The 115,024-nt window shown below is 45.5% G+C and carries 114 protein-coding genes, 16 tRNA genes, 1 rRNA gene, 1 riboswitch and 1 other annotated feature; of the genes, 36 read left to right on the top strand and 95 right to left on the bottom strand.

The features are described 5' to 3' along the window. The first annotated feature begins 89 nt into the window (after positions 1-89). Positions 90-566, top strand: coding sequence for a hypothetical protein (locus tag WFI24_RS24095; RefSeq protein ID WP_336764621.1), 477 nt, complete (start codon positions 90-92; stop codon positions 564-566). A 112-nt stretch (positions 567-678) separates the two neighbouring features. On the opposite strand, the gene WFI24_RS24090 is transcribed toward WFI24_RS24095, so the two are convergent. Both WFI24_RS24090 and WFI24_RS24085 read right to left on the bottom strand, forming a co-directional pair. Next, a complete protein-coding gene (locus WFI24_RS24090) occupies positions 679-2,214 on the bottom strand; it encodes a helicase DnaB (RefSeq protein ID WP_336764620.1) in 1,536 nt (511 codons plus the stop codon). 386 nt (positions 2,215-2,600) lie between these two features. Next, entirely contained in the window at positions 2,601-2,894 is a 294-nt protein-coding gene (locus WFI24_RS24085; protein WP_076211070.1) for a YuiB family protein, read from the bottom strand. 412 nt (positions 2,895-3,306) lie between these two features. Here WFI24_RS24085 and hemQ point away from each other — a divergent pair, with 412 nt between their 5' ends. Beyond that, positions 3,307-4,053, top strand: coding sequence for a hydrogen peroxide-dependent heme synthase (gene hemQ / locus WFI24_RS24080; protein WP_036605768.1), 747 nt, complete (start codon positions 3,307-3,309; stop codon positions 4,051-4,053). A 302-nt stretch (positions 4,054-4,355) separates the two neighbouring features. On the opposite strand, the gene WFI24_RS24075 is transcribed toward hemQ, so the two are convergent. After that, positions 4,356-4,607 carry a hypothetical protein gene (locus WFI24_RS24075; protein ID WP_145325111.1) on the bottom strand — a complete coding sequence of 84 codons (252 nt, stop codon included), beginning with the start codon at positions 4,605-4,607 and terminating at the stop codon, positions 4,356-4,358. Then, positions 4,604-5,797, bottom strand: a complete 1,194-nt coding sequence (locus WFI24_RS24070) for an NAD(P)/FAD-dependent oxidoreductase (RefSeq protein WP_145325110.1) — start codon at positions 5,795-5,797, stop codon at positions 4,604-4,606. The genes WFI24_RS24075 and WFI24_RS24070 overlap by 4 nt, the downstream gene beginning before the upstream one ends. A 550-nt stretch (positions 5,798-6,347) precedes the next feature. Between WFI24_RS24070 and WFI24_RS24065 the strand changes: the two genes are divergently transcribed. Together WFI24_RS24065 and WFI24_RS24060 are read left to right on the top strand one after the other, a co-directional pair. Next, positions 6,348-7,322 carry an NAD(P)/FAD-dependent oxidoreductase gene (locus WFI24_RS24065; RefSeq protein WP_240768303.1) on the top strand — a complete coding sequence of 325 codons (975 nt, stop codon included), beginning with the start codon at positions 6,348-6,350 and terminating at the stop codon, positions 7,320-7,322. Between the two features lie 79 nt (positions 7,323-7,401). After that, entirely contained in the window at positions 7,402-7,653 is a 252-nt protein-coding gene (locus tag WFI24_RS24060; protein WP_145325108.1) for a hypothetical protein, read from the top strand. A gap of 21 nt (positions 7,654-7,674) precedes the next feature. On the opposite strand, the gene WFI24_RS24055 is transcribed toward WFI24_RS24060, so the two are convergent. Both WFI24_RS24055 and WFI24_RS24050 read right to left on the bottom strand, forming a co-directional pair. After that, positions 7,675-7,818 carry a sporulation histidine kinase inhibitor Sda gene (locus WFI24_RS24055; RefSeq protein ID WP_017692430.1) on the bottom strand — a complete coding sequence of 48 codons (144 nt, stop codon included), beginning with the start codon at positions 7,816-7,818 and terminating at the stop codon, positions 7,675-7,677. Positions 7,819-8,173: 355 nt separating this feature from the next. Then, positions 8,174-8,833 (bottom strand): YheC/YheD family protein, encoded by a 660-nt coding sequence (locus WFI24_RS24050; protein ID WP_336764619.1) that lies wholly within the window; start codon positions 8,831-8,833, stop codon positions 8,174-8,176. A gap of 237 nt (positions 8,834-9,070) precedes the next feature. Here WFI24_RS24050 and WFI24_RS24045 point away from each other — a divergent pair, with 237 nt between their 5' ends. Together WFI24_RS24045 and WFI24_RS24040 are read left to right on the top strand one after the other, a co-directional pair. Further along, positions 9,071-9,325, top strand: coding sequence for a hypothetical protein (locus tag WFI24_RS24045; protein WP_062837940.1), 255 nt, complete (start codon positions 9,071-9,073; stop codon positions 9,323-9,325). 26 nt (positions 9,326-9,351) lie between these two features. Continuing rightward, entirely contained in the window at positions 9,352-10,878 is a 1,527-nt protein-coding gene (locus WFI24_RS24040; protein WP_336764618.1) for a Ppx/GppA phosphatase family protein, read from the top strand. Here the strand turns inward: WFI24_RS24040 and ppk1 are convergent. Beyond that, positions 10,838-12,919: a polyphosphate kinase 1 gene (gene ppk1 / locus WFI24_RS24035; protein WP_336764617.1), complete on the bottom strand. Its 2,082-nt coding sequence runs from the start codon at positions 12,917-12,919 to the stop codon at positions 10,838-10,840. The two genes, WFI24_RS24040 and ppk1, sit on opposite strands and share 41 nt — an antisense overlap. 249 nt (positions 12,920-13,168) lie before the next feature. Here ppk1 and WFI24_RS24030 point away from each other — a divergent pair, with 249 nt between their 5' ends. The 3 genes from WFI24_RS24030 (at position 13,169) to WFI24_RS24020 (ending at position 15,977) form a co-directional block, all read left to right on the top strand. After that, the gene (locus WFI24_RS24030; protein ID WP_336764616.1) at positions 13,169-13,396 is read left to right on the top strand and encodes a hypothetical protein; all 228 of its coding nucleotides are present in this window, start codon (positions 13,169-13,171) and stop codon (positions 13,394-13,396) included. Positions 13,397-13,745: 349 nt separating this feature from the next. After that, entirely contained in the window at positions 13,746-14,795 is a 1,050-nt protein-coding gene (locus tag WFI24_RS24025) for a glycoside hydrolase family 53 protein (protein ID WP_221821025.1), read from the top strand. 714 nt (positions 14,796-15,509) lie between these two features. Beyond that, complete coding sequence (locus WFI24_RS24020) at positions 15,510-15,977, top strand: hypothetical protein (RefSeq protein WP_336764615.1); 468 nt, start codon at positions 15,510-15,512, stop codon at positions 15,975-15,977. 523 nt (positions 15,978-16,500) lie between these two features. Here WFI24_RS24020 and rarD read toward each other — a convergent pair. The 12 genes from rarD to WFI24_RS23960 all read right to left on the bottom strand — a co-directional run bounded on the left by rarD (position 16,501) and on the right by WFI24_RS23960 (position 27,683). Then, positions 16,501-17,379, bottom strand: coding sequence for an EamA family transporter RarD (gene rarD / locus WFI24_RS24015; RefSeq protein ID WP_336764614.1), 879 nt, complete (start codon positions 17,377-17,379; stop codon positions 16,501-16,503). 151 nt (positions 17,380-17,530) lie between these two features. Continuing rightward, positions 17,531-18,112 carry a hypothetical protein gene (locus WFI24_RS24010; protein ID WP_336764613.1) on the bottom strand — a complete coding sequence of 194 codons (582 nt, stop codon included), beginning with the start codon at positions 18,110-18,112 and terminating at the stop codon, positions 17,531-17,533. Positions 18,113-18,296: 184 nt separating this feature from the next. Further along, positions 18,297-19,181, bottom strand: coding sequence for an AraC family transcriptional regulator (locus tag WFI24_RS24005; RefSeq protein WP_336764612.1), 885 nt, complete (start codon positions 19,179-19,181; stop codon positions 18,297-18,299). A 263-nt stretch (positions 19,182-19,444) separates the two neighbouring features. After that, a complete protein-coding gene (locus WFI24_RS24000) occupies positions 19,445-19,918 on the bottom strand; it encodes an HIT family protein (protein ID WP_336764611.1) in 474 nt (157 codons plus the stop codon). A gap of 35 nt (positions 19,919-19,953) precedes the next feature. After that, complete coding sequence (locus WFI24_RS23995) at positions 19,954-20,493, bottom strand: 2'-5' RNA ligase family protein (protein ID WP_336764610.1); 540 nt, start codon at positions 20,491-20,493, stop codon at positions 19,954-19,956. A gap of 86 nt (positions 20,494-20,579) precedes the next feature. Beyond that, the gene (locus tag WFI24_RS23990) at positions 20,580-20,945 is read right to left on the bottom strand and encodes a hypothetical protein (protein WP_336764609.1); all 366 of its coding nucleotides are present in this window, start codon (positions 20,943-20,945) and stop codon (positions 20,580-20,582) included. Between the two features lie 288 nt (positions 20,946-21,233). Then, positions 21,234-21,875 (bottom strand): NAD(P)-dependent oxidoreductase, encoded by a 642-nt coding sequence (locus WFI24_RS23985; protein WP_336764707.1) that lies wholly within the window; start codon positions 21,873-21,875, stop codon positions 21,234-21,236. A 196-nt stretch (positions 21,876-22,071) separates the two neighbouring features. Continuing rightward, positions 22,072-23,094 (bottom strand): Gfo/Idh/MocA family protein, encoded by a 1,023-nt coding sequence (locus tag WFI24_RS23980; protein ID WP_336764608.1) that lies wholly within the window; start codon positions 23,092-23,094, stop codon positions 22,072-22,074. Continuing rightward, a complete protein-coding gene (locus WFI24_RS23975; protein WP_336764607.1) occupies positions 23,091-24,128 on the bottom strand; it encodes a Gfo/Idh/MocA family protein in 1,038 nt (345 codons plus the stop codon). Before WFI24_RS23975 ends, WFI24_RS23980 begins: the two co-directional genes overlap by 4 nt. Positions 24,129-24,178: 50 nt before the next feature. Further along, positions 24,179-25,792 (bottom strand): extracellular solute-binding protein, encoded by a 1,614-nt coding sequence (locus tag WFI24_RS23970; protein WP_336764606.1) that lies wholly within the window; start codon positions 25,790-25,792, stop codon positions 24,179-24,181. Between the two features lie 36 nt (positions 25,793-25,828). Next, positions 25,829-26,710, bottom strand: coding sequence for a carbohydrate ABC transporter permease (locus WFI24_RS23965; RefSeq protein ID WP_336764605.1), 882 nt, complete (start codon positions 26,708-26,710; stop codon positions 25,829-25,831). A 13-nt stretch (positions 26,711-26,723) separates the two neighbouring features. Continuing rightward, positions 26,724-27,683, bottom strand: coding sequence for an ABC transporter permease (locus WFI24_RS23960; RefSeq protein ID WP_336764706.1), 960 nt, complete (start codon positions 27,681-27,683; stop codon positions 26,724-26,726). A 297-nt stretch (positions 27,684-27,980) separates the two neighbouring features. Between WFI24_RS23960 and WFI24_RS23955 the strand changes: the two genes are divergently transcribed. Continuing rightward, positions 27,981-30,278 (top strand): helix-turn-helix domain-containing protein, encoded by a 2,298-nt coding sequence (locus WFI24_RS23955; protein WP_336764604.1) that lies wholly within the window; start codon positions 27,981-27,983, stop codon positions 30,276-30,278. 134 nt (positions 30,279-30,412) lie between these two features. Here WFI24_RS23955 and WFI24_RS23950 read toward each other — a convergent pair whose 3' ends face one another. Beyond that, a complete protein-coding gene (locus WFI24_RS23950; protein WP_076333177.1) occupies positions 30,413-30,769 on the bottom strand; it encodes a HesB/IscA family protein in 357 nt (118 codons plus the stop codon). Positions 30,770-31,214: 445 nt separating this feature from the next. Between WFI24_RS23950 and mqnE the strand changes: the two genes are divergently transcribed. Together mqnE and WFI24_RS23940 are read left to right on the top strand one after the other, a co-directional pair. After that, entirely contained in the window at positions 31,215-32,321 is a 1,107-nt protein-coding gene (gene mqnE / locus WFI24_RS23945) for an aminofutalosine synthase MqnE (protein WP_145325090.1), read from the top strand. A gap of 235 nt (positions 32,322-32,556) precedes the next feature. Further along, positions 32,557-33,618 carry an NAD(P)/FAD-dependent oxidoreductase gene (locus WFI24_RS23940; RefSeq protein ID WP_336764603.1) on the top strand — a complete coding sequence of 354 codons (1,062 nt, stop codon included), beginning with the start codon at positions 32,557-32,559 and terminating at the stop codon, positions 33,616-33,618. Here the strand turns inward: WFI24_RS23940 and WFI24_RS23935 are convergent. Beyond that, a complete protein-coding gene (locus WFI24_RS23935; protein ID WP_336764602.1) occupies positions 33,615-33,869 on the bottom strand; it encodes a YuzB family protein in 255 nt (84 codons plus the stop codon). The two genes, WFI24_RS23940 and WFI24_RS23935, sit on opposite strands and share 4 nt — an antisense overlap. A gap of 80 nt (positions 33,870-33,949) precedes the next feature. Between WFI24_RS23935 and WFI24_RS23930 the strand changes: the two genes are divergently transcribed. Further along, the gene (locus WFI24_RS23930; RefSeq protein WP_053783253.1) at positions 33,950-34,195 is read left to right on the top strand and encodes a NifU family protein; all 246 of its coding nucleotides are present in this window, start codon (positions 33,950-33,952) and stop codon (positions 34,193-34,195) included. A 136-nt stretch (positions 34,196-34,331) separates the two neighbouring features. On the opposite strand, the gene WFI24_RS23925 is transcribed toward WFI24_RS23930, so the two are convergent. Further along, complete coding sequence (locus tag WFI24_RS23925; RefSeq protein ID WP_336764601.1) at positions 34,332-35,111, bottom strand: SDR family oxidoreductase; 780 nt, start codon at positions 35,109-35,111, stop codon at positions 34,332-34,334. 174 nt (positions 35,112-35,285) lie between these two features. On the opposite strand from WFI24_RS23925, the gene WFI24_RS23920 reads away from it, so the two are divergent. Next, positions 35,286-36,284: a DUF2167 domain-containing protein gene (locus tag WFI24_RS23920; RefSeq protein ID WP_336764600.1), complete on the top strand. Its 999-nt coding sequence runs from the start codon at positions 35,286-35,288 to the stop codon at positions 36,282-36,284. Positions 36,285-36,401: 117 nt separating this feature from the next. Here the strand turns inward: WFI24_RS23920 and WFI24_RS23915 are convergent, their stop codons facing one another. The 6 genes from WFI24_RS23915 to WFI24_RS23890 form a co-directional block, all read right to left on the bottom strand. Then, positions 36,402-37,241 carry a MetQ/NlpA family ABC transporter substrate-binding protein gene (locus WFI24_RS23915; RefSeq protein WP_145325085.1) on the bottom strand — a complete coding sequence of 280 codons (840 nt, stop codon included), beginning with the start codon at positions 37,239-37,241 and terminating at the stop codon, positions 36,402-36,404. Between the two features lie 75 nt (positions 37,242-37,316). Beyond that, on the bottom strand, positions 37,317-37,976 hold the full coding sequence (locus tag WFI24_RS23910; RefSeq protein ID WP_336764599.1) for a methionine ABC transporter permease: 660 nt from the start codon (positions 37,974-37,976) through the stop codon (positions 37,317-37,319). A 1-nt stretch (position 37,977) separates the two neighbouring features. Beyond that, positions 37,978-39,012, bottom strand: a complete 1,035-nt coding sequence (locus WFI24_RS23905; RefSeq protein ID WP_336764598.1) for a methionine ABC transporter ATP-binding protein — start codon at positions 39,010-39,012, stop codon at positions 37,978-37,980. Positions 39,013-39,138: 126 nt separating this feature from the next. After that, positions 39,139-39,273: riboswitch (SAM riboswitch) on the bottom strand. Positions 39,274-39,405: 132 nt separating this feature from the next. Next, positions 39,406-40,122: a Cthe_2314 family HEPN domain-containing protein gene (locus tag WFI24_RS23900; protein ID WP_336764597.1), complete on the bottom strand. Its 717-nt coding sequence runs from the start codon at positions 40,120-40,122 to the stop codon at positions 39,406-39,408. 205 nt (positions 40,123-40,327) lie between these two features. After that, positions 40,328-41,266 (bottom strand): COX15/CtaA family protein, encoded by a 939-nt coding sequence (locus WFI24_RS23895; protein WP_336764596.1) that lies wholly within the window; start codon positions 41,264-41,266, stop codon positions 40,328-40,330. Between the two features lie 299 nt (positions 41,267-41,565). Beyond that, positions 41,566-41,910, bottom strand: a complete 345-nt coding sequence (locus WFI24_RS23890) for a thioredoxin family protein (RefSeq protein WP_145325080.1) — start codon at positions 41,908-41,910, stop codon at positions 41,566-41,568. Between the two features lie 142 nt (positions 41,911-42,052). Here WFI24_RS23890 and WFI24_RS23885 point away from each other — a divergent pair, with 142 nt between their 5' ends. After that, entirely contained in the window at positions 42,053-43,339 is a 1,287-nt protein-coding gene (locus WFI24_RS23885; protein WP_336764595.1) for a DUF2515 family protein, read from the top strand. Between the two features lie 103 nt (positions 43,340-43,442). Here the strand turns inward: WFI24_RS23885 and WFI24_RS23880 are convergent, their stop codons facing one another. From WFI24_RS23880 to WFI24_RS23870, 3 genes are all read right to left on the bottom strand, one after another. Beyond that, complete coding sequence (locus tag WFI24_RS23880) at positions 43,443-45,071, bottom strand: putative polysaccharide biosynthesis protein (protein WP_336764594.1); 1,629 nt, start codon at positions 45,069-45,071, stop codon at positions 43,443-43,445. A 61-nt stretch (positions 45,072-45,132) separates the two neighbouring features. Further along, positions 45,133-45,573: a DUF456 domain-containing protein gene (locus WFI24_RS23875; protein WP_336764705.1), complete on the bottom strand. Its 441-nt coding sequence runs from the start codon at positions 45,571-45,573 to the stop codon at positions 45,133-45,135. A gap of 54 nt (positions 45,574-45,627) precedes the next feature. Continuing rightward, positions 45,628-46,377, bottom strand: coding sequence for a Cof-type HAD-IIB family hydrolase (locus WFI24_RS23870; protein WP_076211034.1), 750 nt, complete (start codon positions 46,375-46,377; stop codon positions 45,628-45,630). A 997-nt stretch (positions 46,378-47,374) separates the two neighbouring features. On the opposite strand from WFI24_RS23870, the gene WFI24_RS23865 reads away from it, so the two are divergent. Next, positions 47,375-48,508 (top strand): SMP-30/gluconolactonase/LRE family protein, encoded by a 1,134-nt coding sequence (locus tag WFI24_RS23865; RefSeq protein WP_336764593.1) that lies wholly within the window; start codon positions 47,375-47,377, stop codon positions 48,506-48,508. A gap of 287 nt (positions 48,509-48,795) precedes the next feature. Here the strand turns inward: WFI24_RS23865 and WFI24_RS23860 are convergent, their stop codons facing one another. From WFI24_RS23860 to WFI24_RS23825, 8 genes are all read right to left on the bottom strand, one after another. Next, positions 48,796-49,668, bottom strand: coding sequence for a metal ABC transporter permease (locus tag WFI24_RS23860; RefSeq protein ID WP_047841304.1), 873 nt, complete (start codon positions 49,666-49,668; stop codon positions 48,796-48,798). Further along, positions 49,668-50,627, bottom strand: coding sequence for a metal ABC transporter permease (locus WFI24_RS23855; protein ID WP_336764592.1), 960 nt, complete (start codon positions 50,625-50,627; stop codon positions 49,668-49,670). Before WFI24_RS23855 ends, WFI24_RS23860 begins: the two co-directional genes overlap by 1 nt. Positions 50,628-50,630: 3 nt before the next feature. Continuing rightward, positions 50,631-51,452 carry a metal ABC transporter ATP-binding protein gene (locus tag WFI24_RS23850; protein WP_336764591.1) on the bottom strand — a complete coding sequence of 274 codons (822 nt, stop codon included), beginning with the start codon at positions 51,450-51,452 and terminating at the stop codon, positions 50,631-50,633. 31 nt (positions 51,453-51,483) lie between these two features. Next, positions 51,484-52,428, bottom strand: a complete 945-nt coding sequence (locus WFI24_RS23845; protein WP_336764704.1) for a metal ABC transporter solute-binding protein, Zn/Mn family — start codon at positions 52,426-52,428, stop codon at positions 51,484-51,486. A gap of 237 nt (positions 52,429-52,665) precedes the next feature. Continuing rightward, a complete protein-coding gene (locus WFI24_RS23840) occupies positions 52,666-54,642 on the bottom strand; it encodes a peptidoglycan D,D-transpeptidase FtsI family protein (RefSeq protein WP_442956257.1) in 1,977 nt (658 codons plus the stop codon). A 364-nt stretch (positions 54,643-55,006) separates the two neighbouring features. Next, complete coding sequence (locus tag WFI24_RS23835; protein ID WP_336764590.1) at positions 55,007-57,046, bottom strand: peptidoglycan D,D-transpeptidase FtsI family protein; 2,040 nt, start codon at positions 57,044-57,046, stop codon at positions 55,007-55,009. Positions 57,047-57,151: 105 nt separating this feature from the next. After that, a complete protein-coding gene (locus WFI24_RS23830) occupies positions 57,152-58,246 on the bottom strand; it encodes a transglutaminase domain-containing protein (RefSeq protein ID WP_442956260.1) in 1,095 nt (364 codons plus the stop codon). Between the two features lie 69 nt (positions 58,247-58,315). Beyond that, positions 58,316-58,798, bottom strand: a complete 483-nt coding sequence (locus tag WFI24_RS23825) for an ATPase (RefSeq protein ID WP_174806458.1) — start codon at positions 58,796-58,798, stop codon at positions 58,316-58,318. A gap of 190 nt (positions 58,799-58,988) precedes the next feature. Here WFI24_RS23825 and WFI24_RS23820 point away from each other — a divergent pair, with 190 nt between their 5' ends. Both WFI24_RS23820 and WFI24_RS23815 read left to right on the top strand, forming a co-directional pair. After that, entirely contained in the window at positions 58,989-60,164 is a 1,176-nt protein-coding gene (locus tag WFI24_RS23820; RefSeq protein WP_336764588.1) for an MFS transporter, read from the top strand. Positions 60,165-60,660: 496 nt separating this feature from the next. Beyond that, complete coding sequence (locus tag WFI24_RS23815) at positions 60,661-61,008, top strand: toprim domain-containing protein (protein ID WP_036605733.1); 348 nt, start codon at positions 60,661-60,663, stop codon at positions 61,006-61,008. 75 nt (positions 61,009-61,083) lie between these two features. Here WFI24_RS23815 and WFI24_RS23810 read toward each other — a convergent pair whose 3' ends face one another. Beyond that, positions 61,084-61,695 carry an SCO family protein gene (locus WFI24_RS23810; protein ID WP_145325068.1) on the bottom strand — a complete coding sequence of 204 codons (612 nt, stop codon included), beginning with the start codon at positions 61,693-61,695 and terminating at the stop codon, positions 61,084-61,086. A 440-nt stretch (positions 61,696-62,135) separates the two neighbouring features. On the opposite strand from WFI24_RS23810, the gene WFI24_RS23805 reads away from it, so the two are divergent. Then, positions 62,136-63,116: a metal-dependent hydrolase gene (locus tag WFI24_RS23805; protein ID WP_336764587.1), complete on the top strand. Its 981-nt coding sequence runs from the start codon at positions 62,136-62,138 to the stop codon at positions 63,114-63,116. A gap of 117 nt (positions 63,117-63,233) precedes the next feature. Here WFI24_RS23805 and WFI24_RS23800 read toward each other — a convergent pair whose 3' ends face one another. Next, positions 63,234-63,455 (bottom strand): alpha/beta-type small acid-soluble spore protein, encoded by a 222-nt coding sequence (locus WFI24_RS23800; RefSeq protein ID WP_056702318.1) that lies wholly within the window; start codon positions 63,453-63,455, stop codon positions 63,234-63,236. Between the two features lie 120 nt (positions 63,456-63,575). On the opposite strand from WFI24_RS23800, the gene WFI24_RS23795 reads away from it, so the two are divergent. Continuing rightward, positions 63,576-63,776, top strand: a complete 201-nt coding sequence (locus WFI24_RS23795) for a hypothetical protein (protein WP_145325066.1) — start codon at positions 63,576-63,578, stop codon at positions 63,774-63,776. Positions 63,777-63,892: 116 nt separating this feature from the next. Here WFI24_RS23795 and trpS read toward each other — a convergent pair whose 3' ends face one another. Beyond that, on the bottom strand, positions 63,893-64,885 hold the full coding sequence (gene trpS / locus WFI24_RS23790) for a tryptophan--tRNA ligase (RefSeq protein WP_145325065.1): 993 nt from the start codon (positions 64,883-64,885) through the stop codon (positions 63,893-63,895). 74 nt (positions 64,886-64,959) lie between these two features. Then, positions 64,960-65,228: a binding site (T-box leader), on the bottom strand. A gap of 245 nt (positions 65,229-65,473) precedes the next feature. Between trpS and WFI24_RS23785 the strand changes: the two genes are divergently transcribed. Together WFI24_RS23785 and WFI24_RS23780 are read left to right on the top strand one after the other, a co-directional pair. Continuing rightward, positions 65,474-66,448, top strand: coding sequence for an aldose 1-epimerase (locus tag WFI24_RS23785; RefSeq protein WP_336764702.1), 975 nt, complete (start codon positions 65,474-65,476; stop codon positions 66,446-66,448). Positions 66,449-66,653: 205 nt separating this feature from the next. Then, positions 66,654-66,887, top strand: a complete 234-nt coding sequence (locus WFI24_RS23780) for an alpha/beta-type small acid-soluble spore protein (RefSeq protein ID WP_076211017.1) — start codon at positions 66,654-66,656, stop codon at positions 66,885-66,887. A gap of 79 nt (positions 66,888-66,966) precedes the next feature. Here the strand turns inward: WFI24_RS23780 and WFI24_RS23775 are convergent, their stop codons facing one another. Both WFI24_RS23775 and WFI24_RS23770 read right to left on the bottom strand, forming a co-directional pair. Further along, a complete protein-coding gene (locus WFI24_RS23775; RefSeq protein ID WP_442956256.1) occupies positions 66,967-67,380 on the bottom strand; it encodes an O-methyltransferase in 414 nt (137 codons plus the stop codon). Positions 67,381-67,654: 274 nt separating this feature from the next. Further along, complete coding sequence (locus WFI24_RS23770) at positions 67,655-69,454, bottom strand: M3 family oligoendopeptidase (RefSeq protein WP_336764586.1); 1,800 nt, start codon at positions 69,452-69,454, stop codon at positions 67,655-67,657. Between the two features lie 339 nt (positions 69,455-69,793). Between WFI24_RS23770 and WFI24_RS23765 the strand changes: the two genes are divergently transcribed. Next, entirely contained in the window at positions 69,794-69,964 is a 171-nt protein-coding gene (locus WFI24_RS23765) for a YycC family protein (protein ID WP_105409906.1), read from the top strand. Next, entirely contained in the window at positions 69,961-70,194 is a 234-nt protein-coding gene (locus tag WFI24_RS23760; protein ID WP_017692378.1) for a hypothetical protein, read from the top strand. Before WFI24_RS23765 ends, WFI24_RS23760 begins: the two co-directional genes overlap by 4 nt. A 12-nt stretch (positions 70,195-70,206) precedes the next feature. On the opposite strand, the gene WFI24_RS23755 is transcribed toward WFI24_RS23760, so the two are convergent. From WFI24_RS23755 to WFI24_RS23745, 3 genes are all read right to left on the bottom strand, one after another. Beyond that, the gene (locus tag WFI24_RS23755; protein WP_145325061.1) at positions 70,207-70,938 is read right to left on the bottom strand and encodes a DUF2225 domain-containing protein; all 732 of its coding nucleotides are present in this window, start codon (positions 70,936-70,938) and stop codon (positions 70,207-70,209) included. A 43-nt stretch (positions 70,939-70,981) separates the two neighbouring features. After that, on the bottom strand, positions 70,982-71,359 hold the full coding sequence (locus tag WFI24_RS23750; protein ID WP_336764585.1) for a globin domain-containing protein: 378 nt from the start codon (positions 71,357-71,359) through the stop codon (positions 70,982-70,984). A gap of 236 nt (positions 71,360-71,595) precedes the next feature. Next, positions 71,596-71,760, bottom strand: a complete 165-nt coding sequence (locus WFI24_RS23745) for a hypothetical protein (protein WP_222125274.1) — start codon at positions 71,758-71,760, stop codon at positions 71,596-71,598. Between the two features lie 152 nt (positions 71,761-71,912). Here WFI24_RS23745 and ylbJ point away from each other — a divergent pair, with 152 nt between their 5' ends. Together ylbJ and WFI24_RS23735 are read left to right on the top strand one after the other, a co-directional pair. Then, positions 71,913-73,166, top strand: a complete 1,254-nt coding sequence (gene ylbJ / locus WFI24_RS23740) for a sporulation integral membrane protein YlbJ (protein WP_336764584.1) — start codon at positions 71,913-71,915, stop codon at positions 73,164-73,166. A 104-nt stretch (positions 73,167-73,270) separates the two neighbouring features. After that, on the top strand, positions 73,271-74,074 hold the full coding sequence (locus tag WFI24_RS23735) for an NAD kinase (protein WP_145325059.1): 804 nt from the start codon (positions 73,271-73,273) through the stop codon (positions 74,072-74,074). A gap of 26 nt (positions 74,075-74,100) precedes the next feature. Here the strand turns inward: WFI24_RS23735 and WFI24_RS23730 are convergent, their stop codons facing one another. Both WFI24_RS23730 and lipA read right to left on the bottom strand, forming a co-directional pair. After that, on the bottom strand, positions 74,101-74,520 hold the full coding sequence (locus WFI24_RS23730; protein WP_336764583.1) for a YutD family protein: 420 nt from the start codon (positions 74,518-74,520) through the stop codon (positions 74,101-74,103). 14 nt (positions 74,521-74,534) lie between these two features. Continuing rightward, a complete protein-coding gene (lipA, locus tag WFI24_RS23725; RefSeq protein WP_145325058.1) occupies positions 74,535-75,434 on the bottom strand; it encodes a lipoyl synthase in 900 nt (299 codons plus the stop codon). Between the two features lie 240 nt (positions 75,435-75,674). Here lipA and WFI24_RS23720 point away from each other — a divergent pair, with 240 nt between their 5' ends. Then, positions 75,675-76,745, top strand: a complete 1,071-nt coding sequence (locus WFI24_RS23720; RefSeq protein WP_336764582.1) for a M23 family metallopeptidase — start codon at positions 75,675-75,677, stop codon at positions 76,743-76,745. Positions 76,746-76,921: 176 nt separating this feature from the next. Here the strand turns inward: WFI24_RS23720 and yunB are convergent, their stop codons facing one another. From yunB to zwf (WFI24_RS23700), 4 genes are all read right to left on the bottom strand, one after another. Next, complete coding sequence (gene yunB / locus WFI24_RS23715; protein ID WP_336764581.1) at positions 76,922-77,797, bottom strand: sporulation protein YunB; 876 nt, start codon at positions 77,795-77,797, stop codon at positions 76,922-76,924. Between the two features lie 246 nt (positions 77,798-78,043). Continuing rightward, entirely contained in the window at positions 78,044-78,688 is a 645-nt protein-coding gene (gene fsa / locus WFI24_RS23710) for a fructose-6-phosphate aldolase (RefSeq protein WP_145325055.1), read from the bottom strand. An 86-nt stretch (positions 78,689-78,774) separates the two neighbouring features. Next, on the bottom strand, positions 78,775-79,668 hold the full coding sequence (gene gnd, locus WFI24_RS23705) for a phosphogluconate dehydrogenase (NAD(+)-dependent, decarboxylating) (protein WP_145325054.1): 894 nt from the start codon (positions 79,666-79,668) through the stop codon (positions 78,775-78,777). Between the two features lie 551 nt (positions 79,669-80,219). Then, positions 80,220-81,674, bottom strand: a complete 1,455-nt coding sequence (gene zwf, locus WFI24_RS23700; RefSeq protein WP_336764580.1) for a glucose-6-phosphate dehydrogenase — start codon at positions 81,672-81,674, stop codon at positions 80,220-80,222. A 415-nt stretch (positions 81,675-82,089) separates the two neighbouring features. Between zwf (WFI24_RS23700) and WFI24_RS23695 the strand changes: the two genes are divergently transcribed. After that, positions 82,090-82,410 (top strand): winged helix-turn-helix transcriptional regulator, encoded by a 321-nt coding sequence (locus WFI24_RS23695; RefSeq protein ID WP_036605715.1) that lies wholly within the window; start codon positions 82,090-82,092, stop codon positions 82,408-82,410. A gap of 225 nt (positions 82,411-82,635) precedes the next feature. Here WFI24_RS23695 and WFI24_RS23690 read toward each other — a convergent pair whose 3' ends face one another. Continuing rightward, positions 82,636-83,793, bottom strand: a complete 1,158-nt coding sequence (locus tag WFI24_RS23690; protein WP_336764700.1) for a Gfo/Idh/MocA family protein — start codon at positions 83,791-83,793, stop codon at positions 82,636-82,638. A gap of 108 nt (positions 83,794-83,901) precedes the next feature. Between WFI24_RS23690 and WFI24_RS23685 the strand changes: the two genes are divergently transcribed. Beyond that, on the top strand, positions 83,902-84,777 hold the full coding sequence (locus WFI24_RS23685) for an AraC family transcriptional regulator (protein ID WP_336764579.1): 876 nt from the start codon (positions 83,902-83,904) through the stop codon (positions 84,775-84,777). 74 nt (positions 84,778-84,851) lie between these two features. Here the strand turns inward: WFI24_RS23685 and WFI24_RS23680 are convergent, their stop codons facing one another. Further along, complete coding sequence (locus WFI24_RS23680; protein ID WP_336764578.1) at positions 84,852-85,601, bottom strand: DUF3600 domain-containing protein; 750 nt, start codon at positions 85,599-85,601, stop codon at positions 84,852-84,854. Continuing rightward, positions 85,588-86,175 carry a sigma-70 family RNA polymerase sigma factor gene (locus WFI24_RS23675; protein ID WP_336764577.1) on the bottom strand — a complete coding sequence of 196 codons (588 nt, stop codon included), beginning with the start codon at positions 86,173-86,175 and terminating at the stop codon, positions 85,588-85,590. Before WFI24_RS23675 ends, WFI24_RS23680 begins: the two co-directional genes overlap by 14 nt. A gap of 638 nt (positions 86,176-86,813) precedes the next feature. Here WFI24_RS23675 and WFI24_RS23670 point away from each other — a divergent pair. The 5 genes from WFI24_RS23670 (at position 86,814) to WFI24_RS23650 (ending at position 90,050) form a co-directional block, all read left to right on the top strand. Beyond that, the gene (locus WFI24_RS23670; RefSeq protein WP_336764576.1) at positions 86,814-87,317 is read left to right on the top strand and encodes a DedA family protein; all 504 of its coding nucleotides are present in this window, start codon (positions 86,814-86,816) and stop codon (positions 87,315-87,317) included. Positions 87,318-87,354: 37 nt separating this feature from the next. Further along, positions 87,355-87,921: a class I SAM-dependent methyltransferase gene (locus tag WFI24_RS23665; protein WP_336764575.1), complete on the top strand. Its 567-nt coding sequence runs from the start codon at positions 87,355-87,357 to the stop codon at positions 87,919-87,921. Between the two features lie 57 nt (positions 87,922-87,978). After that, on the top strand, positions 87,979-88,659 hold the full coding sequence (locus WFI24_RS23660) for a response regulator transcription factor (RefSeq protein WP_336764574.1): 681 nt from the start codon (positions 87,979-87,981) through the stop codon (positions 88,657-88,659). A 100-nt stretch (positions 88,660-88,759) separates the two neighbouring features. Beyond that, positions 88,760-89,755: a sensor histidine kinase gene (locus WFI24_RS23655; RefSeq protein ID WP_442956255.1), complete on the top strand. Its 996-nt coding sequence runs from the start codon at positions 88,760-88,762 to the stop codon at positions 89,753-89,755. A 34-nt stretch (positions 89,756-89,789) separates the two neighbouring features. Then, on the top strand, positions 89,790-90,050 hold the full coding sequence (locus tag WFI24_RS23650; RefSeq protein ID WP_336764573.1) for a hypothetical protein: 261 nt from the start codon (positions 89,790-89,792) through the stop codon (positions 90,048-90,050). Positions 90,051-90,225: 175 nt separating this feature from the next. On the opposite strand, the gene WFI24_RS23645 is transcribed toward WFI24_RS23650, so the two are convergent. The 9 genes from WFI24_RS23645 to WFI24_RS23605 form a co-directional block, all read right to left on the bottom strand. Continuing rightward, positions 90,226-90,618: a hypothetical protein gene (locus WFI24_RS23645; protein ID WP_336764572.1), complete on the bottom strand. Its 393-nt coding sequence runs from the start codon at positions 90,616-90,618 to the stop codon at positions 90,226-90,228. A 24-nt stretch (positions 90,619-90,642) separates the two neighbouring features. Further along, the gene (locus tag WFI24_RS23640) at positions 90,643-91,425 is read right to left on the bottom strand and encodes an SDR family NAD(P)-dependent oxidoreductase (RefSeq protein ID WP_336764571.1); all 783 of its coding nucleotides are present in this window, start codon (positions 91,423-91,425) and stop codon (positions 90,643-90,645) included. An 89-nt stretch (positions 91,426-91,514) separates the two neighbouring features. Continuing rightward, on the bottom strand, positions 91,515-92,093 hold the full coding sequence (locus tag WFI24_RS23635; RefSeq protein ID WP_336764570.1) for a TetR/AcrR family transcriptional regulator: 579 nt from the start codon (positions 92,091-92,093) through the stop codon (positions 91,515-91,517). 61 nt (positions 92,094-92,154) lie between these two features. After that, the gene (locus WFI24_RS23630; RefSeq protein ID WP_336764698.1) at positions 92,155-93,153 is read right to left on the bottom strand and encodes an NADP-dependent oxidoreductase; all 999 of its coding nucleotides are present in this window, start codon (positions 93,151-93,153) and stop codon (positions 92,155-92,157) included. A 266-nt stretch (positions 93,154-93,419) separates the two neighbouring features. Next, complete coding sequence (locus WFI24_RS23625) at positions 93,420-93,791, bottom strand: hypothetical protein (protein ID WP_336764569.1); 372 nt, start codon at positions 93,789-93,791, stop codon at positions 93,420-93,422. Between the two features lie 19 nt (positions 93,792-93,810). Continuing rightward, positions 93,811-94,569 (bottom strand): SDR family NAD(P)-dependent oxidoreductase, encoded by a 759-nt coding sequence (locus WFI24_RS23620; RefSeq protein WP_336764568.1) that lies wholly within the window; start codon positions 94,567-94,569, stop codon positions 93,811-93,813. A gap of 397 nt (positions 94,570-94,966) precedes the next feature. Further along, positions 94,967-95,470, bottom strand: a complete 504-nt coding sequence (locus WFI24_RS23615) for an SMI1/KNR4 family protein (protein ID WP_336764567.1) — start codon at positions 95,468-95,470, stop codon at positions 94,967-94,969. Positions 95,471-96,096: 626 nt separating this feature from the next. Next, positions 96,097-96,888 (bottom strand): TrmH family RNA methyltransferase, encoded by a 792-nt coding sequence (locus WFI24_RS23610; RefSeq protein WP_336764566.1) that lies wholly within the window; start codon positions 96,886-96,888, stop codon positions 96,097-96,099. 26 nt (positions 96,889-96,914) lie between these two features. Then, on the bottom strand, positions 96,915-97,616 hold the full coding sequence (locus WFI24_RS23605; protein ID WP_145325284.1) for a potassium channel family protein: 702 nt from the start codon (positions 97,614-97,616) through the stop codon (positions 96,915-96,917). Between the two features lie 128 nt (positions 97,617-97,744). Between WFI24_RS23605 and sspI the strand changes: the two genes are divergently transcribed. Further along, entirely contained in the window at positions 97,745-97,978 is a 234-nt protein-coding gene (sspI, locus tag WFI24_RS23600; RefSeq protein WP_036673259.1) for a small acid-soluble spore protein SspI, read from the top strand. 230 nt (positions 97,979-98,208) lie between these two features. Here the strand turns inward: sspI and WFI24_RS23595 are convergent, their stop codons facing one another. The 12 genes from WFI24_RS23595 to WFI24_RS23540 form a co-directional block, all read right to left on the bottom strand. Then, positions 98,209-99,792 (bottom strand): peptide chain release factor 3, encoded by a 1,584-nt coding sequence (locus tag WFI24_RS23595; RefSeq protein ID WP_336764565.1) that lies wholly within the window; start codon positions 99,790-99,792, stop codon positions 98,209-98,211. Positions 99,793-100,145: 353 nt separating this feature from the next. Continuing rightward, positions 100,146-100,544 (bottom strand): DoxX family protein, encoded by a 399-nt coding sequence (locus WFI24_RS23590; protein WP_145325283.1) that lies wholly within the window; start codon positions 100,542-100,544, stop codon positions 100,146-100,148. Between the two features lie 355 nt (positions 100,545-100,899). After that, a complete protein-coding gene (gene zwf / locus WFI24_RS23585) occupies positions 100,900-102,450 on the bottom strand; it encodes a glucose-6-phosphate dehydrogenase (RefSeq protein ID WP_336764564.1) in 1,551 nt (516 codons plus the stop codon). Positions 102,451-102,664: 214 nt separating this feature from the next. After that, positions 102,665-103,414, bottom strand: a complete 750-nt coding sequence (locus WFI24_RS23580) for a YwmB family TATA-box binding protein (RefSeq protein WP_336764563.1) — start codon at positions 103,412-103,414, stop codon at positions 102,665-102,667. A gap of 415 nt (positions 103,415-103,829) precedes the next feature. Next, positions 103,830-104,498: a response regulator transcription factor gene (locus WFI24_RS23575; RefSeq protein WP_091020933.1), complete on the bottom strand. Its 669-nt coding sequence runs from the start codon at positions 104,496-104,498 to the stop codon at positions 103,830-103,832. Then, the gene (locus WFI24_RS23570) at positions 104,440-105,555 is read right to left on the bottom strand and encodes a sensor histidine kinase (RefSeq protein ID WP_336764562.1); all 1,116 of its coding nucleotides are present in this window, start codon (positions 105,553-105,555) and stop codon (positions 104,440-104,442) included. The genes WFI24_RS23575 and WFI24_RS23570 overlap by 59 nt, the downstream gene beginning before the upstream one ends. 31 nt (positions 105,556-105,586) lie before the next feature. After that, on the bottom strand, positions 105,587-106,234 hold the full coding sequence (gene liaF / locus WFI24_RS23565; protein WP_091020935.1) for a cell wall-active antibiotics response protein LiaF: 648 nt from the start codon (positions 106,232-106,234) through the stop codon (positions 105,587-105,589). A gap of 150 nt (positions 106,235-106,384) precedes the next feature. Next, on the bottom strand, positions 106,385-107,092 hold the full coding sequence (locus tag WFI24_RS23560) for a PspA/IM30 family protein (RefSeq protein ID WP_017692315.1): 708 nt from the start codon (positions 107,090-107,092) through the stop codon (positions 106,385-106,387). A gap of 1 nt (position 107,093) precedes the next feature. Continuing rightward, positions 107,094-107,603 (bottom strand): PspC domain-containing protein, encoded by a 510-nt coding sequence (locus WFI24_RS23555; RefSeq protein ID WP_336764561.1) that lies wholly within the window; start codon positions 107,601-107,603, stop codon positions 107,094-107,096. A 17-nt stretch (positions 107,604-107,620) separates the two neighbouring features. Continuing rightward, positions 107,621-107,854, bottom strand: coding sequence for a PspC domain-containing protein (locus tag WFI24_RS23550; RefSeq protein WP_145325032.1), 234 nt, complete (start codon positions 107,852-107,854; stop codon positions 107,621-107,623). 4 nt (positions 107,855-107,858) lie between these two features. Beyond that, positions 107,859-108,530 (bottom strand): PspA/IM30 family protein, encoded by a 672-nt coding sequence (locus WFI24_RS23545; protein ID WP_336764560.1) that lies wholly within the window; start codon positions 108,528-108,530, stop codon positions 107,859-107,861. Between the two features lie 35 nt (positions 108,531-108,565). Next, positions 108,566-108,874: a LiaF transmembrane domain-containing protein gene (locus tag WFI24_RS23540; protein ID WP_017692311.1), complete on the bottom strand. Its 309-nt coding sequence runs from the start codon at positions 108,872-108,874 to the stop codon at positions 108,566-108,568. Between the two features lie 559 nt (positions 108,875-109,433). Here WFI24_RS23540 and WFI24_RS23535 point away from each other — a divergent pair. After that, positions 109,434-111,824 carry a helix-turn-helix domain-containing protein gene (locus WFI24_RS23535; protein ID WP_336764559.1) on the top strand — a complete coding sequence of 797 codons (2,391 nt, stop codon included), beginning with the start codon at positions 109,434-109,436 and terminating at the stop codon, positions 111,822-111,824. 56 nt (positions 111,825-111,880) lie between these two features. Here the strand turns inward: WFI24_RS23535 and WFI24_RS23530 are convergent. The 18 genes from WFI24_RS23530 to rrf all read right to left on the bottom strand — a co-directional run. Continuing rightward, positions 111,881-111,956: transfer RNA gene (locus tag WFI24_RS23530), tRNA-Asn, on the bottom strand. Positions 111,957-112,259: 303 nt separating this feature from the next. Further along, positions 112,260-113,186 carry a class I SAM-dependent methyltransferase gene (locus WFI24_RS23525; RefSeq protein ID WP_336764558.1) on the bottom strand — a complete coding sequence of 309 codons (927 nt, stop codon included), beginning with the start codon at positions 113,184-113,186 and terminating at the stop codon, positions 112,260-112,262. A gap of 168 nt (positions 113,187-113,354) precedes the next feature. Next, positions 113,355-113,433: transfer RNA gene (locus tag WFI24_RS23520), tRNA-Leu, on the bottom strand. A gap of 6 nt (positions 113,434-113,439) precedes the next feature. Further along, a tRNA-Cys gene (locus WFI24_RS23515) sits at positions 113,440-113,513 on the bottom strand. A 6-nt stretch (positions 113,514-113,519) separates the two neighbouring features. Then, positions 113,520-113,594: transfer RNA gene (locus tag WFI24_RS23510), tRNA-Gly, on the bottom strand. A 4-nt stretch (positions 113,595-113,598) separates the two neighbouring features. Then, positions 113,599-113,673, bottom strand: a tRNA-Gln gene (locus WFI24_RS23505). Positions 113,674-113,695: 22 nt separating this feature from the next. Next, positions 113,696-113,768, bottom strand: a tRNA-His gene (locus tag WFI24_RS23500). A gap of 30 nt (positions 113,769-113,798) precedes the next feature. After that, positions 113,799-113,872, bottom strand: a tRNA-Trp gene (locus WFI24_RS23495). A gap of 5 nt (positions 113,873-113,877) precedes the next feature. Next, a tRNA-Tyr gene (locus WFI24_RS23490) sits at positions 113,878-113,963 on the bottom strand. Between the two features lie 9 nt (positions 113,964-113,972). Next, a tRNA-Thr gene (locus WFI24_RS23485) sits at positions 113,973-114,048 on the bottom strand. 20 nt (positions 114,049-114,068) lie between these two features. Continuing rightward, a tRNA-Phe gene (locus tag WFI24_RS23480) sits at positions 114,069-114,144 on the bottom strand. A 95-nt stretch (positions 114,145-114,239) separates the two neighbouring features. Beyond that, positions 114,240-114,317, bottom strand: a tRNA-Asp gene (locus WFI24_RS23475). A 26-nt stretch (positions 114,318-114,343) separates the two neighbouring features. Further along, positions 114,344-114,417, bottom strand: a tRNA-Met gene (locus WFI24_RS23470). A 17-nt stretch (positions 114,418-114,434) separates the two neighbouring features. After that, a tRNA-Val gene (locus WFI24_RS23465) sits at positions 114,435-114,510 on the bottom strand. 67 nt (positions 114,511-114,577) lie between these two features. Beyond that, positions 114,578-114,649, bottom strand: a tRNA-Glu gene (locus tag WFI24_RS23460). A 9-nt stretch (positions 114,650-114,658) separates the two neighbouring features. Continuing rightward, positions 114,659-114,750: transfer RNA gene (locus tag WFI24_RS23455), tRNA-Ser, on the bottom strand. Between the two features lie 3 nt (positions 114,751-114,753). After that, a tRNA-Asn gene (locus WFI24_RS23450) sits at positions 114,754-114,829 on the bottom strand. An 84-nt stretch (positions 114,830-114,913) separates the two neighbouring features. Continuing rightward, positions 114,914-115,024 (bottom strand): 5S ribosomal RNA (gene rrf, locus WFI24_RS23445); the annotation flags it as partial.

The following is a 115,024-nucleotide window of genomic DNA, read 5'->3' as shown; positions in this document are numbered from 1 at the left end:
ACTTTGAGCAAAACATAATTGACACAATTGTAGTTACTCATAGTAAGGAAAAGCACACCCTACAAACGAGAGATTTTGAAGTTAAATTATTGGATATCACTAGTGTTGCTCAATCTCCATCGAATGAATGGATTGCTATCCAAGTAGAAAAAAGTGCCGGCAGCAACCTCATTCTCGTGAACCTTACAACAGGAAAGTACACGATTTTAAATGAACGTCTTGAAAAAGCAGGTAAACGTATAGAAACAATAGCCTCATATAATTGGTCACCAAAAGAAGATAACATTGCATTTTCTTACGGAAATACGGAGAAAAGCACTTTGGCAATATACGATACTAAGAAAGATAGTTTTGTTTATCCCCCTCGGGCAACCAACTACATTAGCACAGGTCTAATATTATGGCATAAGAACGGAAAAAGTATTGATTACATTAGTGAGTATCCTTCAGATCAATGGATTCTTTTCAGATACGATACAGAAAGCAAAAAAGTTAAGCCTATACAAAAAATCACACAAAAAGAATTTCAGCAGTGGTTTACATTAGACAAATATCCTACGAAATAATGAAAAGAGTTGATTGAACGAATAAAATACGCTTCTTTAGTTCAACTTATATAGCAAAAAGGCGAGTCTCCATTAATCGGGGGACTCGCCTTTTTGGCTTTATTATAAATATTTAAGAAGTGCCTTTTTGCTTACTCGCCTGCATCTGTTGGGCGAATCGCATCATCTCTTCGAACTCTTCCTCGGATACGGTGTCTCCATCGGTGCTTATGTCTTGTACAATCGGAATTTCGGGCTTGGCTTTGGTTCCTTTGCCGTATGTACGGGTACGGGTTCCAGCTGCACCAGCAGCCTGTTTGCCTTTGACCTTGGCCTGGTCGCGAATATATTGGACAGCTTTCTCGTAGGAGTTCACCTGTTTGAGCAACATGTTGGAGGCGATCGCCTCAACGAAGTTACGGTTAATCCGCTGCTCTCCGCCGGATACAAGCAATGCCATCAAATAATGAATCAATACATTGATGACTTCACCAGGCAACTTGTAACTCAGATCAATTTTCTCAAATATATCGATCAGATTGTCCGGTACTGCACCTGGGAAGAACGTCTGCAGCAGACGCGTATATGGCTCATTACGGAGCATCATGTTGTATTGATGAATATCACACTTGGTCATAAATTGCGGAGGTACTTCGACGTAGTATTCCATCTGTACCCCATGCTCAACAGGTGGTTCACCAGAATCCTCTTTTCGCTCAGGCTCCTCCATATGCTGTCTCAATGCCACGACCTTGGCTGCCTGTACAGTCTGTTGCTCATGACGCTTCTTCGTCTGCCTGAACTGCATGCTCGCCTTATGCTGGAGATCATCCAGAATCAGCTGGCCCTGCGGACTGAAGATATCATCTTCGTCCAACAGACGGCATACATCCTGCACACTGAGGTTAAACTTGTTCACTACATAATTTACAATGCCCAGTTGTTCGTGATCGAACCGCAGCTGCTCTACATGACGGCGATTAACCGACTCCCGCGGAAAACGCAAAATAATGTCGGCATAGTTCAAACTGTTTTCTTCCGCTGCATCATTCGTGCCTGTCCGCTGGGCCGTAGTCGATACTTCCGACAATGCTTGCTCCAATTCGTAATCAATCACATGGGTATTCAATTCAAATATATCGTAAAAGGGTACGGAAATATTCTCTTTATTGGCTGCCGGATAAGGCGCGTCCCCATTTTCCACTGCGGAGAAACCCGAACGCAGGGAAAGGACGGCGAATTTGCCTATTTTGTCACGAAGCAGCAGTGTCAAATGCTGTGTCCGGAAAAATTCTGCCGGAGAGAGCGGCGGTTGCAGCTCATACTCGTAGATATAATCATCATTTTCCGGAATATATAACCGTGAAGTCTGAAGCAGCCCCACCGCTTCAAGCTTGGAAGCTTGCTCCACCAGATATTTACGCCCTTTCTCACTTGGCTCCAAGCCAAGTGTCATGAACAGCCTCCGTTGCTGTTCAAGCGGCGAATAACCGACCTGTTCACCGGGAAGATGCTGAAACAACAGCCGATACAAGCCAACCGCAAAAGCACCTACCATGGGCTGATATGCTCCTGTAAGCATACGGTCATCCAGGGCGCTAAGTCCAAACTCCCTGTATACGCAGTAGCGATGATGTTCAGTATAATGGTGCAGATTCTTCATGCGCATAGCCTGATCTCCTTCTCCCCAAAAGTATGTTTATCTATTCTATCATAAATGTCTGATCCTCAAATGCTCAAAAACAGGTAAAAAGATGGCCTGTTCTCGCTCCGTTTCGTCCTAGGTCGACATCATTCACGTTTTCGCCGAATTGGGCAACTTTCGAAAAAAACATGTCGAGAGTCGCTAGAATACTATAAAAGCTCTGGCAGCAGAATACAAGTGAAGATCTGAAGAGAACGTTCTCCAGATATATATGAAGCACAACTGTACAATCATTCATCTTATATCAATGAACAGCAAAAAAGCCTTCCCTTTGTACTCGTAAGCGTTTACGACAAAGACAAGACTTTTACGCGATTACAGTCATGCACGTGTTACCTCTTTCCAGCAAACTAAAACATTCTGTACCCACCCAGACGCAACTTCTGGATCGTCCAGCCACTGATTACCGCGCCAGCCAGCCCGGCGATCCCCGTCATATAGTCTACAATCTGGAAAGAACCCAGATGTGACATCAGAGACGACGAATGATCCCATAGAGAGTAGACGACGATAGGCAAAATTACAATGATGAACAGATAGGAAGGAAACCAGGTTGTCTTCATCAACATGTTCAGAATGAAACCGATACCAAACATCATAACGAAAAATAATACCATTAATACCAACACAGGTATAAATTGCATCGGGCGACGTTCACCTCTTCTTTCACACATTCGGGTTTCACTTCTGGATAGTAGTTAGTGTACCGCAAAAAATGTGGCGAAGCAACGAACTTTCTGGACAAATTTCCCTATATTCATGCTCTGTTCATTTGCCCTTCTGCTTCATGTTGGGATACAATGTATACGATAAAGCACTCACCCGTCCCTTATAGTGCGTGTTCAAAAAGACTGGTTTTCAGTACCGAGAAGATGGAATGAAGTTAGAAATGGAGTAGCGGAGCGTAGATAGAGCTACGTGAGCAGCGGACATTTCGGCTGAATTCCATATTCGATGCTGATGATGTCACCAGGCATGATTCGTAATCAAAAGCAGACTTTTTGAACAACCTCTTATAGGGATTTGGAAATATACCTTGCAGGAGGAACATAACCAATGAACGAAGCCGCATCAACACTGGAGGGCTGGTACGCCCTGCATGATTTTCGCTCGATTAACTGGGCCGCCTGGAAAGCAGCAGATGATGAAGAACGTGCTGTAGCACTGGACGAGCTTCAGGAATTCTGGAAAGAATGGAAAGAAGTCGAGGATTCTTCCAAAGGAAGTACAGTCGTGTATACGGTTGTAGGTCAAAAGGCAGACCTCGTCATGATGCACCTGCGTGAAACGCTGGAAGATCTGAAGGCTGTTGAGAACGCGTTTAACAAAACGATGTTTGCTCAATACACAACCAAATCGTATTCCTACGTCAGCGTAGTTGAACTGAGCAACTACCTTGGCAAAGAAGGCGAAGACCCGATGCAGAATCCGGATATTATCGCCCGTCTGAAACCTGTTCTGCCTCAACGACAATACATCTGCTTCTATCCGATGAACAAAAAGCGTGAGCTGAATGACAACTGGTACATGCTGTCCATGGACGAGCGTCGCACCATGATGCGCAGTCACGGCATGATTGGCCGCAGCTATGCGGGTAAAGTGAAACAGATCATTACCGGCTCTGTCGGTTTCGACGACTGGGAATGGGGCGTTACACTGTTTGCGGATGATGCACTTCAGTTCAAGAAACTCGTCTATGAGATGCGTTTCGATGAAGTTAGCGCCCGTTATGGCGAATTCGGTTCGTTCTATGTGGGAAGTCTGTTGAACGAAGGAACACTGGAAGACATGCTTAAGCTGTAAAAATAATGCAAAGCACAATAAAGCACCGCGACATCTCCTCTAGAGGATATTGTCAGCGGTGCTTTATTATCTATCAATATTCTACTACCTCAAGCTTGATTTAGATCTATATTGTTTGAACTATTTATTTACACAAAAACGGAAAGGACAGAAAAAACCTGAAAAAGCGAAGCGTTCGCCTTTATCACCGGATTTTCCCTTTAAAAAAGGGAATCAAAAAAATCTGGGGATAACAGCGATTGGAAGGTTATTCTGTCATTGAAGTGTATGTGTAAACATCTTTAGTTCAACTTATATCGTCTCTAATCTTGCTCCTCATCTACCGCTTTCAGCGATTCCAGAAACTCTGCTGTGGCCCGGTCACGGTCACGACCCTTCTCTTTAAGTCGCTCAATCGCCGGCAAAATGAGAATATCCACTTCTTTCTGCACGATATAGGCCAGATCATACTGATCCTGTTCCTCCAGATAACCACCGACCTGCATCAGGGCGTTGTATCGATCCAGTTCTTCACGCGTTAATAGTCCCCGGACCTGAACACTGCAATGTCTCATCCAAAAAACCGCCCTTTCTTCAGGACTAACGGAATACCACCAATGATGAACAAATAACGCAGATCAACCAGCTTCTTCAACTGAGCCGCTTTCCAGCCCTTGTATTTCTTGCCGCCTACAACAGCAATGGCTTCACCTTTACCCAATGAAGCAACCGTACCCTTGCTCGTAAATACAAAAGGTTGTGGCTGTTTCTTGCGAATGGATGCCACGACGTTCTTGGCACAGTTCACGCCCTGCTGCATCGCAATCTGCGCTGTTGGCGGATATGGACGCCCTTCCTGGTTGAAGACCAGTGAATTGTCACCGATGACATAGACATGCTCATGTCCAGGAGCACGGAGATACTCATCTACCTTCACACGTCCCCGCATTACTTCAAGGCCTGCCTGTTCAAGCAGTGAGTTACCGCGAATACCGCCGGTCCATACGACTGTAGCAGCATCAAGTTTTTCACCCTCACCTACAATAACCCCGTCCGGGAGACATTGCTTGATTGGAACACCAATTTTGAAAGTAACGCCCTTCTTCTTCAGCACGTTCATCGCATGCTCTACCAGTTCCGGATCAAATCCAGGCAAAGCTGAAGGCGCTGCCTCTACATTGTAGATGTGCACATGTTTCGGATTCACGTCGAACTCCTTGCACAGCTGTGGAATGCGGTCTGCAAGCTCAGCTACGAATTCAACACCACTAAAACCAGCTCCACCGACGACAAACCGAATACGATTTCGTTTGTTGTCGTTTTTGTACATCGCAAATTGATATTCAATGTGTTCCCGAATCAGTCTGACCGAGTTAATGCTGCGGATTGTCATGGCGTGGTCGAGCATACCCGGAATACCGAAAGTCTCGGGTTCCCCGCCTAGTCCAATAATCAGATAATCATACGATAACGTGCCGTCCTCCAGAATAATCTTCCGATCCTGCAGACGAATCTCCTTCACGGAAGATTTAACCAGATCAATCTTGAACTCATCAATCAGCTTGGAAATGGGGACTCTTGCATGCTCAATGGTATCCGTGCCAGCTGCCGGCATATGTAGATGTGTAGTAATATAATGATAATCATGCCGGTTCACCAATGTGACGTCGGCTTCGTTATAGTTCAATTCCTTCTGCAGCCGCTGGGCTGTCAGAATCCCGCCATAGCCCGCGCCGAGGATGACGATTTTGGGAATACTGCTCATGTCTATACCCCTTCCGGTTTCACTTGCATCATCCCGATCTTGGGTGAGATGCAAAATGCACATACTTACAAATATTGATGAGGTCTTGCCCATTATGACGACAAATGTTAACTTCGCGAATTTATTTAAACGTTTGCATCAAAATTGATTCGTTTGCACGCAAGTTATCGTTTCAAGTTGTGAAATTAACCACAAGTTTTCACAAAACACGGGAGTTGTCTTCACATTACATATTGACTCTAAATTAGACAAAAAAACACATAGTACAGGTCAAGGATATCTGTATTTCTGGTAAAGATCAAGGTTTTTTTTGTTATTTTTCATAACCTTTCATTTCCAATTTCATCCTATTCTCATCTGATCTTCATCAATTATTCTCTGATTCGTGATGCAGCTAACTTTGCAACCCTGAGTACACCGTTTATAATAGGAAAGACAGTTCAGCACCAATGCCGGTTACGATACGTGCCTGCACATTCTTTCTGTTAACTACCTATTAAAATATGAAAGGTGTTGTTGATTCTTGACTGCACAAAATTCCAGTCATGATATGACTGATTTACTTATTATCGGTGGAGGCCCTGCGGGTCTGTTCGCCGCGTTTTACGGTGGGATGCGTCAGGCATCCGTTACACTTGTTGAAAGTATGCCACAGCTTGGCGGACAGCTTGCCGCGCTGTATCCGGAGAAATACATCTATGATGTAGCTGGATTCCCGAAAGTAACGGCTCAGGAACTGGTGAACAACCTGGTTGAGCAAATGAGTCATTTTAACCCGAACATCCGCCTTGAAGAAAAGGTTGTATCGGTGGAGAAAAAGGATGAACAACATTTCATCGTGAAGACGGATGAGAATGAATATCATGCCAAAGCTGTTATTATTACAGCTGGTGTAGGTGCATTTGAACCACGTCGCCTGGAGCTTGAAGGTGCTGCCAAGTTCGAGAAGAGCAACCTGCACTACTTCATCAGTGATCTGAATGCCTTTGCTGGCAAAAAGGTACTGATCAGTGGCGGTGGTGATTCCGCTGTAGACTGGGCACTCATGCTGGAGCCAATCGCTGAGCAAGTAACGCTGATCCATCGCCGGGACAAGTTCCGTGCACATGAGCATAGTGTCGAAAACCTGATGAATTCCAAGGTTAATGTCGTTACACCGACAGAAATCACGGAACTTCACGGAGATGACACGATTACCAAAGTAACCCTCTCCCATGTGAAAACCAAAGAAACACAGGAAATCGAAGTGGATGACGTGATTGTTAACTTTGGATTTGTCTCTTCTCTCGGACCTATTGCCGAATGGGGAATCGAAATTGACAGCAACTCCATCGTCGTTGATTCCCGCATGGAAACGTCTATTCCAGGAATATTCGCTGCCGGAGATATCACAACATACCCAGGTAAACTGAAGCTAATCGCTGTCGGATTCGGTGAAGCTCCAACAGCAGTCAACAATGCGAAAGTATACTTCGATCCGGATGCCAAGTTGTCCCCAGGACATAGCAGCAACATGAAACGCTAGTAGTTTCAATGAAATAACATATATTGATACAAAAAAGGGTATCTTACTCCTGAGTGAATCCATATCAGGAGGGATACCCTTGTCTTATATATGCCCGCTGTGTAACGGTCTGGTTGTACCGGAGCAGGCTTGCCCCCACTGCCTTCAGGGACTGTTAGAATGCGGCAAATTGGATGATTACACCGGACCATACAGCCCCTACGCACTCCAAACTTCCTCTGACACGGCAGACGAAGCCGAAAACGTTTGCAATCATGTGATGTACTGTCACCATTGTCAGAAGAGCACGCTATGGCCTGTCTCACTATGGGACTTGTCCGGAAACCTGTAACATTGCCTGCAATGAGGATCTCTAGTGAAGAATGGCAGATACGTCGGTACCCAGTTTGCGCTTATGGATTTCTGCCAAGAGCAGTGCGATGAAATCTCGTTCGAGATTCAACTCAATCGCTTTATGGTAGGAATCCAACAACATCTCATCGGATAACATAGCCATTTCCCGCCACAACCTTTCCTTTTTTTTCCTCAAAACTATCATATCAGAGATTCATATAGAGAACAAGCGTTCTTGTTATCCACAACGATGTGTGGAAATCCTGTGCATAGTTTGTTGATAATTGGTAAAAATGTTGAGTAATCAACGTGTATAGTGTGGACAATATTTATGCACAGGGGAGATGTACTACCATCAGAACGTTTATGAGCGTATTTTTTTTGGAATAAATTCATAGTTTCAAGACTTGTTGCGAGTAAATTACCCCGTAATGTAAAATTTCAAACGTTTTTCAAACTGTTTTCTTCTATATATTATCGGTTTTCCTTGAATTTTCTTGAGGTTTTCCATCGATTTTCTATTGAGGTCTGGTATTCACTTCCAGAATCCAGTTCTTGCCTGAATAATCCAGTCCATAATCAAATCCAAGCTGTCCTACACCCGGGAACTGGCTCTCCATAATGTATGTGCATGTCAGTGTAAGGGAGCGCATCTCCCGGCGTTTGTGCCGACCGGATATATGCGGCAGGGACAAACCAAGTGCTCTCCTTCCCGATAGCATGGTGCCACCCTTGCTCAGATTCGTCACACAAAGTCCTGGGCGAGCGAGTCGTCCTACCAAGGAACGGAATACCCAGCCTCTTTCGGTCTTGACGACTTTGACTCTGTAATCGACAGGTCTTCCTTGAATCGTTGCCAAATGAATGCCTTGCTGGATCAAGTACCTGCGTCTTGCCTTCACACGTACCAGAGAGCGGTACATCTGGCTGAAACTTGCGAAAGAACGGGTCGTTTTCATATGCGTGTATCGATAAGCCCCTCCGCTCGCCGATACCCTTATGACACCGTAACCTCCGCCACCTACAATCGGTTTGATATACACCATTCCATAACGACTAAGCATGTGCAGCAGATTCCCCGAGTTGAATGCCTTGGTCTGTGGAATATGGACAGCAGCTACCGGGTATTTCATCAGTGCAGCTGTCTTCCGCCATTTGCTTGCAAGCTGTCTCGACATGGGTTGATCTCCTTCCTTGAAACAATAGTCCTTCCTTATACATACTCAACAGAAGCCTTGCTTTCTTGGATGTCTGTCCACGGCAGGGGCCCCTTTTCCATGAAACTTGTCCCATGATCATGGCGGAAACGGGAACAAGCGCCCGGTTTGCTTTTCAAACCAATCAATCTGTCGTATGCTACTAAGGAATGGCTTGGAAGGGCTTAAATATGAGGATCTAAGGAGCGTTTAGAAGAAATGGAAGCATTTTTTAAATCACTGTATGGCGTAGCCTATTTTGCAATGTCGATCGTTCTGGTAGCCGTCACGGTACTTCTCTTTGTTACAGGTATCCGACTGTTTATTCAAAAGCGCAATCGCGGCTTTGCCGTGAGTTGTCTTATATTTGCCTGTTTCATCGTCTTTATCATCGTTGTTATGCTCACTACGCCCTTCTCTGCAACACCGCCGGGTTCACCGGAAGCCATGGCTGCCCTGCTTCACTTCGGGTAGTTGAACCTCTGTAGAAGGAGATGCTTATGACACATAATGAAACTTTAGGGATTATTGATATCGGTTCGAACTCCATTCGCCTAGTTATATATGAACTGGATCAGGATGAAGCCTATCGCATTATTCATGAAGACAAATTCGCCGCTCGTCTGAGCAGCGTTGTTGAGCCGAATGGAACCATTCTGCGCCATTCTCTGGATAAAGCCATCACCATCTTGCGTCAATTCAAAGCGACCTGTGAAGCGTATCAGACCAAATTGATCCGTGCAGCAGCTACGGCAGCTATTCGCAATGCAAGCAATGTCCTGCAGATTATCGAATGGCTGGAGACAGAGACAGGGCTTACCATTGAATGTGTATCTGGAGATCGTGAGGCCTACTATGGTTTCCTCGGAGTTACTCAATCCATTGATCTGGCCGACGGTTACGTCGTGGATATTGGAGGCGGTAGCACGGAGATTACGGTCTTTCGGGATCGGAAAAGGTTACATAGTATATCCCTCCCTATTGGTGCAGTGAATTCACATGCCCGTTATGGAGGCGAAGATCAGTGGACCGAGGAGAATGCGAATGCACTGTGTAACGAAGTCATTCAAGCTCTCCGTGGACAGGATTGGATTCGTGAGCATCCTGGCCTGCCACTCATTGGACTTGGCGGTACGATGCGTACACTCGCCAAAGTGGAGCAGAAGCGAATCCAATATTCTCTGCCTGTCACCCATCATTATGAGATTGGTGAAGAAGCGATGGAGAACATCGCTCGGTCATTGCCACATCTTACCTCCGCACAGCGCAAAAAGGTGCCTGGGCTCGCCAAAGATCGCGCAGATATCATTGTGCCCGGCGTATTGATCCTCCGAACAGTCTTCCGGTTAATACAGGGAGATCGTTATGTGGTTAGTGGTGCGGGTTTACGAGACGGGTTGTTGCGAGATTACATGGCTGGAGGTCAGCCGGTCGTTCCGGACGCGCTGAAGGACAGTATCCGCAACTTTATCCATTTTGGTCCGCCTATTCCAGAGAAACGTCTGCAACGGATTCATCAGGATGCGACTACCCTGTATACGGCACTACAAGGATCTGCTCCTGATCAAGCAGATGCCCGAATCCTGTATGCGTCCTCCATGCTGCATATGGCTGGTAAGCAGATTAACTATTTCCGTTATGCGCAACACTCGGCCTACTGGATCATGAATGCCAGCATCTATGGGCTCTCTCACCGGGAGACCATTCTCAGTGCCAGTGCAGCCGATTATCATCCCAAAAAAAGAACGCTCCAGCTGCTGAATAAGCACCGGGACATTCTGAAAAACTCGGATGAGCGGCATGCTCATCGTATAGGCTCTCTGCTGCGCGTAGCCGAAGCCATCAATCGATCCGAGAGCATCGCTTCAATCGAAGCAAAAAAAGAAAACGACTCGCTGCAGGTGCAATTCACCTGTACAACTGAGCCGTTACTGGAACTTGAAGGCCTGGAAGAGGCCATCAAGGATTTACAGGAAGCCTGGGGAGTTAAGTTAACGCACTCCATTCAGCAGGCTTCCAAGGGATAATACCCATCGCCTCCGTCTGACTTCTCAGCGGGGGCTTTTCATTTTCTACAAATACATAATTGCCACCAGGCATAAGTTCTCTGGCTTTGACATTATCCATAAGGGACAGATTAAGAATATCCACCAGCATCTTTTTCAACTCTGGATCGAATACGGGACACATCAGTTCAATTCTTCGATTCAGGTTACGTGTCATCCAGTCTGCACTGGAGATGAATACATCAGGGTTGCCGCTATTTTCAAAATAAAACAACCGCGAATGCTCCAGGAAGCGATCCACAATGCTAATGACCCGAATATTCTCACTGAGTCCCTCCACCCCAGGACGCAGACAGCATACGCCGCGCACGATCAGATCGATCTGCACTCCAGCCTGAGAAGCCTCGTACAATTCATCAATTATATCCTGATGGGATAAGGAATTAATCTTGGCAATGATTCTGGAAGGTTTGCCTTTCAGCGCATGCTCTGTCTCACGACGGATCAGTGCGAACAGCTCATCCTTCATACCATCCGGAGCTACGTGGAACGCCTGCAATGCCTTCGGACCGGAATATCCGGTAATCTCATTGAATAATTCGGATGCATCTTCTCCAATAATCGGATTGGAGGTGAACAGTCCCACGTCCGTATACACTTTGGCTGTACTCTCATTATAATTACCTGTTCCTACATGAACATAACGTCTCAATCCCTGCTGTTCCCTGCGGACGACAAGAATGATTTTGGCATGGGTCTTCAGTCCAACCAGTCCATATACCACGTGACAACCGGCCTTCTCCAATTTCCGGGCCCACGCAATATTGCGCTCTTCATCGAATCGGGCTTTTAGTTCCACCACAACCGTGACCTGCTTACCACTTTCAGCAGCAAGTGCAAGTGCCGGAATAAGGCGTGAATCGCCGTTGACGCGATATAATGTCATCTTGATGGCCAGCACTCTTGGATCTTCCGAAGCCTCCAATATGAAATCGGTGACCGGTTCAAACGATTCATACGGGTGATGCACCAATACATCCCGTCTGCGCAGCAGCTCGAAATGACTTTCTCTGGGCAGGAACTCCAATGGATAGACGGGTTTCACCGGACTGTATTTCAGATGTGAGAAGCCCTCCAGACTATCTACGAATCCAGCCAGAAAACTCAGATCAAGTGGTCCATCGATCTCGTACACCGGGTCTTGAATATCGAATTCATCCTGCAATTCGAGCAAGGCATCCGGACGAAAGTCCTTGCAGACTTCTAGTCGTACAGGAGCCCCACGGCGTCTGCGTCGCAATTCTTTCTCAATCGCTTCAAGCAGATCTTCCGCTTCTTCTTCATTAATGAACAGATCCGCATTGCGGGTCACCCGGAATTCCTGTGCAGCAAGCGAGATATATCCGCTGAAGAGCGTGTGAATATGATGTTTGATCAGGTCTTCAATCAGTATGAACGTTTTCTTTTTGCTATTCGCCCGAATGGGAGCCTGAACCACACGCGGCAGATTGGAAGGTACCTGAACAATAGCCATAAACGGATCGCCCTCTTGCTCTCCTTCCTTCTGCAGCATCACGGACAAATAGACGGACTTGTTGTGTACCAGTGGGAACGGACGACTCTGGTCTATCGCCATCGGTGTGAGTACCGGGAAAATAATCTCATGGAAGTACTGATCCATTGCGCGCTGCTGCGTCACGTTAAGATCGGTATATTCCTGAATGTTTATGCCTTTCTTGGCGAGTAGACGAATAAGTTCACGATACGTTTTATACTGTTCGGCGACCATGGTCCCGGTTCGTTTGATCAATCTGCGGTATAATCCCGAAGGCGTATACCCTGTAAAATCCTTTTGTGTAAATCCGGCCTTGATCTTCTCTTTGGTCTCCGCCACTCTTACACTGACGAACTCGTCCAGATTACTGGCGACAATACCGAGAAATCTCATGCGTTCCAGCAGGGGCGTCGTTGGATCCTGGGCCTCTTGAAGTACGCGCCGATTAAATTCAACCCAACTCAAATCGCGATTAACGTAGTTACCTGTTTTGACGTCTCTATGCATGTATGGCCTCCGAATGTGTTGCATATCTATTCTTGGTTAGAAGTTCTCATATAATTGTACTATTCGTAATCAACATCAAGCGTCAGCGCAGTGTAAACGCTACGTAAAATTTATGTAAATGATACCTTATGGGCGCAACTTTTTCCATCCCTTTACAAAGAGCAATAGACAGAGTAAAGTGATGTACAGTGTGAATTGATCCGGTTGCTTGTTATCATTTCCAAATATCAGTGTCTAAAGGAGTATATAATGAAATCGAACAAACCTAGAACATTACAAAAAAATATAGAGTTTTTCACGGCTGCACTCTCTCAATGTATCGTAAGCGCATGGCAGGAAGACCCGGCTGGCGTCTACTGTGAAGTAGGTAGCGGCATTGTCGAACGGATCAGTGAAGACAGCGTACGCATTCGAAACAATAACGGAACGAAGAGTCACTATGCACGAGATATAACGATGTTCCAGACCGAAAAATAATTTTGCGTAAATACGTAAAAAAGACTAGCTTTCTGAAACCAGGTGTTGTATACTCTTGCCACAAGGAAAGGAGGTGCGTCAACATTTCTAATCACATGTTGAACGTGTCCCTTACCCGATCCACTAGCTCAAAATAAAATGAGTCTGGTGGAGGCGCGGGATACGGATCAATGTTTTAAAAAGCGCCACGGGTAGAAAAGCCGTCTTCGGACGGCTTTTTGTTTTGTCTTTTTTTTGTAGAGAGGTTGAGAAAACACCCAAAATATTGGAAATAGACCCTTTAGCTGAGTAAACCAGGATGGCTATAATTAGGATGCAACTCAACCTAAATCCGAGGAGGCATCTTGTAATGTTCAAAAATGTAAGGGGTTTCAAGACATCCATCATGTTGGCTTTTGTTTTGTTATTCACCTCCATCATGCTGCCCGCAGGTCAGCATGCCAGCGCAGCACCGAGTTTCGCCAAAGGAGCCGACATCAGCTGGGTTCCCGGAATGGAAGCCCAAGGCTACAAATGGAAAGATAAAAACGGGGTACAGCGTGATATCATTGATATTTTGAAAAAGGACTATCAAATTAACTCCGTTCGCATTCGGGTCTTTGTTAATCCTTCGAATGATTATGGGAACGGTTACATGAACAAGGATCGTGCAGCTGCACTCGCACAACGTGCCAAGAATGCCGGTATGAGCGTAATGCTCACCCTGCACTACAGCGACTCCTGGGCAGACCCTGGTCAACAGACCAAACCAGCTGCCTGGAAAAACTACACCTTCCAACAGCTCATGGATGCGGTATGGAATCACACACGTGATGTCATGACTGCGATGCAAAGCAAAGGCGTTACCCCTGACTGGGTTCAGATCGGTAATGAAACAAGCAACGGCATGTTATGGGAAGATGGCAAAGCATCCACCAACATGAAAAACTATGCGTGGCTGGTGAACACAGGCCATAATGCAGTGAAATCCCTGAGCAGCGGCACCAAAACCATTGTGCATCTGGCAGGTGGGGATGATAACGCCCTCTATGTATGGAATATTGGAGGCCTGATCAATAACGGAGCTAACTTTGACATGATTGCCATGTCCCTCTACCCTTCGGCTTCCGGCTGGAACACAGCTGTGACGAATACAGTAAACAACGCCAAGGATATGATCAACCGTTATGGCAAGGAGATCATCATTTCCGAAATCGGCATGGACAATAACCAGGCTGCGGCTGGTAAAAGTTTTGTGGCGGCGATGAAAAACCAAATCCGCAATCTGCCGAATGGCAAAGGCAAAGGCGTATTCTACTGGGAGCCTCAGGCTACCCCAGGTTATAACGGTGGATATGGTAAAGGCGCTTGGCAGTCAAATATGATGCCAACGGTGGTCATGGAAGGATTTATTGACTAGGTACGGTGGGTAGAAGTGTATTGGTGGGCAGCGTGGTGGGCGTTCCGGGGGCGGATCGTTCTTATGATCGCTGTTATCCCCAGATTTTATGAATTCCCCTGTTAAGGGGAAAATCCGGGGATAAAGGCGACCGCTCCGCTTCTTCAGAATCGATTCCGCCCCCTCCACTACGTTGCTGCTCAATGAGAAACTTCTAAAACCGTGTGTAGGCAAGTTATTAGGGTAATAAAGGGCATAAGGCGCTATTCCTGATGGGAGTAGCGCCTTTTGTGTGTTTGCGGGCAGCATGGTGGGCGTTCCGGGGGCGGATCGTTCTTATGATCGCTGTTATCCCCAGATTTTATGAATTCCCCTGATAAGGGGAAAATCCGGGGATAAAGGCGACCGCTTCGCTTCTTCAGAATCGATTCCGCCCCCTCCACTATGTTGCTGCTCTATGAGGCACTTCTAAAACCGTGGGAAGGCAAGTTATTAGGGTAACGAAAGGCGGAAGGCGCTGTTCCCGGTGGGAGCAGCGCCTTTTTTACGTTGGAGCGAGTTGTAACAGTTGAGGGTGCCATTTGGGTAGCGTGGGGCGCTGCGATTGGCTGATCCGAGGCGTTCGTACTCATGAGCTAGGCTGAATGCAGAATGGTTTTTTTGCTTACATATGAATATAATAAAATAAATCATACAGAACATCGGTTAGCTTATTTCAAGAGCGGGGGAAAATGGATGAGTTTTTTAAAAGGGATGGGTCAATTGGCTGGAGAAGTTACCGGGAAAGTACTAGGCGGCAGTGTGAGGGTTATCGGTGAGATTGCGGGAAGTCCCTTTATCAAAGAAATCGGGAACGGCGTAGAAAAGGCTACGATTAATACAGGTAAAACCGTTGGACAACTGGCTAGCGGGACATATGATCTGGCAAGTGGTGCGATCCGTAAGGACGATACCGCCATAGACGCGGGGCTTGCCGATATTGGAGGTGCCGTGACTAATACTGCAAAAGGTGTAGCGATATCAGCCAAGTATGTGTATAACAGCGGAAAAGACGTTGTCACAGGTATGAAAGAAGATGATATGGAGCGAGCCAAGCTTGGCGCCAAACACCTTCTGGCTGCTGCTGCTGTAACAACACTCGCTGTCGGTGTGGTTGATGCAGTTGATGGGGTTGAAGGTGTAGAAACGGCAGAATCTGATTAGATTATCAATAACACGATAACTGAAGAAAAACAGCTTATTAGGGCAACAAAAATATGGAGACAACTATATGAAATTTTTTCAAGTAGAATCCGTTGTTTCTTCTGAATAAAGCACGAGTAGATGAACACCGTCACCACGATGGGCAGATATAAATGGAGATCCGGACCATCAGTGCTCGGTAATCGTTCATTAATATATCCACCTACCGTCTCGTTGACCATCATAAATCCATATATAATACCGATTATCGCTGAAACTGCAAACTGAAATAGTATCTGAACTACATCATTCTTTACAAAGAATGGATCACGTTTACGGTAACGGTTACTAACCATCATGTATCTGTCGCCTCCTCATTTTTTGATTACTACATTTGATTACTACTCCTGTATTTTACCACTCCATTGATCTTATGCCTTCTTCATTTTGCTGGGTTATCTTATCTTTTCTTCATAAACGTAAAAATGGCCCTGTCCACCTCATCGGCGGGCAGGGCATTTATAACGATACCAGATCCCTCTGTTCAGCTTGTTTTAGCCAGTCGCGTGGCACGCATCGATGCGGTCGCGTATACGATAAGCGCTGTCCAGATCAGCGCGAAACCAACGAGCAGAACTGGCGAGACTGTTTCCTTGAACACGAACACGCTCAGGATCAGCATGATCGTCGGCCCAATGTATTGCACGAAGCCAAGTGTGGACAACGACATCCGGGCAGCCGCCCGTGCAAAGAAAAGCAGTGGCAGTGCAGTCACCACGCCAGATAGAAGCAATTCGAAGAACATCGACGCAGGCAGCGTCCATGCTGTTGCTTTTCCCACGATGGCCAAGTAGATCCAGTAGCCGAGTGCGATGGGCAGAACTACAGCTGTCTCCGAAAACAAGCCCACAGAAGCGTCTTGCTTAATTTTCTTCTTCGCCAGACCGTACAAGCCAAATGACACGGCTAGCGAGATCGCAACCCATGGGAAACGTCCGTAGTCGATAGCGATGATGAGCACTGCTACACCAGCAATGGCAATCGCGAGCCATTGGCCACGGTTTGGCTTTTCATGAAGGAAGACAACTGCCAGTAGCACGTTCAGCAACGGGTTCAAATAATAACCAAGGCTTGTCTCAACGACATGACCATTGTTAACTGCCCAGATGAAGATCAGCCAATTAATAGCAATTAGCAGTCCGCTAGCTGTGAGCGATAATATGAGCGAACGGTCAGCCACAATCCGTTTCATGTCACCCCAACGGTGCTGGACGGCAACGAGAATACCCATGAAGACGAACGACCAGACAACCCGATGGGACAGAATCTCGCCTGCTGGTACATTTTCAAACAACTTCCAATACAGCGGGAGAACCCCCCACATGATATACGCAATGATCGCGTTGATTAATCCACTATTCATAACTGTATCCCCTCTTATTGCTCTGATATCTCAACGGATTATACGCCTCGATCCTCGTTTAAGTAAAGGGGGTAATAGGTCATACAGGAATCCAAGCTCTTGTGCAACCGACTTTGTCTCTAAGCAGAATTTTCCCGTTAGCGTATCGAGATTACACTTTGCCCTTTTTCTTTCTTAGTATCATGATCATGATGAAGACAAAAATCGCCAAAATTATAAATATGATTGCACCTACGATATACAAATCAATATCTTGCTCAAACATAAACCACATCTTGTGTTCTAAATTCACTTGTTGTTTTGGTGCAAATCCTTCTCCGAATAGTTCAGTTGCTTGATTAAGATTATTCATTTCGATGGTCACACTGCACGGACTACTGCTTAACTCGCCATTCGCTTCACTAAAGTATATTAAGTATTTGTTGCCTTCCTTGAAATCAAACCCCCAAGTATAGTTAGTTGCGACAAGGATTTGAGAGTCAACTTCAGTATTCCAACTCCTCTCAACTTCCACTAAAATATATCTGAATTTCTCTTTTGTGCCCGTAAACCCCTCTTGCTTTAAGTCGACCTTTATTTGCATTACTACACCATAAACAGCTCCAGTATTTCTTTCTAACTCTTCTTGGGGACTTCCCGATTCAGCACATGACAGAGCTTTAACATCTTGTACATTTGAGATAAAGAACACGGTAGAGAATAATAATATTAACGTGAGTATACGAAGTTTCAATTTTCCCACCTTCTTCTCATGACCTTATTTTCGTACATCTTTATTGACCTTTTCAACAGATAAAATGTTGCACTATCTGTCCTTTAGATGAATAAAGAAGCAACCGATCGGACACGGTTGCTTACTCCCTTTACATTTATTCAGTTATTAATTCGAAACAATCAATAATTTAAAATAAATAAAACTAAGATATTTTTCTTACAGCAAACCATAGCTCGACAAAATTCAATTCATCTTTACCTCCAGTAATTTCGAACTCCATTCCGTCTACCTGTTCATATCCAGTAGTAGGAAGCCATTCAGAAAAGAAGCGTCTATATAAGGTTTCAATGGTTTCATCGAATTTATCCCATGTAAAGGGATCAGATGAAAAGATCGCCCACGTGTGTGCTGGTATCGTTATACTTGTGTAACCATCGGCTTTACTTCTTTCACCTTTAAATGTACACAACATGTATGGGAAAGTATCCTCTCCAGTTTTTTTGTAGCTGCACACAGCATGTACTTTATGATAATTCGGATTCAACGAGTCTGGTAAATCACCAGCATTTGTAGCAAGTCTTTCAACTTCCCCGTTTTCGTGGCTTTGCTTCCATAGCTCTGCCGGAGTCTCTGTTCCGTTTAATTGAAACACTTTCTCGATTCCAAATATTTCGAAGCTTTCTTTTGTTTCGATTCGATAGTTCATAGGCTCTTCTCCTTTTATCGAAATAAGGAAGGAAATCCGAGGATAGGCTTTGAGGGAAGTCCCTTCTTCACGAGCCATCGCTGGATTAACACCATGCAACGATTGAAAAGCTCTTGCGAATGAAACCGGTGATTCATACCCATACTTTATAGCAATATCAACAACTCTCCTATCACTATTCTGCAATTCAATTGCAGCGAGAGTAAGCCGTCTTCTTCGTATATATTCCGCAAGTGAAACATTGGTAATGAACGAGAACATTCTCTGAAACTGATGCGAAGAACAATAAGCACATTGAGCAATTTCCTTCAATTCGATCTCGCCAACTAGATTCATCTCAATGTAATCCAATGCCCGATTCATTCTCATAAGCCAATCCATCTGATCCCTCCTCTTAACAAAAGTATAGTTTCGTTAGGTTTTCGTATCGCAACTATTTGTGCGCAATTAAGTTTCGTAACCGTCGAAAAGTTTATGTCGTAACTCCCCAGTCCGTTGGCTTATCCTTTTTAAGTACCGTATTTCTTTTTCCATTTTTGAAAAATCAGTCTGTTACTTATTCTTTTTTACATATTAAGCTTTCCCAAAGATGGTTTGTTACTGAATAGCTATATAATGGGATTATCAGTTGCGTCCTCTGAACCTTATATATTTTCCTTTATCCAAGAACGCAACTTATCAGCATACAAAGAGCGTTCATCTGGATCGGACGGAAAACCCTTGGACAGATAAAGTTGATCATTCACATATCTAGGGTAAACATGAAGATGATAATGCCACACGTCTTGATTGCCAGCAGGCTCATTGTGTTGCCGCGTAGAAATCCCGTCACATCCATATATACCTTTCATCGCAAATGCTGTAAGCTGAGCCGCGCGGTGAATTTCAACAGCGTAATCCGCTGGGAGTTCAAAGATATTCTCGAAATGCTGATTAGGAACAACCAGAACATGTCCTTTATTATTTGGCCACCATTTGCCCGCTATAAATGCCGTTACCTTTTCATTCTGATAGATGATATCTCTTTGTTTTGTTCCCTGATCAGGTCGCTCGATCCCCCAAATACAACAAAATGGACATTCATATCCTTCGGGCTTATGTGAAAATGATGCTGACATTTTTCTCATTCAACTCCTTATTGTAAGATTTCATATTACTTTTTAGTTCCCAATTGGATATCTTCAAATGGTACGTATTTATTTAGTTCAACTTCTTTATATACGCGTACATAATTGACATCAAAGGTTGGAAAAGGAGCCAATTTCTTCATTGTTAAGAGCTTCATTTCTTCAATCTCAGTCTCGTTCATACCCCAATAGGTTTGCCCCAAGGTTAAATGAGGATGATACTTATCCATTTCAAAGTAACGGTCTAAAAGTTCTTGTGATGGAGAAATCGCTTTTACCAACTTTCGATGTAACTCGATGACATTGCTCGTTTCAACATTAAGAAATGTAACAGCACTTCCAAACGATCCCGGTTCTGATAATGATAATTGAAAACTTGGCATTAAAGAGCATGTCTGTCTTACACTTTCTAACCAATGAAGATCAACGGTAAGACCACCCTGCGCTTTTACAGTGATATGAGGCTCGACTACATCATTAAGACGATTACTTGACCAACGATCACGAAATGCCACAATCATTTCTTTATAATCATCTGGAGGAGTAATTCCAATGAAGTAATTCATATTACCGTCACATCCTTTAGCAAACTAAATGAATCTTAAAATCAAAAAGCAGCCGATCCTTTTGATCAACTGCCGATTGGTTACTCTCACTTTCCTCCAACACGAAACACACCAATTACGGTTTCACCATCCTTGTCATACAGTGGGATATCACGACCATCTGGTGATCTGCTGTTCTGTATCGCAATAGCTTCTTCAGGTGTTTTTGGTTGCTCGCCATCCATGTCTTTTTTCAGCAGATATCCGTCTGTACCATCCACACCAGTAGCCAAGATTAAATCAGGTTCCGTTTCTGGAGAAGTCGCATATGCGGCAGAACCATATGTCTGTCCATTCTTATTTTTCGGATAAAGAGAAGTGATGTGAAATTGATTCATCGTATTTTTAATGTTTGTATATTGGGATAACCCTGAACCACTCGATACACTAATCATTAAAACCACAAAGATCAATAATATAACTCCTTTAGAATACATCTTCAGAACTGTTCACTCCCTTATACTTTTGAAATCGCAGAAAATACCAATGAAGAGAAGATGGTTTTCATCTAATCACATTTCCTTCCCATCTTTAGAATAATATAACATAGATTCAAAGGAGTAGTTGGAAGTTGAACAATAATCATCTGACCTGTCTAACGTTATTGCAGAACATCCCTCTTTGATAACCTAAAATAAACGGACGCCGATCTGTTGAGATCAGCGTCCGTTTGTTATGTTCTATACTATGATAAGAAAGTATTACTTCACTTCGCCAACAACGGTAAAGCGCTCGTTTTTGTGTTGTGGATTTTCGATCTCATCAACCAAAGCAATGGCATAGTCAGCATAACTGATGTAGCTGTTACCTTCACTGTTGACCAGGAGAACATCATTGCCTGCTTGATATTTACCTGTGCGTACGCCTTCCGGATTGAAGAATCCAGCTGGGCTCAGGAATGTCCATTGAATACCAGAGGATGCTTGCAGATCCTGCAAGTTTTGGCCTTGGTTCGTTGCTGTCGCTTTGTAAGCATCAGGGAATCCTGGGGTTTCAAAGACACGTAATGTCTTGGACTCGTCCGTAAACAGGCTTCCTGCTCCACCCACAACGATCAGACGAGTGTTTGGTGTATCCTTCAGGATGTTGATCAACGCTTGTCCTACTTCCACATGCAGGTTTTCTTTACCCGCTGGAGCACCAAATGCATTTACAACCACATCGAATGCTTTAAGATCTTCAGCTGTAAGATCGAATACATCTTTCTCCAGCGTATTCAGACTTTTATCTTCCAATTTGGATGCATTACGAACGATTGCCGTTACTTTATGCCCTCTGTCTGCCGCTTCTTTCAAAATTACACTTCCTGCTTTGCCTGTTGCACCAATGATTGCAATGTTCATCATGATCTCTCCTCTGATGTGTTTTGTAGTAAAAACTCATATTGTAACTTTAGTAGTTACAACTTGTTTTGTCAACTATTCCTCTCTGCAAAATTATAGAATTCCCCTTAGTACAACAAAAAAAAGACCCTGATAGATCATCTATTACAGACAAATCCCATCACTTCGGGTCTAAATTATGGGTTTACCACACAACTTATTGTTCGTAACGTGTTTCATGTTCCTCCACTTTCCTGAGTATCACCCTGCCTTTTTTCTGAATCGACTCATATGCTGCCAGAGCGACTGCTGTGGCCTGTAAACCATCTTCCCCGGAGACTAAAACACTTCTTCCAGCCAGGAGTGAGTCCACGAAATCTTGCAGCATATAATAATTCATACGTTCACCCCAATAGCTCCACCTTGCTCTTTCCTCGAGATCGCTGTATACCTCATTTGTCTGTGCGAAAGCATCCATATGTATGACGCCTTCCGTACCGATGATATCTAACTTTACGTCTCCCCAGAAGGGATATGTCCGATTTCTCGACCAGCTTGTATCAATGAACGCAATCACTCCCTGATCCAATTCAATATGCACCATGCCCGAATCTTCCACCGCCAGATCATGAAACAAATGTCCTTGCTCTGCATATACAGCGGTCGGATCAAGGTTAAACAACCATCGAAGCAGATCAGCTACATGGACTGTATGATCCAGAATCGCTCCTCCCCCGGATTGGGAAGGATCCAGAAACCAGCCCTCTGGTGCTGTACCACGATTGTACCCTTTAACCGCAACCACTTGACCAATGTCTCCTCGCTCAAGCGCCCTTTTCGTCTCCAATACAGCAGGCAAATATCGGCAGGGAAATGCGGTCATCAATTGTACCCTGTATTTGGAGCAGATTTCGATCATGATTTTCATTTCATCCATGCTAATTCCAAGCGGTTTTTCACATAAAATATGCTTACCCGCACGGGCACTTTCCATCACCATGCTCGCATGCTTCACATTCTCTGAACATATAATTACGGCATCAATCTCAGGAAGCTGCAGCATGATGCGGTAATCTTCGTAATACGAGATATGGCCTTGATCAAGAAGAGTCATAACCCGCTCCATGTTATCATCGGCGATGGCGACTACCTCTACATTCTTTATCGCGGCGAGCTCCCGAAAATAACTGAACGCATGGGGATGAGCGAAGCTGATCATGCCAATACGCAATCGTTTCATCTGAATGCTCCCTCCTTCTCCTCAAAACCTTTCATATTGACCGAGTCTCCGCTGTAGGCAGAATGGAGTGCAGCACGGGCAATTCGAGACGCATTACAGGCATCCTGAAACGTGATCTTAGGCTGATCCCCGAATTGGATACATTGAATGAAATGAGACAGTTCACGTTCATAGGCCGTTTCAAACTCAGGACTTTTCCTTAAAACGATAGGTGTGTGTGTCCTGTCGTCCGTTCCCGTCCTTGACATACGGCCTACTCCTCCATCCTGACGGATAACCACTGATTTGGCCTTCTCGGAATTTGCATGCAGGATTCCCCGATCTCCCGCGAATTCCATCGCTGTCTGGAACAGCCCCGGGTATCCCCACATCCCTTCCAGATTGGCGATAGTTCCTTGTTCGAATCTCAAGGTTACCCAAGCATAGTCCAAATGAGGAAGGGTTCGTCGCTGGGCATACACGGAACGTACCTCTCCAAGCACACTGCGCATATAATCGATGTCATGGATCATCAGATCCATAATGACACCACCGCTATGCCTCTCATCGTTGTACCAGTTCTTCATCAGCCCCGGATGGGGTCCGATACGACTGGCATGGGCAACCCCAGGCTTACCTATAACTCCGGCAGCGATCTGACGGGCGACATCGATATAGGCAGGGAAGAAGCGACCCACATGTGCAATAAACAAATGAACCTTGTTCGAACGACAGACGACATCCATCATTTCGGCTTCTTTGGCCGTCGAACTGACCGGTTTCTCACAGATTACATGCACGCCCGCTTCAGCGGCCATAACTGTATACGTGCAGTGCAAAGATGTAGGGAGGCAGATGCTCACCACATCCGGGCGCCCCCCGCTCAACAAATCCTCAAAACGGCTGTACGCTGTCGTTCCGTAACCATCAGCCAGCCTGTCAGCCTCATCCTTCTCCACATCACAAACCCCAACCAGTTCAACATTTTTCAACTTGGCATAACTTTTGGCATGTACGGCTCCCATCGTTCCGCATCCGAGTACAGCAGCTCTCACAGCTTATCCCTCCTTCATCAAGCCTTTGTTCCAGTCATCAATTCATATCGCTATTCTGTCTTATACCTGTCATAGGCTGCCTGATATACCTTCATATACTCGTCCAGCCCCATTTTATTCAGAGTGTTCACATACGTTTCCCACTGATCAAAACCTGCACTGCCATTCACAAACTTTGCTTCCATCTCGGTCACGTAATCCTGAATGTCTTTTCCAACTGAGGACATAAATTCGGATTCTTCCTGCGTGAAGTTAAAGTTGTACCAGATGTCCTCTACGGCTTGGTTCTTCGCTTTGTCGGCTGCCTGAAGGGAGCTTGGGAGTGTCTCTGAGCCTTTGAAATAATCTTCCTTCACTAAGCCCGGATAACTTCCACCGAGCCAGGTGAAATATTTCGCCAATGCCTGGTCTTGGGTGAGACCATCCTGATTCGCTGTAATCTCCTGCGTGTACTGCAGATTTCCGTCTGCATCCTTTTCATAGGTCTCCCCTTCTTTCCCCATAAAGTAGAGCAGGGCTCCTTCATCACTATAGAAATGATCCATCCAGCGGATCGTTGCTTCAGGGTTCTCATTCTTGTCCGTAATCGCGAACGCTCCTACATGGACCATTGGTACCTTTACATGAGAATACAGCTGTTCCCCATCAGGACCTTTCAGGGCACCAAGACCGATGAAATTTTTCTGTCCCATGACCGTTTCCGGATTGGGCACCGTTGTCGCACCAAGCGTTCCCGCCTGACCTTTCGCATTCAGTGCTCCGCCATCCAGTGTAAATATTTCGGGGTCCAGCAATCCTTCCTGATGTAGCTTGTTCACATACTGGAGCACTTCCTTGTACTGAGGCAATGTTTTGGTGAAGCGAAGCTCATCTGTGCCGGGGTCCACATCAACCAACTTGTGTCCGAGTCCACGGTTACCAAGCCCCCATGCCCCTTTTACATGATCAATAATGCCCGTAATGCCTGTAGCGCTAAAAGGAATTTCATCGTTTTTGCCGTTGCCGTTAAGATCTGTCGTTTTGACAGCTTTCAGATATTCATAGAAGCTCTCGGTTGAATCCGGTTCTTCCATGTTCAACTGTTTCAACCAATCTTCATTAATCCACAGCGGTGCACCAATCAACATGGATAACAGAGCGGGATCATAGAAGGACGGCATCGAATAGATGTTGCCATCCGGCATCGTCAACCCTTTACGAATATCCGGGTACTGCTCCATCAATCTTTTAAAATTTGGGGCATAGTCATCAATCAGATCATTGAGCGGAAGAAACACACCCTGGGCACCATAACGTGTCAATTCATCCGAAGTCACACGAGCAGAGTAAAACACATCCGGGTAGTCACCGCCTGCCAGAGCCAGGTTCCGCTTCTCGGTCAATGTCTCAAAAGGAACGAGATTGAAGTTCACCTTCACGTTCGACATCTCACTGTACGCTTTCCAGATTAGTGTTTCTTCGAATTTACTCCCGTTGGTGGTAGACTTCCCTGTGAAAAAATCCAGTTCAATCGGTTCCTTCACTACTGGCATGCCTGTAGCATTCAGATTAGATTGACTATCCTGACTCTGCCCTGCAGGCGCCTCCCCTGAACTGCATCCAGCCATTAAACCCGCTGTAATCACGATGGATAAGGTCAAGTTGCCCCACTTTTTAAACAACATCTCCATGCACTCCCTTATAATCAAATGGATTATGGTTTACCCTTTTACTGCGCCAATCATGACGCCTTTAATGAAGTATTTCTGCAAAAACGGATACAGGATCAACATAGGAAGGTTAGTAATAATTACAGCAGCATATTTGATGGCTTCAGCATCCATCATGCTTCGACCCAGGGAATCGTCACTGATATCGACCATTTCCTGCATCTGACCCTGAACTAATATTTCGCGTAAAAACAATTGCAGCGGATACTTGTCCCGGTCTGACAAATAGATTAGGGCGTTAAAATAACTGTTCCAGTGCCCCACTGCGTAAAATAGAACCATGACGGCCAATACCGGCCCGGAAAGAGGCAGAACAATCCGCATCAGTACCTTTATGTTTGAACAACCATCCATAAAAGCCGCTTCCTGAATTTCCTTCGGTATGGAGTTCTGAAAAAACGTCTTCATGATCAGCATATTCCATACGGATAACGCCGACGGAATAATCATGACCCAAAAGGTGTCCAGCATACCCAGGTCCTTGATGAGCAAGTAGGTCGGAATCATGCCTCCACCGAAAAACATGGTGAATACAATCAAAACCGTAAAAACAGTTCTTCCGCTAAAATCGGCTCTGGATAACGGATATGCTGCCGCAATGGTCATCACCAGGTTGAGCAATGTGCCGGCCACCGTGTATAACAAGGTGTTCCCATATCCTTTCATCAGCTCGCTATTCGCAAACAGACGTTCATAACCAACCAGCGAGAGTTCCTGGGGCCACAGCCAGACCTCACCGCGCATGACGTTTTCGGGATTACTAATCGATGCAATACCCACAAAGAATACGGGATACAACACCACTAGAGAGACTACCGCAAGAGCTGCATAGATTATCCATTCGACTGCCTGGTCACCACGACTTTGTGCCATCTCCTCACCTTCCTTACCATAAACTGCTGGAGCTGACTTTGCGGGCGAGCCGGTTGACGGTCAGCAGTAATATAAAATTGATAACCGAGTTGAACAGGCCGACAGCTGCGGAATAGCTGTACTGTGCCCCAAGAATTCCGCTACGATATACATTGGTTGCGATCACATCCGATGCTTCCATGTTCAACGCGTTTTGCATGAGGAATACTTTCTCAAATCCCACGCCCATAATGGACCCCACATTAAGAATTAAAAGCACAACCATGGTCGGGGCAATCCCCGGGATGTTCACATGCCAGATTCGTTGAAGTCTGGTCGCACCATCCACCTTGGCTGCATCATGTAGCTGTGGATCGACTCCGGCAAGAGCCGCCAAATAGATGATCGAGCTCCAGCCCATTGTCTGCCAGACACCTGACCATACAAAGATACTCTTGAACCAACTCGGTTCTGTCATGAACGAGATGGCTTCTCCACCCAAAGCCGTAATTGCCAAATTAATCAATCCACTGACAGAAGACAAAAACATCATGATCATACCCACCATAACGACGGTAGATAAAAAATGAGGCATGTAGGTCACCGTCTGCACAAATCTTCTGAATTTCCCAGACCTGACTTCGTGGATCATCAATGCCAGAAGAATAGGAATAGGGAAACCCACCATTAATTCATACAAACCAATACCCATCGTGTTTTTAATAACTCTCCAAAAGTAAAAGCTGTCAAAAAACCGTTCAAAATGCTTAAATCCCACCCACGGGCTTCCGGTTATGCCTTTATTGGCAATAAAGTCCTTGAAGGCAATCTGCATGCCATACATGGGTACATAATGAAACACAATGAAGTAGATGAGGACAGGCGAAAATAACAGATACAGATCCCAATTTCTACGAAATGAGCGTAATCGGGATTTCTTCGCTCTGCTTCCATTCCCCCGAATTCCGTATGCCTGCTCCTTGACGGATGTCATCTGTTCCAAAATCAGCAATTCCCCCTTCTGCCTGCCTATTTGCAATTGGCTCAGCTGCAAGTTGAATGTTACAGCTTACTACCTGCAATGGGTATACACCGTTTTTGAGATCTTGTCCGATCCTTATGAAATTTACATCATTCGTGATCTTTCCTGAAAAAACAGCCATTTTCGCAAAAAAGGTATAGCCCGTTTTTACACCACGTTCATACTCTGCTTTCTGCGGCTTAATAGTTCACGCGTAGAATGGGCCAAATAACTTGTTCTCTGTAGAAGAATAAAATGAGGGGTTGGCCTATGAATTGGATGTTGAACAAAAAACGAACCCTGTTTTTTAAATTATTTGTCAGCTTTTTGGCGATCATTTCATTGTTCTGCCTATTCTATATTCTGATTTATTATGTATTCAAAACGAGTCTGCAGGAGGAAATTGTCCAAAACAGTCACAATGAAACGAAGAATACGGCGGAACGATTCTCCAATCATATGGAACAAATTCAGATCATGCTGTTCCAAATGTATAACAATCAGAATCTGGTCGCATTCAACCGGCAATTGCAAAGAGTGGGATTGGAACAGGCAGACTATCTGAAGGCCAAAAATGTGATGATGGACATTCGGGGATATGTGTACAATTCTTTGTTTTTGCTGGAAGATGTGATCGTGCATTTTCCAAAAGAGCACTTTGCGTTTGGCAAATCAGGCAGCGGCAGTTCGGATTACATGTTCAACACATCGTATCAAAGCGATACCTATCCATTGGTACATTGGGAGACACTCGCGGATCAGCCTCACACTTTCCTGATCTCGCCTTCAACCTCCTTTCATATGAACGCAGGGTCTCCCGAGAGCAGGCGGCTTCTGCCATACACGTTCAAGAAACCTGGAACGGCTTACCAGATCATTGCAATGGTGGATATCGAGAAAGCAGTGGAGTCCTTTTTCGGCACCACAGCTGGACATACCTTGACTATTACGGATGATCATAGCAATATCCTTTACCACTCGGGCTCAACAGCAGAGGAAGAAGCAACACCTGTTTTTCAGAATGGAGCAACTGCACTCAAAGAGAATGGAAGATATTATTTCAAGACAGAGGCTGCGGATGGGCTCACCTATATTACCTCTTTGGCAGATACTCGCATTGCAGATCAATTACAGCGATTGACCGGTTATATGGTTCTTATCTTTGTATTCTCACTTCTGGCAGCAACGCTGGTATCCCTTTATTTAAGCCGCCGCCTGCATACACCGGTCAAGCATATGTTATCCTCCCTGCTGGACCGTACATCACGTTATGAAGCCGGTGATGTCAGAGCAAGAGATAGTCGTATCTGGGAATATGATCTGATTCAGAGCAGGATCGAGGATTTGAAGCAAGAAAAGGATACGATTGTGGACAAGCTTAACCGTCAGAACGCAATTCTAACCAATTACTCCTATATGAATCAACTGAAGAATATTAATACAGACCTGAGTGAGTGGAATGATTTCCTGGCGGATGGAGGAAGTTATCAGATTGTGTATTACGACATCCGTTTTCGGATATCGGAAGTTGGAAGTATGCCCCTTGACCGGGAGCGGGCAGTACGTCACTTGCTGGATTATATTCATTTGCAAACCAAAGAGATGTTTCATGCCAATCATACATTCCAAATGGAGAAAAACGAGATCGTCTCCATATTAAAAGGAGCTTCGACCGTCCAGCTTCAAGCTCTGCTGGAGCAACTTAAAGCAAGTCTGGATGAAGAAAGCCACTATTACGTCGTGACCATCTGTACCCTTCCGGCAATGAATCAACCGACCAAATTCAGTGAAACCTACCAGCAATTACGAGGTCTTGCCTCCGAAGCCCGCCTGCTAGAGGAAACGCAGTTGATCAGTGAGGTCCGTCCCCTGCCCGATCTGGATCAACCTCTGTTAAAACGGGGGCGTGAGTTCGATCAGGCACTCCATTCGCTGGAAGAAGACACCTGCATGGAATGGATACGTCTGGCGTTCGCCCAATTCGTCAAAAAAGAGGCAAGTGTGCTTCAGTTTAGGCAATTGGCTCTCGCCATAACCAATCATATCATTGAAGTTATGGATCAGCATTTGTCATACAAAAGAACGGATACATCTCTGCACGAATGGAAAAGTATGCTTCTGGACTGCCATTCGCAGGAAGACTATGAGATTGTTTTTAAGCATATCATTAACTCATCCATTGCCATCATGCAGGATAGCGGACACCCAGTAGTGGAAGAACCCACCATCGCCGTGTTCTACGAGATTATCAACTCTCATTACATGGAGGATATCTCACTCGAGTATCTGTCCGAGAAACTGAATCTGTCGACGACATATCTCTCCGTGTATATCAAAGATAAAACCGGCATCAATTTTAGCGAGCATCTGCAAAAAATCCGCATGCGCAAAGCATGTGAACTGCTGGCTACGACGAACTGGACGATTAACGAAATTAGTGTACGCGTGGGATACCAGAACATTACTTCCTTCAATCGAATATTCAAGAAGACAACCGGCATCTCGCCTGGAACTTTTCGAAAACAACATCTTATGGACATTCACCACCAACAGAAACATGTGGACTGAAATGATAACGCCAAGTAACAGAAATTAGTAACACCTTGAATGTCCGAGACCATCTGACTTTGAAGCACATAAAAAGCGCAGCTTCAACGGTTTTACCCGCCGAAACTGCGCCTTATTTACTTATTTCTATAATCTTAACAATCTTTATCCGGAACGCCCGCTTCTTCCTTCGTACGGAAGGATGATCCGCAACCGCAGGTCGCTACCGCGTTCGGGTTATGAATCGTGAACCCACCCGTCATGCCGGACTCTTCAAAATCAATTTCAAGACCATTCAGATATTTCAGGTTTTCTTTTTCGACTACAACCTTCATGTTCTGAATATCCATATACAGGTCCTCATCGGACTCTTTATCGTCAAAGCCCATGGCGTACGAAAATCCGGTACAACCGCCCGGTGCTACGCCAAGACGCAGGAACATACCAGGTGTCTCTTGCTGTGCAAGCATCTCTTTCAATCTGTCAGCAGCCGTTTCGCTGATGTTAATCATGCCAGGTCACTCTCCTTTTCATTAACTCTTCTTTAAATTATACTCCACCCCGTCAAGGGTCTCAAGTCATGTTTGCCTCTTTCCGCGTTCCCCCTCGACTCCTTTTTCTTCCCAGTGTATTGAACCCCCGGGATACGAGGTTTATAATGAATAGGTGGTCGCACTGAAATGTCGGTATTTTGTCATGACTTATTCAGACGATGGTCATAATTGGAGTTGTAATTTTTTTCACATTTCGAGACTGCAACGCAGTCCCCAATGCATATATGAGTCAATCGGCTCCATTTTTTGAAAAAATTTAGCTTTCATATGCAGCACACGCTGCACCGGGTAAATAAGAGTTAGTCCTTATAAGAAAGCGGCAGATGACCGCATCTTTGCTATGTAGTTCTGTATGCAGATCCTACATACAACTCCAATCCGGTTAAGAACAGGAGGAAACAATATGTCTACATTGGTAACACCGTTCACAGACAAAAGAATGGCTGAAATCGTTGAGAAAGTACAGAACGGCGTAAGGCTGAGTGTAGAAGACGGCGTATATCTGTATGAAACAGATGATCTGCTGACTTTGGGCCAGCTGGCCAATGAGGCCAACCTGCGGAAGAATGGAAAGAAAGTATATTTCATCGAGAACATGAGTCTTTATTTTACAAACGTATGTGAAGCTCACTGCGCTTTTTGTAATTTCCGCAAAGACCAGGGGGAAGATGGCTCTTACACGTTATCCGGTCAGGAGATGATCGATTATGTGGAACAGCATATTCATCCAGGTGTACGTGAGTTCCATATCGTAGGCGGACATAACAACCATGTTCCTTTTCAGTATTATGTCGATTCCCTGCGTGCTTTAAACGAGAAATATCCGAATGTTACGCTGAAAGCCTACACGGCAGCCGAGATTGACTTCTTTACTCGCATCAGTGGACTCAGTATTAAGGAAGTACTGCAGGAGCTGCAAAAAGCAGGTCTGCAATCCCTGACTGGCGGCGGTGCTGAGATTCTGTCGGATGAATATCGCAAAAAAATGCGTGTAGACAAAGCGAACGTGGATCGTTATCTTGAGGTGCACCGTACAGCTCATAACCTGGGCATGCGCACTCATACAACGATGCTGTATGGATCGATCGAATCCTATGAGGACCGCGTTAACCATATGGCGCAGATTCGTGAATTGCAAGATGAGACGAATGGATTCATGGTCTTCATCCCGCTTTCCATGCAGCCAAAAAGTAAAAACGCGAGCATTATGCGTCGTAACTCGGCGTATGAGGATCTCAAAACAATTGCAATCAGCCGTTTGATGCTGGATAACATTGATCATATCAAAGCCTACTTCATCAACATCGGTCCACAGCTGACTCAAGTTGCGCTTGGATTTGGTGCTTCGGATGCACACGGCACGATTGTTCGCGAACGGATTAGTCATGCAGCAGGTGCATTAACACCTGAAGGACTCACCCGCAAAGAGCTCATATGGCTCATTAAAGGTGCAGGACGCATTCCGGTAGAACGTGATACGTTCTACAATGAAATTCAAGTGTACGAATAGTATATAAACGACATCTAAAACCAATATTGCACTCGCATCACTCCAGAACGCTACTTTCATGATAGGGAGACGTTTGAATCCGAGTGGTGCAAACTGCTGAATGATATCTCCAATTTTCAATGTTTACTTTTCAATTATTCAAATCCCAACAAAAGGAGCAGCTATGTCATTGCATAGCTGCTCCACAGGTTACAGCCCCATTTCAGTGGGACTGATGCAGAAAGGAAGCCGAGTCATGAAAAATTTCGTCATTCTTGGAGGCGGCTATGGCGGCCTCACCATCATCAAGGAACTTCTGGAAGGTAAAATCCCAGCCGATACACAGATTGTGTTGGTGGACCGCAGCCCCTTTCAGGGATTAAAGACAGAATATTACGCACTCGCAGCAGGAACCGTATCCGATTATGACCTGCGTATCCAATTTCCCGTGAGCGATAAAGTTACTTACCGTTATGGAGAAGTTACTTCGATTGACCTGGAACAGCGTCAGATTGAATTTGAAGGCCAAGACCCGCTCGTTTACGATAAGCTTGTCATTGGACTTGGTTGTACGGACCGTTTCCACAACACCCCAGGTGCCGAAGATTATAGCTGTACCATTCAGAGCTTCAGTAAAACACGCGAGACCTACCTTCGTCTTAATGAGATCAAAGCCTATGGCAATGTGCACATCGTTGGCGGCGGATTAAGTGGTGTAGAGATGGCAGCCGAACTTCGTGAGAGCAGACCGGATCTGAACATTAGCATCCTGGATCGTGGTGAACGTGTATTATCCGCCTTTCCACAACGTCTGTCCGTGTATGTGCATGAATGGTTCAACGAACATCAGGTAGAGACACGCGGGCATATCGCCATTTCACGCGTTGAACCGAACGCCATCTATAACCGGGATGAAGAGATCCTAACCGATGCTGTCGTGTGGACTGCAGGCATTCAGCCCGTAAAAGTGGTACAGGATCTGGACGTAACCAAAGACCCTCAAGGTCGTGTCGTCCTGAATGAATACTACCAAATTCCGGAATATACCGATGTATATGTTGTTGGTGACTGTGCGAGTGTCCCTTATGCACCTAGCGGTCAAGCTGCGGAAGTGCAGGGTGAGCAGATCGCCCATATTCAGCATGCCCTCTGGAAAGGCGAAAAGCCCAATCCACATCCACTCAAGCTTCGTGGCACACTCGGTGCACTTGGCAAGAAGTCTGGGTTTGGGCTGATGGGTAAAACGTCTATGATGGGACGTGTACCTCGTATTTTGAAAAGTGGTGTGCTCTGGATGTCCAAGCGCCATCTCGGTTAGTCGAGATCGAGCTCGTCCCAGGCATCGGCTTCGGCAATTTTGGCCAAAATGGCGTTATATAGATCTTCCACTTTGTCTGTGATGACAACTTCGCCATTCACCAGTGCAAATGGAGTCATAGAACATTGGCCGCAGTTGGTGAGGCAGCCGTATTCAATCACGTCATAGTCTGGATTTTCTTCCAGTTGATCCATGACTTCATCTGTGCCAAAATGCATATTATTGGCACAAAATTCAATAATCGGTCTCATATAGGTTCACCTGCTTTGTTTGACCATTTTAATTTATGGCCATTTGTAATATAATATAGTAAGGAAAGGAGTTGAAAAAAATGAGCGAAAACGCACAAAGCACCATGTACGATGAGGTATCTGATGTGCTTGACAAACTTCGTCCGTTCCTGCAACGCGATGGCGGTGACGTGGAACTGGTCGACGTGGAGGACGGCATCATTAAGCTGAAACTGGTCGGTGCCTGCGGCAGTTGCCCAAGCTCCACTATTACCTTAAAAGCCGGGATTGAACGCGCCCTTCTCGAAGAAGTTGAGGGTGTACAAGAAGTCGTACAAGTATTCTAATCAATCCTTCACGAAATAAACCTCAAGAGCCTTTCGCTTCGCATGAAGCGGAGGGCTCTTTTTTGTGTACATATGCCTAGAGAGTTCATTTTACTGTCACCTTGACCAGTTTCGATGTACATTCTTCCTACTCACCTTAAGCATCCTCGCGCTGTATGGTCGGACGAATCGGATCAAGTCCTCCAGATACATCCATAATGTTGCCTGTTATAAAATCAGAATGATCCAGACACAGATACGTAATGACTCGTGCAATATCTTCACCACTGCCAGGACGCCCTCTTGGCGTCTCTACGTCGGTTATGCCTGCCATCTCATCAATCGTTTTCTCTTTGTTCGCCCCACGAATGTCACCTGGACATACCATGTTAACCGTAATTCCATACGGGGCTTCTTCAACCGCAAGTGTCTTCGTAAAAGATACCAGACCTACCTTGGCAGCCGCATAGACTGCACGATGAGGCCAGGATCTCGCTTCTCCAGCATGACTGAAGCCAAAATGGATGATGCGTCCCCACTGCTTGCGTCTCATCTCCGGCAACACACGTTGATCCAGTAACATGGGTCCCAACAGGTTACCCTGTACAAGCATCTGAACCTCATCTTCCGAATAGTCTGCAAATAATCGACGTTCACGAACAAATGGACCCGCGTTATTCACCAGAATATCAATGGTGCCCAGATTGCCTTCCACTTGTTCCACCAATGAAGCAATATCTTCCACCTTGGATATATCCGCCTGGATGGCAATGCACCGCACACCCTTGGCTGTAATCTGAGCCTTTAAAGCCTCAGCTTCTGTTCTGCTGTGTACATAGTTAAGGGCAATATGACACCCCTGATCTGCCAGACTGAGGGCCGTCATTTTACCAAGACCTTTGGCACTTCCCGTTATGAGGGCAATCTTACCCTTCACGTTCATCCCCCTCTTCAAAGAGCAGTCACTTATCCAGTATAAAAGATTTATCCTCCCCCTACAACTCGCATCTCCCTTAGGAAGTATCCACCTGAAATGACAAATATATCTTGATCGAAATCAAACACCTATGGTACTGTCGATGATATAACTTGAAAGGATCTCTACATGAACATGAAAAACAGAAGATCGATATTATTTCTCACACTAGTCGTGGTCATTTTATTAGCATTCTCTAATGCCTTACAGGTTTCCGCGGAAAGTGAGACTGACCAAGCGCCTGATGAGTATGATTGGATTACTGGACCAGCATCCGTCTCTCTGGACGGTAAGGCCACCCTGGAAGTCCCTGATAGCCATTCCTATCTGGATAAGGCCAATACCCAACGCTCGATACTTAACAGTGATGGAAAGCCTAATGGGAATGAGATTGGAAGCCTAACCAGCAATAGCGAATTCGGCTCGTGGTATGTTGTGTTCGAATACGTGAAGACAGGTCATATTCATGATGACGATCAAAATCTGAGTGCTGAAGAACTGTTAAGCAGTTATATCCGTGGCACAGAAGAAGACAACAGAGAGCTCGAACCTGAATATAGAACGTACATAACGGGGTGGGAAATCGAACCGGCATACGACAAGACCAAGCATCAGTTGGTCTACTCCCTTGGTTTTAAAAATGCTAATCAGCAAGCCATGGTCAATTACAATGTAAAACTCCTGACACGTGAAGGGTACATCACAGCCATTCTGGTTACAGATACGGCCAACTTTCAACAGAGCCGTCAGGCATTCGAGGAAACGGTCCTTAATCAACTTAGCATCAATGCCGGATATACGTACGAGGAGTACAATGCTTCGACTGACAAAACATCCACCATAGGGCTTAACAGCCTTCTGATGGGCGGGATTGGGTACACGGCTTCCCAAAAATTCAGTGCTCTTCTTTTGCTCCAAAAAGGGTGGGCCTTGATCCTCGTTGTCGTTCTTGGTCTGATTGGGTGGATCAGATACAAAATCAAAAGCTCAAATGGAGATGAAGAAAAACTCTCTCCCACCGAGAGGAGGTACCTGCAAGAAGCGGATGAACAGCAATATGCTGATCAAAATGAATTATCCTACTACCGCCAATCTGCACATCCACCTAATGTTGATAAATTTGATAAACGATAACTCTGTTGATTTCCACGTCAGCACAGACCAGGAAATACAAAAAAGCCGTATGTCTCTTCTAGAGAGACATACGGCTTTTGCTCACAAGCTTCATATCATTTCATACATTCCGTAATATTATTCAGTTGCAGGTTCAACTGCACCTTTGTAACGTTCTTTGATAAATGTTTTAACTTCTTCGGAGTGCAGTGCAGCAGCCAGTTTCTTAATTGCATCTGCATCTTTATTATCCTCACGGGAAACGAGGATGTTAGCATATGGGTTACCTTGCAGATCTTCAATCAGCAAAGCATCTTTTTCAGGGTTAAGATTGGCTTCCAATGCATAGTTTGCGTTGATGAAAACCAGATCCGCTTCATCCAATTGACGAGGCATCATGGCTGCATCCAGCTCGATGATATCCAAGTTTTTTGGATTTGCTGTGATATCCTGAATCGTCGATGTAATATTTGTGTTGTCTTTCAGGGTAATAACGCCTTCCTTCGCAAGCAACAACAGTGCACGTCCACCATTGGATGGGTCATTCGGAATTGCTACTTTTGCGCCATCTGCCAATTCATCCAAAGACTTAATCTTTTTGGAGTATCCACCAAAAGGTTCAACATGAACAGGAGTTACAGCAACGAGGTTGAAACCACGTTCTTTATTCTCTGTGTCCAGGTAAGGTTGGTGCTGGAAGAAGTTTGCATCCAATTTTTCGTCAGCCAATTGCTGGTTGGGTTGTACATAGTCATTGAATGTAACGACTTGCAAACGAATACCTTGTGCTTCCAGTTCAGGCTTGATGCTTTCCAAAATCTCTGCGTGCGGTGTAGGTGAAGCTCCCACTTTCAATTCTACTGTACGCGGAGCTCCTCCTTCATTGTCTGCGCCGCTGTCGGCGTCCTTGTTGTTTCCGCACGCGGCAAGAACCGCAATCAGCATAAGACTAAGTAGAGCAAAAGACCATTTTTTCATGTGTAAAACCCCTTCTCTAATCATTTTTTTCATGTGGCATCCGCAAAAATGCATATCCATCATGTTATCTATGTGTTATTTCCTGGTGAAAAATGTAACCAAGCGATCTCCAGCCATCTGAAGAATCTGAACTAAGATGACCATAAATACAACGGAAATGATCATAATTTCATTTTGATAACGGAAGTAACCATAGTTGATTGCCAGCGTTCCCAGACCTCCACCGCCAACCATACCCGCCATCGCCGTATACGATACAAGCGTAACGATAGTGATGGTTATCCCAGCAAGAAGACCAGGTAGTGCCTCAGGCAATAGCACCCGTCTTACAATCTGTCCGGTCGATGCACCCATCGCCTGTGCTGCTTCAATGACACCACGATCTACTTCACGCAGTGTTGTTTCCACCAAGCGGGCGAAATAAGGAGCGGCTGCAATGACAAGTGGCGGTATAACGCCGAGAACTCCTGTGGCTGTACCAACCAGCGAACGAGTGAATGGAATAAGAGCGACAATCAGTATGATAAACGGAACTGATCGCAAAATGTTCACAATCAACGACAGAATAGAATAGACCACGCGTGATTGTGTTGATGCGGATCTTGCTGTCATGAATAGCAATACCCCGAGTGGCAAACCAATAATTATAGTGAATAAGCCTGATGCACCCAGAATTTGCAGTGTCTCTATGGAAGCTTTACCGATCTCTTCCCAACGTACTGTTGAAAAATCCATGTTAACGTAGCACCTCCACATCAAGTCCCTCTGCGGATAATTCTGATATTGTCCGGTCAATCGCATTGGTATCGCCTTCGAACCGAACGGTCAGCTGCCCATAAGGAACCTGTTTGATCGTAGAGATCGTACCTTGCAGGATGGCAAAATCCACACCGGTTTTACGTACCGTTCTGGATAAAATCGCTTCATACGTTTTGTTACCCAGAAAGGATATCTTCACAAGTTTGGAAGCAGCACCTGCCTGTAATTCCAAGCCTGCATTCGCCAAAGCAGTCTCTTCAAGGGCAAGTCCAACTTCATGATCACGCATCATAAAGTCCCGTGTAATGGCATGCTGCGGCTTCAGGAATACTTCGGTTACAGGTCCCTGTTCCACTATGCCACCTTGATGAATGACAGCTACCTTGTCACAAATATTCTGAATGACGTGCATCTCATGTGTAATCAGCACAATCGTGAGATTGTACTTTTCGTTAATGTCGAGCAATAACTTCAGAATCGAATTCGTCGTCTGCGGATCAAGCGCCGAGGTGGCCTCATCACATAGGAGTACATTCGGATCACTGGCGAGTGCTCTTGCAATCCCTACACGCTGTTTCTGTCCACCCGATAATTGAGCCGGATATTTGCTGCTATGGTGCTCCAGACCAACCAGGGCGAGCATTTCCTTCACTTTGCGATCAATGGCTTCCTTGGGTGTATTCACAAGCTTTAACGGAAAAGCTACATTGTCATACACCGTTGCCGAGGATAACAGATTAAAGTGTTGAAAAATCATACCGATCTTGCGTCTCTGTTGCTGCAATTCGGTTTTGTTCAGTTCAGTCAGGTTAATCCCGTCTACCCATACTTCACCCTCCGTAGGGCGCTCCAACAAATTAATGCAACGGATCAGTGTACTTTTACCCGCTCCAGAATGGCCGATCACTCCGTAGATTTCACCCTTTTGGATGCTCAAATTCAGCTCGGATAGTGCCGTTGTAGATTTTGCCCCTTTGCCGTACGTTTTCGTTAAACCTTTTAATTCAATCAATCGCACTTGCCCCTTTCCAACCACCTACATGTATCTTTACCCGATCTAAAGGAAAACTCCCCTATACATACAAAAAAAGAGCCCTTTGCAGATACAAAGAGGGCTCTTTACGTGAAAGAATATACCTTCTCATCTGCCAAAATCGTGTCTTGCACCATTTTGTAGGAATTAGCACCTAACATCTATAACGAATGACACATGTCGTTACAAATCGGTTGCCGGGCTTCATCGGGCCTGTCCCTCCGCCGCTCTCGATAAGAAATATGTTGTTGTAGGATTCTATAAGTTCATGTAGTTTATGCTTATAATGTGAACGTAACTTTTGAAATATCAGTATCTTTGTCACTGTAACATTCTAATTGAAACTCAGTATATTCCAAGTATTCCGATTTGTCAAAGGGAATTATTTCTTTGCCATATTTTATTGATATAACTATAAGAAGCTGTTAACGTTTCACAGACCATATCCACGCCCTGACGCATTTCCTGCACATGCTGATTCAGATCCTCCAATTTCACTTTACCTTGCAGGGTCTGATGTAACTGCCACAGGTCATCATGCATTTCGGAGTTCATGTAGTGAATCTCCATATTACGTCGTTTGCGCAGCTTGCTCATCGGTTCACGATAAGAGTCCTTGATCTGTATTAATTGCAACGCAAGATCATGATGCTCCCTCGCATAGTCGAACTGCCTTAACACGGTAAAATAAGAAAAATGCGCTTTTGTATTTGAGGTATTCAGCTGGAATATCTCATTCAATACGGTGCCGACTTTATCCAGAATGGCAAAGCAGCGAATGAAGCCATCTTTGTAGAAATACACATACCGAGCATACTCGGCTTTTTCAGTCGGTGTCATATCATCCGTAGAACCTGCAACGACCTTTTGCCGAAAATGAGCAGCGGCGAAGCAGCTTTGCTCCAGTTCATCCAGGGAAGAGATAAGTCCCTGTGTCCACACATACAGTTTACGATAGTCGTGAGTAGGATCATGATCCACGTGCATCTGTCGCTGAAATAGCTCAAGCGTATGCGCCATTGAGTCCATCGCTTCCTTCAATTTGCCTTCATTTATACGCGGCTTTTCTCCGAGCAACGTTCGCAGCATATATAACCTCCTCTTCCACTCTGCTGATCCATAAAGATTCATCACTTTAATACATAATGCTAATTCATTCCGGAGTAAACGTATAAACGCTGCTTGCCATAGGTTGCCCTGATCCCCCTGACATCAAACAAAGTCCACCTGTCCAATGATGTACATCACTGGAAGGTGGACTTTCAATATTGAGCCCAAAGACCAAGAAATGGATCTAGAAACGATTAACCGGGCGGTGCAGCTTGTACACCAGGAAACTCATATACGTTAAGATCCCGAACAGTATGGCGATATCCAGCATATGTGCAAGAGCTACGAACATGTATACTTCCGGACGGCTCATCGTCACCATCATGAAAATACCGATGACCACTTGCATCAAAATCAGAAAAACAGATACAACGCCAAGGGTACGCATTTCCTTGTTATCCGGATGATTACGATACGCGAAGTGACCCAGAATTGCGATTACAATTACAAGAGACGCAGCTGCCGCACGGTGAGCAAAAGCAACGGCTACCCCGCCTGAAAGCTCAGGAATAATCTGCCCGTTACAGAGCGGGAATCCGGAACAACCACCAGCAGAATCCGTGTGACTCACAAATGCGCCTGTGTATACCACGAGATACGTGTAGATCGTCGAGAACCAGACCAGATTTCTGAATTTTTTACTGACCCGAGGGTATTTATTCAGACGCTCCAATCCACCATCTTTTGCCTCCTGCCTTATGCCCAATGCCATCATTAGCGAACTGGCAAAGGCAATCAGCGCAAAGCCGAAATGAAGTGCCATAACTGCTGAAGATTGGGAGAAAACGACGGCAAAAGCCCCCATGATTCCCTGGACTATAACAAATACCAGGGTTAAGAAAGAAAACAATTGCAGGTCACGGCGTGACTTGCCGAACTGCAGAAAAGCAACAAACGAGGCAATGGACAACAATCCAGCCAGTGCGCTTACAGCGCGGTGGGAATATTCAATAAGTGAAGCCACAGTATGTGCGGGAACGAGTTTTCCGTTACATAAAGGCCATTCCGTTCCGCAGCCAAGGCCCGATTCCGTTTTGGTTACGATGCCTCCACCAAAAGTGGCCAGAAACATGACAAGACAGGTTAATACGGTTAACCATTTAAACAAAGTTAAGTGCTTCAATTTTTTCTCACCTGCTGTTGGTTTAAGATGGCGAAGATATTCTCCGCTTGTTTCGGTACTTTGACACTTATTTCACAACTAAATTCATTATACCGGATAAAATGTTCATTGACGTCGTGCTTTGTGACAAAATGTTAACGTCTGGTGAAATAATGACCCGTAGGTCATCGAAAGATATATACAGAAACGTTTCATATGTAGAACGTGTCGAACACACAAACGCCATTTCCCTATTTCAAGAGAAATGGCGTTCTTTTTAGTCTACCCTTTTACAACATGAACCTGTCATACTTTTATAATCATTTGTGGATCGTGTTGTACACCTCAACTGCGCGATCCAGGAACTGCTCAATCTCTTCTCTCGACTTGCGCAGCTTGTTCACGTACCGAACCAGTTCCCGGCCATCCGTGTACGCCACAAAGCTCGGAATGCCAAGAATATTCTGCTCTTCACTAACGGTTCCAACCTGATCCACGTCGACCTCAACCAAAGTCAGTTCACGTGCATATTTCTCTTCAACTTCAGGCATAAACGGATCGATGTATTTGCAGTCACCACACCAGTCTGCCTTGAATACGGCAATCGTCAAACGTGGGGATTGGATGGCTACATCAAAAGCCGGTTTGGAAGTAATCTGTTCCATTCGGTTCATCTCCCTTTCTGTACCTTGTCTTACCCTAAGTGAAGCAAATTGGCGAGTGGAAGTCAAATAATCAGCACATACTTAGAATAAACCACATGGTCTGTGAAAATAAACTCAGAACATCATGAAAGGATGTCACATCATGACTTCCACCAGAACCGATTCTACCAGCGAACAGCATCACGGGTCCCTCCTGCAGATTGTTCGTTCCATTCCGGGTGCTGCCCTGGAAATCTGGCGTGGCAAACAGGCGGCATGGCAAGCTTCAGCACAGCTTCGTCACCCATTGCGTGAGATCGAGTGGGATACAGATACCGCAGCCGCCTTACAGTCTGAGGTGGAGCGTTTGTTACCTGCCAGCGGCAAGTCTTTTGCACGCACTGATCAGGTCCAAAGTGCACTCGTATGCGAAGAAGATTGCATCATTCTGGAAGAGATTAAGACACTGACCCAAGAGCATAATCGGAGTAACATCACGCGCACGGCTGCCTATCTGGAATGTTATGAGCAATGTCCCGAATTGCATTGGGCTCTATTAGCTCATATGGTCTCCCGCAACGGCGGATATCACATGACCGATCTACAGAGTGACTTGATGTATAATCTACAGGATCCAAACGATCGTGAGCATATGTATCGACTGTTAGAACGGTGCAATGCACTCATTTTCCAGGATGCATATCCCCAGCTTCTGCTGTATATGAACAGTCGCCGGATCGGACGAAGCTGTTTCCATCTGTTATCTCACTTTCACGTATCGGCTTTCATGACGCCGTTTTGGGAACGCTTTTGGCTGGAACGGTGCAGTTCACTGCTAAGTGTGGCATTAATTATTAATGAGCAAAACTATATCGAGAGCCGGGTGGTGCAGCATCCTTATTTTCAAAAAGAAGTACTTTCCAAACCCGCATTCCATCTGCATAATCTGGCCGGTCTGAACCATATCGTCTTCCCTCTCGGACGGGAAGCAGGGCTCGCAGGGCGAGTCATTGAACATTTTGGCAAGCTGGATGAGCGAATTATGTTTGGCAAAGGCCTATATGCCCTGTTGTTTGGCGTGGAGCAAGTCCACACACAAGTGTTGGAATTCGCTCGTGCAGTTCCCCATCATGGCTCGCGAGCCGAGTATTGGCCCGGTCTGTTTACCCATCACGAAAACAAGGCGGGTGATCGTACATTTTACGCACAGGCGCTACTGGATGAAGAATGGCTTCCAGAAGGGCAACGATTGTATAGTCCGGAACTGCTCTCTGTATGGGGGGACACGCCTTATGAACCAATAACCCGACAGGACTGGCTTCAGACTCGGGATTGTCTCGGTTATCTGACGATACCGCGCCGTCCATGGCTATTTGAGATGAGTCACGAACATCGGTATGGCATGCTGAAAACAGCACTGGCTCATGATGCCAAAGCGGCCATTCACTAATGCTGGCGACCGTTAAATATACAAAAAGCCCTGTCCGCTTCAACAGCAGACAGAGCTTGTATCGTATCTAACCGAATGATGCGGCCAGATGTTTCGTGCAGGATTATCCTCTTTGCACGCCTCCACGTTGGAGACGCATGAGTGGACGGAGAATTTTTTGCAGGATACGGGGGTAACCGCCCAGCTCGTCCTTGCGCAATACACGGAGCACGACCATGAGAACCAGATACACCACCACAACAAGCACACCGACCACAAGGCAGGTAAGTAAGAAGGATACGCGTGCTGGCAGGAAGAGCCCAAAGATCATATTGCCAATCCAGTTCGCTGCAAATCCTACACCTGCTGCAAGCACCACTGTAATGATAAACCCTCTCCAGCGGTCTCCCATAATGGAGAAATCAACGATTTTGCGAAGGACCCGCAGATTCAGGTATGTGATAACCAGGAAACAAAGGGCCGTTGCAATAATGATGCCGTAAATGCCAAAGAACGGCGCCAGAATCAGACTTGCGATCAATTTGATCACAACACCTGCTGCGACACTGATCATCGTAATCCGCGGTTTCCCTACCCCGAGTAAAATGGAGTTGGTGGTCATCATTGTAATCTGGAAAATGGTGCCGAATGTCAGTAAGGCAATGATTGGCGTTCCATCCAGATTGGTAAACAGCAATCCATTAACCGAATACGCTGCCGCACAAAGTGCAATAACAATCGGCATACCTGTCAGAATCGAAATGCGCAATGCAAGTGTAACCTGATTCTTCAGATGGGCTTCATCCTTGCGGGCAAATGCTGCCGAAATGACAGGCACCAACGATTGACTCAAAGCGATAGCCAGAATTGGCGGAATACCCGCAATACTTTGGGCTTTGGCACCGAGGATCGCAAGAACGCCTGTCGCCTCTTCAAGTCCGATCTGGCCACTAAGCAGTGGAACCACAAGGGATGAATCGATAAAGTTAATGGCTGGAACTGCAAGCGAGGACAGCACAATTGGAATAGACAATTTGAAGATATCACTGTAAATGCCTCGCATCGGCAGTTGCACTGCACGCTCGTAATTCAATTGCGCAGCACGGTCGCTACGACGCAGCTTCAAGGTAAAGTACAGCATGACACCGAAGGCACCAACACTTCCCAATACTCCACCAAATGAGGCACCTGCGGCAATTGTCTGATCATCATAATTCCATTGCAGCATGACATATGCCACGATAATGGCTGTACCTACACGGGCGAACTGTTCCACAATCTGTGAAATACCGCCTGCTGTCATGTTGCCGCGTCCCTGGAAATATCCACGCATCATTGCAATGGCTGGGAAGAGCAGCAAGGCTGGGGCCAAGGCACGAATGGCGCTGACCGATTCCGGTACTTTGGAGACATACGTAGCATAATAAGGCGCCGCGAACCACAATAAAGCAGACATGACTACCCCGGCGACAGCCGCAAAGATCAGGGCTGCACGGTAGATCTGTTGAGCTTCGCCCGCGCGTCCGAGTGCGTAGCGTTCCGACACCATTTTGCTAAGTGTGCTCGGTATGCCTGCCGTTGCTACAGTTAACAGCATTAAATATACCGTATTGGAGATGGTAAACGATGCGTTACCGATATCCCCGAGGATATGCTCCAGCGGCACCCGTTGAACCAATCCGAGAACCCTCGCGATCAGTGCAGCTGCCGCCAGAATGAGCGTACCCTTAATGAATGTTTCTTTCTTAGACAAACCAATTCCCCTTCTTTCCTCCACACCGGACGTGCATCCCGTTGAAACTAATCCCTCATGTTTACGCGAATCTTACCACCCAGATAATAAAGAGAACTATCATGACGATCTGCAAAATAATTTTCATTACGGTGCTCGTAAACAGCCCCACCACAGAACCAAACCCAACTTTGGATGCTTTGGAAGGTGAAGACCCTCCGATCAGTTCCCCGATAAAAGCACCGATAAATGGTCCCAGCACCAGTCCGAATGCCGGAATGACAAATGGGCCAATGATAACACCAATAGTACTGAGCGTGGTCGAAAGTTTGGAGCCACCGAACTTCTTCACACCCCATGCACTGACAACATAATCAGCCACGAACAGCACAACAACAATCAGAATCTGGATGATCCAGAACCACACACCGAACGGATCAAAGCTGAAGAACCAGCCGTAGATCAGAAACGCGAAGAAAATCGCTACAGCACCAGGCAGTATGGGATATACCGTTCCAGCCATCCCCACTGCAAACAGCAGTACAATTAAAATCCAGGCAATGGTTGCGAGCAAAAGTTACTCCCCCTTCAAAATATGTTCACGGATCACTTCGACGATGCCGTCTTCATTATTACTCGCTACGATCAGATCAGCCGCTTCCTTCACCTGCTCTTGCGCATTGCCCATCGCTACACCCAGACCTACGGCTTCAATGACAGCCAGATCATTCAGACTGTCTCCGACAGCAACGACTTCGGACATCTCGATACCCAGCAGTTTGCAAACCTCAGCTACACCACTGGCTTTGGATATTCCAGCAGGGTTGATCTCGATATTAACAGGTGAAGAATTCGTCATCTGCAGACCACCCATTTGTTGCAGTTCCATCATAATCTGGTGACGAGCTTCGTCCACTTCGGTATTGAAACCGAATTTTAGCCATTCCAGACCTTCAATATTGTCCGTCCAGCGATCACGGTTGAACAGCTCTTCCACCGAGTATGCCCAGTACCAGCTGTTATATTTCTCACCAATTTCCTGCATTTTGCGAATTAATGCCGGGTCCATCAGATGACGCATATGCAGATCATGCGGAGCTTTCCAGACCTCACTCCCGTTAACGGTAACCATTGGTGTCTCCAGTCCAAGTTGAACCGCATAAGGCATCGCGTGGAATACGGCTCTTCCCGTGGAAAGGCACACATGTACACCCCGACGAATGGCAATTTGAATCCACTTGGCGGTCTCCTGTGTAATTTCATGATTATCGTTAAGTAATGTTCCATCCATATCCAATGCTAGCAATTTGTATTTCAATTCACTCATACAGTAGTTCCTCCTAGGTTGTCTCTCTCCAAATTGAACTCATGGATATCCATTCAGGTACTAAGCGGACCCTCTCCGTTCCACAATGGTTCTCCAGTTCAACTCAAAGGTTCTCTTTATCTAATTTTAAACATTCTCTCATGACAAGGTCGCCCGGCATCCGCAAAACGGACGCTCCGGACGTCACAGCTAACGACATTTTACCACAGATCGTCGACCTGCAACAAAATAACCCGCTCAGGATTAAACTTCGAAGTTGTTACATTTTATGTAATGTATAATTTCCTAAATAAAAAACGATCCACCTCCTACAGGATGAACCGCTTTTAGCTTAACCTTTGTCACTCTGCCTGTTTTCCCAGCCTAACCCGAAGTCAAGATTAAATCCAATTATCCCCTGTCCGCTCCTCTGTTTGGCTAGGATACTGCAAACAAGGATTGGGACATCAAATTCATGGTTTGTTTGTATACGATATGGGTTGCCTTTACATCACCAAGGAACCCGCCCATATGCAGGTGAATTACACCGTGCAGCGATGCCCATATAGTGCTGACAAGAGTCCAGGTCTCTTCCTGGTCCGAAATCTGCCTTGCTTCTGGGCAGTGCTATAACCATTTGCAGAAAAGTTACAAAGAAGCCATTATGATAAAAAAAGAATTTGACACAACCGTTTCATTTTGGTTACTATGATTCTTACAGGAAACAGTGTTACCAAAATGGTCTTATGCTCATTTTTTTTAAAATTTGTATTATTTTTTTTTGGAGTTTTAGGTAACATTGTTTCTTAAATAAAACAACGTATCATTAATTGATGCCCTTTGAGTGGAAGAATCGTAACCGTGGCGTGCAATTTCTCTTTCTGTGCCAGGCTCGACGGAGATGGGTTTCTCAACGTGAATGGTACAGGGGAGGATGCTCTGTCGGCGCGAAGGACACGCCGGAACGTGAAGTGGCAGTTATAAAAGGGCAACAGAAACACTATTAGGAGGATTTAATATGTCAACAGAACAAAAACAACGCAAACGATCCACTGGTCAACAAATTCGTAGATGGAGCCTGACCCTGCTAGGGGTAATTGTGCTGGGAATCGTTGTATTCCTGCTGATGCCCGCCCCGGTAGAACCCGCTGTTTGGTCTGCACCTGCTGCTCCTTCTTTTGAGAAGGAAGGTCCTTGGAAAGAGAACAACAAACTTAGCTCCGCTGAATTGGTTACAGACCGCGCGGAGTTCCCGGAATTTATCACTTTTGATAAAGAAGGGCGACTGTATGCGGGTGACTCCGATGGCAAAATCTACAGAGTGACCTTTGACGCCGAGGACAAGGCACAGCCAGCAGAGGTATTCGCCGATACCCACGGAACACCTAACGGCCTGAAATTTGATGCTGCCGAAAATTTGATTGTGGCGGATATTCAGAAAGGGCTCCTGTCCATTGACCCGAACGGAAACATCGAAGTACTAACCACTGAAGTAGATGGGGGGCCGATCTACCTGGCGAACGAACTGGACATCGCGCAAGACGGATCGATTTATTTCTCCGATACCTCTAACTATGGCAAAGTCATGTTCAAAGAAATTGCCGAGAATAAACCGCATGGACGTTTGTTGAAATATGATCCACTGACCAAGCAGACGACCGTTCTGCTTGAGGATTTATATTTTGCCAATGGGGTCGTACTGTCTGCCGAAGAAGACTTCGTGCTTGTCGCAGAATCGTATCATTATCAGTTGACCCGGTACTGGTTGAAGGGCCCCAAACAAGGCACCTCTGATATTTTTGCGGAAAATCTGGCTGGGTTTCCGGACAATATCACCCGTGACGCGCAGGGACACTTCTGGGTAGGGGTATTCACAACCCGTCTGTCTTTTGCCGATTACATGCATAGTCACCCTTGGTTAGCAGCGACGATGTCCAAAGTTCCACAGTCCTTGTTAAATGGAGCCAGTGCCCCGGTGAAACACGGACTTGTTGCAGAATATGGACCAGAAGGAGAGCTTATTAATAGTTGGCATGATCCGGAAGGAACATTGTATGGCATCACCACGGCCGTAAGCCAAGGGAAATATTTGTATCTCGGAACCGCACCGGGAGGAAGCCAAGGGGTTCATCGGGTGCTTTTGAAACCGTAAAGATTGTTATATTCATCTACCTCATTGCCACCTTTAGGCATCCTAATAGCAGCTCACTCTGACAGGAGGAGCTGCTATTAGCATTGGGGAATCCAATCTGGATACATACATAGGGACAGTAGAACGTCCAGAACGGAATTTTTTTATAGATACATTAGTTAACCTTTATATGAGTATCAGTCTGTGCACCAAAAGCTCGTTTATTTACAGGTTTAATAGCTGTTTCTTAGTTCACAGTCCAATCAAAAAAACCGCCTGCTAAGCAGGCGGCTAACAATCTCTATGAATTAACGTGCCGCAAATTTGCGACGAGCATAACGAAATACAATGCCATGTTTCGGGGACAGCAGCAGTGCGAGAACAAACAAAATTCCAGCAACAGCCACCATGCAGCCCGCGATGGAAGCATCCAGGGCGTAAGCCATGATGTAACCTCCAACCGAGGAAGCTGCTCCGATCAGGACAGCATACAGAATCATTTTTCCGAGACGATCTGTAAGCAGGTAAGCCGTCGCCGCAGGTACAATTAGCATACCCACAACGAGGATCGACCCAACACTTTCAAATGAAGCTACGGACGTCATGGAAACGAGCCCCATGAGCAAATAGTGGAACAGCACTACTGGAATGCCGCAAGCTGCAGCTAGCGCCGGATCGAAGGCACACAGCTTGAACTGTTTGTAGAACAGTCCAATGACAACGAGGATGACCAGCAAAGTGATGCCTAGCATCCAGACCGCCCTCGGCCCGACATCCGTTCCCCCAAGGGTTAGCGTATCCCACTGCACATAAGCGATCTCACCGAACAAGACACAGTCTAGATCCAGGTCAATATGCTGGGCGTTTAGACTAATGAGAATGACACCTACTGCAAAGAGTGCTGTGAACACAATTCCGATGGAAGCATCAGACGATAGACCACCCGCCTGCAAACTCTGTATGAAGAATACCGTCAGTAGACCAAACACGGTGGCACCGAGCAGCATCCATAACGAATCTCTGGAACCGCTCCACAGGAAAGCAATCGCAATACCAGGGAGAACCGCATGGCTGATCGCATCACCGACCAGAGCCATTCGCCGCAGGATCAGAAAACAGCCGAGGATGGCACAGGCAGAAGAAACCAGTACGGCCGTCAAGATAATCCAAAACGTTGCCATTACATCTCCCCCCGTTCCTGCTGATTTCGCTGTGCAGCGAGAGTCTGAAGTGTAGCTCGCTCTTCACGCATATATGCGGACTTCGCCTGAATACTGCGCAACCGTCGAGCTAACAGTCCACGACGTGGAGCCAGCAATGCTGATCCGGCAAACAATACCGTGGCCGCAAGAACCGTTACAGGTCCTGTCGGCAGATTAGGTACGAGTGTGCTGAAGATGGTTCCTGTGGCTCCGCTCAATGCACCAAATATACCTGCGAGCAACACCATGAGTGCGAGTGAGTCGGTCCAGCAACGTGCCGCTGCTGCCGGAGTTACCAGCAAGGCCGCAACAAGCACGACACCAACGGCCTGAATCCCGGCAACCACAGCGATCACCGTCAAGAGCAAAATGAGCTGCTCCAACATGGCAACTGGCAGTCCCATTCCTCTTGCAAAGCCCGGGTCAAAACTCACCAGTTTGAATTCCTTGAACCAGGCAAGACAGGCAATCAGTAATACGAGACATACGCCACCCATGACATACACATCCGTCATGACCATGGAGGCCGCCTGCCCAAACAAATATTTATCAAGTCCGCTTTGGCTTCCGCTCGCCCCATGCTGGATGCGCGTCAGCATCACTACGCCAACCCCGAAAAATACGGTTAACACGATTCCCATTGCCGCATCCTGCTTGATCCGTGAGTAGCGTGTAATCCACGAGATTCCGAAGGTTGCGACAATACCAGCCACCAGAGCACCGAACAGGAATAAGCCTACGGACTTCGTTTCCGTCAACATAAATGCAATACAGATCCCGGGCAGAGCAGCATGAGCGAGGGTGTCCCCCATCAGGCTCTGCTTGCGAAGAAAGGTGAAGGAGCCAATAATTCCGCTACTGAATCCCAGCAACAGACAGCCAAGCAATATCCAACGTGTATTGGGGTCGGACAAGATGGCAATGATCCAGTTCCACATGCACTACACCTGGCCTTTCTCCGTCCGGCTTCCGATCATCGCAATCCGGCCTCCGTACGTCTCTTGCAGTGTATCCGGTACAAATACTTCGCTTGTCGGTCCGCCAGCCACCAGTCGTCCATTGAGCAGCAGCACATGGTCGAAGTATTCCTCGACTGTCGCCAGATCATGGTGAACGACCAGTACCGTCTTGCCTTGTTTCTTCAACTGTTCCAAAAGCGATATGATCGCTTTCTCCGTGGTGGCATCCACACCTGCAAACGGCTCATCCATGAAATACAGATCCGCGTCTTGCACAAGTGCCCGCGCCAGAAAGACACGCTGCTGTTGTCCACCGGACAGCTGACTGATCTGGCGGTACATATAATCGCCCATGCCGACTTGCTCCAGGCAGTGTGCAGCCAGGTCCCGCTCCTTTTTCCCCGGACGACGGAACCAACCCAGATGACCATACCGTCCCATCATAACCACATCGAGTGCATGCGTTGGAAAATCCCAGTCGACCGATTCCCGTTGTGGTACATATCCGATACGACGACGTTGTTCCCGGTACGATTGTCCGAATATCCGAACCTCGCCATGCATCTTCGGTACCAGTCCCAGAACGGCTTTGATCAGGGTGGATTTCCCTGCGCCATTAGGTCCGAGAATTCCGATGAGTTGTCCTTCCGGAATATCGAAGGATACGCTGCTTAGCACTGGTTTTTTATGATACGCAACAGCCAGATCCCTCACACTAAGAGGAGCCGATGTTGGCTTCGTTGCCTGCAAGTGACTGTTGTTCAGTCTCGTAGGAGTTTGTTCCAATAAAGTTGTATCTTCCATAATCCTGTAACTCCTCTCTTCATGTGATTCATTATTTCAGGGCTTCTACAATCGTCTCAACATTGTGGCGAATCATACCGATGTATGTGCCTTCTTCCGTTCCTTCAGCCCCCATGGCATCCGAGAACAGTTCTCCACCAATGCTGACCGTATGTCCTTTTTGAGCTGCTCCGGCAATGATGGCTTCCATCGCTTTTGCAGGCACACTCGATTCAACAAATACTGCTTTGATATGGTTATCCACGAGATAATCCCGCAGTTCGCTAACATCTTTTGCACCATATTCAGCTGCTGTACTAATGCCCTGAAGCCCCATGACTTTCATGCCATAGGCTTGACCGAAATATCCAAACGCATCATGTGCTGTAACCAATACCCGGCTTGCTTCCGGAATCTCCAGAATCTTCTCACGTACCTCGGCATCCAAAGCATCGAGTTTCGCTAAATACGTCTCCGCCTGAGCCTTGTATTCTTCAGCATGGTCCGGGTCTGCCTCCACCAGTGTATCGCGTACAGATTCTGCCGCATGCATCCAGTGACTTACGTTAAACCAGACGTGTGGGTCATATTCCGTTCCGCCTGTGTCTTTGCCTGAGTGTAGTTCCTCGACTGGAATAGTCTCTGTAACGGCTGTAACCAGCTTGTTTGAGGACATTTTCTCCAAAATGTCTGTCATTTTACCTTCGAGATGCAGTCCATTATAGAAAATGACTTCCGCTTGCTCCAGCTTGCGAATATCACCTTGGGATGCCTTGTAAAGGTGAGGGTCAACGCCTGGGCCCATCAGACCGGTAACATCAACATATGCCCCGCCTACCTCACGTGCTACATCCGCAATCATACCCGTTGTTGCTGTTACCTGTACTTTTCCTCCACTGCCTGTCTCTGCATTGCTTGAACACGCTGTAAGCACCACAACCAGCACCAGAGCCGCTAGCGTAATGAACCCCCTCTGAATACTCCTCATCTTCACCATTAACAATTCAATCGTCCCCTTTCCCTCTCCTAAAATAATTGTCCACATCTAATTTTGTTGTACAAGGTATTAAGTTTTAATCAAGACTAATAATGTTTCCCTTGTGCAAATTTTATCCGAAGCCAAAAAAAAAGGCAAGGGATAATTCCCCTGCCTGTCCAGATTCATATGTTGTTCACTTCATTAACCTGTTAGATATGATGTTAAAAGAGCTACATCTGCCGCCTTTCTTTTACATTACTCTTTGTCTTTTCCTTCGTCTTTCTTCCCTTTTGGCGTTCCATCTAGACCATACACTTCATCGTATGCATCGAAGATTTTCCGTGCAATCGGCGAGGCACTGACTGACCCGAACCCACCTTCCGGTACAACAACAGCTACAGCAAGCTTCGGATTATCTCGTGGTGCAAAGGCTATAAATACACCATTCTCTTTTTTGTTCGGTCCGGTGCCCTGCTCTGATGTTCCTGTTTTCCGTGCATAATCGTATGGGAAACCGTCAAATGAACTTACTTTGGTAACCATTCCTTTGTGCACTTCATTCCAGTGCGCCTCGGCAAAATCAACTTCATTAAGCACCTTAGGTTTGATCTCTTTCACCACATTGCCGTCCGCGTCACGGATTTCCTTCACCAGATGTGGTTCCATCCGTTTGCCCTTATTGGCAAGCATGGTCGTGTATTGGGCGAGTTGCATGGTGGTGTACTTGGCTTGTTGTCCAAACGAGGCAAATGCCAAACGTGTTAGAGCTGATTCGTCTTTATTATTATATTCTAGCCTACCCAGAAATTCATTAGGCAGATCTACACCAGTGGACACACCCAAGCCAAATTCCTGCATGTGTTTGTGCCAGACATCGATACCTTTCTCTGAGCCATAATTACGTAACAAACGTTTACCCACCATATCAATCATGAAGGCATTGGAGGATTTCTCAATCGCTCTTCTCGCCGTAATAGAACCATTATAAGCAGAATGCGAGTTCTTCACTTGTCGTCCGTCTTTCCCCAAAACCGCATATCCCTGATCATGATAGGTCTCTCCTGCTGTAAATAATCCCTCTTTTAATCCAATAAGCACACTTAACGGTTTAATGACCGATCCAAGAAGTACAACGGATTCCGCCCGACTAGGCTTGGCATCATTCGGTGGGAACGACTCGGTGGTTCCGTTCCGGAACACATATTTGATTTTGTCATAATCCCAATCGTTCGGATCATAATCTGGCATACTTGCCATAGCCACCACATTTCCTGTATCCACTTCCATGGCTACTGCGTATCCGGTAATTGCCTTAGGGAGTCTTCGCAATTCGTCCGTTATTGCTTCTTGTGCGGCCATCTGAATTTCCTTGTTAATGGTGGAAACCAGGCTGTAGCCTTTCTCAGGTGGTGTTTGTAACATCGTCCCATCTGGCAGATTACGTGCATCAATATCAATGGACTGGTATCCGCTTCGTCCGCGGAGTTCTTCCTGGTATTGAAGCTCCAGCCCATCGAAGCCAACCTTCTCTTCTTCATGGTACACAAGACCAGGATCACGCTGGGTACTTGCCCCCTCGCGGATGGCCTTATATTTGGTAATGGAATCTGGTGCCCGTTTGAACTCTCTTGTGTAACCCACAACCTGAACCGCTACGCCATCCGGGTCATATTTTCTTATGTTTTCTTCCAGCACCATAACGCCTGGATATTCTGCTTTTTTCTCCATGAAAAAGGCAATCTCTTTGGTCGATAGATCCGACTTCACAAGCCTCGGCACATACCCGAACGTTTTCTGGTAATCCAGATCCAGTCGTTTGATGATCTCTTCCGCATCCGGCTGCTCTTTGTCCCCTGGATTAAACTGCTTAAACACAGCCGCCAGATCATGAGCCAGTTCCTCTGCTTCCTGTCTACGTTCATCATTCCGATAATCCTCATACAACAACACATAGAGGGACTGTACAGGTTCGGAATAAGCGAGCGCGATTTCCCCTGTCGCATCATAGATGGGACCACGAACAGGTGCGAGTGGAATGTCTTTGGTATTACGACTCGTTTCCATATACGTCAGTTCAGGGCCCTCCACAAATTGCACAAAGGCCAACCTGAAAATGAGAATACTGAATATGACAAATGCCGCGAAAAAAAACAGATTCAGCCTTGCGGTGGAAGGCTTGTTGACGGGTGTATCTTCCTCAGTCATGGGTTTCTTTTTCAATCGGTTAAACATATTTTTAAGCCTCTCCCGTTCCTCTATAAAAATAATGTACTATCTGTATTGTGCACCTGTTCAATCCGATATTTAATCCTTTCTCATACAAGTCTACCAAAGGTTAGCTGTCACGTCTTTCAAATTTTGGTTACATTTTCGTAAACAGAACCGTTACATTAACCAATCTACCGATTTCAATGTAAACACTGACATATCAACGTTATCCAGTCCTCCGGAAAGCGTTTACCCTTCCCTTATATAAACGGGATATAGCTCATTTGGTTACACATTAATGCAATTAATCAGTCCATCCCCACGATCCATTCTCCGCGTGAAAAAAAAAGGACCCACGAAGGGTCCCCTCTGTAACCAATGCCTCACATCACTGTGTGCCTGATTCCGATTCTGAATCTTTATTCTTGTCTTTTTTCGGTACACCGTCGAGACCGAATTCCTCGTCATAGGCATCGAAGATCGCACGTGCAACCGGAGCCGCACTGCTCGATCCAAAGCCCCCTTCGGGGATAACCACAGCGACAGCAAGCTTAGGATTATTACGTGGTGCATAGGCGATAAACACCCCGTTATCCACCAGTTTACCACCTACTACCTGTGTCGATGTTCCTGTTTTTCTGGCAAAGTCGTAAGGGAATCCGCTAAATGCGGATACCTCAGTTGCCATGCCTCGTTGTACTTCATTCCAATATGCATCGTTAAACTCCACCGTGCTGAGTACCTTCGGTTTTACTTTCTCGACCACGTTGCCTTCCGAATCCCGGAACTCCTTGACCAATTGCGGCTCCATGCGTTTACCTTTGTTCGCCAGCATCGTTGTATACTGGGCAAGCTGCATGGTTGTATATTTTCCCTGCTGTCCAAAGGAGGCATATACCAGCTTGGTCAAGGAACTCTCGACGCTTTCCTCACCATATTCTTTGCGCCCAAGCCATTCATTAGGCAGGTCAACACCTGTTGAGATACCTAACCCAAATTTCTCCATGTATTCGTCCCACACGTCGACACCCTTTGCACCATACTTTGAGTACAGCTTCTTCCCGATCTCGTCAATCATGAACACGTTCGAGGAATGACGAATCGCATCACGAGGATACATTGCACCATACACATGCCCTGATGAGTTCTGCACTCTGCGATTGTCTCCACCAAAGGTCGTTGAACCTCTATCTGAATATACGGTATTTGTAGTGAAGAAACCTTCTTTCAAACCGATTAATACACTAAGTGGTTTGATCGTTGAACCGAGCAACACAACAGATTCCGCCCGTTTACCAGTATCATCTGGCGGGAATCCACGGATCGTACCATTTTGATAGATATATTTTATTTTATCGTAATCTTCATTGCTTATACCGCCGGTTCTCCATACGTTAGTATCATAGTCCGGCATACTGGCAGCAGATACGATTTTCCCGGTATCCACTTCCATCGCAACCGCAAACCCGGTCTTGGCATTCGGATGCAATCGACCGGAAACCGGGTTCCGGTGTAGCCAGCTCAACTGGTCCAGGATGGCCTGTTCCGTTTTCATCTGAACGTTCTTGTTAATGCTGGAAATCAGGTCATACCCTTTCTCCGGCGGGGTAGAACCTGCTACGCCTTCAGGTAAATTACGCAAATCAACATCAACGGATGTATATCCGCTTTTGCCGCGGAGAGCATCCTGATATTGCAGTTCCAGTCCATCAAAGCCTACAAATTCATTTTCCGTATACACAAGGCCCGGATCCGTTTGCGTTTTATTGGCCTCGTCCACCTCTTTGTATTTGTTCAAGGACTTCGAACTTCTGAACTTCTTCAGATAACCGATTGTCTGAACCGCTACCGTATCCGGATCATAGAATCGTACACTCTCCTCGACGATCTGAATACCTTTGAACTCGTCCTTGTGCTGCAGGAAATAAGCGACTTCTTCCTCGGACAGATCACTCTTGATCAGTCGTGGCATAAAACCGTTCGCTTTGCGGGAGTTCAAGTCCATCTCTTCAATAATTTTCTCCACCGTAAGTGACTCTGAATCCTTCAGCTTGTACTGTTCAAACACATCATGCAACCGGGTTGCAATATCCTGTACTTCCCCTATGTTAGGACTCGGTTTCCCATCAACATCCCCATAGTTTTTATAAAGTGTCAGGTAGAGAGACTGAATGGGCTTGGAGTAAGCCAACTTCACCTCACCTGTGGAATCATAGATCGTGCCTCTCACAGGAGGCAGCGGCACATCCTTGGTAATGTTGCTGGCCTCTTCCTGACTGAGCTCCGGCCCTTCAACGAATTGCAAAAACGCCAAACGTACAATAATAACGCTAAAAATAACAAAGGAAGCGAAGAAAAATACGTTCATTCGGTAGCTAAATCGCCGTTTGTCTGTAAGTTCATCCTTCTCATTGGAATGCTTTTTCATCCATCCTACCTCTTTCATGACTTGATGCATACCGCTCAAACTGGTTTTTCGCGGCATGATAACCTGGCAACGTCGTCATATTCCGGACCCATGTCCGTTGTAATGTTAAGCTGACTGATCCTTTAGATGGGTATCGGCAAAATTCGGAGGATTAAACCAATCTCCACTGATTGCCCACGTCGGATCAAGCGGAACCCAGCTCTCGGAATCACTCAAATACACTTCATTCCACGCATGCGGACCGTACCCTCCCTGGCCGTTATACCCAAGTCCTGTAACGACTTTGACTTCAAGTCCTTGTGAACGGGCCATCACGGCATAGAGACGGGCATAATCAATACATACGCCTTTGCGTGTATCAAATGTATTCTGCGGAGTCTGTTCATGCCATATGCCCTTTTGCTCATAGTCATCCACTTTACCATAGTCATACTGAATACGTGAACCTACCCAGTCATATAGCGCTCTTGCTTTGGCTTCATCTGTCGATTCGCCTTTAACAACCTCACGCGCTGCAGATTCAATGTCTGTCGGAATATTATGGTCAATGACTTCATATTTGCGTTGCAGGATACCGCCAAGTTCCTTCTGCACAGCCTGCGTAAATACGGGAAGCTTGTCCTTGATGAACGTACCAGACAACGGTTCGATCACCGATTTGGCCCCTTGCATATAGATGGGAGATGCCTCCACATATCGGCTGAACATGCTCCCAGGGTAGAGACTGACAATCATGAACAGCACCGCAATGACAATCATTCCGCGGACAGAGCCTATAATCGTGCCTATCAATGCACCTGTCAATCTGCTAAACATACCTTTAGGCGCACTTTCCTCGCCTAGCCCCTGCCTGCTGCTAAACATAATTGAAGACAGCAATCCAAGAACCAATCGGATGAGTCCGTAGCTAAGTACAAATAATACAGCGAACCGCATTAGCGGAAAATCTGCAATCGCCGTAACCAACGTATAATACATCTGTTCCCACCGGTTCAACTCACGGTTAGGCATGGCTGAAGCATACGCAGACAGCCACTGCTGTACATATGGCGCAAGCCACAACGTTAAACCGATCGACAACAGAATACCAATGACCGCCATAATGCCATCCATCAGGAACCCAAAGAGTCTGCCTGCTGAACGCGAAGCCCCTCTGGACCAACCCTGCAATAATGAAGCAGCCACAATCAGCAACAGCATAATCGTGATGCCATTCAATTCCTTCAGGCTGTCCAGCCAATTCTGCAGCACGTACCGATTCCCCCTTTACTACGATGCTGGTGCTGTTTTGTTCTCCTGTGCCTGTTCGACAAACGTACGTATCGTTTCATTGTCGAGTTTCCATTCGCCAAGTGAAATTCCGCGGAAGGTCACATCGACTTTATCCGATTGAGTTCTGCCTTTAATCTCCACATTGGGACTTGTGATGGTGAACGCCCCATCCTGTCCTTTGACGTATTTCGCTTTGGAAGCCTCCTTCAGCATCATGCTGGTTGCTTCCTTCTTCAATGTATCCATCGTGCTGGATTGTACGTCTGTTACTGTCTGTTTGATCTGATCAATGGAGATGCCGCTGTATATCAGTAGAGCCGCAATAATGATGATGGCAATCGCCCATTTCAATACGGTTTTGACCACATTCAGAACAAAGAACAATATGATCAATGCAACCACGATCACCAGCCAGTTCTGCATCACAAACTCTTTGATTACTTCTATGTTCATGACTACACCTTCCGTATTAGAATTCATTCGTTACACTTCCCGAATATTATACATGATTTCCGAAGCTGCTGTCAGCTAAGCCCTCCCTTGTAAAAATAAACGGTCTAAGTTCGTCCCGTCAGGCGTACAAGTAGTACCATGAGGTTCTGCTAGCGAACGGGGAACACGTTCAAGACTTGTAATTGGAACATGCATCGCTTAACAAGGAGGGGCTTATGTGAAAACAGCCATCTGGCTATACCTGTTTTTGTTCCTTGCCGTATTTGATTTGCACGCTCAGTATCCCATTTTGACCCCTTTTGCCATCTCGCTTGGAGCTGCCCCTACCTTCATCGGCTGGATGATGGGCATCTATTCCTTGACGCATCTTCCTGGCAATCTGATTGCTGGAACACAAATTGATAAACATGGTAGTCGCCGCTACATTGTGTTCAGTCTGCTTGGGGCAGGATTCATCCTGCTCTTGCAAGCCCATGTCCATACCCCATGGCAACTGCTGGCGCTGCGTTCCATCAGCGGTTTTGTGCTGGCCTTCCTGTCTCCGGCATGTCTCGCCCTGCTTGCACAGCTATCCAGCGATCCAGTGAAACAAGGAAAGTATATGTCAGGTCACGGGGTAGTTCATACGCTCGCCTCGGTTGTATCGCCAGCAGCTGGGGCAATCATTGTAGGTTCTATGGGATTTTCCGCTACATTCTCAGGATTAGGTTATCTGCTTATACTCACAGGTGTCATTGCATTCATGACCATGCCCCGTGGTATCGTTAAACAGCATGAGAAAGTAACGGAACCTGCTAAACCTGACGTTGCACCCGCAGATGCCACTAGTGTATTCCTGCCGGTATCCTGGCGCTACTTTGCCCTGCCTCTGGTTATTGCCTGTGCGCAGGGAATCCTCTTCTTCGAATTACCTCTTCGGGGAGGAGGGCATTCATCCATGATGTCTACCGGCCTTTTGTTCTCCATAATCAGTATTGGGGCCCTCTTCACACTCAGCATGTTATTTCTCAATCGGTATTCCCCCAAACTGCGTCTGGTTGCGGGCGTGCTACTGATGTCTTTATGTTTTTTTGTAATGGCAGCTATTCCGCAAATTCCATTGTCTACCGTATTGTTTGTACTTGGGATGTCCAAAGGTATTATCTTTCCAGCTATGGCCACTCTATTTATCCGTCTGAGCGGAGGAAGCAAGTTGGGACGAATCTTCTCGCTGCAATCCATCGCCACTTCCATTGGTTCTTTCATCGGCCCCATCACAGCCGGGCAACTTCGTGTCGGGTTATCACCCTATTTCATCGCCTTTGTTTTATTAATGATTGGTATGCTGCTGCTTCCATACTATACATCCAGACGCGAAGCTTCCCTATCCGATCCGAAAAGTATATTGAATTAGGCCAGTATTTTCATTAGCTTTGCATCATTCCCCCATTTACAGCTAAACTATATAAAATGGACTGACGTTTTACATGTTAATAAAGCTAACTGGGAAATCTATCTTTCACAATTACCGAAGGTTTTATCTTATTGGAGGTCAATATTAAGGTTGAACGATTAGCAAAAGTAGTGGAGGGGACGGAATCGATTTGAAGAAGCGATAGCGTTCGCCTTTGTCTCCATATTTCAACCTATAAAAAATCAATCAGGAAATTTGGAGACAACAGCGATCGGAAGAACGATCCGTAACCGGAACGGCCACTGCTAGCTAATACTTACCTAATGATGAACATGAATAGGATTTAGATACTTTCGAATAATGTGACTTGATGGGGTTGTTCTATCCTTTTAGCATCGTGTAAAGAAAAGCAGTCCATTTTATATAATCAGTCGATTTTCGCGGCAACATTTCCCGGGGAATGTCGACATAAGCTCTCGAACAAGAGGTGAATATGATGCCTATTCATGTCATTGTGGAAGGTAAGAATGACCGAAGCAAACTAAAACGTCTGGTTGGACCCGAAATCAACATTCTATGTACGTTTGGAACACTTAATTCACTCAAGCTGGAGACCTTGCGCAAACAGGTCGGATATGATGAAGTCTTTTTATTTATGGATAATGACAGTTCCGGTAAAAAAATTAGAGGTGTGCTTCGGGATGCTTTCCCGGATGCAGTACAGATGTATACGCGACGAGGATATGCGGGTGTAGAAGGAACGCCTGATGAGTATATCATTGCCCAGCTGGAGAAGGCCGGGTTAGAGACATACATCCAATACCCTGAACATCCTTCCTATTAAAATGAAATACCAAAAGGCTGCCTTTGGGTTGAGATCCAACCTAAAGGCAGCCTTTATAGTACAATGATCAGATCATTATTCGTTGATCAGATTGCGAATATCCTCGGCAATTACAGCTGGCACAACGTCCTCTGTATTAAATGCGTTATATACCTTGCGCAGCTGGTTATTCTCATCCACCAGACCAATCATGTTCATATGGGCAAAATCGTCCTTATTCTCCCCTTCAATCAGGATCTGGAATGAATCCCTGGCAAACTGTTTTGTTTTGTCCATATCCCCTCGCAAGAAGTACCATCCCGCATAATCCGCATGGAAGCGGTCCGCGAAAGTCTTAATCTTCTCTCTTGTATCGACTTTGGGGTCGAATGAAATGGATACAAACGAGACATCTTTACCGAAAGTGTCGTCCTCTTTCAACAGATCCTGCACCTGGGATAACGTAAACGTCGTAATCGGGCAGACATCTGGACAACTGGTGAAATAAAAGTAGAACAATCGGACTTTCCCTTGAGTATCCTCCAGGGATACCGTACTCCCATCTACATTTTCCATCGAAAAGGATTGGATTTCACGAATCTCGGGTAATTTTTCCTTACTGGCAAATACAGTGCCCCACATCAGATACACAGCCATAATCAGTGCGAGCCCCAGCAACATCCAGGTCCATTTGTACTTTTTCAGCATCTTCCTCGTCCCTTCTATATCTTCTCTAATGAATACGCATACATATGTGAATCAAAAAAGTCCTCACATTCGCTACGCTTAATTCATGCATTGTGACATATGTATTCAAAGAAACCTACTTTTTATGAGATTCTATATTATTGTAACGGTTTGAAGGAACTATGCCCATACATTATTTCAACGTTGCACATCATTCGATTTGTATTGTGCATTCTCTGGCGTAATTTCTCTCTGTATCCGATATAAAGTTTATCATAGGAAATGTGGAAATAGTTTGACAAACCACGTACATTTATTGGTTATAATACATTTATTGTCATCAATTTGGAATTTGGGGTGTTTTGCATCCTGACAGGCGGATATTATACACTATATATGGGTATCACCTAGATAGAGAAGCAATATGCCTTAGAACGATACACCACACAAAGGAGACGTTTATGGATACCTCTACACATTTTGTCATGGGGATTGGTTTAGCCGGTCTGGCTTATATCGATCCTGTCGTCGCGTCCAATCCTATGCTTGCAGCTGCAGTAATGGTTGGCACGATTGCCGGTTCCCAGGCCCCTGACATCGATACTGCGTTACGTCTCAAAAGCAATTCGCTTTACATTCGGAATCATCGGGGCTTGTCACACTCACTGCCGTTTCTCCTGTTATGGGTTCTGCTCATCACTGGCGTCATTGCACTGATATTCCCTGGTGTCCCTATGGGTCACGTTGCCACTTGGACCGCTGTAGCCGTAGGCTTTCATGTATTCACTGATCTGTTCAATACCTATGGAACCCAAGCTGCCCGGCCTTTTACGGAACGCTGGATCGCTTGGAATATCATTCATATTTTTGATCCGTTTCTATTCACCACGCACGTCGTGGCTATTCTGTTATGGGCCTTTGATCTGTTCGCCCCTGCACCAATCTTCATTACGTTGTATAGCTTGACTGGTTTATATTATGTATGGCGGACGATTGCTCGTGCACAAGCGGTTAGAAAGGTTAGACGTCTTGATAACAGCCCAGAGCAAGCAAAATATATCGTCATTCCGACGATATCCTGGAATCGCTGGCATATCGTTAAAAAAGTTAAAGATGGCAGTTATGAGATTGGTAAAATGGATGGTTCTAATCTGGCATGGAGTCTGCACGCATCGTCTTCTACTCATGCGGCCGTTGCCGCTTCACGCAAATCACCGGAAGTCAGTGCCTTCCTCTATTTCACCTCCTATGCGGTGGCTGAGGTTGAAGAACTGCCTGCCGGTTACAAGGTCCGCTGGGCAGATGTACGTTATCGACACCGGAAACAATATCCATTTGTCGCTGTAATTGTGATGGATCGGAATTTTGAAACAATTGATACGTATGTAGGGTGGTTAAGCGATGAGAAAATGGATAAAAAACTTTTATCTGCACGCCCTTGACGAAGCGAGCATGGCAAGGCACAATCAGACATAGGAACTGATACGCGAGAAAGCCCGGAGCGTTTCCGCCCCGGGCTTTCTGTTTATCCTGTTTTGTTGCTGTTTGGTTAAGATGAATTATTTGCCAGACCCAGCCAGAGACTGCTCAGCGATTTGTACCAGACGTTTGGTGATATATCCACCCAGAGATCCTGTTTCACGGGAAGTGTAGTTACCATAGTAACCGTCTTGTGGGATAGTTACACCCAGTTCCTGTGCAGCCTCCATTTTCAATTGTTGCAGTGCTGCAGTCGCTTGAGGTACCACCAAGTTGTTTGAAGAACGAGATCCTTGAGCCATAATTTATAATCTCCTTTCAATCTGTGTCTGTAATGTATTGCAAGCTTGCAAGATTATTATGGCTCGTACGCTTCAGGTTATACGGAATTTTACTAAATTTGTAGATGGAGGTTTTTCCCAATGAGCAAAGGCTTATCCCTATGGTTCGCATTCTCTTCGATCATCTTGTTAGCGGTTACAGCAATTACAATCTCCTACTCTGGTTGGTTAGCCGCACTACTGTTTGTGCTGTCCATTGCCAACATTGGTTGGGGATTTGTGATTCGCGCCAAAAAAGAACGTCAGGAAGTTCGCTCGACCGCTTCAGAGCCTACTTCTTGAACAGGTCATTTTATAATTCAATAATAAACGTACAAATAAAGAGGAGTCCTTCATTAGGGCTCCTCTTTATTCATGTTAACTATTCATTGCGTGAAATATGATAATCTTGTACAGCACTACAGTTTACGTTTAGGAACAAACCCCATACGTTCTTTCACTGCATCCAACGTTTGAGCAGCAACTTCTTCTGCACGGCGGGCTGACGTATCCAAGACTTCGGCCAATTCGCCAGACTCGCGAATCTCATTATACCGTTGTTGCAGCGGTTCAATCACAGATACAACCACTTCAGCCAGTTCCTTTTTGAACGGACCATACATCTTGCCTTCATAACGCTCCGCTACTTCCTTAAGCGTCATACCGGCACATTCCGCGTAGATACTCATCAGATTGCTAACTTCCGGTTTGTTCGCTGGATCGTATACCACTTCACGCCCGGAATCCGTTGTAGCACGGCTGATTTTTTTGCGAATAACATCTGGCGGATCAAGTAGAGCGATATAGCTGCCAGCGTTAGGGTTACTTTTGCTCATTTTTGAAGATGCATCATCAAGTGACATGACCCGAGCACCCACCTGCGGAATATACGGATCTGGAATGGTAAAGTACTCCCCATAACGGTGGTTAAAACGTCCTGCCAGATCACGTGTCAGCTCCAAATGCTGCTTCTGGTCCTCACCTACTGGCACAAGGTCAGCATTGTATAACAAGATATCAGCAGCCATTAATGATGGATAAACGAACAGTCCGGCACCAACGGAGTCTTTACCGGATGATTTATCCTTAAATTGAGTCATACGCTCAAGCTCACCCATGGAGGTCAGCGTAGTCATCAACCAGCCCAGTTCCGCGTGCTGCGGTACATGGGATTGCAGAAATACGTTGGATTTCGACGGATCAATGCCTGCTGCAATAAACAGCGCAGCTACAGCTTCTGACTGTTCACGTAATGCTGCCGGCTCTTGAGCCACGGTGATGGCATGAAGATCAACCACCATGAAATGACACTGATAGTCATGCTGAAGTTTCACAAAATTTTTGATTGCACCAATATAATTACCTAATGTGAGCTTGCCGCTCGGTTGAATACCTGAAAGTACTGTTTTCATTGCACATAACGCCTCCCTGATTGTTTATAAAAAGCTCCCGCCATTCTCTGCGAACGCAAAAAGGCCCCACATCCGCAAGGGACGTGAGACCGTGGTGCCACCCTTATTCGCTTTTCTTCCATTGCTCCTGACCCTGAATTCAAGTCAAGCTGAAGAAATGCCTTCATTGTTCCGTAACGTGGATTATACGGCAGACTCTAGTGGGGCAAGCCCGTCGCTGGCTGCGCCTGTTCAAATCCACACTCAAGGGTCCATTCGGTAAAAAGCTCACACCGGTTTGCATCAACCACCGGCTTTCTGAAGAGAGTTCTCTTGGCCTACTTATCCCTGTCATCGATTTCATGTCATTTAATTTTAACTAAATGCTTTCAGAGTTCCATCTTAATGCGCACAGGCGCGAATGTCAAAATGAGATGAACTTTTTTACCCCGCACATCAAAATCTGTTATGATGGAATTGCTTATCCTATTGTTTACTTTACTCAAAGTAGAACAGGAAATAGCTGGCATGTACACAATGACACGCCTGCAGCAGATTGTCATCACAACTGCTTGCAGACAGATTTCAAGTGGGAAAAGGAGCATCGATATGAAACAAGTGACCAAAGGCCAATGGAATGGTTACGACACGTATATCCTACATAGCCGTGAATTGGAAATCACCCTGCTGCCGCGTCTAGGAAATAATATTATTTCTATTCGCGATTTGGTGCAGGACAGAGATGTCGTCCGTCGTCCGGATGAAGACGATCTTGCCTTTTATCTGCAGAAGCCGTACCATTTTGGCGTTCCTCTTCTGATTCCACCAGGACGCATTCATCGGGGACAATTCGAATATGAAGGTGTTCGTTACCAGTTTGATCAGAACACGGCGAATGACAACCATATACACGGTCTCCATCGTACCCAATCCTGGTGTGTCAGTGACATTGAGGAAGATGAAGACGGCTGTGCAATTACGACCGAATTACTGACTGAAAATGAAGATCACTGGATGGCTCAATTCCCGATTCCCCTGAAGCTTGAGATGACATTCAGTTTGCAAAACGCTGTATTTAGCCAGCGTCTGCGAGTCACCAATCTGAGCTCAACACCTGCTCCATTCGGGATGGGATATCATACATGGTTTTTGCTAGATGGCAAACCTGCTGACTGGACATTGCAAGTGCCTGTTTCCGGACTATACGGACAGAATGAAGAACAACTCCCTACAGGTGAAATAGAATCTCTAGGTGAATGGTCTGCTCTGAACGAAGGCATCAACTTGCAGGGACGTAACTGGGATACTTTGTTGAAAGCTACCGAAGGTGAACCAGCCACGGCTTACTTACGCAGACAAGATGGTTATACATTGAAATATTCAGCAGATGAAGCATTTTTCAAACACTGGGTTCTCTTTACCAAAGGTGAATCCGATCAATTCTTGTGCATTGAACCGTATACTTTGCTCCCGGATGCACCCAATCTGGCTTTGTCGGATGATCAGACAGGGTTAATTCGTCTGGAACCGGAACAGCCTGTTGAGCTATTTACACGTATTGAGGTTATACCTCCTACAGACTAAGCGAGCTTATCATCCTCTATGTTGCTTTTGCGCATATGACCCTATATTTTGATATCCTTACACAACTTGTCGACCCGCATTGGGTCGGCTTTTTTATATGACATATCTACCATTAAACATCCATATTTTCCCTTACGCCATATCATGTATATTTCCGTTTTCTCTAACCATACTAACATCACCAACCCATAAGGAGGTGACACATATGTACGGAAGTCAAAACCAAGGTAGCGGTAGCCGCTCCAACAACCTGGTCGTTCCCCAAGCAAATGCTGCATTGCAACAATTGAAAATGGAAGCTGCACAAGAGCTGGGTGTAACGATTCCACAAGATGGTTACTACGGTAACTATACTTCCCGTGAGACAGGTTCTCTGGGTGGATACATCACTAAACGTCTGGTGCAAATCGCTGAGCAGCAATTATCGGGTCGTTCGTAAGCTCGTAATTTTTGCTTAAGTAGCGTTAAAAAACAAAAGCGGCCTTCTTCGGAAGTGCCGCTTTCTCTTGTGCAATGAATTATGAGGTCGACTCCATACCTGAATCCTTGTTGTATGTATTGGTTCTAGGGTAACGAATCATAAGGCTGGCCATATTGTAATTGGATTCCATCGTTGCATCTACCAAAATCATACCTTGTCTTACTGTGAAGTCATACGCTATTTCTCCATGTGTCCAATTACGCTTGAATTTCAACGTTTCCAGAGCCATCGCTCGGAAAGAAGTTCTTTGGGTATCGTTTAATCCTCCATCCTCGATTTCCATCTGTCCATCGCGTCCGGCTATCGGATTATGTCGAATTCCAAATTTCCCAATTACGTTGTTTCGTATTTGCACAAAAACTACCCCTGAATCTAAACCTGATAATTCATGATCAAGCTCTTTGAATACCAAATCTAACTGTCGTGCTAATGAAAGTTGTTCAATTTTCATAATAACACTCCTCCTATAAGCTTATAGTCCTACATAATAAGGACTTACGACTCATTATATGACATCATATGTGCTCATTCAACAAAGAATGATAAATTTGGGTAATTATGACTATAATTTGCACAATTAATTGCCATTCCACTTCCTTAAACCGAGTTTTTTCACTTATTTGCGACAAAATATTCGAGAACTGAAAATCGGGGATCTCAAACAAAAAAAGCTGCAATCCCGTGTCTGTTAACACGGGATTGCAGCCATTTCATATATCTTCAACCTATTTTTCGGTTGCTGTCATCTGCAGAAACTGCTCAATATCGGCAATAACCAAGTCCGCAGCATTTTGCCAGAAATCCGGTTGCGTCAGATCGGTACCCAAATGTTTCTGAGCGAGTTCTTCAACCGTCATACGCCCTGTATCACGTAATAAATCATCATATTTATCTGCAAATGCTGTACCTTCCTGCTGCGCTCTTGCATAGATTCCCGCACTGAACATATAACCGAACGTGTATGGGAAGTTATAGAATGGCACACCTGTCAGATAGAAATGAAGTTTGGATGCCCAGAAATGAGGATGATCGGATGCAAGCGCGCCACAGAACGCTTCCTGCTGTGCCTCCACCATTAATTTGGATAACTCATCCGCGTTGACCAGGCCTTTTTTGCGTTGTTCATAGAAACGATTCTCAAACAGGAACCGTGCATGGATATTCATAAAGAACGCCACACTGCGCTGTATTTTGTCTTCCAGCAACGCCAGCTTCTCTTGCTCATCTGTTGCCGCCTGTACCAGCGCATCTGCCACAATCAGTTCGGCAAATGTGGACGCCGTCTCTGCCACATTCATCGCATAGCGCTGATTCAATGCAGGCAACTCTTCCATAATGTGTTGATGATATCCGTGACCAAGTTCATGCGCAAGAGTCGACACATTGGATGGCGTCCCGGAGAAGGTCATGAAAATTCGGGTTGCTTTGCTAAGTGGCAGAGACGTACAGAATCCTCCTGGTCGCTTGCCAGGACGGTCTTCTGCTTCGATCCAGCGTTTCTCGAAAGCCATCTCTGCAAAAGAAGAAAGTTTAGGACTGAACTTAGCAAACTGTTCAACAATATTGATCGCTGCCTCATCGTAAGTGATTTTGCCACTCGATTGGCCTACAGGTGCGTCTACATCGCTCCAGCTGAGCTTGTCTACACCTAACAGTTCCGCCTTGCGCTCCAGATACTGAACAAGGGAAGGTTTAGCACCGTTAATCACATCCCACATCGTATCCAGTGTCTGACGTGACATCCGGTTGATGGCCAGAGGTTCTTTGAGGATATCATCCCAGCCACGTTTCTCATATAACTTCAGACGGAATCCTGCGAGGTGGTTCAGTGTATCTGCACAGAAATCTTCGACATCGGTCCAAGCCTGCTCCCAGTTGGCGAATACCGTCTCGCGTACGTTCCGATCACTATCGCTCAGCTTGTTGGCAGCCTGTCCTGCGGACAGCATCACCGTTTCCCCATCTTGCTCAAATGGAATGTTTACCTTGCTGACAATCGTGTTATAGAATTTGCCCCAACCATGGTAACCATCCACACCCAGATCCAGAGCAAGACCTTCCAGTTCTGGCGACAGCTTCTCACGAGCCAACGTGCGACTCTCGTTCAATGCAAATGCCAGTGGCTGGATATCTTCCCGAGCAATCCACACATCCCACACCGAATCCGATGTCTGACTAAGTGTATTATCGAACTTCGACTTACTGCCGTTCAACATCGCACCAAGGGAACTGATTGCCCCCTGAAGCTGCGTTGCCTTCTTGTCCTTCTGGTTTTGTGATGAGAGGCAAGATACAAACGCAGAACCTTCCGATATGCGGACATAGCAGCTTTGCAGCAGTTCCAAAATGGGATCAAATGCAGCCGTCTCTTCTAAGGAAGTCGGTGCAGGTGTTTCGTTCAACAGATGTTGCAGTTTACATACATCCTCTTCCAGTTCAATCAGATATGCAGCGAATGATTCGGAGGAAGAACCTCCACTAAAAATGGACTCCAGATCCCATACGGGGTGTAATGGCGTTTTCATTTAATCAGGCACCTCTCTCTATAAATTGGATCGTTAGGATTGAATTAAAAACTGGTTTTCTGTGTGCTGTATCTCTATACTAGAGAAATAGCTACAGAGGTTGTTCAAAAAGTCCACTTTTGATTACGAATCATGCCTAACGGCATCATCAGCATCGAATATGAAATTCAGCCGAAATAAGCGGATGCTTACGAAGGTTGTTTCCTTTGGAAACAATGTAGTTGCTCACGTAGTTTGCCTACGCTCCGCTACTCCATTTCTATCTTCATTCCATCTTCTCGGAACTGAAAACCAGACTTTTTGAACATGTATTCATAGCAACTTTCAGGAGGTAAACGTATGAAACCTTTACAAGTATCGGCTGATACAGCCGTCAAATTAGCAGAATCCTTGGGCGTACCTTTGGAGCACCTGATGCACATGCCCCAACATATCCTGATGCAGAAGATTGCGGAACTCGCCAAACAGGAAGCCTCCAAACCTGCCGCAACAGAAGGCGAACAGGAATGATTCCGTTTGAAAACAGCTGGCCTTACGATATTGTCATGGGAGATATCTATGTACAGCAATGCCCTTACTGTCATGCAAGCAATGTGCTGCTCCCCCTTAAACCGAAAGAGCTTGTGCTCATTCGCGAAGGAAAAAAGAAATTACTGGTCTTCCCCTGCTGTAATACCAGCATGACCGTGATCGACAACGACAGTGACTATTTGTTATCCAGCCGTCCAGTCCGTAACTAATCAAGATTTAACTTAAAGGGGGCTACGTTTCGTAGCCTCTTTCTCTGCTTCCAGCATCTCTTCTGGGAGTTCCAGCTTGCCTGAAATCATCTGTTCGCGCAGCACGGCCCACTGTTCTCTTGAAGCACGAATCATAGCCGCATCTGTGATCCGCTTGTCATGAATGACCTTGCCGAACCATTGTACCGCTTCATTGAACCGGCCTACCCTGCGGTTCAATTCCCCGAGCAAATACAACAGTTTGGCTTCATTGCCACCCGTTCCTTCACGTTCGAACACTTTGACATAAGCCTCAAGGCTAAATTCAAGAAAACGATGTTCCTGTGCATGATCCTCCATATAACGATACAGCCAGGCAATATGATGCAGCAGGCCAGCGACGACACGGTCTTTCTCCTGGATAACCTGTGCGCACAGCAAGGCAAGCTTGTACGTAGCCAGGGCCTGGTCCAATGTCCGTGCTCCACTATAATCACGTTTCACCCAGCGATTACCGATCTGTTCCTTAAAAGCCTTGCGCTGAGCATCATTCAAATGCTCCGTTGCGTTCTCCGTGGAGGCAAACCCGCACTGCGGACAGATGCGAACCACATAAAAATCCGGATTCTCCAGCTTGTAGTAAGCACAAAAATCGGAATCCGTTCGGTAGGGTCTTTTCAAGCTCGGTCTTACCCGTGAGGTGTCATACTCGGTTTCGCAATAATGACACGTCACTTTCACCTTATACAGCGGCTCTAATTCCACTCGCTCCCATCCCTCTCCCGTACGCTTATAATCCTAATCGGAACTATGGTGTATTCACAAAATGATGTGCAGGCCCGGATAAACGCTGCAGGATAAACGAATGCAAGGGCTCCTCCACACCGATCTGTGTTAATGCCTGATTCATACATGCAAGCCAAGCCTCAGCACGTTCAACCGTCACTTCAAAGTGCATATGACGGGCACGCATCATTGGATGTCCAAATGCTTCGGAAAACAGCCCTGGCCCTCCAAAAAACTGAGACAAAAACATATACTGCTTCTCGATGACCGGCTGAATATCTTCCGGGAAAAGTGGCGCCAGTTGCTCATTCTGCTGAACGATCGGATAGAAAGCCTCGACCAGTGCGCGAACACCTTTCTCGCCGCCAAGATTGTCATAAATACTCAAACTGGGATTCATTCGTCTGATTCCCCTTTCTGATGTCGAATTTTGCCATATATTACACGTTCCGTGAACATTGTGAAAACAGTAACAATATCCAGGCTACACAAGCCTTTATCTCCATTCTATCAAAAAAAACCAAAAAGTCCTATATAACATGAAGATGCATGACCGGCTATCTGTGTATAGGACCTTCTTCAGCACATTACACAAAAAAAGCGCCAACCGCATGGGTTGGCGCACTAGATATTTCATTAATAACTCCGCCAATCCTCTTCCTCAGAGCGTACCAGCGAGGCACGTATCACATATACAAAAGCACAGACCAGGATCCCGGTGACAAGACTCATGATCATCACTCCATCCGAATTGAATTCCACCTTGGAGACAATTAGGTGACGTTCAGGCGTTTTTCCCATTTTAGCACACATCACTCAAAAACACAGCCACTTTTGCAAGCGCTTTCTATATATAATTTTGTACTGTTTGTCCGCTTTTTTTCATATATTGATGGCAAAAGCGCCACTGACTGCTGCACACCGACCATTCCAAAAATAAAGGAGAAGAATTCATGGCTGCTCCACAACGACTCACCCATGTCCTGATCACACTCGCTCTCCTGATCCTTTGTGTGTTAATGGTCTCGTTCCCAGCGGAAACCTGGCATGCAGGTGTACGCGGACTGTCCATCTGGTGGGACGTATTGTTTCCCTCCCTTTTTCCTTTTTTAGTGCTGTCCGAGCTGCTGCTCGGATTCGGGATTGTTCATTTTCTCGGTACGTTGCTGAACCCACTAATGCGTCCATTGTTCCGTGTTCCCGGAAGCGGTGGTTTTGTATTTGCCGTAAGTTGTGCATCCGGTTATCCTACAGGGGCTAAACTGACCGCCCAGTTATGGGAACAAAAATTGGTTACTCGGGAAGAAGGAGAACGGCTCGTTGCCTTCACCACATCATCCGATCCGATCTTCATGATAGGAGCTGTATCGGTTGGGTTCTTTCACAATGTTGCCATTGCTCCAGTATTGGTTGCAAGCCATTATGCTGCTGCTTTTCTGGTGGGTGTGCTCATGCGTTTCCACGGGGGTACAGCGAAAGGCTCACACCCAGACATCTCTTCTAAAGCTCCATCAGAGGAGAAGCATCAAAACAGACTCATCCGCGCCATCTATGCCATGCATGAAGCAAGAAAGGCTGACGGACGGGCATTTGGTGAACTGTTGCGCCAGGCAGTCTCCTCATCCCTTCGCCTTATTATTATCGTAGGAGGGCTGGTTGTATTCTTCTCGGTCATGATGGAGTTACTTGTGCAGACCGGTTGGCTTGGCGGATTGTACAGGATTACCGAGCAATTGCTACAGTATACCGGATTGCCTCCATCCTTATCTCCTAGCTTGGTCGGGGGTTTATTTGAAGTAACACTGGGGGCCAAGGAAGCTGGAGGTGTTAGTACCTCTATTCCACTCGTATATAAAGTAGCGGCAGCTGCCTTTGTACTCTCCTGGGGCGGACTATCCGTCCATGCGCAGATTATGAGTGTCCTTAGTAACACACCAATGAGATACGGCCCCTTTCTATTTGCCAGAGCCATACATGCGCTAATCGCACCTGTGCTCGTCCTGCTGTTATGGACACCCATGATGGGGCGTTCTTCTTCCCCTGTTCTCATGGAGCCCGGTTTCATCCCATCATTATCGACGTATACACCGGACTGGGGACTGATCTTTTTGTCCGGAATGATTGTTTTTGTAAGCCTCATCGTGTTGTTGCTATTGTTGGCGGTATTAAGTTCCATTCTCAAACCTAGTCGACAAGCCAAAAAATAAGCCTACCATTCATCTATATTTAACTGAATATGCATCCAAACGTTGTGTTCTTCCGCGGAATTGATTATCATCGGTAGTATAATGACCACAAAGGAGCTTTCATCTTGAGATACTATGTTCAAGACCGCGGAGACCAGTTATCGATTGATCTCAGTCAGCAGTTTCATGCGCTGGCGAAGGAAGAAGGGTTCAAGCTGGATGCAGAATCGCCGGAGATCGTCATCTCCATCGGGGGCGATGGTACGATGCTGCAGGCATTTCACAATTTCATCGACCGCATTCCGGATATTGCTTTTGTTGGGGTTCATACAGGCCATCTCGGCTTTTATGCCGATTGGAAGAAGGAAGAATTACGTGAATTAGTTAGACTGATGAGTGGCAAAGGAGATCCGGAGCGGCTCAAACCACGTATTGTACAATATCCACTCCTGGAGCTTGAGATTCGTAAAAAGTCGGGGAATTCCTCTTACATCGCACTTAATGAATTTACGTTAAAAGGTGTGGACGGTACCGTCGTGGCCCAGGTCGATATTAACGATGTGACTTTTGAAATGTTCCGTGGGGATGGAATCTGTGTATCCACGCCATCAGGCAGTACAGCATACAACAAAGCCCTTGGCGGTGCCATGGTGCATCCAACCATTGAGGCCATTCAGATTGCGGAGATTGCTTCGATCAATAACCGAGTCTATCGGACACTCGGTTCACCGGTTATTTTGCCCAAGCATCATCATTGTGATATTTTCTCCCGTAAGGATCAGCGGTTATTAATGACGATTGATCATGTGAACGTAATGGTGGAGGATCTCATATCTGTGCGTTGTCAGGTATCCAATCACAAGGTTAGTTTTGCGCGTTTCCGTCCTTATCCATTCTGGAATCGGGTCCGCACGGCATTTCTGGACTAACATACACACCAAAAAAGCGGTCCTTCTCAGGAACCGCTTTTTGCTTTGGCTTGAGGTTGATCTTTACTCTTCTGAAGCACAAAGTACGCACAGCCAAAGTTACAATATTCATTGATATAATCCACCATACTGGCGATCATGGAATCCTTCGTAGCTTTGGGATGGTTATCACGGTAAAAACCTTTTAACCTCAACTGGCTATAACCCCAGTCCCCGATAATATAATCGTAACGCTCCAGCACTTCACTGTAACGATCACGGAAGACTTCTGGGTTCCAGCCCTCTTTGTGGTTCTGGACGATCTCATAATTTTTGCCGCCGACCTGTACAATGACCGGTTCTTTGGGCTTTTCTTCAACCAATTCAACACCTGACTCCTGAACCGGCTCCTGGATCTGTTCCTGAAGTTGTTCCTGAATCTGTTCTGTGATTTTTTCTTCTTCCAATCCGGTATCCTCCATCACGCGTGTGTTGCCGCCTGTTCAGCATGTTTGGTAGCCGATTTCACCTGTTCATGCGCATGGTAGGAGCTGCGAACCATCGGGCCGGATTCGACATGGCTGAATCCACGTTTCAATCCTTCCTGTTTCAATGCAGCAAACTCCTCTGGCGGATAATACTTTTCAACATACAGATGTTTCTCCGATGGTTGCAAATATTGACCAATCGTCATTATATCGCAGTTCACCGCACGAAGATCATCCATCGTTGATAAAATTTCATTATATTCCTCACCTACACCAAGCATAATGCTTGATTTCGTTGGGATGTTAGGTTGCATTTCTTTGGCACGAGCAAGCAATTCCAGTGAACGTCTATACTTGGCCTTGGCACGCACTTTGTCTGACAACCGCTCAACTGTCTCAATATTGTGATTCAGAATATCTGGTTTGGCATCCATTACAATCTGCAAAGATTCCCGATCGCCCAGAAAGTCTGGAATGAGTACTTCAACGCTGCACAATGGCAAGCGCCGCCGCACGGCCTTTACCGTCTCTGCAAAAATCGTAGCTCCCCCGTCCTTCAAATCATCACGGGCTACACTTGTAATTACGCAGTGTTGCAGATTCATCTGTTCTGCTGCTTCCGCCACACGTTCTGGTTCCTGCAAATCAAGCTCCGTTGGCAAGCCTGTATTCACCGCGCAAAAACGGCATGCCCTTGTGCAAATGTCGCCCAAAATCATAAAAGTGGCCGTTCGATTGGCCCAGCATTCATAAATATTCGGACACCGTGCTTCCTCACATACCGTATGCAGCGTTTTGGAACGCATCATCGTTTTCATTTCCTGATAGTTATCGCCGGTTGTCAATTTGATCCGAATCCAATCCGGTTTCGGTTCTTTAACACGTTTAGCCAATGCATAAACCTTCTTTCTACTGAAGTTAGGCTGTTGCTCGGAACATATTATACCATGAAAGCGCTGGAAAAACCCCCATTTGTCACATCTTGTGCATTCAACCCTGATCTGGACAATTTGTTTCATTCGATTCATAACGACAGCTCACATGGATAAAATGAGAACTTTTGAAGAACGCTAACCTTTAGCTTGGTTCATCGGGTACCTTGTATCATTCTAATGGAAAGGGGCTGCTTCCCAGTGCAACAACGCTTGACCTTCAGGCACACGTATTGCTTTTGGATCAAAACATTACTTGCAGGTACTCTGCTTCTCCCATTCTTGCCTGTTGACGTTTACAGTGAACCCGCCGGAGCCGCTCCCAAACCACAGGCAGCTGAGCTAAAGCCCGCAGAAATTTTCGCTGCACGTCGCCATTTATACGAGAGCATCGGTCAGATGACTCAGATTCCCTGGTACAGGCTGGCCGCAATTGATCAGTATGAACGAACGATTACCCGTGCACACCCGAAGGATCGCAAGCATCCTGAGCGACTTACAGGTATTTTCATGACCTCTCCGGCATGGAGAGGATGGCTAAATCCTGATGAGACGGATCAACGCCCGAACTCCATTCTCTTTTTCAACGGATATGGACGTGACGGTTCTGGGGATGGCCTGGCAGATGCTAACAATGATCAGGATGTGCTGTACAGCATAGCTTCTGTTATTCAGGGTTACGGACACAAGCAAGAGGACTTCAACATTGCCCTGTGGGAATATTATCACAACTCCCGTGCTGTACAACGGATACAACAATTCGCGAAGTTATATGAGCATTTTGACAACTTGGATCTATTTGGACATGCCTTTCCCGTGCCGCTCGGAAGCAACTACTCCTACCGCAGCACCTGGGGTACGAAACGAAGCTGGGGCGGCTATCGCATTCATGAGGGAACCGACATCTTCGCTCCGCATGGACTACCTGTGCGCAGCACCTGTTACGGGATCGTGGAAATCAAAGGCTGGAACCCGTTTGGCGGCTGGCGCATCGGGATTCGCGATTTGAACAACCATTATCATTACTACGCCCACCTCTCAGGTTTTGACAAGAGCGCACGCATCGGTGAAGTGGTTATCCCCGGCCAGGTCGTGGGATGGGTTGGCAGTTCGGGTTATGGCAAACCTGGGACACAGGGTAAATTCCCTCCTCATCTGCACTATGGGATCTACCGGGACAGCGGACTGCACGAATGGTCGTTCGATCCTTACCCACAGCTGAAACATTGGGAACAGGAAGAACGCAAACAGAAGAATAAGAAAAACAAGTGAGACGAGGATATGCTCCGTACGTGGAAGCAATTTGGAGTACACCTCATGTCTTGACTAAACCTGTAAATTGGCGGGATTAAGTCGATTCTCTTCGGCTCAGCGTACGATAAGCATTCGAAAAAGGGACCTCTTTAATAGAGGCCCCTTTTTTGTTTTGCAATTCAAATTTGTGTGTATCATGGCTGCGTATCCTTATTAGGTTGCAATCCCCCATTGATATCCGGCAGATCCGGCTCAAATTCAAGCTCGTTCCCATGTACATTGTCTGTTGGCACCTGTTGCTGGTTCTGGCTAGGGGGATTCGTAATGATTTCACTACCGCTTGATACCCCCGTATGCCCTGATGGCAGTGCAATAGCTGGGGCTTGACTACCGTTACTGCCCACTGGCTTGCCCTGATTATCGTAATAATACATTGGCACATCGCCGACAACCAGAAGATAAGAGATCGGAATTTCCGTATCGACCGTTTCGGGCTCCATATCGAAGGGCACCACGACCGCGACCTCAGCAATGATATGAATGTACACTTCCACCAAGATCATGTTAATACCTGCATTCTGCTGACGGGTGTTCAGGTCCACTTTGACAGCGCCCTGAGGCTCGATACGAACCGGTATACTCGGACCAAATGAGGCCAACACCGGACTGCCCAGCGCCTGCCCCAGCGGTATCTTTTCTTTTAACATGTGTACATTCTGAAGCGTGGATTGCACGATATTCATCGTACTTGCGGTGATTCGCATATGCTCATTGTAGTTCAGCATGAAACCGGACACTTTCCCGGCGGTATCCGTCTTCCAGTCAATTAACCCTTCATTGGTTTTACCATCTGCCACCTGTGCTGTAATCGCCTTGTTGATCGCTTCGGTTGCAATCTGCTTCACTCTGATCTTGGCCAAATGCATGATCGGGGGCTTCATTTTCTTATCCACATAGGCAAAACCCTGCATCAAACAAAACGCTGTCACCAATAAAATGATTAACCACATTTTACGTTTACCGCTTGGCGGTTTACGACGTCTCCGGCTTCGCCATCTTCTTCTCATCATCGAAGTGTCCCTCCCCTGCGGGATGAGCTATAGGCTATATGTTAACCTTATGCACTGTTGTCCCGAAAAAGAAGGACAGTAGTGGACACTGGACAGAAAGTAATAACAATATTAAAGAGACAAGCAGTCACCACTGACTAATTGGAGCAAACGAAAACAAATAAAAAACCTTCCGCTTGCAGATTACTCCACAATGCGAAAGGCTTTATGTTCAGACACCCCAAGAATCGGGCATGGTCTACCACTTTATTTCGGAACAGATTCCCAGTCTTTCAGGAAACGTTCAATCCCGCTGTCCGTCAGTGGGTGTTTCCAAAGTGTTGGCAGAAGCGAACCTGGAATGGTGGCAATATGCGCACCGGAAAGGGCTGCATCTTCGACATGTTTGATATTGCGAATGCTTGCTGCGATAATCTCGGAAGGCAGATCATACATGTCCAGAATCAGACGCAGATCACGAATCAATTTCATACCATCCACCGCAATATCATCCAAGCGACCAACGAATGGACTGATGTACGTTGCACCGGCTTTCGCCGCCATCAAGCCCTGTGCTGCGGAGAAGATCAGCGTTACATTGGTTTTGATCCCTTTTTGCGACAATTCATGACAAGCATACAGCCCATCTTCGGTCATCGGCAATTTAATGACTACATTCGGTGCCCATTCAGCAATTTCATAAGCTTCCTTCAACATATCCTCGGCTTTGAGACCGATGACTTCAGCACTGACCGGGCCTTTAACGATGCCACAGATCTCCTGAATGACTTCTTTAAATACGCGACCTTCTTTGGCAATCAAAGACGGGTTAGTCGTGACTCCATCCACCAGACCCAGACGTTCGATCCGTTTGATTTCTTCCACATTCCCTGTATCCAAGAAAAATTTCATGATATGTTCCCTCCACTTGATGAATTCGTAAACACGATATAAGTCATTACCCGATGTTCATCATATGTTAACAGTTATATATAAAATTAATTTTTCTCTACAGCGTGACCGCCAAATTCGTTACGCAGTGCTGCTACCACTTTACCTGTGAATGTATCTGTCTCCAGGGAACGGTAACGCATCAGCAAGGACAAAGCGATAACTGGTGTAGCCGTTTGAAGGTCAAATGCCGTTTCTACCGTCCAACGTCCTTCGCCAGAAGAGTGCATTACGCCTTTAATCTCATCAAGGTTTGCATCTTTGGAGAAGGCACGTTCTGTCAGCTCCATCAACCAAGAGCGGATAACGGAACCGTTGTTCCATACGCGGGCCACTTGTTCGAAGTCAAAATCAAATCCACTTTTCTCCAATACGTCAAAACCTTCACCGATGGATGCCATCATACCGTACTCGATACCATTGTGAACCATTTTGAGGAAGTGACCGCTGCCCGCTTTACCAGCATACAGGTAGCCGTTCTCTACAGAAGTATCTTTGAATGCAGGTTCAACGATTGCCCAAGCTTCCGGGTCTCCACCGATCATATAACATGCTCCATTACGTGCGCCTTCCATACCGCCAGATGTACCTGCATCCATGTAATGAATGCCTTTAGGTTTCATCTCTTCGTAACGACGGATGGATTCTTTGTAGTGGGAGTTACCCGCTTCAATAATGATGTCGCCTTTGGACAGCAATGGGCTCACTTCAGCCAGTACTGCGTCTACCACGTTGTGAGGAACCATGATCCACAATACACGTGGGGATTCGAGCGAAGCGACCATCTCTGCGTAAGAAGATACGCCTTCAGCGCCGTATTCTTTCATTTCATTAACCGCTTCAGCGTTCAGGTCAAAAGCAACCACTTCGTGTTTGTGATCAATCAGGTTTCTACCGAGGTTTAATCCCATTTTTCCTAATCCAATAAGTCCAAGTTTCATTTCAAAATCCTCCTGTTATGAACAATGTTTAAATTTCATGTGCGCTCAAAATTAAAAATAAATGCTTAACGTTTGGCGAAGTAACCGTTCCGGTCACGAATCGTTCTTTTGATCGCTGTTATCCCCAGATTTTTTGAATCTCCTATATAGGAGAAAATCCGGGGATAAAGGCGAACGCTTTGCTTCTACAGAATCGATTTCGTCCCCTACACTACATTCTCAGCGTTCAAGCCAACCCATTTTCAAAAATTGAACCGCTATCTATATTCAAAAATTTTCACGGCCTTCCGGCCACATAACCGGAAGGGCTTATGCAAAATTGGAACGGTATAATTCATAATTAATACTGTTTTTTATATCAGCAATTGCATCATTCGATCCAACTCGCTCTCGAGTAACAGGCTCTAGATGAATAGGAGCATTTCGTTTTCTATATCCCGCTGAGCCGAAGGTGGTCTTTGGATTTATGCAAAATGTTCATTGGTGAGCACAATGGAATGTACTGTTGTTTTTTACTATTGTGTCCTATTATGCTCACTCTTTCGTTTCACTTACCACCAACGATAACCGTCTTCGGCTGTCAGACGATCTGCTGACTCAGGTCCATGTGAACCTGCGCTGTACGTATCCAATGGTACGCCGCCCGCTTCGAACGCTTCCTGAATCGGTTGTACCCACTGCCATGCCAGCTCCACTTCATTCCAGTGAGCGAAGAAGGTAGAATCGCCACGCATTGCGTCAAAGATCAGATTCTCATACGCTTCAGGGATGTTACGTTTACCTGAGTTGAAGGTCATATGCATCGGCTCCACTTCACCATGGTTCAATGGATTCTTCGCATTTAATTGAAGCGAGATGCTTTCTCCCGGACCAATTTCAATCGTAAGCAGGTTCGGTTCCGTTGTATTTTCGGATTCATGCCCCGTCTTCAGTGGTGCCTTGAATTCAACAACGATTCGGGTGGATTTCTCAGCCAGTCGTTTACCTGTACGGATATAAAATGGAACCTCGCTCCAGAACGGATCATCGATCCACAGTCTCGCGGCAACATACGTCTCATTCTGAGATCCGGCTGGGATGCCAGGCTCGTCCAGATATCCAACAACCGAAGCACCTTGCAGCTCGCCTGCTGCATATTGCGCACGAACAACTTCAGAGGCGATATTTTCTTTCGTCAAAGGGCGAAGTGCTTCAGCAATTTTTTGCTTTTTGAATTGAATTTCTTCCGGTGTACAACGTTTAGGGAGATGCAAACCGATCATCATCAGCAACTGAAGCATATGGTTCTGGAACATGTCACGAAGGGCTCCGCTTTGGTCGTAATACGCGGCACGTTCTTCAACCCCCACTGTTTCGCTTGCCGTAATCTGTACGTTGGCGATATACCGGTTAGACCACAACGCTTGAATCACCGGATTCGCGTAAGTGAGTGTCTCAATATTTTGAACCATCGGTTTACCGAGGAAATGGTCAATGCGATAGATTTCTTCTTCCGCAAAGGTATTGCTCAGTTTTTCGTTCAAATCACGAGCCGATTGCAGGTCGTGTCCGAATGGTTTTTCGATAATCAGTTTCTTCCAGCCTTTGGTGTTACCCAGGCCACTTTCTTGAATGTTCAATGCAATCGGCTCAAAGAATTCCGGTGCCACCGACATGTAGAACATGCGATTTTCGGGAATGTTAAGCTCTTGTTCACGCTGCTGAACCAGTTCCAACAGTTTGGTGTAGTCTTCAAGTTTCGTGTTATTTAAAGAACAATAACGGAAAGCTCCAATGAAATCACGAACCTGAGATGCTTCTTCTGGCGTTTGACGTGAAAATTCATTCAGTGACTTTTCTACATTTGCCTGGAAATCCGCATCCGACAATTCACGTCGTCCCAAACCGATAACGGAGAAAGATTTCGGCATTTTCTGATCCATGTACAAGTTATATAATGCAGGGTAAATCTTGCGTTTGGCTAAATCGCCAGTTGCCCCGAACAGGACAAATGTCATTGCATCCATTGGATTGCCTCCTGTGATCTGTGCAGTATAGTATATGATGTTGCAAAATGTTCAAATCCAAGCATGACAAAAGACGGAATAAGTGGGTGTGTTACCCGCCTTGCCTCCGTTTATATAACGCACCTGAATTCAACCATGGAACATTCCTTCTCTCCACAACCTGTGTTTAGGTTATAAATTGTAACCATTTGAATTAACGTTACCCATATTACACCTGTCGTCACAATTCGTCAATAATCATGTCGAACCTGTGAACTCCAGTGTTTATAGGGTTTTTATTTGATGATAACGCTTTATGTGGTAAGATTAAGAACAATTGGTATGTGACATTTTACACATATGGCCTGTGGACAAGTAGGTTACAATAAGTATACTAATGATATTACAAGCAACACTAAATCAAAGGAGTACAATCATGAGCGATGATGAGAATGCCAAGCAAATATGCACAAAAGTGGAACAATCTTATCAGATCATTGGCCGAAAATGGGTAGCCCTCATTATCCATGCATTGATGGAGGAGCCCAAACGCTTCAGTGAGATTCACGCTTATATCCCTGACTTGAGCAAACGTGTGTTAAATGAGCGAATGAAGGAATTGGAGGAAGAAGGACTTGTGGTTCGCCATGTGGTCACGGAACGTCCAGTTCGGACTGAATATATGTTGTCACGAAAAGGCACGGAACTGGGGAGAGCGCTAAGCGCCGTGGAACGTTGGGCTGATAAGTGGCTGTAGCATCCCTTAATTTAAAGGCGAAATAGGGATTACCAACGGGAAATGCAAAACACACGTATAAACGTCATATTATTCATGTCTTTAATATTGTCTCTAATAGATGATTAACTCACTCCGAAATAGAATATTTTGGGATGGAGTGTTATTCTTAATCATTTAAAAGTAAAAGATGCCAAAATCACTAGACGTGAGTTGGCATCTTTTTCTGCGATTTTTATTCGAATATCACGAATCCAACTTGCTACCCAGCGTAATACTCGAATCCTCGAAGTTCTCCACCGTCGTCTTCTTTTCATAAAAGTGTACGGCGTGTTGCATAATTCCTTCCCTTGTGTAAAACGCGTCTTCCGCCCCTAGTGGAAAAACAACCTTTTCTCCCGTACTTGCCGACTTATAGATACCCACAATCAGTTCAAGCGTATTCCGACCACTTTGGCCATCCACCAGAAGGGGAGAGCCTGTTTCAATAGCATTTAACACATTCTCAACTTGCCCAGCGTGACCGACATGAATAACATCGGGTAATTCGTCAGCGAGCTTCTGAATCTGTTGTTCCAACTCCCGATTGGATTCCGGAAACCCGTTACTCCGTGCTGTAGAAGCAACCACTTTCCAAGGTGCAGATACCCGAGCCTTTTTGCCCTGAAAAATTAACTGCTGCTCCTCTCCGTGATGAACGACGGAACTAGTAATCATGCCAAGCGCCCCTTCCTGGAAGCGAAGCATCGCCATGGATATATCCTCGACTTCGGCATTATCATGTGCCGTATTTGCCATCATGGCCTGTAATTCTACAGGAGGTCCCATCATCCAAAGCATGGCATCAATATGATGCACTGCATGATTAAGGGTGCAGCCTCCGCCTTCTTTTTCCCATGTCCCGCGCCACCACAGATCATAATAATTGTGCCCCCGCCACCAGAACGAATCAACCTGCACATGTACGATAGGGCCCATCTGTTTACTGTCCAGCACACCTTTCAGCTTCATCATCGGAGTCGTAAACCGATTTTGAGCCACAACCGATAACAGCTTGCCACTTTCTTGCGCTGCACTCAGCATCTGATCCGCTTCCTCCAGGGAAGAGGCCATCGGTTTTTCGACTAACACATGCGCACCTGCATGCATGAAATCACATGTAATTGGGGCATGGGTATACGGCGGTGTACAGACTGAAACCAGATCAATATGCTCGCTTAATAAATCGTTATAGTCGGCAACGGCTACCGCTCCCTCCAGTCCGTATTCATTAATTCGTTTCTGTGCTTTATCCACGTACATATCGACTACAGCAACAATCTGACATCGCTCAGGGAATGCCAAATATGCTGAGATATGCGCTCCACTAATTGCACCTGCTCCGATAATCGCCACTTTTAACATCATTGCATACCTCCCTTAGTCCCTTCACAATACACAATAATAAAGCGCTTTTATGCGTTCATCTTGTGCTAAAATAAAACTATCTTGCGCATGTTGAGGGAGGAGTTCATGATGTCTTTCATTCCCGAAAAATATTTTAATTTGGCATGTTGTCGCACTTCCAACACATCGTTTCGCGAGGTGTTCCATGCTCATTCACAGATGGAGATTACATACATACATAAGGGATACGGACAGTTGATAACAGAAGGTCAGGTTTTCTCCCTTGAACCCGGTATGCTCATGATTTTTCGACCTTTTCAATTGCACCACGTCCAGATTCAAGTATCCCGACAGCAACCTTTCATTCGAAATGTACTCATGGTTGAACTTGATCTGTTGAAGGCACACTGGTCGCATTTTATCGCGACTCACCGTTTCATACAGGATCTGTTGAGAGAGCAATCTCCCATTCAGCCCATCCGACTTGCCGCCACTTCCCCACTCATTCAACGAATGGAACAATTCGATAAGACTTATCCAGACCTGCTACCTCATGAAGCTGAGGAGGATACCCGTCTCTTTGTGCTCGATTCATTTACGCAACTTCGCTACTTATGGAAAGATGTTGCAACTCGTCCTTCACATGCGGACGCAGCATTCCATTCAGGTATTCTTCATCCTCATGCCGAAGCTGCCATACAGTGGATCGAACAGCATTATTCACAGCCTTTCCGTTTGGAGCATATCGCAGATACACTTCACCTATCTCCCTATCATCTGTCTCATTTGTTCAAAAAAGCGACCGGCACCACGATTGTCGCTTATGCTCAAGCTACCCGCATTCGTCATGCCTGTGTGTTGCTCACCCGTTCCTCTCTTTCGGTTCCAGAAATCGGTCACCGCGTCGGTATGACGAGTCCCTCCTACTTTTGTAAAGTATTCCGTACTGCCACAGGTACAACACCGCATCAGTATCGACTGAATGTTCAGGGGAGGAAGTAACCGGTCAATAACATAAAAAAGAAGCGAAAGAATTCAATTTCCGCTTCTTCTCGTACAATCCGTTTTCACTTACCTCACCGTACATCAAGCCCCAACTTCTCCAAATACGGAATAAGACGATCTCTTAATTGCCTCAAATCATCCTTCTGTTCCGCGGACAAACGTTCCTCATGAATGCTTCCATCCTTGTCCACCACTATTGCTTCGTACTTCTTCATTTGTTCATACACGGACTTGAACTCCGTAAACTCCCCTTTGGAGAACATCTCCTCCGCCTGAGCCAATTGTTCCGTCCAGAATTGCTGCTCATTCATAGGCTCCTTTTGGGAGGCTGTGGTCACAGCTTCCATCTTTTCGAAGAATGGTTCCAATTCAGCTATAAGAAGGTTATATCGTTCCTGCTCCACTGTACTCCACTGCTCTGGATATATATTCCCCTGAGAATCCGCATACTTCAAAGCCATTTGCCCCATTTGCTTCAACAAGTCCATGTATTGAACAAATTCTTCTTCGCTGAAATGGGCCTTGGCCGTCTGCAGCTTCGCTTCCAACCTCATATAATCCTCAGCTGTTCCCCCCATAGCTGTGATATTTTCCTGTGAACCATATATTCCATCTGCAAGATAGCTGTACCCTGCATAGGCCCCGGTGGGAATGATAAGAACAGCAACCAATAGCGCAGTGACCAGCCATTTTTTTCGACTCTTTCTTCGGTATGAATCACTTCGAATACCATCCATAATTTTATATTTTGTTCTCGCAGAAATCGACCAGTCTTGTGTCTCTTCCTGATAAGCTTTTCGCAACTGTTCATCGAGTTTCATGCAGATCCTCCACCTTTCCCCGCAACCTTGGATTCATCTTTTCTTTCTGTCTCAACTTCGCCAGCGCCGCATGTATGCGCGATTTTACGGTTCCAAGCGGAATCTCCAATATGCCAGCAATCTCCTCTTGCGTGTATTCATTCAAATAATGAAGTGTGACCACCTGCTGCAGCTTGTACGGTAAACGGCGCACCTGTTCCAGCAGAGGACGATTGGCCAGTTTGTTGATCAGATCAGTGGAAAAATCATATTCCATACCAACGTCAGATTTCTCGATCCGCTTGCTAAACCGAAACTGCATCAACCTTTTGCGTCGATAACTCTGAACCTGTCGCATCGTCACACCCATTAACCAGGGACGAAAAGCACGCTCCCCATCATATCGCTCCAATGATCGATACGCCTGAATGTAAATATCCTGTACCACATCCTCCGCGTCAGACTCGTCCTTGATGAGAAAGCGCACAGTTCGATATATTCCCGTCACTGTTTTCTCATATAATTCTCCATATGCTTCTTCACGCCCAGCACGTATTAACGTTACAAGTTCTATGTACTCATCCTGCTCACTCATTAGCCATCCCCTTCCTCCTTACACTATATATTGGCACGCCAGCATCATATCGTTCGATTTATTTATTGAATGAGTAGGTATAGCTGAATCTTTTGGTTATCATATCGGCTTACTTCTTTTTCTTTCGAAAGCGGATGTAAGGGAGTAACTTAGCAGGGGTGGTTACTACGGTGATGAAGCTTTTCTCCAAATTGTACTCAGAGTATTTACTGATTCCAAGAGCTCTACGTTTGCTGTTCTTGTGGGGATGGATTGTTTTGTTTTTTGTTGCTGGTGCCAAATTCAGATGGTTCTACTTCCTACAATAAACTGATTTCAAAAAAGTATGTTCTCATGGGACCAAAAGAAGAGCTGAGTCGTCATTATGACGTCTCGGCTCTTCTTTTATGCGATCTGTACCATATAGACCAAGGTACTGGTAATTAAGGAATTTATCATCAAACTATGCTCCTAGATCACCGCTCCTGAATATATCCACCTTATCAAGTCTTGCCAGTAAGTAGGCAAGGCTTTTTTCTCTTGAATGTAGTTGTTTGGCTTTGCTTATGTATTCTTTAGATATTCTTCAGAATTATGCTCATTAATTCCTTAGTTTTTTTCATTAAGATGGCTATATCGACAAGAGAGGAGGCAAAACAATGATCAGTAATACGATCTTAGAGCTACTTCATCAGTACGGATATCTGATTTTTTATTTTGCCTTCTCGTTAGGGCCTTTCGGCGTTCCAATTCCTAATGAGATCACCATTATCAGCGGTGCCATTCTGAGCCACTCAGGAGTTATCAATTCATGGATCACATACTTCTGTATTTTATCAGGACTATTAACGGCCATTACCTTTGCTTATTTTGCAGGGAAGTTTTTTGGACCCAAGATAAAACACAGATTTCAACATCAAAAGCATTTCATCAAGGCCGAACTGATCCTGAATAAGTATGGCAATCGGGCAATATGCATTGGTTTGTTCATTCCAATCGTGCGATATGTCCTTCCTATGGTCATTGGGCTGAGCGGCGTGCAGTATCGTAAATTTGCTCTCATCTCATATTCCGGCGCTGTACTCTGGACCATTACGTATTTTACAGCAGGAATTTACTTCGGCGGCCCCATTCTATCGACGTTTCAATTATTACATTTCTAACTGGTTTGGTAACATACCATCACATGGAGGAACTCCTATGAATTCCAATGAACCTGTTTTATTTTTGAAAACCTTTTTGCAAAGCCCTAAACATGTTGGCAGTATCATACCCAGTTCCCGGTTTCTCGCCATCAAAATGGTGAATCAAGCCTCTTGGCTGGAAGTAAAAGCCGTCGCCGAACTCGGATCGGGTACTGGAGCCATCACTCGATATATTCATCAACAAGTACAAGATTCTACCAACGTGTTATTGTTTGAGATGAACGAAACGATGAGAAATAATCTTCAGACTGCTTACCCGGGTTTCGCCTGTTATCCAGATGCCGCTCGATTGGTAGAATCCATGAATCAAGAGGGCGTTCAGCAACTGGACTACATTTTTAGCGGGTTACCGTTCTTCAACTTTGAGCCTGAATTAAGAAATACGTTGGTTGATCAGATCCACAAAGCACTCAAACCTGGAGGGTTATTCATCGCCTTTCAATATTCACTTCAAATGAAAAAAACTTTATCCGAATACTTTATCATCGAAAAAGTAGAATTCGTTCCTTTGAATGTCCCTCCTGCGTTCGTTTATGTCTGTCGCAAAAAGGAAACAATTTAAACATCCTGGGCTATCGTTTACACTGAAGTTATCCTAATTTGTAAGGAGTGTTGAATCATGAATACCGTTCTCGTTGTTGATGATGAACCCGATATCCGGGATGTCATTCATGTCTATTTACGTAACGAAGGATATCAGGTCATTGAAGCAGCCAATGGGGAAGAAGCGCTACATATTATCAAAACAACTTCGGTCCAGCTCGTCATTCTGGATGTTATGATGCCCGTTATAGACGGAATCAAAGCCTGCTTCAAAATAAGAGAATTATCAACTACCCCTATCATTATGCTATCCGCTAAGGAAGAGGACATTGATAAAATTACAGGCCTGACTACCGGAGCTGACGATTACATGGTTAAACCATTTAATCCGTTAGAACTACTGGCTCGCGTTAAGGCTCAGCTGAGACGCCAAACACTGATTGGCAAAGCAGAATTCAATTCACTTATTCTGATCAAGGACCTCGTCATTGATACAAGTAAACATTCCGTGAAGCTCAAAGAGAATGACATTTCGCTTACGCCTCTGGAGTTTTCTATTCTGGTGTTGCTTGCCAGCCATCCTGGACAAGTATTTAGCTCCGAGAAGATATACGAAACTGTATGGAAAGAACCTTTCGGGTATTCCGATAATACCGTGATGGTTCATATTCGTAACCTGCGTGAGAAATTGGAAATGAACCCACGGGAACCTCAGTATATTAAAACGGTATGGGGAGTGGGCTATAAAATTGATTAAACGATTACCACATTTTAAAAAAAAGATACAGATTAACATCCTATATCAAATGTTGATCAGTTTATTGATTTCGTTTGTTGGCTCTGTGGGTGTAAATAATATGTTGATCATAGCTGCCGCAAAAATTAGTGAAAGATTTAATTGGCCTTCGCTTCTCTACATCTTTCCTTATGTTCTAACACCAATCTTCATCGTAATTTTCACGTTAATTTTTTTGTTTTCCACACGAAAAATTGTGAGAGATCTCGTTACATTAGAACAAGGACTTCAACTCATATCGGAGGGCAATCTGGATTACCGTGTACCCGTCAATCGACAAGATGAACTTGGACGCGTCGCTTCAAACATCAATCACATGACTGAGCAGTTGCAGCTACAGATGATCAAGGAGCGCGAGTTGGAAAAATCCAAGATGGACATGATTACGGGCATCTCACATGACCTGCGCACACCGCTTACCAGCATGATCGGGTATATCGAGCTTCTTAGAACAGAATCTTTTCAAGACAAAGCAGAGTATGACCGCTTCATACAGAACACCTATAACAAAGCAACGCACTTAAAGAAGCTGCTCGATGATTTATTTGAATACACACGCTTAACCTCAGTAGATACCCAACTGGATATGAAAAAGGTTGACCTACATCAACTCTTGGATCAGTTACTGTTTGAATTTGAACCATTGGCTCAGGAAAATAGTATTCATATTGTAAAAGAGATCGGCGATGCTCCAATCATGGCCATCGTAGATAGTGATAAGATTGCTCGCGCCATCGATAATCTTCTCATGAATGCCCTAAAGTATTCCTTCAAACCGGGTACGATCCACATTCGAATGAGTATGCGTCATGAACACATTACCATTGAAGTCGAAAATATAGGTATGCCTCTCACAATAGAGCAAAAAGATAAACTGTTTGATCGTTTTTATAAGGTGGATTATTCAAGAAGCAGTGAAGGCATTCAAACGGGGTCTGGTCTGGGTCTTTCGATTGCAAGAAACATTGCAGAGTTACATCAGGGTACCTTGACACTTCAGCATAGGCATAACATATTTACGTTCCAGATAAGCCTGCCTTCCAACAACATCCAGTAAACCATCAGCGAATTCAGTCATGGAGGGTACAGCAATGAAAACAAATGAACCACTTCTTTTTCTGCAAGGATTTCTGAAGAACCCCAAACGAGTAGGCAGTCTCCTGCCCAGTTCCAAATTTCTGGCCCATAAAATCGTCCAGTCTGTACGATGGGATGAAATTCGAACCATTGCTGAGCTAGGGCCTGGAACAGGTGCCATCACACGTCTTATGAGAGCTGAATTACCCCAATCTGCTACCGTTTTTTTATTTGTTATACCAGTACTCCCTTCATATGAAGAAACGATTAGCTGAACTATTCGAGATTGAGAAAATTCAATTTGTGCCCCTCAGCTTCCCTCCTGTTTTTGTGTATATTTGTCGTAAAAGGGACGATGAAGGACACAATGATACGAGAGGATGGGGAGAAACCTGATTTTAGTATCGCTAACGAACTCAATTGATTTATGCATAACATGTTTTTACCTTCTCATTTTACGGTTGCCAGCCAATGAAATGCCTCATCAATGTCATGGAATTCTTGAGATGGATTGGATATGTCCATTCCTGAGAGCATTCGGTTTGCACTCGATTTAGCTATCGCTTTATGAGGAACAAGCAGTGCTGAATACTTAAGTCCTGCTTCGAGTGATCTCGGATACCACTCTTGTGCAACCCATTCTTGGTCATCTGGCGAAATAACGGCCAAGTGACGGCTATCGTATAACGCCTTATTCGAGCGTTTTTGCACCGCTAACTCCAACAATTTATTTAGTGGTGTACGATATTGTTCACCTTGCGCAAAGCTCTTCCATTGCAAAATAACTACCTTATTTTCCTCATTCGATGTAACGGTTGCTTGAGGGGAATCATAAAAAATCATTTCGACCAGCTCCTTTTTTAATGTTTAATGCCCTGTCTTGTCCTGTGAGGATCTAATTATGCGAGTCATCATCTTACGCGGTAACAAGCGCGGCATAAATGCAATGAAGCGGTTACGAGCCCCTGGCATAATTAATGTCTTGCCACGCAAGAAGCCTTGATATCCTTCTTCCGCTACCTGTCCCGCTTCCATGATCGGGCCTTGCAGCATCTTCGAGACACCCATACCCGAACGATCCACAAATCCGGTAGATGTCAGACCTGGACACAGTGCTGTCACCGTAACACCAGTACCGTTTATTTCATTCTCCAAAGCTTCAGTGAACGATAGCACATACGCTTTCGTCGCATAATATACCGACATCATCGGTCCAGGGAAAAAGCCTACCAACGAAGCCACATTCATCACTCCGCCGTGCCCACGTTGGATCATATCCGGTAAGAACAGCTTGGTCATGACCGTTAAAGCCTTAATATTCACGTCAATCATATTAATTTCTTGTTCCATATCCGTCTCCATAAATGTCCCGAACAGGCCGAAACCCGCATTGTTGACAAGATAGTCAACAACAATGCCCTTTTCCTTCAGCTCATGATAAATCTCCTGTGGTACCCCAGGTGCCGCTACATCTTTGGCAATAACCGTCGCCTGAATGCCATACTTTTTCCGATACTCCTGAGCTAGATCCTGTATTTTACCCTCACTTCGTGCTACCAGCACAATATGATGTCCACCTTTGGCAAACCGATCTGCTAACTCTTTACCGATCCCACCCGATACCCCTGTGATTAGAACTGTCTTTCTCATGTTGTTGCCTGCCTCTCTTTTCTATAAAATATGTTTCATCTGGAACATCAATATTTGAACGAACGTTCTATAATAGTAAAAAAAATAGACTACCTCCGTATGAGATCCATGGATAACATCGCCATACGAAGAAGTTTTTCTTTGGTCATCGAAGTTTTGGCCATCACCCTTAACCCAACGCCTACATTATGCAGATATTCCGCCAATACTTCGGCGTTGTACTCGGTTGTGAATTCACCTTCCTGCTGTCCCCACACAATAATGTCCTTGATTAGTTTCTCCGTATTGGCAAACATCTCTATCGATCGGTTGTTCATGTCGTCATCACGTGCCGCCAATTCAACCGTTGAATTAACAATGAAGCAGCCTGATGCTGGATGCTCCTCACTATGAATCAAAGAAGAAAATATAAACTGAAGTGCTTCCGTTGCCGTTTGAGAATGCTCTACGCCTGTTGCAAGGGCGGAGCTCATTTGGTGATCATACAGATCTACTGACTTCAGAAACAAGGTATGTTTATCGCCAAATGTGTCATACAAGCTTTTACGATGAATTCCCATATGATTGACCAGATCTGTCATAGACGTCTTCTCATAGCCTTGTTCCCAAAAAAGTCTCATCGCTTTATCCAGTACAACAGACTCTTCGAACTCTTTGCTTCTCGCCATTGGCTTCCCTCCTGTTCAGAAAACGAACATTGAATAGCATGAGCATGATCTTAACGAGCCTTTAAAAGGTAACAATGACTTTGCCCTGAGAGTGACCCGTTGATACTTTGATCAATGCCTTTTCAATGTCATCAAACGTATACGTAGAATCGATCGAAGGCTTAATGTCTTCTTTTTCCACAAGAGCTGTAATCTCTTGCAATTGAACTCCACTGGAGTGCACGAATAAAAAACGATATTCAGTTTGAGTCTTACGTGCCATGGAATCCAAGCGTGCACCTACGAGACCAAACAGTGCTCTTTTCCACAACGGGAAATGACTGTCCACTGCAAAGCGATAATTGGGTCCAGCCTTCAAAGAAACTAATTTGCCCTGTGGTTTCAAAATGCTCAGTTCAGCTTTGATCTCATCCGCGCCCAAAGTGTCAATTACATAATCGATATCGGACAGAATGTCAGCATACTGCTCGGTCTTATAATCAATGAATTGATCTGCTCCAATGGATAGAGTACGTGCTCTGCCCCTCTCACTGCCACTTGTGATAACCGTTAATCCCATGGACTTGGCAATCGGGATGGCCATTGCACCGAATCCCCCGGTTCCACCAGGAATAAACAGCTTTTTATTCGGCTTAGCTTGGAGTACATCATGCAATGCTTGATACGCGGTCAGGGCAGTAAGAGGTACTGCAGCAGCTTCGATAAACGACAGATTTTCAGGCAGTATGGATAAAGCATCCTCATGCACAGCGGCGTATTCAGCAAAAGCACCAATTTTATTCAGAGGTAACCTTGTATAAACCGAATCCCCCACTTTAAAATTCAAAACATCATCTCCAACGGCTTCAATGACACCCGATAATTCATTCCCTAAAGTTAAAGGTAACGTATAGTCGGCAATCATCCGAACACTGCCATTCATATTCAAGATATCCAGCGGATTTACACCCGCAGCTTTCACTTTGACAAGGACCTCACGGCTATGAATCTGAGGTATCTCAATATTATTGATTTCTACTTGGATTTTTTTGGAGTATTTCTGTATTTGAGCTGCTCTCATCATTTTTCCTCTTCCTTTACTTATAGACTATATAAGTTGAACTAAAGATTATTCACACTAACACTACGATGACAGAACAACCTTCCAATCGTTGTTATCCCCAGATTTTTTTGATCCCCTTTCTAAAGGGAAAATCCGGTGATAAAGGCGAATGCTTCGCTTTTTCAGATTCTTTCTGTCCTCTCCGTTAATGTGTAAATGATTAGTTCAATTTATGTGAGAACATGGCGCACAATGTTCATTTGTACGCCACGTTACAGCTTGTGCTAGTGTTGCCCCTCTTGCGACTTTAATTCTTCCAACGTAGGATAATCCGTGTAGCCCTTACTTCCCAATCCAAAGAATGTTGTCGGATCTGCTTCATTCAGTGGCGCACCTTGTTGAAGTCGTTCCACCAAATCCGGATTAGCTAAGGACCATACACCTACAGGTACCACATCAGCGAGACCACGATCTAAATCGACACTGAGATCTTCCAAAGTTCTTCCGGCCCGGTTAACCAACAGTGGATTTTGCCAGATCGAACGAATGTCTTGCAGCAGGTTATCATCTCCGAGATGCATAATATGAAGGTACACCAGATCCAATTGAGCTAATTCTTTTACAAGGTAGCGATACAGATCAGGACCTTCATTCATTCATAATTTTACAGATGTATTAATGCAATTCTGAAATGACCGGATAGATTGCGCCTCTCAGTTGGAAATCATAGTTCTGATCTACAATCCCTACGACTACGTCGTTATGATCATAGAGTTCTACCATAAAGCCAGCCATTTCTTTGGCCGTGTGGTACTTAGGCATATTTGCTTTGTAATCAAATCCTTCAGCATCTATTGATTTTTGTACAAATTCTGTTTCCGTGATCGCTGGTGCCAAGACCTTCGCTTTCAGTTTTGCACCTTTCAGTTCCAGTTCTTTGGCAAGGCCCTCTGTGAAAGCACTAACGTAGTATTTCGATGCAGAATAAGCAACACTGCCTACAGCAATGGCATATCCGAGTGCGGAAGAGACATTAATCAACTGAGTGTCTTCAACATCAGCATAATCTCGCACATACAATGTAGAGAGAATGGTCAAAGATTCGATGTTAACACGCAGCATGGTCTCCACTTTATCCAAATTCTGTTCAGCAATGAACGAACCTTCTCCAAGCCCCGCATTATTGATCCAAGTCTCAATCTGATATTCTTTCAAATCGTTGTACAGTGCGTAAGCCTCTGCGGTAACAGACAGATCACTTGTGTGAACGATAACATTCACTTTAGGGTCAATACCGTGAATAGTGGATTTAAGCTCTTCCAGCTTATCCAATCTTCTGGCTACCAAAATCAAGTTTTTACCCCGTGCTGCAAATGCCAGTGCCGTTTCATATCCAATCCCTGAACTTGCTCCTGTAATTACGGTGTATTTCATCTTATTCTCTCCCTCATATTCTTTAAATTAGTGTAGTCTTTTTAGAACGATCATTCTTTAATTCATAAAAAAAAAGCAGTTAGATCTAACTTGCTGTTAGCATATCATTTCTAGAATGAACAGTAAAGAATTATTTTATATGTAGCAAATGCTTGGAACATACTCAAATGAGAATAAAATCACGCTATATAAACCATTTTTATATCATAAGTTAAGAATTCCTATATCGTTTCATAAGTTCTTTCATTAAGTAATCTAATGTCAGGCCGCTGGCTACAAGTATAACCGTCAGGGCAATCAGCATTAGGCGAACACGCCTTACCCCGGCCTCGTTTACGAAAGTGATGACTTCACATATTTTCCTTCCATCACTAAGCATCAACCTTTCCTAGCTACGCTAATCTGAATTCAACATCATCCATGCCAGAAATTCTCCAAACGAATCGGATACCTTTTCAACCTCTTCAAATTCAGGCTCACATCCACGGACAATAGCCCCATTGTCGGCTGTTAAGTCAATGGCATAGAAGGAATATCCATCTTCCACAGACATTACGATCGGCAAGTGATGATCCCACCAAGCCGTTATCTCTGACTGCCAAATAGAATCACCCTCTGCTGCCTCTAAACTAAGCATTTCAAATTCATTCCATTGAAATGCGGTCTCCGTGCTATTGTTGAACTCAGCCTCACAAATAAACCAGGTTTGCTCATCCGGTGCAACGCATTTTTCAACTACATTTAGAAATTCTAAATATTCATCTGGAAGTCCTTTATATCTTGAAGTAATGCTGCTGTTTAAATGTGACTGCGAACCGGATTTACTCATTATGTCCCAGCCCTTTTCCCCGGCCCAAGCCATAAATTCCCTAAGGTGAGTTTTTCCTTTTCCATTATTCATTTCCAATTTATACACCTGCCCATCAGCTTAAGAAATAGAAACTATATCACTAATATACCATTTTCGCAGGTCACTTTTCTTCATTCACCTCTATCCAAAAGGAACAGGAATCTATCGACAAGGAAATCGCCGCCATTGATGCTCAGTGCAAGAAATACTTCTTCATGCTTGGTCTTGTTACCTTAAAGTCTTCACAAGTGCTGCAACTTCCTCGTTTCCAGTTCTGGGATAAAGATTCCTGTCCCAAAAAGGCTGAACCCCCACCCTGAAAACTGGAATAAAACTGGTCCAATTGTGCACGAAAACGTCTAATGATTTGTGTCCCTGAAGGGGTAGAGAAGTGCCTGAGAAAAGCAAGGATCGCCATTTAAAACGCCTGGGTAAGAGCCTGGGAAATGCCTGAGTAAAACCCCACCACCTATCCAAAATCCTTTATTAGTCTGGGCTTCTGCTTGATTACCTATTCGGGATTTGAATGGAAAATCCCTGCTGTGAGCTTTAAGAGGAGAGAAAAAGACTGGAAAAATGGTTGGAAAAAGTGGCAACCAGGTTCCAGCCTTTGGTGGTTTGGGGAAAGTTAATTTTAGTTAGGGACAGTTAATTTGAAATTGGACAGGAATTATTAGTTAGTTAAACATCCGCTGTCTCATCGCCTCAAACAGCAAAATCGTTGCCGCCATTGCAGCGTTAAGCGACTCTGCCTGTCCCTGCATCGGAATCGTAATCGCATCATCCACCAAACGTGCCGTGGAATCCGAGATGCCCTTACCTTCGTTGCCAATCACGAGCCATACCGATTGCGTAAAATCATAACTATAGCATGAATGCTCTGCCTGCAAAGAAGTACTTACCAGCTTCACGCCTGCAGCCTTCGCTTCGGGAAGCAAGGATTCCAACTGACCCTCCACAATGGGCAGATGGAATAGTGACCCCATCGTCGAGCGAATCGTCTTCGGGTTATACACATCAGCACAACCAGCGCCGAGTACGACACCCGCTGCTCCAGCTGCATCCGCACTCCGAATAATCGTTCCCACATTCCCTGGGTCTTGCACTCCGTCCAGCACCACGACAAGCCCACGCGCTCCGGCGATCAGGCTTTCCAGTGGCTCCCTGCCTTTACGTACAATTGCAAATACAGGCTGTGGAGTCATCGTATCGGTACATTTGCCGATAACCGCAGGTGATACACTGACCCACTCCACACGCTGAAGCGGATTCTCAAGCCCTGCAAGTTCAGTCGGTACGCCTTGCTCCCCGTCGTACACGATGCACTCCAGATCTGCTCCGGCGCGCAATGCCTCCTGTACAAGATGAATACCTTCAATAATATATTTATGTTGACGGGTACGATGCTTTTTCTCCAGCAGCTGTGCCCATTCTTTTACACGGGTATTTTGCGGTGATACAATATCCATTCTTCCATCCTTCCCATCTGCATCCATCACTTCGGATATGCAAGCTCCATTTTCGTCAAGTGATCCTTGTGACCCACAATGATCAGCACATCTCCAGCTTCGATCCGGTCCTCCGCATATGGCGAGATGTTCATCGAATTCCCACTGCGGATCGCCATCACGTTACAACCGAAACGTGCCCGGATGTCTAATTCCATCAGGTTTTTACCGATCATTTGCTCGGAAGCTCTCATCTCCAGAATGCTGTAATCCTCAGACAACTCGATGTAATCCAGTATATTAGGCGAGGTCAGATGATGGGCTACACGTAGTCCCATATCCCGCTCAGGATAGATCACCTTGTCTGCTCCAATCTTCTGCAGCACCTTACCATGAAGCTCATTTTGAGCTTTTACGATCAGAACGGGTATACCCATATCTTTCAATATCAGGGTTGTCAGAATACTCGCCTGAATATCTTCACCAATCGCCACAACGACAACGTCGAAATTCCGTATGCCCAGCGCACGTAGCGCTTCTTCATCTGTTGAATCTGCCGACACTGCATGGGTCACCACATTGGACATTTCCTGAGTCCGCTGCTCATCCGCATCGATTGCCAGCACATCAAATCCCATGCCACTCAGTGCATTGGCAACACTTGATCCGAACCGTCCCATGCCAATTACGGCATACTGTTTCTTGGCCATTAGGTCTTTAACCTCCCGCTGCACTTCAGCATGACGCATCATTACGGATACCCATGCTAACGTAAATAATCCTTCGTAGTATACCACAAAGCCTGATAAACTTGAATGCGCTCACGCTTCCCTGGGAACAGTATTAGAGCAGCCGAATATACGAGGAGGGAATTGCGATGCCCATTACATTAAGCCTGCGTGAAGCGATTGTTCATAAAGTTCATGACAAGAGTGATGATCAGCTCCGGGAGATGATTGAAGGTTCAGTAGATGGACCGGAAGCTGCATTACCTGGACTTGGCGCCATTTTCGAGATGATCTGGAAGAACACAGAACCTGCCAAGCAGGAAGAGCTCATTCAAATCGCACAGGAGCATCTGCACACCATTCCCGTCCAACCGCTTCGCTAATTGGAGTATGGAGGGGTAAGGTAACCATCATAACGTTTGTTCTGTCTGCAAAAGAAAGCTTTCCCTTATTCGGCTGGATCATACCTGCCTTTAAGTAAGGTGTATAGCAATAGATCCCCCCGCCAATCGGCGGAGGGATCTTATTTTTTAACAAGCTCTATCTCATCGCATCAGCTTGTCATGTTCGACTAACCCTTTTGATGATTACTACGGAATACTTATGCCTTCACTTAAGGCGCAGTCTCAAGGAATTGAGCTGTAGGATTTTTATCCATAGCCGTTCTCATTGCGTACTCATTTTCGAAGAGCACTACATAATTCCCTTTTTTATCTTTTACAAGCGCAGAGTTAATCCGGAATTTGCTTGCGTCCAGATTCTCGTCCACGATCCAGCGAGCGAACTGATACGGCATACGCTGCAATTGCACGTCTACCCCATACTCGCCTTTCATCCGGTATTCAAATACCTCGAACTGAAGTTGACCAATTACGCCGAGAATCGTCTCGTCGAAACTTGCCGTCTGGAACACCTGAATGGTTCCTTCCTCCGTCAACTGGTCAATTCCTTTTTGGTACTGTTTATGTTTCAATGCATTCTTAACGGTAACTTTAGCGAAAATCTCTGGCGAGAACGTTGGCAATTCTTCAAAAATAACTTCGCTGCCTTGGCTCAATGAATCACCAATCCGGAAGATACCCGGATCGAACAGACCGATAATATCGCCGGCATACGCCTCTTCTACAATATCCCGGTCTTGTGCCAGGAACTGCTGTGGCTGTGACAGCTTAATCTCTTTGCCCACACGAGTATGCTTCACACTCATTCCACGTTGGAACTTGCCTGACACAATACGCAGGAATGCAATACGATCCCGGTGCGCAGGGTTCATGTTCGCCTGAATTTTAAATACATAGCCGCTGAATTTCTCATTCGTTGGCTGAATCTCTCCTGCCGTACTGCGACGTGGCTCAGGTTTCGGTGCCAGTTCCAGGAAATTCTCCAGAAAAGTCTGTACGCCGAAATTGTTAATCGCACTACCGAAGAAAATAGGGGTCAGTTCACCGCGTTGAACTTTCTCCATGTCGAACGGGTCGCCCGCGATATCCAACAACTCCAGATCCTGACACAATTGATCATGCAGATATTCTCCAGCCATCTCACGAATAATTGGATCTTTATAACCATCTACCTTTTGTACTTTAATCGTCGAGTGATCGTCCCCTTGGAACAATTCCACCTGATTTTTCATCCGATCGTACACACCGCACAGCTCGCGACCTGTACCAATTGGCCAGTTCATCGGAACCGAACGAATTCCCAGTACATTTTCAAGCTCTTCCATCAGGTCAAATGGACTTTTACCCTCACGGTCGAGTTTGTTGATGAACGTAAAGATTGGAATGCCACGCTTCGCACACACCTGGAACAGCTTGATCGTTTGTGCCTCGACACCTTTTGCCACGTCAATCAACATTACTGCGCTATCGGCAGCCGTCAGTGTACGATACGTATCTTCACTGAAATCCTGGTGACCCGGAGTATCCAGAATGTTGACGCGATGATCCAGATAATCAAATTGCATTACGGAAGAGGTAACCGAGATCCCCCGTTGTTTCTCAATTTCCATCCAGTCACTTGTGGCGTGTTTGCTAGCTTTTCGAGCTTTTACCGTTCCCGCAAGGCGAATCGCGCCCCCGAACAGCAACAGTTTCTCGGTTAATGTGGTTTTACCCGCATCCGGGTGAGAGATAATGGCAAACGTCCGACGTTTGTCCACTTCCTGTTGAAGAATATCATTTGCAGCTTTGCTCATAGGTTTAATCCCTTTCGTCCGTTCATTCACGTTAATCCGGCATGGCCGGTCCATCATTCAATCTTTATGCAATCCGGCGAGGCCGGTTGATTGTACACTGGTCATTTTGCATACGAGGTATTTACTCACTAGATTAATTTTACACATTTACAATGGAGTTCATCCTCCTCAAATCTGTGCTTTCATCCATACCGTGAACTGCTTCTTAACCCAACTCTCCTATTGTACCATAATCTGTACCGAAAATAACCGATTACTACAGAAGATTCTTCTCTTTTCCCTTGCAAAAAAAAGCACCCTTCAGCCATGATCATGGCATTCAGGTACTCCTCATTCATTTCTCGTTATCGAGTTTAGAAAATCAATGCATCCAGCGCGTATTGTCCGCCACCCGTCAGAGCCAGCGCTACACCAACGACCAGGATCGCGAGATTATATTCGAATCCGTTCTGTGTGGACCAGTAACCGTTCGCACCATGGACTTTCACAATCGCAATAACCATCGTCAATGCAATCAGAATGCCGCCTACCGGTGTGAGCAGACCCAGAGCCAGCAACAGTCCACCACCGAACTCAGCGAGTCCAGCCAGTAACGCTACCAATGCACCTGGTTTCATCCCCATCGATTCAAACCAGCCGCCTGTACCCTTGATCCCGTAACCTCCGAACCATCCAAACAGCTTTTGTGCCCCGTGCGCCATGAACGACAATCCAATCACCAAACGAATCAACAACAATCCTAAGTCCAACATCATTTACTTTTCCTCCATTCAATATATACAAAATAGTATTCTTAGATTAAAGATATTATGCTAAATTTTTTTCTTCATGATGTGGTGTCAAACCCCTTCAAATGGTTCACATTTCATCTCATGAATGGTGCACTTATCCGAGAAATTCATCGGGTTAAGTTTGTCATTTGCGTAACTCTTTATCTCTTGTGTTGAGTATAAGTTATATACTTACTTTTTGTCAACAACTTAATTTAAATATATTTATCCAGTCGCATTCCCTCCATCTTCTCGCAGCAAAAAGAAGCCCGGAAAGTTCGCTTCATCCGCGCTCTTTCCAAGCCCCTTAATCATTTCATCTTATGAACGAATAGCTTTAATTGTTGACTTGCCAGATCACACGATCCTCATCCTGACCATTCACCGGCCACCAATGGAATCCATCCTGCTCCAGCAACTTATCGGTCGCCTCTGGCCCCCATGTTCCAGCCGGGTACGTGTGTAACTCTCCCTGATTCTGGCCCCAGGCTGCAGCGATCCGATCTACGAAAGACCAGGCCGTTGCCACTTCGTCCCAACGGGTGAAATACGTAGAATCCCCTTCTGCTGCATCGTGCAGCAGACGTTCATACGCTTCAGGCGAGTTGATTCCGATCATGCAGCTCTGACAGAAATCCATCGCGAGTGGCTGAATCTCGGAATCCGAGCCCGGTTTCTTGGCATTGATTTTGATATATATGCCTTCCATCGGATTCACCCGAATGACCAGGAGATTCGGTTCCAATTTATATTTTTCCCCAAGGTACACGTTGTTTGGCATCGACTTGAACTCGACTACGATCTCTGTTGTTTTCACTGGTAGACGTTTGCCTGTCCGAATGTAGAATGGCACACCTGCCCAGCGGAAATTATCAACAAATACACGCGCGGCAAAATACGTCTCCGTATTCGACTGTGGGTCAACCTTGTCCTCCTGGCGGTAACCGGGAAGCTGCTTGCCACGGTACTCCCCTTCGGCATACTGCCCCCGCACAACGTTGTTGCTCACTTCCTCATCCGAGGTGAACGCCCGTAGAGAGCGTAATACCTTCACCTTTTCATCCCGAATATCCTCCGGGAACAGGCGACTTGGCGGTTCCATCGCAATCATCGTCAGCATCTGAAGCATATGATTCTGCCCCATATCACGCAGCGCTCCGGAGTGATCATAATAACCGCCACGTTCTTCCACGCCTACCGTCTCACCCAGCGTTATCTGCACGTTGGCAATATGTTTATTGTTCCAGAGTGGTTCGAAAAAAGCATTCCCGAAGCGGATCACTTCGATATTTTGCACCATTTCCTTGCCCAGATAATGGTCAATTCGATAGATTTCCTCTTCACGGAAAACCTCACGAATCTGCTCATTCAGATGTTCGGCGGATTGCAGATCATAACCAAATGGTTTTTCGATCACCAATCGGTTCCAACCCTGACTTTCCAGCATACCACCGTCCCGCAAACTGTACGAGACACTACCAAACAGCTCAGGTGCCAGTGCCAGATAGAACAGCCGATTACCCGGCGTGTTAAATTTCGCTTCCAGATGCTCCGTCTGCTCACGCAACTCTTTGAATCCTTCCACATTATTGATATCCAGTGCTTTGTATTCAAAATGCTCGACAAAAGCGTTCCACTCATCAGGTTCCCCCGCTGGATAACGGCAGAATTCCTTAATGGATTCATAGATGTCTTCCCGGAATTCTTCTGGGGACCTCGGACGACGTGCTACGCCAATTACCGCAAAATCTTCAGCAAGCTTGCCTTCGCGGTAAAGACTGTAGATGGCCGGAAACAGCTTCCGGCGGGCCAAATCACCCGTTGCTCCAAAAATGAAAAATACTGCGCCTGGTGTCTGTACTTCATCTTGCGATTGTTTTTCGACCATGGGCTCCTCTTTCTTCCGGGAAGATGACCTTACGCTCTCCCCGAGCTATGTAATGGTGTTATATATGCACGACATACAACCGTCAATTACCAGCAAGTTCCTTCTTGGATGTGATGCCATTTTAGCATATCAACTGAACGGATGCACTATTTCACACTCATTTTTCTGATAAAGATGCTCAATATTGGGTCCGAATTCATGTATAATTCATCCCTTAATATTCAATCGTAATCACCGGAAACCCCACCGTAATTCGATTGTCGATCTCGTCACCAACCTGATGAACTGCGAGTTGCATATTCAACATATGCGTGCCACTCTTGATCGACAAGGGCAGCTTAACCGCCTCATAAGAGACACTTGCGCTGGCTACATCCGTATAACGTTCAACGGAGGTGATATCCACCTTTTTGGACAGCTGTTCTTCGATCAATTCCAGCTGCTGACTCGCATCATGTTCAACAGCCGTGGATGCCGTCCCCTGCACTGACACATTCCAGCTTGCCTTCATCCCCGAGTCGTCAAACAGTTGATCCACCTGCTCATGTGACGTTACTAATCTTTTCCGATCCGTGTGTGTATCACCTGATAACTGCACGATGGCATAGTATCCGTTGTCTCCTGTATCGACGACATTGACCAACATGCCTACGCCCCCAGTAGATACACCTACAACCAGCTCACTACGGTACACATCGTGGCCCGTCTGACGTACCTGCATCGGTGGTTCAAGCCCTAAGTGACTAGCCAGTAATACGGCCTGCGCTTGTGCATCTCCCTTACCTTCTCCTTGCCATTTAATCACCAGACGATCGACATTATCAATTACACTGTCAGCAGTATAGATTAACTGTTCCAGTTGGGCTGCTTTGGGTTCGTTCTTCTCTGCGTATACCTGTGTCACACCAATAAGAATAATAATTGCTATTGCCAATATACCTGCTGTCATCCAACGATTTAACATTCGAATCCCCCGCTTCTTTCTTGCATTCTATGAATCTATCAACAGCATGCCCCTTTCCCGCATTAGCTATACTTCTTCAGAACACAGCAAAAAGCCCCACCCGCCACATGCATGGCAGATCGGAGCTTTCCATTCATCCTTTTCTAGATAAATTGAACTAATCAATATCTACACTCGCACTCCGCTGACAGAACAACCTTCCGATCGCTGTTATCCCCAGATTTTTTTAATTCCCTTTTTCAAGGTGAAAATCTGGGGATAAAGGCGAGCGCTTCGCTTCTTCAGGTTCTTTCTGTCCTCTCCGTTTTGTGTAAATCTTTAGTTCAATTCATATAATCATCTCTTATCTATAATTTCCGCACATTAAAAGTACGGTTCTTTGGCTTGATTATGTTATTGCATATAGTTCTTGTTATTACTCTGCAAGTCCATTCTTATAAGCATAGATCGCGGCCTGTGTGCGGTCGTCTACGCCCAATTTTGCCAGTAAATTCGTGACATGGAATTTGACTGTCTTGATACCGATGATCAGGTCATCAGCGATGTCCTGATTCGATTTGCCTTTGGCGAGCAATCGCAGCACATCCATTTCTCGATCCGTCAATTCATCATGCAAAGGAGCTGCTGCCTGTGGCTGCCGGAATCGATTCATCATTTTCGAAGCGACCTGTGACTCCAGAACGGATTGCCCGCGAGCGGCTGCGCGAATCGCATCTGCCACTTCATTGGCTCTTGATGTTTTTAGCAGATAACTGAATGCGCCTGCTTCAATGACAGGATACATTTTTTCATCATCCAGGTAACTGGTTAATACGATGACTTTGCACTCCGGGTACATTTTGAGCACCTGACGGGTAGCCTCAATACCGTCCATTCCTTCCATAACCAGGTCCATCAGAACAACATCAGGCTTATATTCCTGCGCAAGCCGAATGCCTTCCTCTCCACTACCTGCTTCACCAACTACTTCAATTCCATCTTCGGTATCCAGTACCGCAGCTAGACCAATACGTACCATCTCATGATCATCCACGAGCAATACTTTGATCGACGTTTCCGTCTCCGTTTCGACTTCCGGTTCCATTGACATGTTCTTCCTCGCTTTCATCGCTCATCAAAGGTATCGTAATCTCAATCCGCGTTCCCTTACCAGGCGCTGTTACAAAATGTATGGCTCCGCCAATCTCCGTAACACGTTCACGCATGTTAGCCAGACCGTAGGAAGCCTGTTTATTCTCATCCAGATCGAAGCCTTGCCCATCATCACGAATCAATACCCGGATCGCATCAGTACGGCGCTGGATCCGTATCTCCATTTTTTCCGCTTTTGCATGCCGTAATGTATTGGACATAGCCTCCTGAACGATTCGAAACAGATGATTCTCGATGCCTTTGATCAGATCAATGTCTTCGTCCATTTCGAGCACAATGTCCATGGGTATTTTTGTTTTCAGTTCCATCACCAGATCACGCAGACCTTGTTCGAGATGTTTACCCTCCAGATAAACTGGCCGCAGATGTAACAGTAACGCACGCATCTCGGACTGAGCTACCGAAGCCATCTCCTCAATCAGAGCCACCTGCCGCTGAGCACGTTCAAAATCCTTCTCCATCTTCCGTCCAACGGCCGTTGCTGTCATGGATATCGCGAACAATTGCTGCGACACCGCATCATGCAGTTCCCGTGCCAAACGCTGCCGCTCTTCCACAATAGCCGTAATTCTGGCTTGTTCAGCAAGCTGTGCATTATGAGTAGACAATCGCTGGAGCGAAGATACCTGATCTTCCCACTTTTTGCCGATTCGTCCGAGTTGGTCACTTAGACGACCCACATCATCATCGCCCAGATCAGGTACAGTGCGTGATAGAGAGCCCTTCTCCCACAGTAGAAGTGTTTCCCGCAGCAGTTCAAGCCGGCGTTTAACCCGGTAACTCTGATAGAACCCAAAGACCGCACCGATTCCAATCAGAAGCAGCAATAAGGCCAGACCCGATTGAATCAGATGACGCCAACCTGTAAACGGAGCAAGATAACCATATGTATACAATACATACAAAATAACAGCGAGCACAATGAAAACCAGGAGGATCCCTTCACCCATACTTCGGGTTACCATGTCGGTATGTCGTTTTGTCTTCATCGGGGTCTCCTCCTTCTCTTCATCTATATTACTACGGATTACTGATGCTTAGGTCGCCAACTATATAAGAAATGACAAATTTTGCTTTATGTTCACTGGATTCATATCCAGGCGTTCTCCATACTAATTTGTTCATCATGCCGCTATCTTGTTCTCCAAGAAGATTAATCCGGCCGAAAAGAACCGATGCTTCAATCTCTACACCATAATCTTCTGGTAGCGTAAGGCGAACATTACCCATAACTCCTTGCAGCAGCACAATTGTTTGTTTCTCCTCCGGAATCGAAAGAGATAGATCGGCGTTAACCTCACCTATGGCATGCCACAGACTCATACTACGTAACGTCCAGGATGATTGATCCCAGTAGTACCGAGCCATGAAATTCTGTTTCTTCATAACGCCTTCGTCCAGATGAATCTTTTTGTTTTTGGAATAAAAGTAAGCTAACGAAGCAAGTACAATCAAAAATACAATCATTAAATTATCCAGCAATAACAGTGCCGCACCAATGCCAAGATACCGATGACCTTTGCGGGTATCCCCATTGCGGACTTGAAGCATTCCAACCGTTAACAGAATCAGTGCGGCAGCGGTCAGGAAGTTAATATTGTCATTCAATAACATCATTGTGCCAATAATCATAATGACAACTGCAAGCCATTTACTCTTTTGATTCATCCCCACCGCACCTCCTCTGTAAGTTAATCTCTCTTTATTCAACGGAAAAGCCATACCAGGCAATGAAGTCCTGTATGGCTTAACTTTTTTTCTACCAACCGTACATTATACACGATTTATAGAATATCATATTGTCCACTAAGCGAACAGTTATTCTTTTGAAGTTCCGTTCGCTTCATTCTTGGAACCATTGCCCATTTTGTTCTTGAGGGCTTGTAATTGCTGATCCACTTTGAACTGTTTTTCCACATCTACAGGATTTGTGTACGTGGATGATGTGTTGCGATAAGGTGCACGAGCTACGTCAGCTTCAGCTTCCAGCTGCATGATTTTCTCTTCCATGCGGTGGAATCCAAGTGATGCGCCGCCACTTTCGATCGAATGCAAGCTGTTGATGGAAGACATTTGTTTTTTGGCTTTTGCCATTTGTGCACGGGATACAAGTTCATTACGTTTGTTGCGCATTTTGTAGAACTCATCTTTCATATCATGCAACTGTTGCAACAGATCTTTTGCTTGTGCTTCGGACTGTGCATGCAGTTCGCTGTACTCCGTAATTTTTTGATCAAAGTAGATTTTCTCTTCCAACAACTTGCGTGCCACTTCTTCCTGACCGTTAGACAGAGCAGCTTCTGCTTGGGACTCACGTTGTACCGAAGTACGCTCCGCTTCATCCAAACGTTGTTTCATGCGACGCTCATTTGCCATTTGTTTGGCAACAGTTACCTCTGCCTCATGAATCTCAGCCTCCATATCACGCAAGTACTGGTTCAACATTACAATCGGGTCCTCTACTTTATCCAACATATCATTTACCGATGCTTTCGTCATATCCTTAATCCGTTTAAATACTCCCATTTTACTTTTCTCCCTTCTCGTAACGAGATAATTTTTGGCGAAGCTCTTCAACTTCTTTTTTCAGTGCTTTTTTCTCGATATCTTTCATCATGGAATCAAGTTCACTTTCTTGCGGTGCTCCTGCTCCGTAGGCGTTGTTATCATAAGAGCGCGGACCAGATTGGGGTCTGCTGTTGTATCCTGGGCCAGGACCGAAGTTGCCAGGACCTTGTTGGTTTTGGTTATTTTGAAAAGGACCTCTTGGTGCCTGATGATCATAGTTGTTGTATCCTCTGCCAGGACCAGGGCCTGGGCCCTGACCGTAACCATATGGATCATAAGGCGGATACGGTTCTTTTGGTACTACCAGTGCTGCAATAAAGTATATTAACAACGACGTGCCGCCAGTTACGAAGATACTGATAACAAAGATGATCCGCAGTAGGGTGGAATCCATCCCGATGGTTTCGGAAATTCCGCCGCACAAGCCGGTTAACATCCGGTCACGCGTTGAGCGGTATAATTTGCTCATGTGCTTTCTCCTTTCGTTTACTTATATCCTCTTGCGTTGGGACCATAAGCATATGGATCAACGTGATTGGATTCCTTGGGTACGACCAATGCAGCGATGAAGTAGATCAACAATGATGTACCCCCCGTAGCGAAAATACTGATGAAGAAGATGATACGTAGCAGCGTGGTACTCAATCCGAGATTTTCAGAAATGCCGCCGATCAAACCGGTTAGCCTTCGATTACGCGCCGAGCGGTATAATTTACTCATGTGACTACTCCTTTCTGTCATTGTTCAATTTCTGTTTTAAACGCTCCAGTTCCTTATCCAGCGCAGAGGATGACATACTGCCAGTCACTCCTGAACCGTCTTGGCTCATCCGCCGGATATCCCGGAGACTTTGTGCTTCATATTCGAGATCGGAGACTTGGTCATCCAATCGGTTAAACATACGAGGTACATTCTGACCGTTGTGATTGCCTCTCTGATTCATACGTTGCTGTAACTGAATCGTCTGCATACGAGCGTAGTAATATTGGCGTTTGCTGTACACATTCTGATATTCAACCTTCAGCTGGTCGATCTGTTCATCCAGCTCCTGTAATGCCGCATAGCTTTGTGCATACAATTCATTGTATTGTTCCATTTTTTCCTCATGGAGGATTTTCTCCTGCAAGGCCAGCTTAGCGAGATGTTCTTCCCCTGCTTTCAGAGCCATGGAAGCCTGCTCTTCCCGTTTGTTCACCATACCTGCTGCCTGATCGGCTTGTTGTTTCATTTGTCTGGTATGGCTTGCATATTGATGACGAAGTTTCTCGGCTTCACCGATGTCTTGGCGGGTCGAGACCAGGAACTGATCAATCAGTTTGACTGGATCTTGACTTTGCTCCAAATGTTCGTTCAGATTGGCTACGGTAATATCCCGCATTCGACGAAATACACTCATTATGTTCTGTCCCTCCTTTTCATAATCCTGAAAGCTTAGTAACGACCACGACGACTACGGTTATTGCTTAGCATTGAGATACCAAAGATGATTAACCCGATCGCGATGATCGGTCCGATCAGCCATGCCAGCTTGCCCATCAGTGAGATGATACCGATGATGAGAACAATCCAGCCAAGCATCACATTCCCTCGTTTAACTCCGTAATATCCCAGTGCAATCATCAGGACCGGAATCAGATAACCCATTAAGTGTCCAAGAAGAGGAGTTAACTTTCCGAAGAGGAGTAGTGCACCCAGTGCAATCAATACAATCGCCCAGCCATTTCCCTTATTCAATCTCATAATTGTTGTTCACCGCCCTTTCCGTTCGTTCATTTTAATTGGTTAAGTCATTTGTTCGTTTGTTTCTTGTTTTTTGTTTCCGTGTTTCTTGTTTAACCTTATGTCCTTATTCTAGGTGATTCTGAGACTTTTCAAAACAGACCGTGGACGGTTTTTCATCCTAGACTCAGGTCGGGGATCTAGTTGGACCTTTGACTGTCCCGGTATAAGACCATCGTTCCACCTAAGCTGAATAGCACTCCAGATCCCTTCTATTACCCGTATCCAGGCTCTACTTCACCCGATATCGTCCGGTAGTAACAATGATGTCCTTGTTCTCTATTTACGTTTACCCTTCACTTTCGTTTCCCCTTATTCCGTATTCGGCAATCCATCGAAGTTGTACCCCAGGTTTTCATTACAAAAGGAGTACATATCAATAATCCAGTGCCAATGTCTTTTGCCCCAAAATAAAATTACTTATTTATCCAAATAAACAAAATTTAGATTGTTCTATATGTAAGCGTTTACTAAAATAGAAAGTGTTACTATTTCTAATGTCAGGGGTGGAACTTAAACTGTGCGACCAATCAGCTATCTCCATAAAATGATCATCTTCGGAATCCTGCTAAGCACCCTGCCCATTTTGTTAACGGGGATTGCCGCGTTTATCTATTCATCAAACCAAACTGAACTGCATCGTACACAAGCTAACAGGCAGTTGCTGGAACAAATGCAATCCAACGTAGAACACAAACTCGCTACAGTCAGTTATATGCTTGATCAGGCCGTTCGATCTCCAGTAACCCTTCGTTCCCTGTCTGCTTCTTCTTCACTTCAAGGGAAAGGACCTCTACTTGCCGATAAGCTGCAGAGTGAGTTTCAGAATATGAGGTCGTGGGAACCTTTGCTGGATATCACATTGGTGAATCAATCCCAGAATTGGCTTATTGACCATGCCGGATTATATCGTAATACCGATTTCCCACTGGCACTTCCCATGAAGGATTTGATCTCGGATACGTTAACCTCCGGATGGCAGCTCTCCCCTTCATCGGTGTTCAGTAATGATGAGCGGTCGCCCGGTACAGGCTGTATCTACCATATTGCTCTTGCGAGATCTATTCCGAATTTGAATGCGTCTTCCGATGTAGCCTTAATTGCCGGAATTCCTGCATGCTCTTTGCAAAACACGCTAGGTGAAGCCTCCTTAGGCAATGCTGCCTCAGGACTGATCATTTTAAATCGGGAACACCGTATCATGGTGCATCCCGATCCCGTATATATTGGACAACCGTTGTCTGCAGTTGGATTACAAGATCGTGATACGGAAGCCAGCATAATCAGACTATCACCCATCACATTTTCAACAGGCTTTGAAGAACGAGAAGTCAAGATCGCCGATACACACTATTCCCTGACGTATAGCCCTTCTACCTTAAAAGGATGGACTTATGTTCTAATCTCACCCACCAACATTCTGACACAGGAATATATCGATATCGGATTACACACCTTGTATATCAGTATCTTCCTGCTTTTGCTTTCATTATTGCTCGCATGGCTCGGCTCCAAACGAATGCATATTCCAATTCGTAAACTTCTAACCCAACTTGGTGACAACCGCCTGTCCAAAGAAGGAAGTACTTTGACTCAGCAATCACCAGAGTTGTTTGATGAGTTCGAACAGATTAGAGCAGGTGTCTCACAATTATCGGCATCTCGCTCCCAACTGGAGAACACACTAAATATGCATCTATTACAGATTCGCACTCATTTTATGATGAATCTCTTCCAGGGTAAAAGCCCTGTTCACACTCTACATGACACCTTGAATGAATATGGCTACACCCATCAGGTTCGAGAATGGCAACAAATTGCTGTTATTGCACTACAAGCCGATCTTGTTAATCACAGAAAATACAGTGCCAATGATCGTGACCTCCTGTTATTCGCTGTTCAAAATATATTGGAGGAAACGGTTGTACATAACCAACAACTGCTTCCTATCGTGTTGGAACATACGGTTGTCACGGTGATTGGCACCGTTGAGCAGGATCAATTTGTTTTTTCACATCAACTATATGTATTAACAGACCAATTACAACAACAGATTGATGAGATTCTGGCTCTTCAGGTCAGTATTGGCTTCAGTCAGCCGCATAGCTCCCTATACCACATCCCTCAGGCTTACACAGAAGCCATGGAAGCTTTGAAGCATCGAATGAAGCTGGGGACAGGTATTATCTTTCAATATGAGAACATAGATCATTATGTTCCAGCTTGGTCCATGACCTATCCGGAATCATTGGAATACTCGTTGATCCAAGCTATTCAAAGTGCGGACGAAGTCCAGGCCTCTGCTCTTCTGCATCAGGTCCTGGAAGTAATCTTTGGTATGGAGTGTACGCCAGAGGAATATCAGGTGGCCTTTACGAGGCTGCTGACGCATATTTTGCAAATGACCCAGGAATCCGGTATAAGACTCGGACAGATATCACAAGGCAATGGATCGATGTTTCATGAGCTTCATGGTTTGCAGTACGGTGCTGAAGTTGAGGAGTGGTTTAACCATCAAGTCATCTTGCCCATCATTCAGGTTTTTAAAGGGAGACAGTACGCCCAGTACCAACATATATCAGAGAAGATGATTGCCATGATTCATCAAGATTACGATAAGGATCTGACGCTTGAGGAATGTGCTGTTAAGCTTCACTATAATGCCAACTACTTAAGTAGCGTTTTTCGCAAAGAGACCGGCTGTGCATTTAGTGAATACCTGACCAAGTACCGATTTAATATCGCAAAAAAATGGCTGGACGAAAGTGATCTGACGGTTAAAGATATCGCAGCACGACTTCGTTACAACAATCCGCAGAACTTTATCCGATCATTTCGTAAATGGGAAGGAATCACTCCCGGTCAGTACCGGGAGCGCAAGCAGAAAGCAGAAGTGTCGAACAGAAATTAGAATAAGAGCACGATTTCAAATCGTGCTCCTTCGGTCAGCCCGAACACCTCTCCATATGGCTCCCCGAACAGGGCTCGGACCTGTGGCAACTCGATTAACAGTCGAGTGCTCTACCAACTGAGCTATCAGGGAATATGCTTCAGAGATCATTCTCTGAAAACTAGATATGTGCTTTGTTTTTTCGTTGTCTCGAACATCTCCAAATAAACGGGGGTCTGGTTCAAAGCGGTTGATTAGTTATTGGCTTCAAAAAAAGAGGGAGCACATATCCTGCTCCCTTCACTTACAATTTCACTTCTATAAACTTAACTTCATATGTTTCAAACGTTCATCTTTTTGCGCAGCGATGTGATGCTTCCCAGCGTCATCTTAGACGTTAAACTACGTTGTCCGTCTCGATTCCTGATCCTCAGACACGTACCCAGCTTATACGATTTAACGTTTATCCTTGGAACGGATTGTTTTCATATTAGGTTGTTCAAGTTGGATCAGAATTTTACCAAACCTTGCTCCACGTGAGAAGGTCACCTTACTATCCTTATATGTATCCCGGATATACTTCTCAGCCAGTCTGAGGGAATCCTTATCTGTTGGTAACTCATACGTATTAAGCCATTCTGGCAGCTTCTCAATAATCTCTTCCACCGGCACTTCAAATGAATTAACTTCTCTTGTAATGATCATCGTGTATGAATAACCCTTCAAATACAGTAACTGTTGGATATATCCCATATCACCAGCCTTGTATGAAGAACTGATCCCAAGTACATCCTTAATTTCATCCATTAGTGTGTGTTCCTTCTGTCCAGCTATAGTACTTATATACACATACTTACGAGCACAGTTGATCGCCATCTCAATTGTTTCCCAATCCGACATGGCTGGACACATGGAAGCAAATGCAAAATCATATTTCTTCTCCCAACCCTTATCCTGAATGGAGATTTCCTCAAAACGCTCTTTTACTATTTCAATATTAGATTCCAGGGCTGAAGGTATCGTTTCATTCATGAGTGAGACAAGCAGTTCAGAAGGCTCAACAGCGGTTACCCTTGCTCCCTTTTCAGCAAAAGGAATGGTAAATATGCCTGAGGCCGCTCCAATGTCCAAAATGGACAAGCCCGCGAACTCTACTCCCTGGTTTTCAATCCAGCCCATAATGCGCTCAGACCGCTGTTTCCCTTCTTCAGTAAACGATTGTACATGATAATCTCTGGCCCACCGCTCAAATGCTTCTTCTGTATTAAATGGTGCACTTTTCTTCTTATACTTTGAACTTCTCGGACGATTCTTCCATGCTTCTTCCCATACAGTGAGATTGAATAACAGGTCTGTATCCAGTATATTTTTTTCAGTAATCACTTTGCTTCACTCCTTTATATTAAAGACTTCACTTATCTACAATATACTGAATAAAAACATACGTCAATCTTTATTAACGTCCCACTTTCCTTACTATGCAAAAATTATCTCTTATAAAATAAAAATAGCCCTACAAATTGCTTATGCAATCTGTAGGGCTATTCAATATACCGGCGAGAGGACTCGAACCTCCACGGTTTCCCACTCGATTTTGAGTCGAGCGCGTCTGCCATTCCGCCACGCCGGCATATACTGGAGGCGCCACCCAGATTCGAACTGGGGATAAAGCTTTTGCAGAGCTGTGCCTTACCACTTGGCTATGGCGCCATATTTTGGAGCGGACGACGGGAATCGAACCCGCGACCCTCGCCTTGGCAAGGCGATGCTCTACCGCTGAGCCACGTCCGCATAATGGCTGGGGATATAGGATTTGAACCTATGCATGACGGAGTCAAAGTCCGTTGCCTTACCGCTTGGCTAATCCCCAATAAAAAATGAAAAAACAAAGGGGCGATCGAGGGGAATTGAACCCCCGAATGCCGGATCCACAAACCGGTGCGTTAACCACTTCGCCACGATCGCCACAAAAAGTTAGGTTTCTAAAAAGTTAATTGGCAGGGGCAGCAGGAATTGAACCCACACCAACGGTTTTGGAGACCGTTGTTCTACCTTTAAACTATGCCCCTAAAACTGGTGGAGGATGATGGATTCGAACCACCGAACCCGTACGGGAGCAGATTTACAGTCTGATGCGTTTGGCCACTTCGCTAATCCTCCAGGATTACATGGTGCCGGCGAGAGGACTTGAACCCCCAACCTACTGATTACAAGTCAGTTGCTCTACCAGTTGAGCTACACCGGCATATTAAATTGTTTTAAAAATGGTGGCTCGGGACGGAATCGAACCGCCGACACGAGGATTTTCAGTCCTCTGCTCTACCGACTGAGCTACCGAGCCATAATAAAGTCTAATCTTATTTCCTTACACTTTATATAGGGCATCAGTGCCATACAGCAGATGTAGTGAACAGTTTGCCTCATGTAAAGATTAAATGGCGGAACCGACGGGATTCGAACCCGCGATCTCCTGCGTGACAGGCAGGCATGTTAGGCCAACTACACCACGGTTCCAGATCACTTTCTCAAGGAAAGTATAATTGCGGGGGCAGGATTTGAACCTGCGGCCTTCGGGTTATGAGCCCGACGAGCTACCGGGCTGCTCCACCCCGCGTCGTTATAAAAGTTATATGGTGGAGGCTGAGGGGATCGAACCCCCGACCCTCTGCTTGTAAGGCAGATGCTCTCCCAGCTGAGCTAAGCCTCCGAACAACACATTTATGATCTTACCATAATCTTATTGTAAAAATCAACTTCTTTTTTTGAAGTTAATATGACCCGTAGGGGATTCGAACCCCTGTTACCTCCGTGAAAGGGAGGTGTCTTAACCCCTTGACCAACGGGCCTTGATATTATGGCGGAGAGAGAGGGATTCGAACCCTCGAGACGCTTGTGACGCCTACACGATTTCCAATCGTGCTCCTTCGGCCAGCTCGGACACCTCTCCATATGGCTCCCCGAACAGGGCTCGAACCTGTGACAACTCGATTAACAGTCGAGTGCTCTACCAACTGAGCTATCAGGGAATAATATGCATTTGCGGTGCAAATGCAATTCATCGTACAACGTCCACATGCAAAGCCTGTTTTCTATGTATGATGAAAGAGTTCGCTTGGCGGCGTCCTACTCTCCCAGGACCCTGCGGTCCAAGTACCATCGGCGCTAGAGGGCTTAACGGTCGTGTTCGGGATGGGTACGTGTGGAACCCCTCCGCCATCGCC

The sequence above is a fragment of the Paenibacillus sp. USHLN196 genome (assembly GCF_037144955.1).
Lineage (GTDB): Bacteria > Bacillota > Bacilli > Paenibacillales > Paenibacillaceae > Paenibacillus > Paenibacillus xylanexedens_C.
This window is presented reverse-complemented; position numbering and strand designations above follow the sequence as displayed.

What these genes read in the sequence shown, in the direction of transcription:
- WFI24_RS24090 (WP_336764620.1), bottom strand. Translation starts at nt 2,214, where the DNA reads ATGCGCATGAAGAATCTGCACCATTATACTGAACATCATCGCTACTGC.
- WFI24_RS24085 (WP_076211070.1), bottom strand. Translation starts at nt 2,894, where the DNA reads ATGCAATTTATACCTGTGTTGGTATTAATGGTATTATTTTTCGTTATG.
- hemQ (WP_036605768.1), top strand. Translation starts at nt 3,307, where the DNA reads ATGAACGAAGCCGCATCAACACTGGAGGGCTGGTACGCCCTGCATGAT.
- WFI24_RS24075 (WP_145325111.1), bottom strand. Translation starts at nt 4,607, where the DNA reads ATGAGACATTGCAGTGTTCAGGTCCGGGGACTATTAACGCGTGAAGAA.
- WFI24_RS24070 (WP_145325110.1), bottom strand. Translation starts at nt 5,797, where the DNA reads ATGAGCAGTATTCCCAAAATCGTCATCCTCGGCGCGGGCTATGGCGGG.
- WFI24_RS24065 (WP_240768303.1), top strand. Translation starts at nt 6,348, where the DNA reads ATGACTGATTTACTTATTATCGGTGGAGGCCCTGCGGGTCTGTTCGCC.
- WFI24_RS24055 (WP_017692430.1), bottom strand. Translation starts at nt 7,818, where the DNA reads ATGGCTATGTTATCCGATGAGATGTTGTTGGATTCCTACCATAAAGCG.
- WFI24_RS24050 (WP_336764619.1), bottom strand. Translation starts at nt 8,833, where the DNA reads ATGTCGAGACAGCTTGCAAGCAAATGGCGGAAGACAGCTGCACTGATG.
- WFI24_RS24045 (WP_062837940.1), top strand. Translation starts at nt 9,071, where the DNA reads ATGGAAGCATTTTTTAAATCACTGTATGGCGTAGCCTATTTTGCAATG.
- WFI24_RS24040 (WP_336764618.1), top strand. Translation starts at nt 9,352, where the DNA reads ATGACACATAATGAAACTTTAGGGATTATTGATATCGGTTCGAACTCC.
- ppk1 (WP_336764617.1), bottom strand. Translation starts at nt 12,919, where the DNA reads ATGCATAGAGACGTCAAAACAGGTAACTACGTTAATCGCGATTTGAGT.
- WFI24_RS24030 (WP_336764616.1), top strand. Translation starts at nt 13,169, where the DNA reads ATGAAATCGAACAAACCTAGAACATTACAAAAAAATATAGAGTTTTTC.
- WFI24_RS24025 (WP_221821025.1), top strand. Translation starts at nt 13,746, where the DNA reads ATGTTCAAAAATGTAAGGGGTTTCAAGACATCCATCATGTTGGCTTTT.
- WFI24_RS24020 (WP_336764615.1), top strand. Translation starts at nt 15,510, where the DNA reads ATGAGTTTTTTAAAAGGGATGGGTCAATTGGCTGGAGAAGTTACCGGG.
- rarD (WP_336764614.1), bottom strand. Translation starts at nt 17,379, where the DNA reads ATGAATAGTGGATTAATCAACGCGATCATTGCGTATATCATGTGGGGG.
- WFI24_RS24005 (WP_336764612.1), bottom strand. Translation starts at nt 19,181, where the DNA reads ATGGATTGGCTTATGAGAATGAATCGGGCATTGGATTACATTGAGATG.
- WFI24_RS24000 (WP_336764611.1), bottom strand. Translation starts at nt 19,918, where the DNA reads ATGTCAGCATCATTTTCACATAAGCCCGAAGGATATGAATGTCCATTT.
- WFI24_RS23995 (WP_336764610.1), bottom strand. Translation starts at nt 20,493, where the DNA reads ATGAATTACTTCATTGGAATTACTCCTCCAGATGATTATAAAGAAATG.
- WFI24_RS23985 (WP_336764707.1), bottom strand. Translation starts at nt 21,875, where the DNA reads ATGAACATTGCAATCATTGGTGCAACAGGCAAAGCAGGAAGTGTAATT.
- WFI24_RS23980 (WP_336764608.1), bottom strand. Translation starts at nt 23,094, where the DNA reads ATGAAACGATTGCGTATTGGCATGATCAGCTTCGCTCATCCCCATGCG.
- WFI24_RS23970 (WP_336764606.1), bottom strand. Translation starts at nt 25,792, where the DNA reads ATGTTGTTTAAAAAGTGGGGCAACTTGACCTTATCCATCGTGATTACA.
- WFI24_RS23965 (WP_336764605.1), bottom strand. Translation starts at nt 26,710, where the DNA reads ATGGCACAAAGTCGTGGTGACCAGGCAGTCGAATGGATAATCTATGCA.
- WFI24_RS23960 (WP_336764706.1), bottom strand. Translation starts at nt 27,683, where the DNA reads ATGACATCCGTCAAGGAGCAGGCATACGGAATTCGGGGGAATGGAAGC.
- WFI24_RS23955 (WP_336764604.1), top strand. Translation starts at nt 27,981, where the DNA reads ATGAATTGGATGTTGAACAAAAAACGAACCCTGTTTTTTAAATTATTT.
- WFI24_RS23950 (WP_076333177.1), bottom strand. Translation starts at nt 30,769, where the DNA reads ATGATTAACATCAGCGAAACGGCTGCTGACAGATTGAAAGAGATGCTT.
- mqnE (WP_145325090.1), top strand. Translation starts at nt 31,215, where the DNA reads ATGTCTACATTGGTAACACCGTTCACAGACAAAAGAATGGCTGAAATC.
- WFI24_RS23940 (WP_336764603.1), top strand. Translation starts at nt 32,557, where the DNA reads ATGAAAAATTTCGTCATTCTTGGAGGCGGCTATGGCGGCCTCACCATC.
- WFI24_RS23935 (WP_336764602.1), bottom strand. Translation starts at nt 33,869, where the DNA reads ATGAGACCGATTATTGAATTTTGTGCCAATAATATGCATTTTGGCACA.
- WFI24_RS23930 (WP_053783253.1), top strand. Translation starts at nt 33,950, where the DNA reads ATGAGCGAAAACGCACAAAGCACCATGTACGATGAGGTATCTGATGTG.
- WFI24_RS23920 (WP_336764600.1), top strand. Translation starts at nt 35,286, where the DNA reads ATGAAAAACAGAAGATCGATATTATTTCTCACACTAGTCGTGGTCATT.
- WFI24_RS23915 (WP_145325085.1), bottom strand. Translation starts at nt 37,241, where the DNA reads ATGAAAAAATGGTCTTTTGCTCTACTTAGTCTTATGCTGATTGCGGTT.
- WFI24_RS23910 (WP_336764599.1), bottom strand. Translation starts at nt 37,976, where the DNA reads ATGGATTTTTCAACAGTACGTTGGGAAGAGATCGGTAAAGCTTCCATA.
- WFI24_RS23900 (WP_336764597.1), bottom strand. Translation starts at nt 40,122, where the DNA reads ATGCTGCGAACGTTGCTCGGAGAAAAGCCGCGTATAAATGAAGGCAAA.
- WFI24_RS23890 (WP_145325080.1), bottom strand. Translation starts at nt 41,910, where the DNA reads ATGGAACAGATTACTTCCAAACCGGCTTTTGATGTAGCCATCCAATCC.
- WFI24_RS23885 (WP_336764595.1), top strand. Translation starts at nt 42,053, where the DNA reads ATGACTTCCACCAGAACCGATTCTACCAGCGAACAGCATCACGGGTCC.
- WFI24_RS23875 (WP_336764705.1), bottom strand. Translation starts at nt 45,573, where the DNA reads ATGGCTGGAACGGTATATCCCATACTGCCTGGTGCTGTAGCGATTTTC.
- WFI24_RS23870 (WP_076211034.1), bottom strand. Translation starts at nt 46,377, where the DNA reads ATGAGTGAATTGAAATACAAATTGCTAGCATTGGATATGGATGGAACA.
- WFI24_RS23865 (WP_336764593.1), top strand. Translation starts at nt 47,375, where the DNA reads ATGTCAACAGAACAAAAACAACGCAAACGATCCACTGGTCAACAAATT.
- WFI24_RS23860 (WP_047841304.1), bottom strand. Translation starts at nt 49,668, where the DNA reads ATGGCAACGTTTTGGATTATCTTGACGGCCGTACTGGTTTCTTCTGCC.
- WFI24_RS23855 (WP_336764592.1), bottom strand. Translation starts at nt 50,627, where the DNA reads ATGTGGAACTGGATCATTGCCATCTTGTCCGACCCCAATACACGTTGG.
- WFI24_RS23850 (WP_336764591.1), bottom strand. Translation starts at nt 51,452, where the DNA reads ATGGAAGATACAACTTTATTGGAACAAACTCCTACGAGACTGAACAAC.
- WFI24_RS23845 (WP_336764704.1), bottom strand. Translation starts at nt 52,428, where the DNA reads ATGGTGAAGATGAGGAGTATTCAGAGGGGGTTCATTACGCTAGCGGCT.
- WFI24_RS23840 (WP_442956257.1), bottom strand. Translation starts at nt 54,642, where the DNA reads ATGTTTAACCGATTGAAAAAGAAACCCATGACTGAGGAAGATACACCC.
- WFI24_RS23835 (WP_336764590.1), bottom strand. Translation starts at nt 57,046, where the DNA reads ATGAAAAAGCATTCCAATGAGAAGGATGAACTTACAGACAAACGGCGA.
- WFI24_RS23830 (WP_442956260.1), bottom strand. Translation starts at nt 58,246, where the DNA reads ATGCTGTTGCTGATTGTGGCTGCTTCATTATTGCAGGGTTGGTCCAGA.
- WFI24_RS23825 (WP_174806458.1), bottom strand. Translation starts at nt 58,798, where the DNA reads ATGAATTCTAATACGGAAGGTGTAGTCATGAACATAGAAGTAATCAAA.
- WFI24_RS23815 (WP_036605733.1), top strand. Translation starts at nt 60,661, where the DNA reads ATGCCTATTCATGTCATTGTGGAAGGTAAGAATGACCGAAGCAAACTA.
- WFI24_RS23810 (WP_145325068.1), bottom strand. Translation starts at nt 61,695, where the DNA reads ATGCTGAAAAAGTACAAATGGACCTGGATGTTGCTGGGGCTCGCACTG.
- WFI24_RS23805 (WP_336764587.1), top strand. Translation starts at nt 62,136, where the DNA reads ATGGATACCTCTACACATTTTGTCATGGGGATTGGTTTAGCCGGTCTG.
- WFI24_RS23800 (WP_056702318.1), bottom strand. Translation starts at nt 63,455, where the DNA reads ATGGCTCAAGGATCTCGTTCTTCAAACAACTTGGTGGTACCTCAAGCG.
- WFI24_RS23795 (WP_145325066.1), top strand. Translation starts at nt 63,576, where the DNA reads ATGAGCAAAGGCTTATCCCTATGGTTCGCATTCTCTTCGATCATCTTG.
- trpS (WP_145325065.1), bottom strand. Translation starts at nt 64,885, where the DNA reads ATGAAAACAGTACTTTCAGGTATTCAACCGAGCGGCAAGCTCACATTA.
- WFI24_RS23785 (WP_336764702.1), top strand. Translation starts at nt 65,474, where the DNA reads ATGAAACAAGTGACCAAAGGCCAATGGAATGGTTACGACACGTATATC.
- WFI24_RS23780 (WP_076211017.1), top strand. Translation starts at nt 66,654, where the DNA reads ATGTACGGAAGTCAAAACCAAGGTAGCGGTAGCCGCTCCAACAACCTG.
- WFI24_RS23775 (WP_442956256.1), bottom strand. Translation starts at nt 67,380, where the DNA reads ATGAAAATTGAACAACTTTCATTAGCACGACAGTTAGATTTGGTATTC.
- WFI24_RS23770 (WP_336764586.1), bottom strand. Translation starts at nt 69,454, where the DNA reads ATGAAAACGCCATTACACCCCGTATGGGATCTGGAGTCCATTTTTAGT.
- WFI24_RS23765 (WP_105409906.1), top strand. Translation starts at nt 69,794, where the DNA reads ATGAAACCTTTACAAGTATCGGCTGATACAGCCGTCAAATTAGCAGAA.
- WFI24_RS23760 (WP_017692378.1), top strand. Translation starts at nt 69,961, where the DNA reads ATGATTCCGTTTGAAAACAGCTGGCCTTACGATATTGTCATGGGAGAT.
- WFI24_RS23750 (WP_336764585.1), bottom strand. Translation starts at nt 71,359, where the DNA reads ATGAATCCCAGTTTGAGTATTTATGACAATCTTGGCGGCGAGAAAGGT.
- WFI24_RS23745 (WP_222125274.1), bottom strand. Translation starts at nt 71,760, where the DNA reads ATGGGAAAAACGCCTGAACGTCACCTAATTGTCTCCAAGGTGGAATTC.
- ylbJ (WP_336764584.1), top strand. Translation starts at nt 71,913, where the DNA reads ATGGCTGCTCCACAACGACTCACCCATGTCCTGATCACACTCGCTCTC.
- yunB (WP_336764581.1), bottom strand. Translation starts at nt 77,797, where the DNA reads ATGATGAGAAGAAGATGGCGAAGCCGGAGACGTCGTAAACCGCCAAGC.
- fsa (WP_145325055.1), bottom strand. Translation starts at nt 78,688, where the DNA reads ATGAAATTTTTCTTGGATACAGGGAATGTGGAAGAAATCAAACGGATC.
- gnd (WP_145325054.1), bottom strand. Translation starts at nt 79,668, where the DNA reads ATGAAACTTGGACTTATTGGATTAGGAAAAATGGGATTAAACCTCGGT.
- zwf (WP_336764580.1), bottom strand. Translation starts at nt 81,674, where the DNA reads ATGGATGCAATGACATTTGTCCTGTTCGGGGCAACTGGCGATTTAGCC.
- WFI24_RS23695 (WP_036605715.1), top strand. Translation starts at nt 82,090, where the DNA reads ATGAGCGATGATGAGAATGCCAAGCAAATATGCACAAAAGTGGAACAA.
- WFI24_RS23690 (WP_336764700.1), bottom strand. Translation starts at nt 83,793, where the DNA reads ATGTTAAAAGTGGCGATTATCGGAGCAGGTGCAATTAGTGGAGCGCAT.
- WFI24_RS23685 (WP_336764579.1), top strand. Translation starts at nt 83,902, where the DNA reads ATGATGTCTTTCATTCCCGAAAAATATTTTAATTTGGCATGTTGTCGC.
- WFI24_RS23680 (WP_336764578.1), bottom strand. Translation starts at nt 85,601, where the DNA reads ATGAAACTCGATGAACAGTTGCGAAAAGCTTATCAGGAAGAGACACAA.
- WFI24_RS23675 (WP_336764577.1), bottom strand. Translation starts at nt 86,175, where the DNA reads ATGAGTGAGCAGGATGAGTACATAGAACTTGTAACGTTAATACGTGCT.
- WFI24_RS23670 (WP_336764576.1), top strand. Translation starts at nt 86,814, where the DNA reads ATGATCAGTAATACGATCTTAGAGCTACTTCATCAGTACGGATATCTG.
- WFI24_RS23665 (WP_336764575.1), top strand. Translation starts at nt 87,355, where the DNA reads ATGAATTCCAATGAACCTGTTTTATTTTTGAAAACCTTTTTGCAAAGC.
- WFI24_RS23660 (WP_336764574.1), top strand. Translation starts at nt 87,979, where the DNA reads ATGAATACCGTTCTCGTTGTTGATGATGAACCCGATATCCGGGATGTC.
- WFI24_RS23655 (WP_442956255.1), top strand. Translation starts at nt 88,760, where the DNA reads ATGTTGATCATAGCTGCCGCAAAAATTAGTGAAAGATTTAATTGGCCT.
- WFI24_RS23650 (WP_336764573.1), top strand. Translation starts at nt 89,790, where the DNA reads ATGAAAACAAATGAACCACTTCTTTTTCTGCAAGGATTTCTGAAGAAC.
- WFI24_RS23645 (WP_336764572.1), bottom strand. Translation starts at nt 90,618, where the DNA reads ATGATTTTTTATGATTCCCCTCAAGCAACCGTTACATCGAATGAGGAA.
- WFI24_RS23640 (WP_336764571.1), bottom strand. Translation starts at nt 91,425, where the DNA reads ATGAGAAAGACAGTTCTAATCACAGGGGTATCGGGTGGGATCGGTAAA.
- WFI24_RS23635 (WP_336764570.1), bottom strand. Translation starts at nt 92,093, where the DNA reads ATGGCGAGAAGCAAAGAGTTCGAAGAGTCTGTTGTACTGGATAAAGCG.
- WFI24_RS23630 (WP_336764698.1), bottom strand. Translation starts at nt 93,153, where the DNA reads ATGAGAGCAGCTCAAATACAGAAATACTCCAAAAAAATCCAAGTAGAA.
- WFI24_RS23625 (WP_336764569.1), bottom strand. Translation starts at nt 93,791, where the DNA reads ATGAATGAAGGTCCTGATCTGTATCGCTACCTTGTAAAAGAATTAGCT.
- WFI24_RS23620 (WP_336764568.1), bottom strand. Translation starts at nt 94,569, where the DNA reads ATGAAATACACCGTAATTACAGGAGCAAGTTCAGGGATTGGATATGAA.
- WFI24_RS23615 (WP_336764567.1), bottom strand. Translation starts at nt 95,470, where the DNA reads ATGAATAATGGAAAAGGAAAAACTCACCTTAGGGAATTTATGGCTTGG.
- WFI24_RS23610 (WP_336764566.1), bottom strand. Translation starts at nt 96,888, where the DNA reads ATGGATATTGTATCACCGCAAAATACCCGTGTAAAAGAATGGGCACAG.
- WFI24_RS23605 (WP_145325284.1), bottom strand. Translation starts at nt 97,616, where the DNA reads ATGCGTCATGCTGAAGTGCAGCGGGAGGTTAAAGACCTAATGGCCAAG.
- sspI (WP_036673259.1), top strand. Translation starts at nt 97,745, where the DNA reads ATGCCCATTACATTAAGCCTGCGTGAAGCGATTGTTCATAAAGTTCAT.
- WFI24_RS23595 (WP_336764565.1), bottom strand. Translation starts at nt 99,792, where the DNA reads ATGAGCAAAGCTGCAAATGATATTCTTCAACAGGAAGTGGACAAACGT.
- WFI24_RS23590 (WP_145325283.1), bottom strand. Translation starts at nt 100,544, where the DNA reads ATGTTGGACTTAGGATTGTTGTTGATTCGTTTGGTGATTGGATTGTCG.
- zwf (WP_336764564.1), bottom strand. Translation starts at nt 102,450, where the DNA reads ATGGTCGAAAAACAATCGCAAGATGAAGTACAGACACCAGGCGCAGTA.
- WFI24_RS23580 (WP_336764563.1), bottom strand. Translation starts at nt 103,414, where the DNA reads ATGTTAAATCGTTGGATGACAGCAGGTATATTGGCAATAGCAATTATT.
- WFI24_RS23575 (WP_091020933.1), bottom strand. Translation starts at nt 104,498, where the DNA reads ATGGAACCGGAAGTCGAAACGGAGACGGAAACGTCGATCAAAGTATTG.
- WFI24_RS23570 (WP_336764562.1), bottom strand. Translation starts at nt 105,555, where the DNA reads ATGAAGACAAAACGACATACCGACATGGTAACCCGAAGTATGGGTGAA.
- liaF (WP_091020935.1), bottom strand. Translation starts at nt 106,234, where the DNA reads ATGAATCAAAAGAGTAAATGGCTTGCAGTTGTCATTATGATTATTGGC.
- WFI24_RS23560 (WP_017692315.1), bottom strand. Translation starts at nt 107,092, where the DNA reads ATGGGAGTATTTAAACGGATTAAGGATATGACGAAAGCATCGGTAAAT.
- WFI24_RS23555 (WP_336764561.1), bottom strand. Translation starts at nt 107,603, where the DNA reads ATGAGCAAATTATACCGCTCAACGCGTGACCGGATGTTAACCGGCTTG.
- WFI24_RS23550 (WP_145325032.1), bottom strand. Translation starts at nt 107,854, where the DNA reads ATGAGTAAATTATACCGCTCGGCGCGTAATCGAAGGCTAACCGGTTTG.
- WFI24_RS23545 (WP_336764560.1), bottom strand. Translation starts at nt 108,530, where the DNA reads ATGAGTGTATTTCGTCGAATGCGGGATATTACCGTAGCCAATCTGAAC.
- WFI24_RS23540 (WP_017692311.1), bottom strand. Translation starts at nt 108,874, where the DNA reads ATGAGATTGAATAAGGGAAATGGCTGGGCGATTGTATTGATTGCACTG.